Source organism: Rhizorhabdus wittichii (genome assembly GCF_017607425.1).
Lineage (GTDB): Bacteria > Pseudomonadota > Alphaproteobacteria > Sphingomonadales > Sphingomonadaceae > Rhizorhabdus > Rhizorhabdus wittichii.
Genome location: NZ_CP059319.1, coordinates 4,679,573 through 4,793,352, shown reverse-complemented (window position 1 = coordinate 4,793,352; position 113,780 = coordinate 4,679,573). Strand labels below are relative to the sequence as shown.

Sequence of the window (113,780 nt, the reverse complement as noted above, 5' to 3'; positions counted from 1 at the left end):
GCGCGATCCGGGCGCGCTGAAGCGGGCGAGCGCGATGATCTCATTGTCCCCCACCAGCCCGCGCGCGACCGCGCCGGCGAGCTGGCCGGTCGCCCCGGTCACGAGAATGGTCTTGCCGGCGATCGCCATCGGGTCGTCTCCTGTCGGTTTGTGGGTTCAGCGGTTCCAGTGGAGCGGAAGCGTATCGAGACCGAGCACGCCACCGCCATGGGCGGTGATCGCCGCCCCCGACGCGACCGCCAGGGTGGGCGCGCGCCGCAGCCATTCCTCCTGCGCGATCACCAGCTCGCGCCGGGCGAGATGCGATCCGATGCAGCGATGCGCGCCGAAGGAGAAGGCATTATGCCGGTTGGGGCTGCGGGTCAGGTCGACCCGGCCCGGATCGGAAAATTCGCGCGGATCGCGGCTGGCGAGGACGGTCGAGGTCGTCACCAGTTCGCCCGCGCGGATAGTGACGCCGCCGATCTCGACGTCCTGCCGCGCGAAGCGGCTGGTGGTCACCACCGCGAAGGCGCGGAGCAGCTCCTCGACCGCATCGGGAATTCGCGCGGGATCGGCGCGCAGCCGCGCCTGCTCCTCCGGATGTTCGGCGAGATAGCGGAAATGGAAGCCCAGCGAACTGGCGACGGTGTCGAGGCCGCCGATGAACAGCAGGAAGACGATCCCCATCACCTCGCCGTCGGACAGGCGGCGCCCGTCCATTTCGGCCGTGACCGCGAAACTCATCAGATCGTCGATCGGATTGGCGCGGCGCTCGGCGGCCAGTTCTTCCAGATAGGCGATCACCTCGTCGGTGGCGCGCAGCTTGGCGGCATAATCGCCGCCCAGCATCTGGCCTTCCCATGCCATGAACTGCGGCGTGCGGTCGCTGGGCAACCCCATCAGGTCGACGAAGATCGCAGCCGGAAAACGCTGCGCGAAATCGGTGACGAAGTCGCATTGGCCCTGCGGCAGCAATTCCTCGATCATCGCGACGGCGCGGGCGCGCACCTGTTTCTCCAGCGCCGCCATGCGCGCGGGGGAGAAGAGCGGGTTCATCAGCGCGCGATATTTGGCGTGATCGGGCGGATCGACCTCAAGCGGGATCAATCCCCAGCCGCGCCCCCTGGTGCGCGCGGTCTTGTCCTTGCTTGAGAACAGCATGTCGTCCTGCAACACCCGCCGGATGTCGGCGGCGTGGGTCAGCACCCAGGTTCCAGCGCCATGCTCGGCATGGTGATGGACCGGCGAATAGAAGATGCGCGGCCCGTCGTGCAGCCGGCCGATCGCCTCCTGCGGCCGGTCGCCCAGCCCGGTGCGGAAATCGAACGGCCGGACCAGGTCGCGCGGGACATGGGGCGGCACGGCCAGCGCGGCCTCTTCAGCGAACATCCGTCCCTCCTCGCATCCCGCGCGCCTGGCCGGCCGCGGTGATGATTTTCGACGATGGGCGATGGTAGGAAAGCCGCCCGGCGACGACAATCCAACTATTTATATGATTTAACCTTCTACGCGGAGATATTCGCCGCAATCCCCCGTGCCGCGCGCGACGCCCGCCAGAAATGGAAGGCGGCCCAGAGGTGGAACAGCAATGTCGCCGCCAGCGCCCAGCGGATCGAGTCCGGCGTGCCGATCATGTCGCTGAGCTTGCCCGTCATGAAGGAGAGCACGCCGTTGCCGATCAGGATCGAGAAGAGCTTGGCGATCGACAACACCGAACCGCGCATATGCGGCTCGGTGAAGCTGACCAGCGTGGCATAGCCGGGGCCGACCACCCCGCCGACCAGCACCGCGAACACCGCCATGGCGACGAGCGCCGCGGCGAGGCTGGGGGCGAGGCACATGGCGACGCCGGTCAGCGCGGCGAGCACCGTGAAGGTCGCCGGCACCAGCGCGAGCCGGGCGGATTCGCCGCGCGAGAAGCGGTCGGTGACGGGGCCCGCGAGCAACGACCCCAGGGTCTGCATCAGGCCGATGCCGAGCCCAACCCAGATTGCCGCCTTCTCCGGGGTCAGGCCATGGACCCGGACCAGAAAGGAGACCGTCCACACCATCACCGAGAATTGCACGCCGGTCGACAGCATGTTGCCCCAGATGCTGTGGAGCAGCGGCCGCGACCGCAGGATCCAGCGCGCCGCCGCGACATAGGAGACCGCCTGGCGCGGCCCGTCGGCGGACGGCGGATCGAAGCGGCCGCGCTCGGGCTCCTTGCAGGTGAAGACCAGCAGCGCGGCGAGGACGAGGCCCGGCACGCCGGCGATCAGGAACAGCGAGCGCCAGCCGAAATGCATCAGCAGCCAGCCGCCGACCATGAAGGTGATGAACTGCCCGACCGCCGTCCCGGCATAATAGAGGCTGACCGCCGTGCCGCGCCGTTCGCGCGGGAAGAGGTCGCTGATCAGCGACAGGCTGCCCGGCGAGGCGGGCGCCTCCGACGCGCCGACGCCCATCCGCGCGAGCAGCAGGGCGGCATAGTTCTGCACGGCCGCACCCGCCATGGTCAGCACGCTCCACACCACGGTGGTGAGGGCGAGGAAACGCCGACGGTCGAGACGGTCGAGCAGCCAGCCGCCGGGCAGTGCCGCCAGCGCGTAGGGGATCGAATAGGCGAAGCCGGTGAGCACCCCGATCTGGGCGTCGCTCAGGTCGAATTCGCGCTTGAGCGGCTCGACGACGACGGAGGGCACCGCACGGTCGACGGAGCCCATGATGTAGACGAGCACCAATATGCCCAGCATGTACCAGCTACGCCGGTCGACGCGCGGCTCGGCGGTGGAAGAATCACGCATAACCGACGCCTCTCCAGTTTTTTTCTTCGCGTGGTGTAGGAGGGGCCCTTATGGGTGACAAGACCGCCATGCTTGACAAGCGCCGGTTCGACGCCTCCTTCTAAAGACGAACGACAGCGATTTCAGGAACTCCATGGTGCCGCCTTCGGCCAGCAAGCTACGATCCGTGAAACTGGGCGAGAAGGCCGCCAACTATCTTCGCAAGGAGATCGTCGAAGGGCGCTTCAAGGCGGGCCAGAGCCTGCCCAGCGAAACCGAGATGATGGCGATGTTCGGCATCTCCCGCCCGACCTTGCGCGAGGCGATCCGCATCCTCGAGGCGATGGGCCTGGTGGTGATCCAGCGCGGCAAGAACGGCGGCGCCGCCGTGCGCCATCCGGCCGTGACGATCACCGCCGCCAACGCCGCCATCTATCTGCAAACCAAGCAGGCGACCCTGCTGGAACTCCAGCGCGCCCGGTCGATGATCGAGCCCGAGCTGGTGCGCGGGCTGGAGGGCCGGATCACGGCGGAACAGTTCGCGGAGCTGCGCGGCATCCTGGCGCGGGCGCGCGAGGCGATGAACGATGTCGGCGCCTATGTCGGCTGCACCACCGCCTTCCACATGGCGCTGGTCAACCTGATGGAAAACCGCGTGCTCGACCTGATCGTCAGCATGATCCACACCATCTACGAGCCGATGGTGGCGGCGGCCACGGCGACCAACATGGCGGTCGGCAAGACCGCCTTCCAGCTCGACGTCACCAGCCAGGAGCATCTGCTCGACCTGATGGAGGCGGGCGACTTCGCGGCGGCCAGCGACTTCTGCCGCTCCAACCTCGCGCGCATCGCCCGTTTCATGGAGGAGAGCGGCGTCGGAAGGGCGATCATCGGCGCACCCGAAACCGACGCCTGATCCGTTTTTGGATCGCCGGGCGGACGACATGACTGGGCGCAAACTCGTATGAGCCATCGCCGCGCCGCCCGCTTAGTCGCAGGATCATCACTCAAGGAGGGGTGCCATGCGCTTTGCATTCGGCCACGGATTCTATCCGAAGAAGCTCGACGACTTTAAACGGCTCAGCCGCACGGCGGACGAAGCCGGCTTCGCGATGGTGATGACCGGCGACACGCCGGCGCTGGTCGGCGACCATTATGTCGGCCTGACGATGATCGCGCTGGAGACCAGCCGGTGCCGGCTCGGCTCCTACATCAGCAATCCCGTCACCCGTCACCCGGCGGTGGCGGCAGCGGGGATTGCGGCGGTCAACGAGATCGCCGGCGGCCGCGCCTATCTGGGCCTCTCGACCGGCGACAGCGGCGTCTACAATCTCGGCGAGAAGCCAGCCAAGCAGGCCGACTTGGAGGAGTATATCCTCACCGTGCGCGCACTGCTCGAAAAGGGCGAGGCGACCTACCGGGGCAACACGGTCCGGTTCGGCTGGTATCATGGCCATATCCCGATCTACATGGCGCCCGGCGGTCCCAAGGGCCTGCGTCTTGCCGGCCGCATCGCCGACGGCGTCTTCCTGGAAACCGGCTTTCTGCCCGAGGTGATCGAGGACACGCTGCACCAGATCGACGAGGCCGCGCGCGAGGCTGGCCGCTCTATCGACGATATCGACATATGGTGGCATGCCCGCGCCTGCATGGGCAGCTCGCGCGACGCCGCGATCGACACCATCCCATCGGGCCTGCTGGGGATCGGCAACCGCCTCGCCCGCTTCCAGCAGCAGGGCAAGTTCATCCCCGACGCCATCTGGCCGAAACTACAGGAACTGAAGCGCCGCTACGACTTCATGGGCCATCACGAAACGGCCGGCGGCGCGACGCCGCAGCGCAACGCCGCGATGCTCGACGAGCTGGGCCTGCGCGACTATCTGGCCGACCGCTTCGGCATCCTCGGCACGCCCGACGATTTCGTCGAGCGGATCCGTTCGCTCGAGAAAATGGGCGTCCGCAACATCGCGTTCACCGCGCTGATGCCTGACAAGCTCGATTTCCTGCATGCCATGCGCGACGCGGTCATTCCGCGCTTCACGATGGATTGAAACAGAAAGGGCCGCCCCTCGTCGGGGACGGCCCTTTTCTCCTGTCCGCCGCCGACGCGATCAGGCGCTCGCCGCCCCGTGCCGTTCCTCGACGATCTGCGCGAACTTGGCAAAGAACTCGTCGGCCAGCTTCTTGGCGACGCCGTTGACCAGCCGCCCGCCGAGCTGCGCCAGCCGCCCGCCGATCACCGCGTCGACATCGTAGCGCAGCAGGGTGCCGCCGTCCTGCTCGGTCAGGCCCACCGTGGCGCCGCCCCGCGCGAAGCCGGCCGCGCCACCTTCCCCCTGGCCGACGATGCGATAGCCGCTGGGCGGATCGAGGTCGGTCAGGTCGACCGATCCCTTGAAGGTCGCGGAGACCGGGCCGATCTTGACCTTCACCACCGCCGAGAAGCCGCCATTCTCCTTCTGCTCCAGCTCCTGGCAGCCGGGAATGCAGGCCTTGAGTGTCTCCGGATCGTTGAGATTGGCCCAGACCGCCTCGCGGCCGGCCGGCAGCACGCTCTCGCCATCCATCTTGAACGCCATAAGAAATCCACTCCATCGGCTCGGGGCGGCTCATCGCCCCGTCTCCTGCGCTGGCTATCGCGCGCACCCGCCCGCCACAAGCGATCCGGCCATACCGAATTCGCCGCCTTTGCCCCGGAAAGGCCCGAATTCGGGGAAATCGAAACCCACTCGGGCGACAGTTTCCTAAAGACCGGCGAATCCATCCGGTCGCACCGCGACAAAGTTGGGCAGACGGGGATCGCGCCCGTATAGTCATCAGCCCGGCATCGACGGCCGGGGCAGCGCCCCGGACAGGGAAGAGGAACCATGCGCGAGTTCGGAATAGGTCAGTCGCTGCCGAGGACCGAGGATTTGCGCCTAGTGCGCGGCACGGGTCGCTACACCGACGACATCGCCCCGGCCGGATCGGCGCGGATGTACGTCCTGCGCTCGCAGCACGCCTTCGCGCGGATCGGCGGCATCGCGGTCGACGCCGCGCTGGCGGTTCCCGGCGTGCTGGCGATCCTGACCGGCGCCGACGCGACCGCCGACGGCCTGGGCGGCTTCACCTCCATGGTCCGCCGCACCGGCCCGGACGGCCAGCCCAATTTCGAACCGCCCTTCGCGGTGATCGCGCGCGACGTCGCCCGCTATGCCGGCGAACCCGTCGCCGTCGTCGTCGCCGAGACGCTCAATGCCGCGAAGGACGCCGCCGAACTGATCGAGGTCGACTATGACGCGCAGCCCTGCGTCGCCGACCTCGCGCTTGCCGACGCCCCCGACGCGCCGCTGGTTTGGGAAGAATGTCCCGGCAATCTTTGCGTCCTGACCGAGGTCGGCGACAAGGCCGCCACCGAGGAGGCCTTCGCCGGGGCCGCGCATGTGTCCCAGGTCGATTTCCGCATCAGCCGGGTCGCCGTGTCGACGATGGAGCCACGCACCGCCGTCGCCGAATGGAGCGAGGCGGACCAGCGCTTCACGCTCCACGCCAGCATCCAGAACCCGCATATGAGCCGCGAGCAGCTCGCGGGTGTGTTCGGCCTGCCGTCGAACCAGATCCGCGCCGTGGCGCTCGACGTCGGCGGCGGCTTCGGCCTCAAGGGCGTCCCGCATCCCGAGCTGGCGCTGGTCATGTGGGCGGCCCGCCGGGTCGGCCGTCCGGTGCGCTGGACCTCCGAACGGTCCGAGGCTTTCCTGTCCGACTGCCATGCCCGCGACCAGATCGTCCATGCCGAGCTGGCGCTCGACCGGGAAGCCCGCTTCCTGGGCCTGCGCGTCCGGGTGAAGGCCAATTTCGGCGCCTATCTGAGCCTGGCCGGCGTGCATTGCGCGCTGGGCAATATCGGCGGCCTCAGCGGCGTCTATGTCCTGCCCGCCATCCATGGCGAGATACGCGGCCTTTTCACCCATACCGTGCCGATCGGGCCCTATCGCGGCGCCGGCCGGCCCGAGGCGTCGATGATGATCGAGCGGGTGATCGACGTCGCGGCGCGCGACCTGGCCATGGACCCGGCCGAGCTGCGCCGCCGCAACCTCATCCCCGCCGACCGGATGCCCTATGACACGGGCTTCGTCTTCACCTATGACAGCGGTGATTTCCCGGCGAGCCAGGCCAAGGTCCAGGCGATATCGGACTGGAGCGGCTTCGAGCGGCGCCGCGCGGAGGCGCGGGCGCGCGGCAAGCTGCGCGGCATCGGCATGGCGCATGTGATCGAGATCGCCGCCGGCCAGCTCGACGAGATGGGCGGGATCGAGGTCGACACCAGCGGCGCGATCGCCGTCACCACCGGCATGCAGAACCACGGCCAGGGCCATGAGACCATGTACCGCCAACTCATCGCCGAGTTCATGCACGTGCCCCCCGACAAGGTCAGCGTTCGCGACTGCGACACCGACCAGATTCCCTATGGCTTCGGCACCGGCGGGTCGCGATCGGCGGTGGTCGCGGGCTTCCTGCTCGAAACGCTGGCGAGCAAGGTGATCGCCAAGGGCAAGCAGGTCGCGGCGATCATGCTGGAGACCGAACCCGACCGGATCGACTATCGCGAGGGCGCCGTCTTCGCTGCGCGCGACAGCAACCGCAGCGCGACGCTGGCCGAGGTCGCCCGCTTCGCGCATCAGCCGATGCGCCTGCCCCCCGGCTTCGAGGGCGGGCTGTCGCACCGCCAGATGACCCGGCTGGCAGGCCCCACCTTCCCCAATGGCTGCCATGTCTGCGAGGTCGAGATCGACCCCGACACCGGCCATCTCGAATTCGTCGGCTATTGGGTGTCGGAGGACGTCGGCAAGGCGATCAACCCGATGATCGTCAAGGGACAGGTCCATGGCGGCGTCGTCCAGGGCCTGGGTCAAGCGCTCGGCGAATATATCCATTATGACGAGGAAGGGCAGCTCGCGACGGGCAGCTTCATGGATTACCAGATGCCCCGCGCGCTCGACATGCCCGCGATCGGGATCGTCGGCAGCGACACGCCGTCGCGCAACAATCCGCTGGGCATCAAGGGCTGCGGCGAGGGCGGCACGGTCGGCGCCCTGCCCGCCGCGATGAACGCGATCACCGATGCGCTCGGCCCGCTCGGCATCGCCAATTTCGACATGCCCGCGACGCCGCAGCGCCTGTGGCGCGCGATCCGCGACGCCGGCGGGATGCCCCACGCGATGGCCGCCGAATGACGGCCGCCATCACCAACAGGACGGAAGACCGACGATGCCGCTGGTGACCATGACCGTGAACGACCGCCCCGTCGCGCGGGAGATCGAGGCCAACACGCTGCTCGTGCTGTTCCTGCGCGAGACGCTGCGCCTGACCGGCACGCATGTCGGCTGCGACACCACCCAGTGCGGCGCCTGCGTCGTCCATGTGAACGGCCGCGCGGTGAAGAGTTGCACCACCCTCGCCCTGTCCTGTGAGGATGCCGATGTCGTGACGATCGAGGGCCTGTCGACTGGCGAGGCATTGCACCCGATGCAGGCAGCCTTCCGCCAGCATCACGGCCTGCAATGCGGCTATTGCACGCCGGGGATGATCATGAGCGCCGTCGGCATGGTGCGGCGGCTGGGCACCGATCTCGATCGCGACACGATCCGCGACGAGCTGGAGGGCAATATCTGCCGCTGCACCGGCTACCAGAATATCGTCGAAGCGATCCGCGCGGGCGCGCAGGCGATGGCCGACCGGCCGGACGCCTGACCGGCGCGGCCTTCCCGGAGACTATCGATGTACCCGTTCGACTATCATCGCTGCGCCAGCGCCGAGGAGGCCAGGGCGCTTCTCGCCGAACTGGGCGACGGCCGTTTCCTTGCCGGCGGCCAGTCGCTGCTGCCGATGATGAAGCTGCGCTTCGTCATGACCGGCAACATCATCGACCTGCGCGACTGCGAGGAACTGCGCGGGATCGATATCGGCTCGGGCACCGTGACGATAGGGGCGATGACCCGGCATGTCGACGTCGCCTCGTCGAAGGACCTCGCAGCCGCGTTGCCCGTCCTTGCCGAACTGGCCGGCGGGATCGGCGATCCGCTGGTCCGCGCGCAGGGCACGATGGGCGGATCGATCGCCAACAACGATCCGGCGGCCGACTATCCTGCCGCCTGCCTGGGGCTGGGAGCGACGATCCTGACGACCGCCGGGGAGATCGCCGCCGACGACTTCTTCCTGGGCGTGTTCGAAACGGCACTGGAGGAGGGCGAACTGGTGACGGGGGTCCGCTATCCGGTCCCCGCCGCCGCTGCCTATATGAAGTTCCGCCATCCCGCCTCGCGCTTCGCGCTGGCCGGCGTCTTCGTCGCGAGGACCACGGACGGGCTCCGGGTCGCGGTGACCGGCGCCGGATCGCAGGGCGTGTTCCGCTGGCGCGAGGCGGAAGAGGCGCTGGCCGCCGATTTCGCGCCCGAAGCGCTCGACGGCGCCGAACTCGACACCAGCGACCTCAACAGCGACATCCATGCCGACGCCGACTATCGCGGCCATCTGGTCCGCGTGATGGCGGTCCGCGCCGTCGGGAAGATACTAGCGGCAAACAGCTAGGCGAGGCTCCACCGCCGCAGCGTCAGCAGCAGCATGAGCGCCGCGATCGGCAACAGGGTCAGCCCCAGCGCCTTCATCGGCTCGGCGCCGAGATGTCCGCCCAGCAGATAGGCGGTGAACGGCGCGCTCAGGATCGCGCCGCAATATTGCGCAGTGCGGAGCAGACCCGCCGCCGTGCCGCCGCGGTCCGGCGGAGCGTGGTCGAGCATGCGTTGCTGGTTGACCATGTTGAGCGCGCCGTTGCCGATCCCGAACAGGAAGGTCAGCAGCATCAGCCCGGCGAGCGTGGTCGCGCCGCCGAGCAGGAACAGCCCGCCGCTCGTGGCGATCAGCGAGAGCAGTCCGGCCATCTCCATCGCGCGTCCCCGCACGCCTCGGGTGGGGGCGAGCGAGGCGAGGCTGGACGAGACGGCGACGGGCAACAGCACCAGCCCCGACTGTTCGATCGGCAGGTGCAGCCAGGCCTGCGCCCATTGCGGGATCGCATAGAAAAGGCAGTAGAGCAGGAAATTGAGCAGCACATGATGCGCGTAAGTGCCCGCCAGCGCCCGGTTGGCGATGATCAGCCGGACGTCGATGAAGGGCTCGCGCACCCGCCGTTCGACCACCACCAGCGCCGTCGTCAGCAACAGGGCGGCGGCCAGCCCGCCAAGATGGATGCCGCCGGCCAGGTTCATCAGGACCAGCATCAGCGCGGTCATCGCCAGGGTGAAGAGCGTGATGCCAGGAAGATCGAACCGGGCCCGCCGATCCCGCCGCGCGCGATCGTCGGCCGGCGACAGCCAGATCGCCAGCGCCGCCGTGACGATCGCCAGCGGCAGGTTGATCAGGAAGACCCAGCGCCAGCCCAGGAAGCCGGTGAGCACGCCGCCGAGCGGCGGCCCCACCGCCATCGACGCCGAACTCGCCATCGACAACAGGCCGAGCAGCCGGGCGGGCGGCTCGACACCGAGCGTCTCGGAGCGCTGGCGGATCATCACCACGGCGCAGGGAAAGCCGACCGCCGTGCCGAAGCCGATCAGCGCGCGCGCCGCGATCAGCGACCAGGGTTCGAAGGCGATCGCGCCGAGCATGGCGCCGGTCGCGAGGAACCCCATGCCGCCGAGCAAGGTGCGGCGCGCGCCGAGCTTGTCCGCGACGCCGCCGAGAACGGGCTGGGCCACCGCGGCGGTCAGGTAGAGCGTGGCGATCAGCCAGGCGGCGATCGCATCCTGTCGGGGAAAGGCCCGGCCGATCGGCACCAGCGCGGTCGCCAGCATCGCCGAGTTCATCGGGTTCAGCGTCGCCGCCACGAGCAGCGGTAGCAAGAAGCGCCGGTCGAACCGGACGGGCGCGGGAGGAGCGGTCCTGTCGGTCATAACCGTGGTTCCGCCCCGGCCCCGCTGGGCCCCGCGCGGCCCGTGGTCGCGCGGGGCCGGACGATCAGAAGGTCTTGCGCAACTGCACGCCGAAGGTGCGCGGATCACCCGGGAAGCCGACATTCCAGCCGAGCGATTCCAGGTTGGTCGCCGCGTTGAGATAGCGCTCCTTGGTCAGGTTCTTGCCGAACACCGCGATGTTCACGCCGATGCTGTCGATATTGTAGGCGATACGGGCATCGAGCAGCGTGTAGCCCGGCTGCGAGACGCTGGCGTCGTTCTGGCCGACCTGCGGCCGGAAATTGACCAGGCTGCGATAGGAGAGGTTGGCGTTGAACTCGATCGAGCCGTTGGCCACCGGCAGCGTGTAGGAGGTTCCCGCGTTCCAGGTCCATTTCGGCGCCGGGAAGGACAGGTTGCTCAGGTCCTGAAGGTTGCCGGTCGCATCGAGGGCGAAATATTTGTCATACTTCGCCCGCAGATAAGCGGCGCTGCCGTTGATCTGCCACTCTGGCGTGATTTGCGCCGTCACCTCGATCTCGCCGCCATAGGGCTTCGCCTTGGCGGCGTTGCGGATCAGCGTGACGACCTGTCCGTTGACCGCATCGCGGATCTGCGCCTGGATGTTGGTATAATTCTGCCGGAAGACGGCGCCGTTGATGCGCAGGCGACGATCGAGCAGGTCCGATTTGAAGCCGAGTTCGAAATTGTCGACCACCTCGGGAAGGAACGGCGTGAAGTTGGCGGCCAGCGTCGCCGCCGTCGCCGGGACGGAACTCGCGGCCTGGATGCTGAAACCGCCGGCGCGATAGCCCCGGCTGTAGGAACCGTAGACCATGAGCTGCGGGAGCGGCCGCCAGTCGGCGCTGGCGAGCCAGGTCATCTTCTTCGAAGAGGTCGACGCCGAATAGGTGCAGACCGCCGGATCGATCGACCCGCCGCCGACCGTGACGAAGCAGGCGTTGCGCGAGGCGGGCGGCACCGGATCGTTCGCATAGGAGACGTCGCGGCGGTTGTGCGACGTCACCGCGCGATCGTCCTTGGTGTAGCGAAGCCCGCCGGTGACGCGGAAGCCGCCGCCGAAATTGTACACGGCCTGCGCATAGGCCGCCTTCGACTTGTTGGTCAGATCGGCGTCGACCACCGACGCCCGGCCGGTATTGACGTAGCTCAGCGCGTTGCTGAACGACCCCTCGTTGCCGGTTTCCTTGTTGTAGAACAGGCCGAGCTGCCAATCGAGGCCGGTGCCGTCGATCGCCGATGCCTGGAATTCCTGGCTGAAATTCTTTTGCCGGGTGGTGACGAGCGAATGCTGGAGCGAGAAGGGCGTGGAATCGAGATCCTGCCCGTTCGCCACCCGCAAGCGGCGAAGCGCCGAGATCGACTTGAGGGTGACGTCGCCCAGTTCATATTCGAGCGTCGCCGAGAAGCCGTAATGCTTGACGTCGTCGACGATCGGCCCGGTGCCGGCATTGCCGTAGAAATCGCCGCTGTCGGTATACTGGTTCCCGGACCGGGAGAAGTAGGTCAGCCACTGGTTATAGGCGGTCATGCGATCGGCCGCCGAAGTGGGATCGAGGCCAAGCTGGGCGGCGATCGCGCCCAGCGATCCGGTCGCCGAATTGCCGCGCGCCAGCATCCCGTTATAGGTCAGCAGGACGTTGGTGCTGGTGTTGTTCTGCTTGTAGTAATCAGCCGACAACAGGATGTGCAGATCGTCGGTGGGATCGGCCCGCACCAAGGCGCGGCCGAACCAGGCCCGGTCGACGCCGACGTCGACGCCGACGCCGTTCTCGCCATAGCCGTCGCGATGGATGCGCTGTCCGACGACGCGGACGGCCAGCTTGTCGTCCACGATCGGCAGGTTCAGCGCCGCGACGATCTGCTTGTTGTCATAGGAGCCGTAGAGCAGGTCGACATAGCCGCCGAGTTGATAGGTCGGATGCTGGGTCGTGATATTGAGAGCGCCGCCGGTCGTGTTCTTGCCGAACAGCGTGCCCTGCGGCCCCTTCAGCACCTCGATCTGGGCGAGGTCGATCATGTTGGAGCGGAGGCCGTAGCTGCGGGTGAGCGGAACGCCGTCGATATAGACGCCCACCGAACCGTCGGTGCTGAGCCGGCTGTCGGCCTCGGTCTGTCCACGGATGGTCAGCTTGGCGCGGCCGCCGGTGTTCTGCGACGATATGAACAGGCCGGGCGTGACCTTCTGGATGTCGACGACGTCGCGAACGCTGAGCCGCTGGAGATTCTCGGCCGTCACCGTCGTGATGGCGATCGGCACGTTCTGCGCGCTTTCCGACGAGCGCCGCGCGGTGACGACGATATCCTGGAGACCCGAGGTGGGCCCGGCGGCATCCTCGGCAGGCACAGCCTGCGCGAACCCGGCGCCGGGAACCAGGACAAGGCCGATCGCGGTGGCGAGGTGGAGGGCCGATCGCGACGAAAGACGATTGGATTTCAGCATCTTATCTCCTCCCAAAGAAGCGTGCCATTTCAGCAATGGGCTTTCGGGGTTTTTTCTTTTTGTGCAGGCTGGCGAACCCGGATGGCCGCCAGTCCAGCAGTCCGAGCCATAGCGCCCGGCCTCGGTCCGCATCCAAGACGCGTCTATTGGTATTTAGGCGGACCTGCGGGCCCGGCGGCGCAGGGAAGAGCGGCGATCGGCGATCCGCCAAGCGCCATCCTCGAAGATGATCTCGTCGCGGAACTCGCCGAAACCGATCAGCCGAGGCATCGGGCCGCGCCGCGCCGCGAAGATCGCCGTGTGGGTGGCCAGCAACCGATCGTCACCGAACGCGACGACGAAGGGATTCTCGCCGACATGCGTCTCGCGCTCGTCGCCGGCCCCATGCGCGCCGTTCGCCCAGTTGCGCCGGTAGAAGACCATGATCGCATCGCGCCCCTCGATCACCGGCGCGGACGTGCCGTTGGAGGTGATCGCCAGCCGCGCGTCGCGCGCCCAGACTTCGGCGAAAGCGGCCTCGTCCTCGGCATCCTTCAGATGCTTGGCCTTGGCGATCAGGTGACGGGCGGCCTCGCGCTGTTCGGGGGTCGCCTCGCGGGTGCCGGCGAAACGATCCGTCATGCGCCCTTCCCTCCGGCGGCGGCGCCATAAGCCTGGGTCAGCATCCCGTCGACCGCATGCAGCAACCGCCCGCCGTCGACAGGGATCACCGCTCCGGTCGTGAAGGAACTCGCGTCGCTCGCGAGGAAGGCCGCCACCGAGGCGATCTCGTCGACCCGGCCGCCTCGCCGCATCGGCAACCCCGCGATCCGCCGGGCGCCGGCCGGGCTGTCGAACAGCGCCTGGCTGCCGCTCGAGGCGACCATGCCCGGCGCGATCGTGTTGGCGCGGACGTTGCTGCGGCCGAACTCCGCCGCATAATTCTTCATCATCTGCCATTCGGCCGCGCGGGCGATGGTGGCGCAGGACCGTTCGGTGGTGGATTCGAACACCGAGCCCGAGCCGATATAGATCAGCGACCCGCCGCCAGCCGCGACCATGTGCGGGATCACCATGTTGGACAGCCAGAAGCGGCTCCGGAAGATATAGGTGAGCTGTTCCTCCAGCACCGCGTCGGGCGTGTCGATCGAGGGACCGATCCAGGGACGGATGGTGGGCGCGCAGAGCAGGGTCGTGACCGCGCCGAACCGCTCCAGCGCCAGATCGACCAGCGCGCGCAGATGGGCCTTGTCGCCGATGTCGCCGGCCAGCGCCGCCGCGATCGTCCCGCCCCCGGCGAAGCGCGCATTGAGATCGGCCGCCACGGCATCGAGCGCGGACGCAGTCCGGCTGGTCAGGATCAGCCGCGCGCCGCTGGCGGCGAAGCATTCGGCACAGGCGGCGCCCATGCCCTGGGTTGCGCCGGTGACGATGGCGACGCGGCCCGACAGATCGAAACGGTCCTGACTCAAGGCATTCCCCTCCACCCCGCGTCGCGGGCTGATCGTCTATTCGTGCAGATAGGACAGGACTCCGCCGTCCACCTGGATGGTCTGTCCGGTGATATAGCGCGCCGCGTCGCTGACCAGATAGGCGACGATGTTGGAAATATCGGCCGGCTCGCCCAGATAGGGCGTCAGCACGTTGCCGCGCGATTGCGCCAGCCGCTCGGGGCTCAGCGTCGTCAACATGCGCTCGCTCTGGATCGTCCCCGGCGCCACCGCATTGCTGCGGATGCCCTTCTTGCCATAGGCGACAGCGATGTGGCGGCTGAGCATGATCAGCCCGGCTTTCGACGTGCCATAGGCAACGCGACGCCCCGACTGGGGCGGCGCGATCCCCTGGCGCGAGACGATGGTGACGACCGATCCGCCGCCGCCGTCGATCATCGCCGGGATCAGCGCGCGCGAGACGAGCAGGCTGCCGCGCAGGTTGACCGCCATCGTCCGGTCCCAGATCGCGAGGTCGGTCGACAGCAGGTCGAGATCCCCCGCCACATCGGTGTGCGCGGCATTGTTGACCAGCGCGTCGACCCGGCCGAACCGGTCGATCACCGCCCGCGCCATCGCCGCAACCGACGACTCGTCCGCTATGTCGCAGGCGAAGCCCTGCGCGCCGCCACCGATCGCGTCCGCCCGCGCGGCCGCCGCCGCCCCGTCGATGTCGACGATGGCGATGCGCGCGCCGAGGCGGGCGCACAGCGCCGCCATGTCGGCGCCCAGACCGCCGCCGCCGCCCGTGATCAGGACGACCTTGTCCTTCAGGTCCAGCATTAGGTTCCTCGTTCCGATCAACGCCCCGGGCGCTGCCCTTCCATCTGGGTCCAGACGCCCGTCGTCGCGCGTACCCAGCCCGAGGCGGCGAAGGTACCGCCGTCGACCGGGATGACGTCGCCGGTCACATAGGAAGCCATCTTCGAGCTGAGATAGACGACGAGGTCGGCGCATTCGACATCGTCGCTCTCGCGCAGCAGCGGGATGACGCGGCGCATCTTGTCGTCTTCGTCGGGGGTCGGCACCCGCCATGTCGCCGGATCGACCGGCCCCGATCGGTTGCCACGCCCTCCGGGGGTGATCGTATGGTCGGGCGCGATACAGTTGACCCGGATCGCATGCCCCGACAGCTCCAGCGCCATCGATTTGGTGAAGCTCACCATCGCCGCCTTGCACGCCGCATAGACCGCGACATTGGGGCCGGCCCGCAACGCCTCGATCGACGCCACGTTGACGATCGATCCGCCCCGGCCGCCCCGGATCATGATCGGCGCGGCTTCCTGCGTGGCGCACAACATGCTGACGAAGTTGATGTCGATGTGCCGCCGCCAGCTCCGTTCGCTCTGTTCCAGGAAGGGCTTATGGACCACCCCACCGACATTGTTGACGAGGATGTCGACCCGCCCGAATTCCGCATCCGCGGCGGCGATCAGCGCACGAATCTGGCCGGTCTCCATCACGTCGGCGGGGAACGCCAGCGCCCGCCGGCCGCGTTCGCGCACCCTCTCGGCCGTCTCCTCGCACCGCTCGGGAACGATGTCGGCGATCACCACGTCGGCGCCGAACTCGGCGAAGCGCAACGCGCAGGCCCGACCGATGCCGCCGCCGCCGCCCGTCACGATGGCGACCTGATCGGTCAGCAGAATATCCTCGGGTCCCGCCAACACACCTCTCCTTGCCCTGTGCACCGGTTCGATTGACGCGGCGTCGGTTTATCCTAATGCTGAGGAAGCATCGTTCAGGATATCGCGAGCACTATGGCACGGCCGAAACAGAATCTTTATGGGCAAGAAATGGGCAGTAAGGGGATTTTGACCCGAGCCCGGATCGTCGCCGCCACCGCCAACCTGATGCAGCGCCGTCCGCTTCGCGAATTGCGAGTCGCGGAGATTGGACAGATGGCGGCCGTATCTTCGTCTACCTTCTACCTCTATTTCGAGAGCGTCGCCGAAGCCGGCCTCGCCGTCGTCGAGGAGGTGCAGCAGGCGACCCCGGAACTGATGGCGCTGCTCGCCAGCACATGGACCGCCGACAATGTCATGGCCAAGGCGAAAGCGTTCGTGCAGGCCTATATGGCGGTATGGGACACGCATCACGCACTGCTGCGCATCCGCAACTTCGTCGCCGACGAGGGCGACAAGCGCTTCCACGACGTGCGCCGCCGCGCGGTGGAGCCGATCCACCTCGCGCTTCAGGAAAAGATCGAGACGCTCCAGGCCGATCTCCCGCCCGACCAGCGCCTCGATCCGCCGTCGACCGCGTCGGTCGTGCTCGCCATGCTCGAGCGCACGGCCGCCCTCATCCGCCTGCCGTCGGCGCACAAGGCGACGCGCCCCCGCCAGATCGAGACGACAGCCTTCCTCCTCGCCAGCGCGCTGATGGGTGGCATGCCGCGCGATGTGAGGAACACGCGCAAGACCCCGGAGAAGCCGGCGGACCAGTCCCGCCCGGCCCGCCGGCGCGCACGACAGGCCGAGGACGGCGCGCCCAGCGCCTGAGAGGCTGCTTGGGAATGCGCCTGACGGCGCACGGCGACGCCGGCCCGGGACCCGTCAGGCCATGGCTGCGCGCAGCGACCGCCATTGCTCCGCGAGCATATCCCGCATCGCCGGATCGGCGATCGCGATCAGCGCCTCGGCCCGCCCGTCGAGCGAGGCGTGGCGCAGGTCGGCGACGCCATGTTCGGTGACCACCATGTCCGCGAGGTTGCGGGGTAGCGAGACCGAGGGGGCCGACAAGCGCGCGACGATACGGCTGATCGCGCCGCCCTTCGCCGTGGCGGGCAGCATCGTGATCGACCGCCCCCCCGGCGAGGCGATCCCCGCCGCCGCGAAATCAGGCGCGCCGCCGACGCCGCTGACCGGACGCCCGCCCTGCCATTCCAGGTTGACCTGCCCGAACAGGTCGACCTCCAGCGCCGAGTTGGCCGCGAAGAAGCGCTCCTCCCGCCCGATCCGGCCGGCGTCGTGCGTCTCCCGCGCATCGGCGAAGCGGATCAGGTCGCGATCGGCAAGCGCCCGGTAGAAACCCTCGCTTCCCGCCGCGATGCCGCTGACATGTCCGTCCGGCGCCAGCGCGCCGCGATCGGCGAGGGTCAGCAATTCCTCGCTCGCCAGGCCGGAGCGGAGCCGCAGGCCGCGATGGTCGCCCAGCGCCGCCCAGAGCGCGGCGGGCGCGCCGCCGATGCCGACCTGCACCGCCGCGCCGTCGGGGATCAGCGCCGCTACATGGCCGGCGATCACCCGCGCCGTCGCGTCCGGCCGCGCGGGCGCGACCTCGATCAGCGGACCGTCGAGTTCGACCACCAGATCGGCCTCGGCCAACGCGATTGCGGGGCCGCGCCGCATCGACGGCATATGCGGATTGACGATCGCGATCCGCTGGCGCGCGGTGCTCCAGGCGATCGGCGAGAAATCGGCGGCGATGCCGAACGATGCCCGACCGTCGGCAGCGGGCGGCGCGACATGCGCGACCGCGATGTCGAATGAAGCGGCGGCGATGTGGCGGGCGATCGCCGAATAGGCGAGCGGCAGCAGCCGCACCCGCCCCTGCGCGAAGGCTTCGCGCGTGGCGGCGGGGAGCATGAAGATCGTCAGCCGGGCATCGGGCGCGAGCCCCGCATAATCGACGCCGTTCATGCCCGGCAGAAGGCAGCTCGTCACATCGACGCCGCGCAGCCGTCCGGGGTCGGCCGTCAGCGCATCCGCCAGCGCGAGGCTCTCCCCCGTGGCGCCGGGCAGATAGACGGACGCGCCAGGCCGGAAACGGTCGAGCAGATCGGCAATCGGCATGTGGGCGACACCCCTATTTCCCAAGGATCGGGAACCGTCTTCCTATGGCCGTCATGCGGATAGCCCAAGGAGGAGGGTTTCATGGTTGAGGGAGCTTAGCCGATAATGGGGATTTCCTGATGGCTGCGCGCCACGCCGGACCCGGATAGCATCGTCGCCCGACACTCCCGAGGACAGGACCTGATGCACGGTTTGGACGGAAAAGACGGCAGCAGTGCCGTCCAGGGCGCGGCCAACCGCTGGTGGGCGCTCGCCCTGCTGACCGGCATCTATTGCTGCCACACCATCGACAGGCAGGTGATCGCGGTGGTGATGGAAGCGGTGAAGCATGACCTGAAGCTCAGCGATTCCTATGTCGGCTTCCTCGGCGGCATGGCGCATGCGCTGGGCTTCATGATCACCGTCATCCCGCTCGGCCTGCTCGCCGACCGCACCAATCGGGTACGGCTGCTGTCGGGACTGGTGATGCTGTGGAGCTTGTTGACGGCGCTCGGGTCACTCGCCTCCAACGCGGTCACCCTCGCCCTGTTGCGGCTCGGCGTCGGCGCGGCGGAGGGGGGCGGCGCGTCCACCGCCACCGCACTGATCGCCGATCATTTCGCCCCGCGCCAACGCGGCCTCGCCTTCGGCATCTTCTATGCCAGCACCGCGCTGGGAATCGCACTGATCTTCCTGTTCGGCGGGATGGTGGCGCATGCCTATGGCTGGCGGGCGGCCTTCCTGCTCGCCGGCATGCCGGGCATCGTCATGGGCCTGCTGACCCTGCTGACCCTGCGCGAGCCGCTGCGCGGCCAGCTCGACAGCGCGGGTCCGGCCCCGAAGCGCACATCGTTCCGGGCCGCCTTCCAGGCGATGCGCGCCGAGCCCGCCCTTCCCTGGTCGATCGCCGGCGTCACGCTGGGGTCGTTCGTCGTCGCCGCCGTCTTCGCCTGGTCGGTTTCCTTCTTCGGCCGGGCGCACGGCACCGATGTCCGCGACGCCGGGCTGATCCTCGCCCTGTCGATCGGCGTGATCCAGGGGCTGTGCCTGCCGATCTTCGGCCGCATCAACGACCGGCTGTCGCGCGGCCGGCGCGATCGCATCCACCTCGTCACCACTGTCGGCCTGCTCGCGAACGTACCGGTCGAGCTGGCGCTGTTCCTGTCGCCCAGCCTGCCGATGGCGATCGCCGCCATGCTGCTGCTCGGCGTCACCACCGCCGCCTGGCTCGGCCAGTGCTTCGGATCGGTGGTCTCGCTGTCGCCGCCCGAGCTGCGCGGCACCATCTCGGGCATGAGCCAGCTCTGCACCAACCTGCTCGGCACCGGCGCCGGTCCGCTGGTCGCGGGCCTGCTCAGCGATGCGCTGGGCGGTGGCGAAGCGGGATTGCGGACCGCGCTGATCATCATGGCGCTGGGCAATATCCCGGCGGCGCTGACCCTGGTCGCGGCGACCCGCTGTCTGCGCCGGCCCGAGGCAGGCGGCGGGCCGGTCCCGGCGATCGCCTGACGATCAGAAGATCGAATAGCCCCCGTCGATCACGAAGTCGTCGCCGGTGTGGAACCGCGATGCGTCGGACGCGAGATAGACGGCGATGCCGCCGAAGTCGGCCGGCTCGCCCCAGCGGCGCGCCGGGGTGCGCTTCACCACCGCCTCGGACGCCGCGCCCTCCTCCCGCGCCCAGGCGGTGCGGTCGGTGGCGATCCAGCCGGGGGTGATGGTGTTGGCACGGATGCCGTGGCGGCCATATTCGACGGCGATCGAGCGGATCAGCGGCACCATCGCGCCCTTGGTGGCGGCATAGGCCTGGTTGCGCGACACGCCCTGGAAGGTGGCGATCGTCGATATGCCGACGATCGATCCGCCGGGATCGCCCGCCTGCGCCCGCTCGGCCATCGCCGCCGCGGCCGCCCGCAGGCACCAGATCGTGCCTTCCAGGTTGATCGCCACGACGTCGCGCAGCATGGCGGCGTCGATTTCGTGGAAGGGCGTGCCGCGCTTGCCGACCGCGGCGTTGGCGATGAAGCAATCGACCCGCCCCATCTCCCCGACCGAGCGGGCCATGGCGGCATCCACCGCCTCGCGGTCGGCAATGTCGAGGGCGATGTCCAGCACCCTGGCCCCCATCGCGCGCAGCGCCCCGACGGCGGCGGCGTTCTTGTCGGCCTTGCGCCCCCATATGACGATGTCGGACCCGGCCTGCGCCAGCGCCGCCGCCATGCCGAAACCGATGCCGCCATTGCCGCCCGTCACCAGGCTGACCTTGCCGGTCAGGTCGAAGGGACGAAACGCCATGGCAGCTCCTCCCGCCAATCCGTCAGGGACGCATCATCTGGCCGCCGTCAACCGACCAGATCTGGCCGGTGACCCAGGAGGCCTCGTCGGACAGCAGGAACAACACCGTGTTGACGATGTCCTGCGTCTGCCCGACCCGCTTGAGCGGCAGCGTGTCGAGCAGCCCCTGCAACCGTTCGGGCGCCACCGAGGTGCGGGTCGCCATCGTGTCGGTCGGCCCGGGCGCGACAGCGTTGACGCGGATGTTCTGCGGCCCCAGTTCCTTGGCGAGCGCGATGGTGAGGCCGTTCACACCGAGCTTCGACAGGCCGTAATAATTGCCCGCATACCAGGCCGCGCTCGACGACTGGTTGAGCACCACCCCGCCGCCGCGCGCGACCAGCGCGGGATGCGCGGCGCGCGTCATCAGCAGCACGCTTTCGAAATTGACCGCCATGAAGCGGCGATAATAAGCGAGGTCGATCTGCATCCACGGCTCGCGCCGCATCCCCGCGAAGATCGCCGCGTTGTTGACGAGATAATCGAGCCCACCGAACGCCTCGACCGTCGCGTCGACGCAGGCCTGGCATGAATCCTCCGACGACACGTCGGTGGCGAGGTGGATCGCCTTGCCGCCCGCCGCGACGATCTCCTCCGCCACGCGCCGGGCATTGTCGGCGTTGATCTCGGCGACCACGACCGCCGCGCCCTCGGCGGCGATTGCCTTGGCATAATGCTCGCCGATGCCCTGGCCCGCGCCCGTGACGATCGCCACCTTGTCCTTGAACCGCATGATCCGATTTTCTCCAGAAGATGATATGGGTTGGCTCAACCGATCGCCGCGAGCAACGAGCCGATCGTCGGCAGCGTGTCGACATCGGCGACCATCGCCGCCACGCGCCGCGCCTGCTCGCCGCCCATCAGCCCATCGACGACATCAAGGAATTTCGTCTCGATATCCGCCGCGGTCGCCGGGTTGGTGGGGTAGCCGCGCGGCGCGGGCTGGAAGGCGGTCTCGACCGTGCCGTCCTTGAAATGGACGGTGACGCCGCCGCACAGCTCGACGGCGTCGGCGGGGACGACGATCGCGACCGGCTCGATCCGGCTGGCGAACGCCTTCAACTCCTCGTCGGCCCAGCAGGCCGGATCGGCGAGGTCCCGGATCAGCACCCGCCCCTTCACCACGCGCAGCGCGCAGGCGAAGGCGAGGCTGAACTGCGCGCTCAGCATGTCCTGCGGATGGACGATCGCCGCGCCATGCGGAATCGCCCAGTCGACGATGCCGCATTCGATCCGCTCGATCTCCTCGGCGCGGGCGGGGCGGCGGTCGAGCACCATGGCGAGCGCATCGAGCACGCCATGGGTGGTGCCGACCATCGGATGGAGCTTCACCATCGTGCGCAGGATGTGGAAGCTGCCGTCCCAATAGCTCTCGGCATCCTTCGGCTGGCGCTCCGTGAACAGGTTGTGGATGCCGCGCGGCCCTTCGAAGATCGTCACCGGGCCGGTCAGCCCGGCCTGCGCCAGCAGCGCCGCCTGGACGCCGGCGCGCGACGCCATGCCGGCGTGGAAGCGCTTCACCTCCCCGCCCGACTGATCATATTCCATCGTCCCCGACGCGTCGCTGCCGGCGATCGCCAGCGCGTTGGCGGTCTGCTCCGCGGTCAGGCCGAGCAGCTTGGCGGTGGCCGCCGCGGCACCGAACACGCCGCCGATCTTCATCCCGTGCCAGCCGATATCGAGGGTGCGACGGTTCACCGGCCCCTGCGACCAGACCATCGCCTGATAGCCCGCGACGATCGCGACGAGCAGGTCCTTGCCGCTGGCGTCCGTGCGTTCGGCGAGCGCCAGCGCGGCCGGGATCACGCAGACGCCGGGATGGCCGCAGTCGAAATGGGCGTCGTCATATTCGCAGCTATGGCCGAAGGTGCCGTTGGCATAGGCCGCATAGGCCGCGGTCGCCCGGCCGCCGCCGCCGATCACGCTCGCCTCGGGCAGGGTCGCCATGATCTCCAGCAGCGCGCGCGCCGGCGCCACCTGCGGCAGGGTCGAGCCGAGCCGCGCGACGCCGAGGAAGTCGAGCAGAAGCAGGCGGGCGCGGGCGCGCACCTCCTCGGGGATATCCTCGTAGCTTAGCGCCTCGATCCAGGCGGCCTGGCGCTCGGCCAGCGTCGGACGCGCGATCGGTCGATGCACTGTCATGATTCCCTCTCCCCGGCCTGTCCTATCATGTCCTGTCGAGCCTCGATCTATATCGAACGCCCGTCCCTACGGCGTGATGGGTTCGACGGGTTTAAGTCGTCTCCACCCTTAATGCCCGTTTTCCGGGCATTTCTGCGGCGCGAGCGGGCCTTCCGCAACGCGCGCGGCCCTTGACGCTCCAGCGGCGGCTTCCGATGAAGCTGATCCATGAACCATATCGCCAACGCCATGGCCCGCTGAGATGGGCGACGCTTACCCCCGCATCGGCGGCCGGCTGCGCCGGCTGATCGACCTGCGCCGGGAACCCGATGGCGCGGTGGTCGGCTGGCTGGAAGATGATTTCCACCATTTCGGCGTGACGATCGAGCATCGCGACGGGGTGATGACCGACGTGCGCGCCGTGGCGGTGCGGGCGCCCTTCACCACCTGCCCGGCGGCGACACTCGGCCTCAAGGGCATGATCGGCCACGCGCTCGCCGCCCGCTCGACGGAGATCGGACGGATGGTGTCGATGCGCCGGCAATGCACCCATATGTTCGATCTCGCCGGGCTGGCGATGGCGCATGCGGCGGCGGGCCGGGCGCATCGCCGCTACGAGGCGCTGGTCGAGGATCGCGAGATCGCCGCCTGGGAACAGGGCCATCGGCGCCTGCTGGGCGCCGGCGCCGCGACGCTGCTGCGCGACGGCGCGCCGGTGCTGACCTGGGCAATCGACCGGCGCGCGATCACCGGACCGGCGGACTGGGCGGGCCAGCCGCTGGTCGAAGGGTTCCGCGAACGCACCGAAGCGATGGATATCGAAGCGGCCGAGGATGCGACCGTGCTGCGCCGCGCGGTGATGGTCGCCGCCGGCCGCACGCTCGATCCCGACCTCTACCCCACCGCGCGCGACCGGGGACAGAGCGGCGTCTGCTACACCTTCCTCGAGGAGAATCGCGACCGGGGGCTGCGCAACTTCGGCAGCACGCTCAACTATGAGGCTTCGTCCGAGGGGATGCTCTCGCATCTGGCGGAGCGGCCCTGAGGGTCCGCTACCGCCCCACCTCGTCCCGCGCCTTCACGGCCTCGCGCAACGCCCCGCGCGCGAAGAACAGCAGCAGGATGGTCGCAAGCAGCGACACGCCCACCACCACCGCGATCGACAGGCCGATCGCCTGCCGGTCGCGGAAAACATATTGCGCCAGGCTGGGCACCAGCGTCGGCGCCAGCGCGAGCCCGAAGATGCCCGAGGACAGTGTCTGGATGCCCATCACCCGCGCGCGCAGGCCCGGCGGCGTCGAGAGCTGGAGCGCGGCGGTCATCCCGCCCGATCCGAGCAGCAGCACCGACACCATCATGTAGAGCGGCAAGAACGTCCCCGGCCCCACCCACAGGAAAGTGAGCGCGGTCACCGGGATGCACAGCATGTAGAGGCCGGGGTAGAGGCGATAATGGACGTCGCGCCGTCCGCCGCGCAACAGCCGGTCGCTCGTCATCCCCCAGCCGATATTGGCGGCGGCACCACAGGCCGATCCGATCGCGAGCACCATGCCGACCCGATCCGCTCCCCAACCGAAGCCGCGTTCGAGGTAGGCCGGCGCCCAGAGCAGCACTGCATAGCAGGCCGACGACATCAGGCCATAAGCGAGGTTGTGGCAGATGATCAGCCGGGTGTGTGCGCGCAGGAAACGGAGATAGCCGTCATTCTCACCCCCGGCGACCGCGACCGTCTTGGGCACCGGTTGCGAAGCCCCGCGATGGATCGCGAAGGCGAGCAGCGCGAGCGGTATGCCCGGCAGCGCCGACAGCACGAACGCAGCCCGCCACGCGTCGAGATGGCCAAGCAACGGCAGCACCGCCCCGCCCCGCGCGTCGAGCCAGGCGATCGCCTTGCCGCCGACCAGCAGCGCGAGCACCGATCCGATGTTGGAGCCAGCGAAGAAGATGCTCGTCGCCATGGTGATCCGGCCGCGCGGGAAGACGGCGGCGATCAGCGCGAGCGAGGCGGGAGGCAGGAAACCCTCGCCGATGCCGACCAGCGCCCGCGCGAGGAACAATTGTTCGAACGACCAGGCGAGCCCGGTCGCCGCCGCCGCGAGCGACCAGCCGAGCACCGCCACGAACAGGATCGTCCGCTTCGAATAGCGATCGAGCAGCCAGCCCGCGCCGAACACGCTGATCGTGTAGAAGATGCCGAACGCCGCGCCGACGAGCAGGCCGAGCTGGCTGTCCTGGAGATCGAGCCCCTTGCCCATCGGATTGACCAGCAGCGCGATCATCTGCTTGTCCACGAAGGACATCAGGTAGAAGAGCAGCAGGACCGTAAGGGTGATCCAGGCCGATGCCCGGATCGGATCGTCGGCGCCCGCCGGCGGGGCGGACGGGATCGCGGCCGCGTCGCTCACAGCATCAGCATCCCGCCGTCGACCATGATCGACTGGCCGGTGACGAAGCTTGCCTCGGGCTCCGCCAGGAAGGTGACGGCGCGCGCGATGTCGTGGCCGGTGCCGATACGCGGCACCGCCGACGTGATGAACTCGAACGCCACCCCGGCCTCGGCCTTGCGCTTCTCGCGCGAGGCCGCGCGCGCGGTGGCGATCGCACCGGGGCAAACCGCGTTGACGGTGATGTCCATCGCGCCCAGTTCCTGCGCCAGCGTCTGGGTCAGGCCGACGACGGCGAATTTGGAGGCGCAATAGGCGGCGCGTTCGGGCACGCCGCGCTTCCCGGCGCCCGACGCGATGTTGACGATCCGGCCCGCGATCGCCTCGCCATCCGCCCGGCGCGCGAGCAGATGACGGATCACCGCCCGGCTCATCAGGAAGGTGCCGCGCGTGTTGATCCGCATCACCATATCGAAGGCGTCGACCGGAATCTCCCAGCTCGTCCCACGGTCGGGGCCGTGCGGCGCGCCGGCATTGTTGACGAGGATATCGACCCGGCCCAGCGCGGCGATCGCTTCGCCGACCATGCGCCCGGCGTCGGCCTCCTCGCCAATGTCCCCGGTCAGCGCGACGGCGCGACGGCCCATCGTCCGCACCTCCTCGACCAGGCTGGTCAAGCCGCGCCAGCCGACGGCCGTCTCGGCCTCGCTCGCATCGGCGATGTTGCGCACGCCGTCGACACGCAGATCGGTGACGGCGACGTCGGCCCCGGCGGCGGCGAGATCGAGCGCGACCGCACGCCCGATGCCCTGGAGGCGGCCGCAGCCCGTCACCAGCGCGACCCGGCCCGCCAGCCTGCCGGCCCCTGCGCTTTGCTCGCCTTCAGCCATCGCCATCTCCCGACTTTCCACCTGCCTATGGAGCATGGAAGGGGCGCACAATGGATGGCCGGCGGCCCACCATGGGGAAAACATCCCGAGACCCGGCAGGCTCCCGGCGCTCAAAGTTGACAATATATCAGTTCTTCCTAGACGGGACGGCGGGCATCGGGGCCCGGTCTCGGCGGGAAGAGCGCGTGGCGGGAAGCAAGGACGCGGACAGGCAGGCATCCGCCATGGGTGCGCCGTTGCGCCAACGCGCCTTCCGGCGCATCTGGACGGCCAGCCTTTTCTCCAATCTCGGCCAGCAGGTCCAGGCCGTGGCGGCGGCCTGGACGATGCTGCAAATCACCCATGCGCCGCACCTGGTCGCGATGGTGCAGACCGCGTCGATGCTGCCGATCATGCTGCTGGCCATCGCGGCGGGCGCGATCGCCGACATGTACGACCGGCGCAAGGTGGCGATCGCCGCGCTCTGCCTGTCCTTTTCGGGCGCGCTACTGCTGGCGGCGGTCGCCGCGCTCGGGCTGATCTCGCCAGTCCTTATCCTGCTGTGCTGCTTCATCGTGGGCACCGGCCTCGCCCTCTATTCGCCCGCCTGGCAATCCTCCGCGTCGGAGGTGGTCGGGCCCGAGGCGATGCCGGCGGCGGTCGCGCTTTATTCGCTGTCCAACAACGCCGCGCGCAGCGTCGGTCCCGCGATCGGCGGCATCATCGTCGCCTCGGCGGGAATGGTCGTCGCCTTCTCGCTCAACGCCGTGCTCTACCTGCCGATCCTGATCGCGCTCTACCTGTGGAAGCGGCAGGCCGAGCCGCCGCGCCTGCCGCCGGAGCGGCTCGACCGGGCGATGCTGGCGGGCCTGCGCTATGTCCGCCACGCGCCGCCTATCCGCCGCGCGATCGGCCGCACCGTCGCCATGGCGATGGGCACGTCGGCGATCTATTCGATGACTCCGTTCGTGGCGCGGCAGATATTGGGCGGCGGCCCGGGAACCTACGGCCTGCTGCTCGGCGCCTTCGGGATCGGAGCGGTCGGCTTCGGCCTGGCGACCGCGCGGCTGCGCGCCCGTTTCCCGATCGAATGGACGGTGCGCGGCTGTAGCCTGATGCTCGGCCTGGCGCTGCTGCTGATCTCGCTCAGCCGCCATACCCCGCTGACCGCCCTCGCCATGCTCTGCGCGGGCGGGGCGTGGATGGTGAGCATATCGCTGCTCAACGTTTCGGTGCAGCTCTCCTCCCCCCGCTGGGTCAGCGGCCGGGCGCTGGCCGCCTTCCAGGCCGTGATCGCCGGCGGCCTCGCGGGCGGGGCCTGGCTATGGGGTCAGATCGGACAGCAGATCGACGTCGCGACCGCGATCCAGATCGCGGGCATGGTGATGCTCGGCAGCATCTTCCTCGGCTATCTGCTGCCGCTGCCGGCCAGCGCCGCGATCGAAGCGGGGCCACCACCGGGCAGCGATCCCGTGGTCAAGCTCGACATCACCGGGCGCAGCGGCCCGGTCGTGATCGAGATCGAATATGCGGTGGCGCCCGAGGATGCCCGGCGCTTCTACGACGTGATGCGGCAGGTGAAGCGCAGCCGCGAGCGCAATGGCGCGTTCGACGTCTCGCTCGCCCGCGACATGGCCGATCCCAGCGTCTGGGTCGAACGCTTCCACTATCCCACGTGGAACGACTATCTGCGCGCCCGCGATCGACCGACCGCCGAGGATCTCGCCGTTCGCGACCGGGCGACCGAGTTCCAGATCGAGAAGCACGAACCGCGCGTCCGGCGGATGCTGGAGCGACCGTTCGGGTCGGTGCGCTGGCGCGACGAGGCCCCCGACCATGGCCCCCGCATGTCCGACTTCGCGCCGGTCCCGCCGCCGGGCAACAGCTGACCGGGCAGCCCGCTTCCGGGAAAGGCGTACCTCAACCCGGCGCTATTCGAATGACGGGCCACCCGGGCCGGCCTGTAGGATGCCGTCGTGCGGGGTTCCGGTGCCATCGGCAACGGAGCGTCGCGGCAAGGCAACAAGGAGAGACTTCATGGAACTGGCCGGAAAGAGCGCGGTCGTCACCGGCGCCGGCAGCGGGATAGGACGCGGCATCGCTCTGGCGTTCGCCGACGCCGGGACGAATGTGGTGGTGGTCGACATCGAAGGCGCCAAGGCGGAGGCCGTGGCCGCCGAGGCGGCGGCGCGCGGGGTGCGATCCTCGTCCTTCGCCGCCGACGTGCGCGATCCGGCCGCGGTCGCGGCGATGGCGGACCATGCCTGGTCGGCGCTGGGCCGCATCGACATTCTCTGCAACAATGCCGGGGTGTGTCTGACCGGGCCGGGCTTCGACATCTCCGACACCGATTTCCGCTGGCAGCTCGACGTCAACGTCGTCGGCGTGTTCAACGGCATGCGCGAGTTCGGCCGCCGCTTCCGCGAACAGGGGGGACCGGCCTGGATCGTCAGCACCGGATCGCATCATTCGATCGGCGCGCCGACCAGGGGCATCGCCGCCTATGTCGCCTCCAAGCACGCGGTGCTGGGGTTGAGCGAGGCGTTCCGCACCGAATATGGCCCCGCGATCGGCGTGGGCGTGCTCTGCCCCGGCATCGTCAACACCTCGATCTGGGACGCCGGGCGCAACCGGCCGGCCGAATATGGAGGCAAGGTCTCGGGCGACCCGCGCAACCAGCAGGCGATGCTCGACCTCGGCATGAACCCCGAGCGGGTCGGCCAGCTCGTCGCGGCGGGGATCGAGAATGAGGACTTCTACATCTGGACCCACCCGCAGGACCTCGACCTGATCGAGAAGCGCTATGCGGAAGGGCGCGACACGATCACCCGGCAATGGCCCGACGGACCGACCGCCGAGCACAAGATGACCCCGCACGAGGTCTGAGCGACAAGAAAAGGCCCGGCCGGCGAATGCCGGACCGGGCCACGTCCCTTCCCGTCACCGCGGCTTCCGCCGGGATGACGCCTTTGTCGCCGCTTCAGCTGTAATGATAAGGCGCCGGCTTCCATTCCGCCCAGCGCGCCGGATCATGCGAGTAGAACAGCTCGGCGTCATGTTCCTCGGCGAGCTGGCGCAGCCGTTCGAGCGAGGCGAAGGACTGCTTCACGTCGCTGTGCGAATTGGCGATGATATTCTCCTCCAGGCTGCGCTGCGTGTAGCAGGCGTCCCCGGTGAACAGCATCGGCCGGCGATCGGCCAGTTCGACCATCAGGCTGTAATGGCCGGGCGTGTGTCCGGGCGTTTCGAACAGGGTCACGCCCTTCGCGATCCGGGCATCCCCGGAAATCAGTTCGAACCGCGGCGTGTAGATGTCGTCCGCGCGATCGGAGACATCGTTCGCAGCGCTCGTGCCGGATACGCTGCGGTCCGAATAGCCCATGGCTTCCCAGGGCTCGGGCTCGTCATAGGCCTCCAGCTCGCACTTGTGGCAGATGGTGGTCGCGTGGGTGCAGTGGTGGTTCCCGCCAACATGGTCGACATGGTAGTGCGAGTTCAGGACATGGGTGATGTCCTTCGGCCGGAGCCCGATCAGGTCGAGCTGGCCCGGAACCGTCTGCCGCGCGCTCTGATCGACGTTCACGAACGGAAGATTCCTGGCGAAGAAGCCGCCGTCATATCCCGTGTCGAACAGGAAGCGCCCCTCGGCATGATCGATCAGCACGCCATAGGTGGGGAAGCGGAAGGGGCCGCCAGGGCCCCTTCCCCAGAACATCATGTAGCCATCCATCACGAGCGAACCGAAATCGAGAAGATAGACTTTGGTCTTGGTCATCGCCGCCTTTTCCTATCCGGTGTCGCTCGTGATCGATCGTCAGAAGTTGTAGGTCAGCTTCATGCCGCCGTAGCGCTTATAGTCGCGGAAGACGTAGCCCGAGACGCGCGAGATCGTGTTGTCGACGTTGACCCGGCCGCCATAATAGAATTTGTTGGTCAGGTTCTTGCCGTAGATCTGGAGCGACCAGCGCTGGTTGTCGTCGGCGATGGTGAGCGACGCATCGAGCAGGCCGCGTGACGGCTCGACCAGCAGCGGATCGGTGTCGACGCGCTGGGGCGAGTCGTCGAACCACTGCCAGCCGACGTTGATCGTCACGCCGACCGGCAAGCTTGGCAGGTCGTTCGTATAGGTCGCGCCGAGATTGTAGCGCCACTTGTACGAGTTGACGGTCTGCTTGCCGTTCATCGCCTGGCGGTTGTTGACGCAGCCCTGCGCCGCCGTCTGCCCGGGATAGCAGGCCACGAACAGGCCGCCCGAATAGCGCGGATCGGTATAGGCGAAACCGCCGTCGAGGGTCAGGCCGTTGGCGACGCGGGCGCGGGCCTCGAACTCGACGCCGTCGCTCTTGACCGCGCCGGCGTTGATGAGCTGCGTGACCGTCGCGTTGGCGCCGGTGAGCTGCACCACCGCCTGCTGGAGGTTGCGCACCTTCTGCTTGAAGAAGTTCAGGCTGTACTGGACGTTGCCGTCGAACAGCCGGCCCTTCGAGCCCAGTTCGAAGCTGGTCGCGATCTCGGGCGCGAGCAGCGGCGAGTAGGTCGCGGTCGGGGTGCCCGAGCCGCGCGACACGTCGGCGGCCGGTCCCTTGTAGCCGCGATTGTAGGAGAAGTAGAAGTTGTAGTCGGTGGTCGGCTGCCACTGGATGCCGGCCCGGCCCGAGACATTGTTGGTCACGCGGCCGATCTGATAGTTGATCGCGCCGGTCGGCGTGAGGTTCGGTCGGCCGGTGGCGACGTCGATCGCCGGCTGGCCGTTCGGCCCCGGCAGGATCACCGCGCCATAATTGGCGGCGACCGCGCCGAAATAGCTCACATTGTTATATTTGAGCTGGATCGACTCATGCGTGTAGCGCGCTCCGGCGAACAGCGAGAACGTATCGCTGAGCTTGAACGTCACGTCGCCGAACGCCGCCCATGTGTCGTCGTTGATGCGATAGTCGAGATAGGTCGAATTGTAGAAATAGGTGCCCGCCAGCGCGGGATTGCGCAGCACGAAGGCACCGTCGAAGATGAACGGGGTCACGCCTTCGCCGCGATCCTTCAGCGTCTGGTAGAAGAAGCCGCCGACGACATCGAGCCGCTCGTCCGAATAGTTGGCGCGCAGTTCCTCGGAGAAATAGGAGACACGCTGCGGCTGGCGCGGCGTACCGGTGCTGACGTACATCACCGGATAGCGGGTCGGGTTGGGCGAGAAGCCCTTGCCGATCAGGAAGCCCGCCGGGGTGTTGTCGACGTCGCTGAGATTGTCGTCGCGGAAGTCGCGATAGCCGGTGATCGACGTCACCTTGACCCGGTCGCTCGCCTCCCAGCCCAGTTCGCCGGTGAAGGAATAGCCGCGGCTCTTGTCGAAGCTGATGCCGTCGGTTGCCATCTTCACCAAGCCGGGCGTCGGCGTATAGCCGAGCGCGGCGATCTGCTGCGCGCCGATGCCGGTGCTCGGCACGATGTTCAGCGCCTGGCCGAAAGTGCTGTAGCCATGGCGATAGTCGGCACTGAGCTTCGCCGTCACCGTGTCGGACAGGTCGAGATCGAGCTTGGCGGCGAAGCCGTAGTTCTCGAACCCATATTGGTCCGGACCGGTGCTGAGGTTCTTCACCAGGGGATCCAGATGGCGATAATAGCCGTTCAGCCGCAGGCGGGCGCCCTGACCGAGCGGCACATTGATCATGCCACGGACCAGATACTCCTCGTCGGTGGTGGCGCCGCCTTCGATATAGCCGCGGAAATCGTCGGTCGGGCGCTGCGTGACGATGCTGACCACGCCCGCCGTCGCATTCTTGCCGAACAGCGTGCCTTGCGGGCCACGCAGGATCTCGACCCGCTCGATATCGCCCAGGTCGCCGAGAAATTCGCCCGGACGCGCCAGCGGCACGCCGTCGATGACCATCGCGGTGCTCTGCTGGACGCCGCCCTCGGACGAGGCGGAGGAGATGCCGCGGATCAGGAAGCCGCTCGAATTGGCCGAGAAGCCACCGGTGAAGGCGACCGACGGAGAGGTCTTCACCAGCGACGGCGTATCCTCGATCACCTGGGTCTTGAGGGTGGCGGCGCCGACCGCCTGCACCGAGACCGGGACGCGGGAGAGCGACTGCTCACGGCGCTGCGCGGTCACGACGATGTCGGCGAGGCCGTTGTCATTGGTCGCCCCGGTCGCGGCGTCGGCCGCCGCCGGAGCCTGCGCGTGCGCCGGCATTGCAACGATCGCCAGCGCGAGCGCGGAGAGCGATGCGGAAAGACCCCATCCATGCGGGTGCATTTTTGTCATGTTGAATATTCCCCTACCCAAAGGCTGCGGCCCGCAAGGATCACTCGGCGACTTTTCTAGTCTTTTGGCCGCTCCGGTTTTTTACAGAGGCCCTTCATGGTTCGTCGAGTTCGGCCCCGCGGCCATTAGGGTACAAATCACCGCAGTCCGTCGAACCATGGAAAACGGACGTCCCGCCTGCCCCCGTTATTGTTCGCCATGCGCCTCGGCGGTCCGCATCACATAGGGATCGCTGACCTGGCGGAGCGTGCTCATCACTACCGTCTTGACCTGCAGATAGTCCTTGATCGCGTCGATCCCGCCCTCGCGGCCGAGGCCGCTGCGCTTGTAGCCGCCGAACGGCAGGGCATGGCCGCCCATGCGATAGGTGTTGATCCAGACGGTGCCCGCCTCGACCTGTTCCGCAAGGCGTAGCGCCCGGCCTGCGTCCTGCGTCCACAGGCCGGCGGCAAGGCCATAAGGGCTGTCATTGGCGATCGCGAGCGCCTCCTCCTCGCTGTCGAACGGGATGATCGAGAGAACCGGCCCGAACACCTCCTCGCGCGCGATGCGCATCCCGTTGTGCACGCCGGTCAGCACGGTCGGCCCGACGAAGCGCCCCGTGAGTTCCGCCAGGCCGGGCGCCTTGCGCCCGTCGAGCGCGAACGACGCCCCCTCGCCCTCGGCGATCTCCAGATAGGAGAGGATCTTGTCGAGTTGCGGCCGGGTGGCGATCGGCCCGATATTGGTGTCGGGCGACAGCGGGTCGCCGAGCCGGGCGCGTTTCGCGACCTCGACCAGCTCAGCGACGAAGCGGTCGTGGATCGACCGTTGGAGCAGAAGGCGCGATCCCGCGATGCAGCTCTGCCCCGCCGCCGAGAAGATGCCGGTGACCGCTCCCATCACCGCCGCCTCCAGATCGGCGTCGGCGAAGACGATGTTCGGGGACTTGCCGCCGAGTTCGAGCGTGGCCGGCTTGAGCGCGCTCGCCGCGCTCTCGTAGATGCGCTGTCCGCCGGTCTCCGATCCGGTGAAGGCGAGCTTGGCGACGCCGGGATGCGCGACAAGCGCCGCGCCAGCCTCCGCACCGAAGCCCGGCACGACGTTGACCGCGCCCGCCGGCAGGCCCGCCTTATCGCACAGCCTGGCGAATTCGATCGTCGCGGCGGAGGTGAATTCGGACGGCTTGACGACGACGGTGTTGCCGGCCGCCAGCGCCGGCGCCAGCTTGTTGGCGAGCAGCAGCAGCGGCGAGTTCCATGGCGTGATCAGCCCGACCACGCCGAGCGGCTCCAGCCGGGTGAAACTCAGCATACCCGGCCTGTCGAGCGGGATCTGCGTCCCTTCCACCTTGTCGGCCAGCCCTGCGAAATAGCGATACCAGCCGGCGACGGCGTGCATCTGGGCGCGCATCTCGGCCAACAGCTTACCGTTGTCGCGCACCTCGATCGCCGCCAGCCTCTCTCGCGTCGCGCTCGATCAGCGCGGCGAGGTCGGAGCAGGCGGCGGCCGCCCCGCCCCGCCCAGTTCGCGCCAGGGGCGGCGCGCGGCCTGCGCGGCGGCGACCGCTGCATCGATGTCGCGCGCGTCGCAGCGCGCGACCGTGCACCAGTCGGTTTCGTCGAAGGGATTGTCCGAAGCGAAGGTGGCGCCGCTCGCCGCGGGCGCCGGGCGCCCACCGATCCAGGCATCGAAATGGGGCAACATGCTCATGAGGCTCGACCTTTCGGGATGACGATCCGATCCACAGCCGCGGTGCGGCGACCGATTCCGGGCGTGGTATAAAATGCCGCCGCGGGCCGCACCGGATCGATTCTGCTCCACTCGGGAGAAATCACCAAGACTGCCGCCAAACCGGTTTCTTGGCGCGGATGTCCCGGACTGGCATCGATCTGCCCGGTTGATGATCGCAGGCCGCGCGAGCGGCGCGAGGAATGGGAAAAGGAAGCAGCGATGCGCGCGCAGGTCGACTTCGACTATTATGCGGTAAAGCCCGTGGGCGGTGACATCCAGCTCGGCTGGAAGACCCTGCACGAGGGCCCCGATATGTTCTGGACCCCGCGTAACGGCGGCCATTGGGTCGTCACCCGCGCCGAGGACATCTACGACATCTATCGCGACGACGAACGCTTCTGCACCCGGTTCGTCGCGATCCCGAAGGAAGAGGAACGCGAACGGAAATTCGCGCCCGCCGAGCGCGATGGCGCCGAGCATCTCGATTTCCGCAAGGCGATCATGCCGCTCTTTTCCCCCAAGGCGATCGCCCTGCTGGAGGAGAAGGCCCGGACGCTGTCAGTCCGGCTGATCGAGGAGATGAAGCCGCGCGGCCATTGCGACTATGTCGCCGATTTCGCCGCCAAGCTGCCGATCGCCATCTTCCTGTCGATGATGGACCTGCCGCTCGAGGACCATAAGCTGCTCGCCCCGCATGTCGACGCGATCGCGCGCAGCCCCGACCATGCCGCCATCTCGCGCGCGTTCAACACGATGATCGACTATCTCGACGGCAAGATCGCCGAGCGCGCCGCGCGTCCTGGCGACGATGCACTGAGCCATCTGATGCGCAGCCAGATCAACGGCGAACCGATCAGCCGCGACGATCTGCTCAGCCTCAGCGCCAACGTCATGTTCGCGGGGCTCGACACGGTGGTGGCGGGGTTGAGCTTCACCACCCGCTTCCTGGCCATGCACCCCGACCATCGCCGCGCGCTGGCCCAGGACCCCGAGAAGATTCCCGATGCGATCGAGGAGATATTGCGCCGCCACGGCATCGCCAACCTCGCCCGAACCGTTCGCCACCGCACCGAATATAAGGGTGTCGTCCTCGAACCCGGCGAGATGATCCTGCTGCCGACCAGCCTCTATGGGCTCGACGAACGCCGCTTCGACGATCCGCTGTCGGTCGACTTCGATCGTTCGGACAAGCGCCATGTCGCCTTCGCCGTCGGCAGCCATCGCTGCGTCGGCTCGCACCTCGCCCGGATGGAGCTGCGCGTGGCGACCACCGAGTGGCTGAAACGGATTCCCGACTTCGAGGTCGCCGATCCGGACGGCGTCGTCGCCCGGTCGGGCAGGCTCAACACGCTGTCGGCGCTACCGCTGCGCTGGCCGGCCGCGAACTGACGCCGCTTCGACGGCGTATCAGATTCGCGTCAGCGCACCGCCCGAGACGAGGATCGTCTCGGCGGTGACGAAGGAGGCGTCGTCCGAAAGCAGGAAGCGCACCGCCCTGGCGATGTCGTCGACCTGGCCAAGGCGGCGGACGAGTTGTACCTCGTTGACATAGCGCTCGCGGCGATCCTCGGGGAACAGCCGCATCGCCGCCTCCGACGCGACGAAGCCCGGCGCGACGCCGCACACGCGGATACCGTCCGCCGCGAAGTCGCGCGCGAGCGCCACCGTCAGGCCGCGCACCGCCAGCTTGGAGATGCCATAAGCGTTCTCGCCCTTGTACGCCGCCATCGACGCGATGTTGACGATCGCGCCGCCGCCCCGCTCGCGCATCGTCTCCCGGCAGGCCTTGGCGCAATGGACGACACCCAGCACGTTGACGTCGAGCAGCCGGCGCCAGTCCTCGACGGGAAGCTCGCTGACCGGGCGGACATAGCCGGTGAGATGCAGCCCGGCATTGTTGACGAGAAAGTCGATGCCGCCCAACGCCGCCCGAACCTCCGCGACCGCGGCCTCGACCGTGGCCGGATCGGCGACATCGCAGGCGACGCCGACAGTCTTCCCGGTTCCGCCGATCGCCGCCGCCGCCGACCGCGCCGCCGTCACGTCGATATCGGCGATGGCGACCGCCGCTCCCGCCGACGCCAGCGACCGCGCGATCGCCTCGCCGATGCCGGTGGCGGCGCCCGTGACCATCGCGACCTTGCCCGTGAAATAGACCATGCGATGCTCCTCATTCGCTCTCCACCCCGACCGGAATGGATAGGGCGACGGCCATCGGCCAAGTCGGCGCGTCCCCCTTTCAGGGCATTCTCCCCATAGACGCGCCTCCGTGCGGCTTGCGGAGGATGCGACCTCTACCGTATAAACTGACGAACAATCAGTTTGGAGGGGCGGTAGTGACTTACCCTGTTTGGTCGGCGGATGTTCGGGAGACGGTGACGGAGGTTCTGCGGCGCAGCGCCGAGCGCTATGCCGACAACATCCTGCTCGACTTCACCGGCGACACCTACACCTATAAGGAGATGGACCGCCGTTCGACCCGGCTGGCCCACGGCCTGGCCGCGCGCGGGGTGAAGCGTGGCGATCGGGTGTGCAGCCTGCTCGATTCGAACGTCGACGCGATCACATTGTGGCTGGCGGTCAACAAGCTGGGCGCGATCAACGTGCCGGTGAACACCGCCTATAAGGGCGAGTTCCTGCGCCACCAGTTCGACGATGCCGGCGCCGAGCTGCTGATCGCCGAGGCCGATTATGCCCGGCGTGTGGTCGAGATCGAGAAGGAGCTGCCCTGCGCGCAGCGCCTGCTGGTGCGCGGCGACGGCGAGCCGCTACCCGCCTCCAACCGGCTCGCGGTCGAATATCTTTCGGCCGCCTATGCCGAGGACGAGACGCCGATCCCCGACGACAACAAGCCCGGCGACCTGTGCATGCTGATCTTCACCGGCGGCACGACGGGTCCGTCCAAGGGCTGCATGATCTCGCACAACTATGCCTGCAACCTCGCCCGCCAGGTGCTCAAGCGCGAGGATCGGAACGAACGGACCGTCAACTGGACGCCGCTGCCCTTCTTCCACATGAACGCGGTGGCGGGATCGATCCTGTCGTGCATGATGGTGGGTGGCCGGGTCGCCGTCTTCCCGCGTTTCTCGGTCTCCAAATTCTGGGACGATATCGAACGGTCGGGCGCCACCATCGTCAACCTGCTCGGCTCGATGCTGACCTTCATCGCCAACGCCCCCGACACCGAGGCGTCGAAGCGCTGCTTCGGCCAGGTGATCGCGGTGCGTGGTTCGCCCTTCCCGCCCGACATCCAGCAGAAGTGGCGCGACCGGTTCGGCGTCACCTATACCGGTTCGAACACCTACGGCCTCACCGAAGCGGCCCGCGTCACCAGCCTGCCCGATGGTGAGCCGGCACCGCCGGGAAGCTCGGGCAAGCCCAATGACGATTTCGACGTCCGCATCGTCGACGAGGACGATAGGGAGTTGCCCCCCGGCGAGGCCGGCGAGATCGTCATCCGTCCACGCCATCCCGACATCATGTTCAGCGGCTATTGGAACCGGCCGGAAGAGACGCTGAAGATCATGAAGAACATGTGGCTGCACAGCGGCGACATCGGCAAGCTCGACGAGGAGGGTTTCTTCTACTTCGTCGACCGGAAGAAGGACTATCTCCGCCGCCGTGGCGAAAATATCTCCAGCTTCGAGCTGGAGAACACCTTCAAGAAGCATCCGCACGTCAAGGACGTCGCCGTCCACGCCGTCTTCGCCGAAACCGAGGACGAGGTGAAGGCGACGATCGTCCTGAAGGACGGTGCCGCGATGACGCCCGAGGAGATGTGCAGCTGGTGCGTCGACAGGGTGCCTTATTTCGCGGTGCCGCGCTTCTTCGAGTTCCGCGCCGACCTGCCGCGCAGCCCGGTGGGCCGCATCCTCAAATACCAGCTGCGCGACGAGGGCCGCACCGCCGGCACCTGGGACCGCGAGGAAGCCGGGTTCGAGCTCAGCAAGCGCTGAGCCCGACCGGCGACTTGCCATGAAGCGTCCCGACATGTCAGCCCGCATGTCGCGAAGGAGATTGCGATGATCGGCGCCCAGGACCAGAGCTATCCCGAAATCCGAGAGGCCGTCCGCCGGCTCTGCGCGGACTTTCCCGGCGATTATTGGCAGCGGCTCGACCGCGACCGCGCCTATCCCACCGATTTCGTCCGCGCGCTGACCGATGCGGGCTTCCTGTCGGTGCTCATTCCAGAAGCATTCGGCGGGTCGGGACTAGGCCTGAGCGCCGCGACGGCGGTGCTGGAGGAAATCCATCGCTCGGGCTGCAACGGCGGCGCCTGCCACGCCCAGATGTACACGATGGGGACCGTGCTGAAGCACGGATCGGCTGAGCAGAAGCGGAAATATCTGCCCAAGGTCGCATCGGGCGAGATCCGCCTCCAGGCATTCGGCGTGACCGAGCCGACGGCGGGCACCGACACCACCCGCATCCGCACCTTCGCGAAGCGCGTCGGCGACAAATATGTCGTCAACGGTCAGAAGATCTGGATCAGCCGCGCCGAGCATTCGGACCTGATGGTGCTGCTGTGCCGTACCACCCCGCGCGAGGAGTGCGCCAAGCCGTCCGACGGGATGAGCGTGCTGCTCGTCGACATGCGCGAGGCGGTCGGCAAGGGCCTGACGATCCGCCCGATCCGCACCATGCTCAACCATGCGACGACCGAGCTGTTCTTCGACGATCTCGAAGTGCCCGCCGAGAATCTCGTCGGCGAGGAGGGCAAGGGCTTCCGCTACATCCTGTCGGGGATGAACGCCGAGCGCGTGCTGATCGCGTCCGAGTGCATCGGCGACGGCCGCTTCTTCATCGATCGCGCCACCGCCTATGCGAAGGACCGTTCGGTGTTCGGTCGGCCGATCGCCGAGAACCAGGGCGTCCAGTTCCCGATCGCCCGCGCCCATGTCCAGCTTTCCGCCGCGGCAGAGATGGTGGACAAGGCGGCCCGCATGTTCGACGAAGGGCTGTCCTGCGGCACGGAGGCGAACATGGCGAAGATGCTGGCGTCCGAAGCGAGCTGGTATGCCGCCGACATGTGCATCCAGACCCATGGTGGTTTCGGCTTTGCCGAGGAATATGACATCGAGCGCAAGTTCCGCGAGACCCGGCTCTACCAGGTCGCGCCGATCAGCACGAACCTGATCCTCAGCCATGTCGCGACCCATGTGCTGGGCCTGCCCAAGAGCTTCTGATGGACCCGCAGAGCTTCGTCGGACGGCGGGAGGTCCTGCACGATCTGGTCGATCCGGCACGCATCGCGCGGCTCGCCGCGACGCTCGATCATGCCTCGCCCCCCTGGACGCCGGGCATCGCCCCGCCGCTGGCGCACTGGCTGTGCTTCCTGCCCGATGCGCCGCAGGGCGCGATCGGCCCGGACGGCCATCCGCGCCGCACCGACACCGGGCTGCTGCCCAACGTCGACTTTCCCCGCCGGATGTGGGCGGGCAGCCGGATCGAATTCCGTTCGGACGTCCCGATCGGCGCGAGCATCACCCGCACCTCCACCCTTGTCGCAGCGACACCCAAGACAGGACAGTCGGGAGCGATGCTGTTCGTGACGGTCAGGCACGAGATCGCCGTCGACGGCGCCAGCGCGCCCGCGATCGTCGAGGATCAGGACATCGTCTATCGCGAGGCGCCGCCACCGGGCCTGTCGCAGGCGCGGCGCGCGGCCGATCCGGGCGAGACCGATCCGGTGATGCGGACGCTGGTGCCCGACGCGGTGCTTCTGTTCCGCTATTCGGCACTGACCTTCAACGGCCACCGCATCCACTATGACCGCGACTATGCCCGCAACGAAGAGGGCTATCCCGGCCTGGTCGTGCAGGGGCCGTTGCTGGCCACGCTGCTGATCGACCATCTGCTGCGACAAGAACCTGCCAGCCGGATCGTGCGCTACGGCTTCCGCGCGCAATCGCCGCTGTTCGACGGCGAGCCCCTGACCTTGGGCTTGAAGCGGAATGGCAACCATGTTGCGCTGCGCGCGATCGGGCCGGCCGGGATCGCCATGACCGCCGAGGCGGAGATCGCCGGCTGAGCCGAGGAATCCCGCCGCGATCAGGGAGGCCCGCCCACCTTTCCGGAAGAACCCATTTTCCGGGCAGAGAGCAATCCCTTCCATCGCCACGCCCTTTGGATATGGTCGACCGGATCGACGGCGAACTGGGCCGCAGTGTCTGGCACGCGGACGGGCTCGCCGACTATCGACCGATCTTCCGGGGCACCGGTCATCGCTTCATCGATTGTGCCGAGGGCAGCCACCGCGCCAAACTGGCCATTCGCAGCAGATCACCAACATCCTGATCCGGATCGACGGCGATCACGCGGCGAGCGAAGCTTATGTCACCGCGACGCTGCGCTTTGAGCAGGACGGCGTTCGGAGGCAGGCAACCGTCCTTGGCCGCCATCTCGACCGCTGGTCGTGCCGCGCTGGCCGATGGGCGGTCGATCACCGCCACTTCGTCTGCGATCTCGACGAGGTGCATGACCTGGCGGAGGAACGCTTGCGGAGCTGGGGCCACCGCGACCGCGACGATCCCTCCTACGCGCTCTTCGCCTTCGATCGATAAAAGGGGCGGAAACGTTGGAATCGTTTCGGGTGGAACGATCGGTTATCGTTCGCTCTCAAACTATTTTACGCTCCAAAGGTCGTGATCGGATGAGGTCGATCAGCACCCGGAGCCGCGATGGAATATGCCGCCTGCTGGCGAAGTAGAGGCATGGCCCCTGGTAGGGCGGCGTCCAATCCTCCAGCACGGCCCTCAGTCTGCCGTTGGCGATATGCTCTTCGACTGCCAATTCGGCGATGTAGGCGAGGCCGGCTCCGGACAGCGCCGCATCCATCATCAGGCCGCTTTCGTCGAGCGTCAGCATGCCGGGCACATCGATCAGGACAGCCTCGCCCCGGCGCTCGAATTCCCAGCGGTAGAGCTTGCCGCTCGCCATGCGCGCGCGGATGCAGCGGTGGCGATGGAGGTCAGTCGGCACGGCCGGCACGCCCCAGGCCTCGAAATAGGCGGGCGCGCCGACCACCAGAGAACGAATTTGGCGCAAGATCGGCACTGCGATCATGTCCGGGGGGACCGCTTCGGCAAGCCGTATGCCGGCATCGAACCCTTGGCCCGTCACATCGATCAGCGCGCCTTCGGTGACAATCTCCAGTTCCACGCGCGGATACAGACGGGCATATTCGAGAAACAACGAGGTCAGGAACATTCGCGCGGCGCCGAGTGAGGTGTTGATGCGCAGCGTGCCCGAAGGCTCCGCACTATGCTCGCCGGCATTTTCGATCGCACCGTCGATTGCCACCAATGCTGGCCCAATTTCGGCGACGAACCGCTCGCCCTCGGGCGAAAGCGACACGCTGCGCGTCGTCCGGTTGAACAGGCGTACGCCAAGCCTTTCCTCCAGCGCCGCGATGGCGTGGCTGACTGCGGAAGATGACTGGCCAAGCTCACGCGCCGCCGCGCGGAACCCGCCCACGCGCGCGACGGCTGCGACCGCTTCCAATTCGATCAGGCTGGCTCTAGCCATTGCGCGATATTCCTCATCAGACTGTACAGATTTGGCCTTATTATCAGATCAATAGTCGTGCGTCATATGGGAGTCCGCCCACCATGAAGCGGAGTCAGTCCCATGCTTACTATCGACACGATCTATATCGACGGCGCCTTCGTCACCCCGCACGGCGAGGAACATGCGCCTTTGTTCAACCCCGCCACGGAAGAGCGGATCGGCACCGTCCGCCTCGGCGACGCCCACGACGTGAATGCCGCCGTCGCCGCCGCGAAGCGTGCTTTTCCGGCAATGTCGCGCACATCCGAGGCCGAGCGTATCGCGATGTTGAAGCGGCTTTCCGAGGCCGTCACCCCGCGCGCCGATGATCTCGTCGCGACGATGATCGAGGAATATGGCGCGCCCGCCGCGTTCATCGGCTTCTCGGTGCCGCATGCAGCTTCGGTGTTCCTGGAGATGGCTGAGGTGCTGGAGAGCTACCCGTTCCGCCGCACAATAGGCCGCGCCGAAGTGGAGATGCGCACCTCCGGCGTCGCCGCTGCGATCACGCCCTGGAACAGCAATTACGGCTTCATCTGCTCCAAGCTCGCCACCGCAATCGCCGCCGGCACCACGATCGTCATCAAGCCGTCGGAGATGAGCGCGCTCCAGACGCAATTGCTCACCGAATGCCTCCATGAAGCTGGGCTGCCGCGCGGTGTGTTGAATATCGTCAACGGCACCGGCACGGTGGCGGGCGCGGCGCTCAGCGCGCATCCGGACATCGCCAAGATCAGCTTCACCGGTTCCACCGCCATCGGCCGTGCGATCATGGCCGCGGGTGCGCAGGGCATCAAGCGCGTGACTTTGGAGTTGGGCGGCAAGAGCCCGACGATCATCCTCGATGACGCCGACCTCGATGCCGCGATCCCGCAGGCGCTGATGAATGGTCTCGCTAACAGCGGACAGGCGTGCATCGACGGCACCCGTATCCTCGCGCCGGAGAGCCGGCTCGATGAAATCCTTGCGCGACTGAAGGCGGCGGTGGAGGCGCTCAAGGTCGGCCCCGCCACCAATCCAGCGAGCGACATCGGCCCCATGGTCAGCGAGAGGCAATGGGACCGCGTCCAATCCTATATCCGGCTGGGGCGGGAGGAAGGCGCGACCTTACTCACCGGTGGAGAAGGGCGACCCGATCATCTCGATCGCGGCTGGTTCGTCCGACCGACGGTGTTCGCGGGCGTCACCAATCGGATGCGGATCGCGCGTGAGGAGATCTTCGGCCCCGTCCTCTGCGTGATCCCCTATCGCGACGAGGCCGAAGCAATCGCGATCGCCAACGACACCGATTATGGGCTGGCGGCCTATGTCCTGTCGTCTGACCTGGAGCGGGCGAAGCGCGTCGCCAGGCAGATCGATGCCGGCCGCGTCGCGATCAACGCCGCGCCGCATGAGCCGCTCGCGCCGTTCGGCGGGTTCAAGCAGTCGGGGATCGGACGAGAGTTCGGCGCATTCGGGCTCGAAGCGTTCCTTGAGCCCCGTGCGATCATACTCTGACCACGCATCCGGCGAGCGGGTATCAATGAAGCTCGCTCGCCTGCGATGCCAGCCTGGGCGGGAGGTAGAGTGAAGCGGAGCCGAGCCGCCAGGCCGGCATCGTGATTGTTTCCGGCACCGGCGGGCGATGGCCCAGGCTGCTGTGCGGACGCGCTCGGTTATAATGCTCATGCCACCAGCCCGTGACGATCCGTACCTCCTCGAGGCTAACCTCGACAAACAGTCCGGGCGTCAACGGATCGACGCGCTTGCTCGATTGAAGCGCATCGATGCTAGAGCGATTTCTAGGCAGATGGAAACATCTGCCGGCTTGGAAATCACGGTAAAACAATAACCTAGAGCGGCCGATCCGATGCTATCGGATCGTGAACCGCTCTAGAGGGGGCGAAGGATTGAACGGTTGCCACGGGGAACCTCGACACTGCGAGGCGACAAAGCCACGGTACAGAATCCGGCACAATGGGCGTCGAATCATGGCCAAAAATGACCATCTTTGTCGAACTGAATTGCCCAATCGGCACGCCATTCCGACGACCACTTCATCGCAAAAAGCCGCAGAAAAGCAGCAAAATTGCGTGATTTAACAGGATTTCGGCCCTGGTAGCGGAGGAGGGACTTGAACCCCCGACACGCGGATTATGATTCCGCTGCTCTAACCAGCTGAGCTACTCCGCCCCAAGGCGTCCGCCGATGCGGTGGAGCGGGCCTATAAGCGGGGTGTCGAGCGCGGTCAACTGGACATTGGCGGATCGCACGATAGTAGAGCGCCAGAGCATAGAGAAAGCCGGGAGATTCGGAATTGGCCCAGTATGACGTTCTGATCGTGGGTGCCGGCCATGGCGGCGCACAGGCGGCGGTGGCGCTTCGGCAGAACAAGTTCGAAGGCACGATCGCCATCGTCGGCGACGAACCCGAGCTGCCCTATGAACGCCCGCCGCTCTCCAAGGAATATTTCTCGGGCGAGAAGAGCTTCGACCGCATCCTCATCCGCCCCGCCAGCTTCTGGGCGGAGCGCAACGTCGACATGCTGCTCGGCAAGCGCGTGGCCTCGGTCGATCCGGCCGGCCACAGCGTCACCCTGACCGACGGGTCGACCATCGGCTATGGCAAGCTGGTCTGGGCGACCGGCGGCGCGCCGCGCAAGCTGGCCTGCTCGGGCCATCACCTGTCCGGCGTCCACGGCGTCCGCACCCGCGAGGATGCCGACCGCATGCTGGGCGAGATGGAGCGCACCACCAGCGTCGTCGTGATCGGCGGCGGCTATATCGGCCTCGAAGCCGCCGCCGTCCTCTCCAAGGCCGGCAAGAAGGTGACCGTGCTCGAGGCGCTCGACCGCGTCCTCGCCCGCGTCGCCGGCGAGGCGCTGTCGCGCTTCTACGAGGCCGAGCACCGCGCCCATGGCGTCGACGTGCAGCTCGGCGCCAAGGTCGACTGCATCGTCGGCGACGACCAGGACCGCGTCACCGGCGTCCAGATGCACGACGGCAGCGTCATCCCCGCCGACATGGTGATCGTCGGCATCGGCATCATTCCGGCGGTCGAGCCGCTGATCGCGGCCGGCGCGGCCGGCGGCAACGGCGTCGACGTCGACGAATATTGCCGCACCAGCCTGCCCGACATCTATGCGATCGGCGATTGCGCGATGCACGCCAATGCGTTCGCCGAGGGCGCGCGCATCCGCCTCGAATCGGTGCAGAACGCCAACGACCAGGCGACCACCGCCGCCAAGCACATCCTGGGCGGCACCGACGCCTATCATGCGGTGCCCTGGTTCTGGTCGAACCAGTATGACCTGCGGCTCCAGACGATGGGCCTGTCGATCGGCTATGACGAGACGATCGTGCGCGGCGATCCCGCGAATCGCAGCTTCTCGGTCGTCTATCTGAAGAACGGCCGGGTGCTGGCGCTCGACTGCGTCAACGCGGTGAAGGACTATGTGCAGGGCAAGGCGCTGGTCACGGGCGGGGTCTCCCCCGACAAGGCCAGCCTCGCCAACCCCGAGATTCCATTGAAGACCCTGCTCCCTGCCTGAAAGCCGGCCGGGGAGCGGGAACCGTAGCATCGCGTCCACGTTGGAAAAACCTGCCATGCCGGCTGGCGACGAGGATGGGACGATGGAACTGACGGTTTCGCTCGACACGGTATGTCGACTGATCGTGCGGGCGCGCGAACTGGAGGCGCAGGTCCCCGCGATCGAGAATGACGACGAGGAGGACCCGACCGACAGCGACGACCCGATGGCGGTGCTGGAGGACGAGGCCAACGAGGCGATCGAGGACGAGGTCCGCACCCTGCTGGAGGACCTCGCCGACGACGAGGTCGCCGACGTGCTGGCGCTCGCGCTGGTCGGGCGCGGCACCTATGACGCCAGCGAATGGGACGAGGCGCTCGAGGCGGCCAATGAGGACGATGCGGAGACGATGGTCGAGCAGTTGCTCGATATGCCGATGCTCGCCGCCTATCTGGAGGCAGGGCTGACCGCCTTCGATCTCAGCTGCGACGGGATCGGGCAGATCGACTGAGGCCGATGGCGGGTCGCGGCTATCGGCCCGCCCCCGCCTTCTCCCCTGCGGGCACCCGCGCGACATAGCCGGCGTCGCGGCCGTTCCACAGCGCCGGCAACAGCTCGACCACCGCGTCGGGCATCGCCCTGAGCAGTTCGAGCCGGGCCTCCTCGCGTCACATGTTGCGGCCATAGCCGGGGAAATCGCACAGCTTGTCCCAGGCCTGGCCATTCTCCGCCGCCAGCCGGACGGCGAGTTCGTCGAGGTCGATCAGCTTCTCGGTCAAATCCCATTCCCCATGATGGTTGATGGGATCGACCTAGGGGCGCCGCCGTCCCATGGCGCGCGGCTTTCGACCGATCGGCGACGCGCGGCCACCAACCGCCCGCCGGCCGACGAACCGACGCGCGGGGTCGACCGGCGGCATGGCGCCCGCCGTCGTCAGTGGGTGCGGCGCAGCGACGCCACCGGCGTGGCCAGCGCCATCCGCACCAGGTCGGCCTGACGGCGCACGTCGGTCTTGGCCATGAGCTGCTTGAGCTGAGTGCGCGCGGTGTGGATCGACACCCTGCGCCGGGCGGCGAAGGCGGCGATGTCGCTGCCCGCGCAGAGCGCCGCGAGCAGCTCCGCCTCCGACCGGGTGATGTCGAAGCAGGTCCGCAGGCGATCGGGACAGATGTCGACCGCCTTCCCATGGTCGTTGAAGGCCAGCATCATCAGCCTGTCCCCGCCGTCCCCGCCGCCGTCCGCCTCCCCGGCTCCCTCCAGCCAGGCCCGCTGGACGAACAGCGTGCGCCCGCCCGCGGTGAAGCGGCATCCGTGCGGCGCCGCCTTCGGATCGAGCAGATGGCCGACCAGCGCCGCGATCTTCCGCTCGCCCTCGGCGGCGGCCGGCCCCCGCGCGGACAGCAGCCCCGCCTCGGCCAGCAATCGCCGCGCCGCCTCATTGGCATAGACGATCTCGCCGTCGGTCCGCACCACGGCGACCGGCTGTTCGAGCAGCGCGAGGGTGTTCGCCATCACCCGCGCGCCCGACTCCTTCTCCTCGGCCTGCTCGATCAGCCGCAGCGCCTCGCGCACATGGGGCATCAGCCCGGCGAGCAGGTCGCGGGCGTCGGACGGCAGGTCGGGCCCGCCATGCCGGGCATGGAGCGCGAGGCCGACTTCGCGATCGGGACGGAGGTTGACCCGCGCGCCCAGGAAGCGGCCGATCCCGAAGGGAATGAAGCGCGCCTGCCAGCGTCGCAGGTCGGGCTGCAGGAAATCGGGGCAGGCCGAATCCTCGAAGAAGCTGATCCCGTCGCTCGGCGGATTGACCAGCGCGAGCATGCGGGGGTTCTGGAAATCGGCCCAGCCGCCCTTGGACGATATGAACGGCACCGACAGGCAGGTCTCGAACCCGGTCGTCCGCAGCCGCTCGTCGGTGCGCCGGAACCATTGCAGGGTCACGGTCCGCGCGCCGGTGACGTCCCGGATCGCGCCCAGTGCCGCCGTCAGCCGGCGGCGATCCTGGCTCGCGCCGTACAGGTTCGCCAAAATGCCGTGATCGTCCATCGCAGCGCCCCCCTGATGTGATGTGCCGTCCGCGCCCTCGCCCTGCTCGTCGCAGGGAAAATAAGTGAAAATTCAATTTTTTTGCAACGGGGCATTTTCATACCGCGTTTGGGCGATGCCGCGTTTCCGGCAGCGGCGTATCACCATCGGCGGAAGACCAAGGAAAAGGCGACGATCGCTGGTTCGGCGCGGCTCGACGGAGCGCGGCGCGCAGGCGGCGCGCCGGCCACTCGAACCGAAAGAGGCGCCCGACCGATGCACAAGACGACGCGGACCATGACGATGCTGGCCCTGCTGGCCGGAACCTTCCTCCTCTCGCCCGCACGGGCCCAGCTCGAAGGCGCCGCCGCCGAGCCCGCGCCGGTCGCGGCCGACACGATGTACGTCAACGCCAGGGTCCGCACGCCCGACGGCTGGAAGACCGGCCTCGCCGTCGCGGGGGAGACGATCGTCGCGGTCGGCTCCGAGCAGGAGCTTGCCGCCTATCGGACGCCGAAGACCCATGTCGTCGACCTCGGCGGCGCCACCGTGCTGCCCGGCCTGGTCGACATGCACGTCCACGCGGTGAGCGCCGGCCTCGATGCCGCCAATTGCCGCTTCAAGCAGGGCTCCAGGCCCGCCGAGATCATCGAGACCGTGAAGGCCTGCGTCGCCCGCGCCAAGCCCGGAAGCTGGATCGTCGGCGGGCAATGGGACGGGGCCTCGTTCGGCACGTCCGCTCCCCATCGCGCGCTGCTCGACCGGATAGCGCCGAACAATCCGGTGCTGCTCCGCGACGTCAGCCTGCACAGCGCCTGGGTCAACAGCGCCGCGCTCGCGGCCGGCGGGATCACCCGCGACACGCCCAATCCGGACGGCGGCATCATCGAGAAGGACAAGGCCGGCAACCCGACCGGCATCCTGCGCGAGCATGCCGCAATGAAGCTGCTCGAAAAGGTGCCGCAGCCCGATACGCCGGCGATGGTCGACGCGCTCCGCTCGGCGACCCGGACGATGCTGTCGCTGGGCATCACCAGCTATGAGGACGCGCTGCTCACCACGCCCTCGGCCAGGGCCTATGCCGCGCTCGCCGACGCGGGGGAGCTCTACCAGCATGTCCGCACCTGCATGTGGGAGCCCGACCAGGCGCTGATCGCGTCGCGCAACCTCTATGCGCGGCCGGGGCTGGAGATGGCCTGCGTCAAGATGATGCTCGACGGCGTGCCCACCGATGCGCACACGGCGGCGATGCACGACGATTATGCCGACACCGCCGGCGTGACCGATCCCGCGCGGCGCAAGGGCCTGCTGCTCGTCGCGCCCGACCAGATCTCCGCCAAGATCACCCGCTATGACGCCGCCGGGCTGACCGTGAAGCTCCACGCGACCGGCGACGCCGCCGTCCATGCCGCGCTCGACGGGATCGAGGCGGCGCGCAAGGCCAACGGCATCGCCGGCATGCGGCACGAGATCGCGCATGCGAACTTCGTCCTGCCGGCGGATTTCGCCCGGGCCGGGGCGATCGGCGCGACCTTCGAATTCTCGCCCTATGTCTGGTTCCCCAATTCGGTGATCAAGGACGTCATCAAGGCGGTCGGCCCCACGCGGATGGAGCATTTCAGCCCGGTGAAGAGCGCGCTCGACGCCGCCGTGCCGGTGACGGTCGGCTCCGACTGGCCGGTCGTGCCGGCAGCCGATCCGTGGCTCGCCATGGAGACGCTGGTGACCCGCCAGGCGCCGGGCGGCGTCGGCGATCCGATCTCGCCGCAGGAGCGGATCAGCGTGGCGCAGGCGGTCGACCTGTTCACCCGCGCCGCCGCCCGCCAGCTCGGCATCGAGGACCAGGCGGGCAGCATCGAGCGCGGCAAGCGCGCCGACCTCATCGTCATCGATCGCGACATCTTCGCGATACCGGCGACCGACATCCACAACACCAGGGTGCTGCGCACCATCATCTCGGGGAAAGAGCGCTACACGCGCCAATAAGCCCGACATCGTCCCGGCCGGCCGCGATCGGCCGGGGCGACCATCCACAGGGAAAAAAGGGGAATTCCAATGAAGAGACATGCCTTGCGCCGCCGGGCGCGATCGTCGGTCGCCGTCGCGGCGCTGATGCTGCCGGCTGCCGCCTTCGCCCAGTCGGACCAGCCGGCCGGGGAAGGCCAATATGGCGGCGACATCGTCGTCACCGCGACCCGCCAGTCCGAATCGCTGAGCAAGGTGCCGCTGAGCGTCAGCGCCTTCTCGCAGGAGAAGCTCGACAATCGCGGCGTCCGCAGCTTCGCCGACGTCATCCGCCAGACGCCGGGCGTCGTGTTCGAAGCGACCAGCATCACCACCAACATCTCGATCCGCGGCATCAAGTCGACCGCCGGCGCCGCCACCACCGGCGTCTATATCGACGACACGCCGATCCAGTTCCGGTCACTGGGGTTCAGCGGCGGCAACACCTATCCGGTGATCTTCGACCTGGAGCGCGTCGAGGTTCTGCGCGGTCCGCAGGGCACGCTGTTCGGCGCGGGATCGGAGGGCGGCACGATCCGCTTCATCTCGCCCCAGCCGAGCACGACCAGGTCGTCGGGCTATGCGCGCACCGAGTTCGCGATGACCGAGGATGGCGGCCCGAGCTACGAGGCCGGTCTCGCCCTCGGCGTGCCGCTGATCCAGGACAAGCTGGGCGTTCGCGTCAGCGGCTATTACCGCCGCGACGGCGGCTGGATCGACCGCGTCCGCTTCGAGAACAAGGGCGTCGTCGCCGACGACAGCAATTATCAGGACAGCTATGTCGGCAAGATCGCCTTCGCCTGGGAACCGGTTCCCGAGCTGAGGATCACCCCGTCCTTCACCTATCAGAAGGTCTATACCAACGACAGTCCGGCGACCTGGGACAATGTCCGCGCCGACTTCACCGTGCCGGACGCGCCCTTCTCCGATTATGACGATGGCCGCTTCCTCAACGGCAACCGCGTCCAGGAATGGACCCGCGACCGCTTCTACCTGCCGACGCTCAACGTCCAATACGGGCTGGGGCCGGTCGACCTGACCGCGATCGCCTCCTATTTCGATCGCAGGCAGACGCTCGCCTCCGACTATACGATCTTCGCCCAGAGCATCTTCACCGGCATCTCGCTGCCGCTGTTCCCCGACCAGCGCGCCGTCACCGCGCTGAAGAACACGCAGAAGATCACCACCGGCGAGCTGCGCCTCGCCTCGTCGGACCGCGACGCGATGCTCACCTGGCAGGTCGGCGGCTTCTACCAGAAGGCCAAGCAGACTTCGTTCCAGCAGGTCGACGATCCCTCCTTCTTCAAATATGCGCCGTTCCTGGCCCCGGTCCTGCCGCCGCTGATCGACGGGCGTCTCGTCTACGACCAGTTCGCCAAGTCGAAGGACGAGCAGATCGCGGCCTTCGGCCAGGTCAACTTCAAGCCGGTCGACCGGCTGACGCTGACGGTGGGCCTGCGCTACGGCCAGACCAGGTTCACCATCAACTCCTTCGCGCAGGGCCCCGTGGTCGGTCCCTCGGTGACCGACCTCGGCCGCCAGAAGGAGAAGCCCTTCACGCCCAAGTTCGGCGCCGAGTTCCAGGTGACGCCGGGCACGCTGGTCTACGCCTCGGCCTCGAAGGGCTTCCGTCCGGGCGGCTACAACCCGCAGGTCGGCGTCCCCTGCCAGGCCAGCGACCTCGATCCGCTCGGCTATCCGAACGGGCGGCCGCAGACCTATGACTCGGATTCGGTGTGGAGCTACGAGCTCGGCCTCAAGACCCGCACCGGCCGCTTCAGCGCGCAGGGCAGCGTCTACCAGATCGACTGGAAGAACATCCAGCAGGTCGTCAGCCTCGGCGGCTGCGGCTTCCAGTTCACCGGAAACCTCGGCACCGCCCGGAGCCGCGGCTTCGATTTCCAGCTCGATTACCGCCTGACCGACGATTTCACCTTTCAGGCCGAGATCGGCTACACCAACGCCAAATTCCTCAAGACCTTCTTCGGGGGTCCGCTGGCGGCCCGGCCGCTGGTGACCAAGGGCGACCATGTCGTCGCGCCGCCGTGGACGGTGTCGGTCCACGGCCAGTACGAACTGTCGCTGCGGGAGCACCACGACTCCTATGTCCGCGCCGACTTCGACTATCGCTCGCACCAGTCGGACCCGACGCCGGGGATCGATCCGCGCAACGGCGGCTCGGACCCGACCCTCGACAACGCGCCGGCGCTCAAGGCGCTGTCGATGCGGATCGGCCACCGGATCGACGGCATCGACATGTCGCTGTTCGTCAACAACCTGCTCGATCAGGCCGTCTGGCAGGGCCGTCGCGCCCGCGACAACAACAATGCGACGATCTACAAGTCGCACATCGTCCGCCCGCGCACCTTCGGCGCGACGATCGGCTATCGCTTCTGATCGATCGACGAAAGGAGGCCGCGGCGGGAACCGTCCCGCCGCGGCCTTTCTTTATATCTCGACCTGGCTGCCGAGCTCGACGACGCGGTTGGTCGGCAGCTTGAAGAATTCCATCGCGCTCTCGGCGTTGCGCAGCATCCAGGCGAACAGCTTCTCGCGCCAGATCGCCATCGCCGGCCGCTCGGAGGGCAGCAGCGTCTGCCGGGCGAGGAAGAAGCTGGTGTCCATCATCTTGAACTCGGGCCCGCAGGTCCGCGTCCGCGACAGCACCGCCGGCACGTCGGGGTCCTCCATGAAGCCGTAGTTGATGACGATGCGGTAGAAGCCCTGGCCGAGATCGGCGAAGTCGACCCGGTGGCTTTCGGGCACATAGGGCGCGTCGGCGATCTTCACCGTCAGCAGGATAACCCGCTCGTGCAGCACCTTGTTGTGCTTGAGGTTGTGGAGCAGCGCGTGGGGCACGCCCTGCGCCTGCGAGGTCATGAACACCGCCGTGCCGGGCACCCGCACCGCCGAGTTGACCGCCGACTGGACGAACACCTTGACCGGCATCGCTGCCTCGCGCAGCCGGTTGATCATCAGCATCCGGCCGCGCCCCCAGGTGGTGAGCAGGGTGAAGGCGATGAAGCCGATCAGCAGCGGGAACCAGCCGCCGTCGGGCACCTTGGTCAGGTTGGCGCCGAAATAGGCGATGTCGACCGCCGCGAACACCGCGATCAGCGGCGCGGCGAGCGCCTTGTTCCAGCCCCACAGGTGGATCAGCACCACCGCGATCAGGCAGGTGTCGATCGCCATCGCCCCGGTCACCGCGATGCCATAGGCGGCGGCGAGGTTGGACGAGGTGCGGAACGACATGACCAGCAGGATCACCATCACCATCAGGCCCCAGTTGATCGCCGGGATGTAGATCTGGCCGATCGATCCGGCGCTGGTGTGGGTGATGCGCAGGCGCGGGATGAAGCCGAGCTGGATCGCCTGCTGGGTGACGGAGAAGGCGCCGGTGATCACCGCCTGGCTGGCGATCACCGTCGCCATCGTCGCGAGGATGACGAGCGGCAGGCGCAGCATCTCAGGCGCCAGCAGGAAGAAGGGGTTGTGGATCGTCCTGAGCGCGGTCGCCATGTCCTGCGACAGGATCATCGCCCCCTGCCCGAGATAGTTGAGCATCAGCGCCGGCAGCACGAAGACCAGCCAGCTCAGGCCGATCGGGCGGCGGCCGAAATGCCCCATGTCGGCATAGAGCGCCTCGGCCCCCGTCACCGCGAGCACGACCGATCCCATGGCGAGGAAGGCGAGCGTGCCCTCCTCCATGAAGAAGCGGACCGCATACCAGGGGTTGAGCGCGATCAGGACGTGCGGGTTGCCGATGATGTGCCAGGTGCCGAGCACGCCGAGCGTCGTGAAGTAGATCATCATGATCGGGCCGAACAGCATGCCGACCTTGGCGGTGCCGCGCGACTGGATCATGAACAGCGCGATCAGGATGCCGACCGCGATCGGCAGCACCATCGGCGCGAAGCCTGCCTCCACCGTGGTCAGGCCCTCGACCGCCGACAGCACCGAGATCGCCGGGGTGATCATGCTGTCGCCGTAGAACAGCGCGGTGGCGAAGACGCCGAGCAGGATGATGCCCTTGCCCCAGCGCTTGCCCTCCGACTTGCGGTTGATCAGCGCGAGCAGCGCCAGGCTGCCGCCCTCGCCCTTGTTGTCGGCGCGCATGATGATCGCGACATATTTGAACGTCACGACCAGCATCATCGACCAGAAGATCAGGCTGAGGACGCCGAGGATGTGGAGCTCGTCGGGCGGCAGCGGATGATGGCCGGCGAAGGTCTCGCGGAAGGCGTAGAGCGGGCTGGTGCCGATGTCGCCGAAGACGACCCCGACCGCGCCCACCACCATTGCGCCCAGGCTGCCATGGGCATGGCCGCCATGCCCCGGAGACGATCCGTCCCGGTCGGCGACCGCTGCGGCGTCGCTGCTCATGCGAGACTGGACTTCATGCCTGGAACACGCCCATTTCCCGCGCCCTCCTTCCCCCGTCAGGCGCTTAGCGGCGGGCACCTAGCATTTGTTCCATGCCCCCGCAACATCGTCCGGGGACGGGCCGTGCCCGGTTCCCGGCCGGGCCATCGCGCGGGCCCCTATTCCTTGGCGATGACGGTGCGCAGCGTCACCTGCGTCACCAGCCGCTGCACCCCGGGCAGCGCCGACAATATGTCGCGATGAACCCGTTCGTAGCTGTCGTCGTCGGGAATCTCGACCTTGATCAGATAGTCCGATTCGCCGCTGAGCAGATAGGCTTCGCTGACCTGCGGGGTGCGTTCGAGCGCCTGTTCGAACGCCATCATCGTCGCCTGCCGCTGGTCGGCCAGCGTCACCTGCACATAGATGGTCGACGGATTTCCACGCGCCTGGCGCGACAGCCGGGCGCCATAGCCGAGGATCATGCCGACCTGCTCCAGCGCCCTGACCCGCCGGTGCGCCGCCGACGGCGACAGCCCGACGCGGGTGCCGAGTTGCTCGCTGGTGAGGCTCGCGTCGCGGGCGAGCTCGACGAGGATTTTGCTGTCGATGCGGTCCATGCGGGAGATTCTCGCACGAGTGGCGGCTCGCGCGCAATTCACTCTTCCGATTTGCGTCGCCGCGCCGTCAATTCGCAACCTTTTCCCATCGCCGGAGCGTTATGATCGCGACGCAGCGACGGAGGGGAATGGATCATGCGGATCGGCGTTCCAAGGGAAATCAAGAATCACGAATATCGCGTCGGGCTCACCCCGGCCTCGGTGGCCGATCTCGTCGCCGCCGGCCATGCCGTGATCGTCGAGACGGGCGCGGGCCTGGGCATCGATTTCGAGGACCGGGACTATCGCGACGCCGGTGCCGCTATCGTCGCCGACGCGGCCGCCGTGTTCGCTGGCGCCGACCTGATCGTCAAGGTCAAGGAGCCGCAGCCGTCGGAGATCGCGCTGCTCGAACCGCGCCACACCCTGTTCACCTATCTCCACCTCGCCGCCGACAAGCCGCAGGCCGAGGGGCTGATGGCGTCGGGCGCGACCTGCATCGCCTATGAGACGGTCACCTCGCGCTCGGGCGCGCTGCCGCTGCTCAAGCCGATGTCGGAGGTCGCCGGGCGCATGTCGATCCAGGTCGGCGCCCATTATCTGGAGAAGGAACAGGGCGGGCGCGGCGTGCTGCTGGGCGGCGTGCCCGGCGTCGCGCCGGCGCGGGTCGCGATCCTCGGCGGCGGCGTGGCCGGGATCAACGCCGCGCAGATGGCGGTCGGCCAGCGCGCCGACGTCACCATCTACGACATCAACAATGATCGCCTCGCCGAGCTCGACATGCATTTCGGCAGCCAGATCAAGACCGCCTACGCCTCCAAGGCGGCGATCGCCGCCGCGGTCGCCAGGGCGCATCTGGTGATCGGCGCGGTGCTGGTGCCGGGCGCCGCCGCGCCCAAGCTGGTCACCCGCGACATGCTCAGGACGATGAAGCGCGGATCGGTGCTCGTCGACATCGCGATCGACCAGGGCGGCTGCTTCGAGACGAGCCACCCGACCACCCATGACGACCCCGTGTTCGAGGTCGACGGCGTGATCCATTATTGCGTCGCGAACATGCCCGGCGCGGTCGCCCGCACCTCCGCCTTCGCGCTCAACAACGCGACGCTGCCCTTCGTCCAGAAGCTGGCGAGCCTCGGCGCGGAGGCGGCGATGGCGGCCGACCCGCACCTCGCCGCCGGGCTCAACGTGTCGGGCGGGCAAATTCGCCACAAGGCGGTCGCCGAAGCGCTCGATCTGCCCTTCCAGGGCTAACAGCTTTCCTCCCCCCTCCCCTGGAGGGGAGGAAAAGGGAGAGGGGGAGGGCCTTCCCCCAAACTCCGGGCCGACATGCGGTCCCCCACCGCATGCTCCCCTCTCCCGCCCCCTTGCCGAGAGCCGTGCGCTTTCGTCAGCCGCGCATCTCCGCCGCCTTCACCGTGTTGGCGAGCAGGCAGGCGATCGTCATCGGGCCGACGCCGCCGGGCACCGGCGTCACCGCGCGGGCATGCTGGACCTCGTCATAGGCGACGTCGCCGACCAGCCGGGTCTTGCCGCCCTCGCCGGGCAGCCGGGTGATGCCGACGTCGATGATCACCGCGCCCTCCTTCACCCAATAGCCCTTGACCAGCCGGGGGGCGCCCGCCGCCGCGACGATGATGTCGGCCTTGCGGACGATGTCGGGCAGGCCGCGCGTCTCGATATGGGTGACGGTGACGGTCGCCTCGCGCTCGAGCAGCAGCATCGCGATCGGCTTGCCGACGATGTTCGACTTGCCGATCACCACCGCGTCCATGCCCTTCATGTCGTCGATCACGCTGTCGAGCAGCATCATCACGCCGAGCGGGGTGCAGGGCACCAGCCCGCCGGTGCCGGTCGACAGCCGGCCGACATTGACCGGGTGGAAGCCGTCGACGTCCTTGGCCGGGTCGATCGCGCTCAGCACCATGCCGTCGTCGATGTGCGACGGCAGCGGCACCTGCACCAGGATGCCGTGGATCGTCGGGTCGGCGTTGAGCCGGGCGATCAGCGTCAGCAGCGCGTCCTGCGTCGTCTGCGCGGGCAGGCGATGCTCGAACGACAGGATGCCGACCCGGCGGCATGCCTCGATCTTGCGGCCGACATAGACCTCGCTCGCCGGATCGTTGCCGACCAGCACCACCGCCAGCCCCGGCGGCGCCCCGTCGCGCGCGACGATGGCGCGCACGGCGGCGGCGGTCCGTTCGTCGAGCGAGCGGGCGATCGCCCGCCCGTCGATGCGATGCGCTGTGGCCGCGCTGTCGTGCGCGGCGTGGCTCGGGGCCATGGTCTTCTCCGGAACGTTGGCGTCCGGGTCAGGCAAGCTCCCCGAGCGATACGCTGACGACCTGTCCCTGCGTATATTCCTCGAAGCCCGCCTCACCCATTTCGGTGCCGATACCCGACTGCTTGGCGCCGCGGAAGGGGACTCGCGGATCAACGCCCTGCGGGCGGTTCACCCACACCGTGCCGGTGCGGACGCGCAGCGCGAGTTCGCTCGCGCGATCGACGTCGCTCGCCCAGATCGTGCCGCCCAGGCCATATTCGGTGTCGTTGACCCGTTCGAGCAGCTCGTCGATGTCGCTGTACTTGAGCACCGGCAGCACCGGGCCGAACTGCTCCTCGCGGACCAGCGGCGTATCCTCGGCAATGTCGCGGACGATGGTCGGGCGGATGAAATAGCCGGGGCCGTCCATCGGCTCGCCGCCGGCGACGATCGTCCCGCTCTGCGCGGCGTCGGCGATCAGCGCGGTCAGCTTCTCATATTGCTGGCGGTTCTGGACCGGGCCGATCTGGGCGCCCTGGCGGGTGCCGTCGTCGACCACCGTCTCGCGCGCCAGCCGGCCGAGCTCGTCGCAGAAATCGTCGTAGATCGCCTCGGGCACATAGGCGCGCTTGGTGGCGATGCAGACCTGCCCGGCGTTGCGCATCGCGCCGTCGAACACCTTGCGGGCGACCGTCTTCGTGTCGACGTCGTCGAGCACGATCGCCGCGTCGTTGCCGCCCAGCTCCAGCGTCACGCGCTTCAGCGTCTCGGCGGTCGAGGCGAGCACCTTCTTGCCGGTCGCGGTCGATCCGGTGAACGAGACCTTGGCGATGTCGGGATGGCTGGACAGCGACCCGCCCAGGTCGTTCTCGTCGCAGATGATGTTGAGCACGCCGGCCGGCAGCACGTCGCGGCACAGCTCGCCGAACATCAGGGTGGTCAGCGGCGTGGTCGGCGCGGGCTTGGCGACCATCGTGTTGCCGGTCATCAGCGCCGGGCCGAGCTTGTTGATCAGCAGCACCAGCGGGAAGTTCCACGGCATGATCCCCGCGACCACGCCCAGCGGCACGCGATGCTCGACGATCCGCTGGCGCGCGTCGTCGCGCAGCACCTTCGGTTCCAGCCGCATGCCGGCGAAGGTGCGCAGCACGTTGACCGCGCCCTTGACCTCGCCCGCTGCCTGGTCGAGCGGCTTGCCCTGCTCGGCGGTCAGCACCGCCGCGAATTCGTCGACCTTTTCGGCGAGCGCGTCGGCGATGCCGGTCAACAGCCGGGCGCGTTCGTCGACCGGGGTCGCCGCCCAGCCCGGAAAGGCCCGCTTCGCCGCGGCCACCGCCTGGTCGAGGATCGCGCGATCGGCCTTGGGGCAGCGCGCGAAGGGCTTGCCCAGCGCCGGATTGACGACGTCGAAGGTCGTGGCCCCGGGATGGGCCTGTCCATCGACCAGCATGAAATATTGGCGTTCCATCTTGGCTCCTCGCGCGATCGGGCGGTGTGTGCCGCATATCGTCATCCGCGCCGCCAAGATCAATGTACATCCTACCCCGATCGCGGCAGGCCGAGCGCCTGTTCGGCGATGATGGTGCGGTGGATCTCGCTGGTGCCGCCATAGATGGTCTGGCCGATCGCCTGGCGGTGCTTCTCCTCGATCTCGACCAGCGCCGGGGTGGCGGGGTCGAGCGAGGCGGGGGCGGCCAGCGCCATCAGGTCGGCGGTGTCGGCCATGTAGCTCTCGGTCGCGAACAGCTTCGCCATCGGCCCCGTCGCGCGGCTCGCCTGTCCGGTCGCCGTCGCCCAGGTGGCGCGGCGGCAGAGCAGGTCGGCCAGCTCGACATGCGCCGCGACGCGCGCGATCCGGGCGCGGACGGCGCGGTCGTCGATCGGCGCCGCCCCGCCCTCGCCCGGCGTCCGTGCCCAGCGCAACGCGGCGTCGAGCAGGCTGTGCTGGAGGACATGATAGCCCTCCCCGCCATGCTCGATCGCCATCGCCGCCGCCATCACCGTCATGCCGCCGTCGACCGGCCCCAGCCGGTAGCGGTCGGGCAGGCGGACCTGGTCGTAGAAGCTGATGTTGGTGCGCTCGTCCTGGAGCGTGTGGACCGGCCGGATCGACACGCCGGGCAGCGCCAGCGGCACGAAGAAGATCGTCAGCCCGCGATGCTTGGGCTGCGACGGATCGGTGCGCGCGAGCAGCAGCACATAGTCGGCGATGTGCGCGCCGGTGGTGAACATCTTCTGCCCGTCGATGATCCAGTCATCCCCGTCGCGCACCGCGCGGGTGCGCGCCGCATAAATGTCCGATCCCGAATCGGGCTCGCTGAAGCCGAGGCAGGACAGCGCCGCCCCCTCGGCGAGGCCCGGCAGCACCTCCTTCTGCAATGCGGACGAGCCGAACTGCATCACCATCCGCGCGCCCATGTTGGTGATGCCGATCGGCACCCGGGTCCAGCGATATTCCTCGAACACGCGGGCTAGCGCCGAAACCTCATAGGGGCTGCGCTCGGCCCCGCCCCAACGGCGCGGCCAGTCGGGATAGGCGAGCCCCGCCGCCGCTAGCTTGCGGTGAAAGGCGGGATCGTGGCCGTCGGTCGAATGATGCGCCGTCGCGCGCAGTTCGTCGGTCAGCTCGGCGTCGAAGAAACGCCGCGCCTCGCTGGCGAAGCGCTCGGCCGCCGCGCCGAAACCGAAGTCGATCCCCGGATCGCGCGCCTCGGGGAGCACGGTCGCCGCCCCCGCCCACAGGCGGTCGCCGACCGTGGCGAGCGCCGCGTCGGGATCGCCGTCGATCAGCGCCGCGCGGTTGATCGCGGTGAAATAAAGCTGGATGTCGGATTCGAGCGACAGGCCATAGCCGCCGAAGCTGCGCAGCGCCGTCCGCGCCGCGCGCCGCGCCGCCGTCGCCGCCCACCAGCGCGCCATCGCGATCGACGCGCCGGCATCGCCGCGCCGGGCGGCGGTCGCCCAGATCGCGCGCCACACCAGCAGCCGCCCCGCGTCGAGATCGGTCGCGGCGTTGGCGAGCGGATGCGCGACTGCCTGGAACGCGCCGATCGGCTTGCCGAACTGCCGGCGCTGCGCGGCATAGGCTGCTGCCATCGCCACCGCCTCCTGCGCCGCGCCGACCAGCCAGGCCGCCGACAGCAGGTCGCGCTCGGCCAGCGCCGCCGCATGACGGTCGAGCGCCGCCGGGCCCGACGCCAGCGGTTCGCCCGACGCCAGCGGTTCGAACGTGCTATCGGGCCCGACGATCGCCAGCCCGCCGACCGCCGCGACGATCCGCCGCCCCGCGCCCGCGCCGAGCAGCAGCGGTTCCTTGTTCAGCGACGCGAGGTCCCCGCCGACCTCCCCAAGCAGCCGCGCGGCTGCCACGCCGTCAGCGAGCGGGATCGGCGCCAGCCGGCGTCCCGCCTGCTCGCAGAGCAGCGCTGCCTCCAGCAGGTCGGCATCGGCCCCGCCCGCCGCCTCGGGCGCGCGCATCGCGACGAAGCCGGCCGCGACCGCCTTGGTCCAGAGGTCGGCCGAGAAGCCATCGCGGCCGGCCGCGCGCACCACATCGGCGGGGCATTCGGCCGCGAAGAAGCGTTCGGCGGCGTCGCGCACCAGCCGCTGCTGGTCGGTGAGGTCGAGGTTCATGCGCCGGGCTTCGCGGCGGCGGCGGCGGGCTGTCAAACCGCGCCGCGCCGCTTCCGGCCCGTCGGAAGCCGCCGCTTCTCCCATGCGGCCCCGCTCCGGGCGGCGCATCGATGCCGGCCGGAGGACATATAGTGGCAAATTTCATCGGCTATGCGGCCGCCGACCGGATCGCGACGATCACGCTCGACCGGCCCGACCGGCGCAACGCGCAGAACCAGCAATTGCTGGAGGAGCTCAACGACGCCTGGGAGCGGGCGGCGGCGGACGACGCGGTGCGCGTGATCCTGCTGCGCGCCGAGGGGCCGCATTTCTCGGCCGGGCACGACATCAGCCCGGAAGAGGTCGCCAAGGGCCCCTTCCAGCAGATCGCCGCCTCGATCCCGACGCGCGGCCTGCTCGGCATCCATCAATGGGAGGCGCGCCACTATCTCGGCTTCTCACGGCGCTGGCGCGACATCCCCAAGCCGTCGATCGCGGCGGTCCAGGGCGCCTGCATCGCCGGCGGGCTGCTGCTCGCCTGGCCGTGCGATCTGATCGTCGCCGCCGACGACGCCCGCTTCTCCGATCCGGTGGTGCTGATGGGGATCGGCGGGGTCGAATATCATGGCCACACCTGGGAACTGGGCGCGCGCAAGGCGAAGGAGATGCTGTTCACCGCCCGGCCGATCGACGCGCAGGAGGCCGAACGGCGCGGCATGGTCAACCGGGTGGTGCCGCGCGCCGAGCTCGACACCGCCGCCCGCGCGCTCGCCGCCGAGATCGCCCAGATGCACCCCCACGCGCTCGCCATGGCCAAGCGCGCCGTCAACCAGACGCTCGACATCCAGGGCCAGACCGCCGCGCTGCAGAGCTGCTTCGACATCCACCAGCTCGGCCATGCCTCGGCCTATGCGCAGGGCGGCCAGTTCGTCCTGACCGACCTGCCCGGCATGAAGGGCAAGGACTGATGCTGCGCATCGCCGACGCGGACGGCGTGCGGACGCTGACGCTCGACCGGCCCGAGCGGCTCAACGCGCTGACCCCGGCGCTGCTCGCCGACCTGATCGCCGCGCTCGACGATGCCGCGATCGATCCCGCCGTCCGCTGCCTGCTGCTCACCGGCGCGGGGCGCGGTTTCTGCGCGGGCCATGACCTGGGCAGCGACGGCAAGCCCGGCGACGACCTCCGTCCCGACACCGTCGCGGCGATCATGCTGCGCGATTCGCGCGCGCTCACCCTGCTCCGCCACATGGGCAAGCCGACCATCGCGGCGGTGCGCGGGCCGGCGGCGGGCAGCGGGCTGCTGCTCGCCGCCGCCTGCGACCTGCGCGTCGCCGCCGACGGCGCCGTCTTCAAGCTCGCCTTCGCCAGCGCCGGACGCTGCGGCGATCCGGGCGGCGCCTATCTGCTCACCCGGCTGCTCGGCGCGGCGCGGGCGCGCGAGCTGTTCCTGCTCGACGAGAAGATCGACGCAGCGCGGGCGCTGGCGATCGGCCTCGTCACCCGGGTCGTCGCGGACGAAGCGCTCGACGCCGAGGCGGCGGCGCTCGCCCGGCGGCTGGCACAGGGGCCGACCGGCGCCTATGCAGCGATCAAGCGCAATCTCGCCGCCGCCGAGACGCTGGCCTTCGAGGAGAGCATCGCCGCCGAGGCGCCCGGCAACGCCCGCGCCAGCCTGTCGCACGACGGCCGCGAGGCCGGGCTCGCCTTCGCCGAGCGGCGCCCGCCGGTCTTCCGGGGCTGGTGATCGGCGCCTTTCCGCGCCTTCGGAAAAGCCGCCGCACGGCTTGCCGCAAGCACCCGCCGGCCGCCAGCATGGCCGCGATTTCCCCAGACGAGCGTGGACGATGACCGAGACCCTGCCCTTCCCCGTCTATGACGCGGACAATCATTTCTACGAGCCCGAGGACGCGATCCTGCGCCACCTGCCGGCCAGATGGCGCGACCAGATCCAGTTCGTCACCGTCGACGGCCGCAAGAAGCTCGCGATCGGCGGCAGGATATCCCAATATATCCCCAACCCGACCTTCGAGCGGGTGGCGGCGCCGGGCGCGCATCTCGACTTCTACCGCGCGCGCAACCCCGAGGGCCGCTCGCTGCGCGAGATCCAGGGCAAGGCGATCACCCCGCCCGACGAGTTCCGCCGCGGCGAGAAAAGGCTGGCGGTGATGGACCGCCACGGCGTCCATGCCGCGCTGTTCTTCCCGACGCTGTTCTCGGCGATCGAGAACCGCATGTCCTACGACCATGGCCTGCTCCACGACGCGCTCCACGCGCTCAACCTGTGGACCAGCGAGGAATGGGGCTTCGCGCGGCACGGCCGCATGTTCGGCGTGCCGATCATCTCGCTCGCCGACATGGACCGGGCGCTGGCCGAACTCGACTGGCTGCTGGCGCAGGGCGCGCGCTGCGTCTGCATCCGCCCGGCGCCGGTGCCCGGCTATCGCGGGTCGCGGTCGATGGGCCTGCCCGAGTTCGATCCCTTCTGGGCGCGGATCGCGGAGGCGCGGATCTTCGTCGCGATCCACGCCGCCGACACCAATTACGACACGCTGATCACGATGTGGACCGGCGGCACCGAATGGCTGCCGTTCGAGCCCAATCCGCTGGTCAACTGCCTGCGCATCATCGACCGGGCGATCGCCGACACGGTCGCGGCGCTGATCTGCGGCGGCGTGTTCGACCGGCATCCCGACGTGCGGATCGCCTGCATCGAGAACGGCGCCGCCTGGGTCCGTCCGCTGATCGAAACGCTGCGCTACGTCCATGGCCAGATGCCGCAGACCTTCGGCCGCGATCCAGTCGAGGCGTTCCACCGCCATGTCTTCGTCGCCCCCTTCGTCGAGGACGACATCGGCGAGCTGGCGCGGCACATGGAGACGTCGCGCATCCTGTTCGGCAGCGACTGGCCGCACCCCGAGGGCACCGCCGAGCCGCTCGACTATGTCGAGGAACTGGCCGGCTTCGACATGGCGCAGAAGCGGCAGATCATGAGCAGCAACCTGCAAGGCCTGCTCGAAGGGCGGCGGGACTGAGGCGATGGACGTCGCCGACCGCATCCGGCGCTCCTTCCGCGCGCTTGGCGATCGCCCGGCGATCGAGTTTCGCGGGCGCTGGGTGAGCTGGCAGGAGGTCGGCCGCTTCGCCGACCGACTCGACGCGCTGCTGGCGGAGGCCGGCGTCGCGCCCGATGCGCGGATCGGGCTGGTCGCGCGCAACCGCGCCTCGCACGCGGCGGCGATGCTGGCACTGCTGGCGGCGCGGCGCTCGATCAGCCTGGTCCATCCTTTCCTGCCCGCCGCCGCGCTGGCGACCGAGGTCGAGCGGCTCGGCGCCGCCGCGCTGATCGCCGATGCCGAGGACTGGCCGCCGATCGCGGAGAGCTGCGCCCGCATCGGCTGCGCGGGTATCGCGCTTGGCGAGGAGCCGTTCCTGCCGAGGCCGGTCGACGGGCTGGAGCGCGCGACGATCGTCCAGGCCGCCCATGACGGCGTGATCGAGATATTGTCGAGCGGCACCACCGGCCCGCCCAAGCGGCTGCCGCTGCCGCTCCACGTCCTCCAGCGCGCGGTCGACAGCGCGCCCGAGGGCGAGGGCGCCGATGGTCCGCCGCCCCAGATCAACGTCTGGCCGTTGAGCGGGGTCGGCGGGCTCAGCCTGCTCGCGGCGAGCGGCGCGCAGGGCGCCCCGCTCGTCCTGATCGAGAAATTCACCGCCGAGGCGCTGGCCGACGCGGTGCGCCGCCACCGGCCGCCGATGCTGGGACTGCCCCCGGCGGCGATCCGCATGATGCTCGACGCCGACATCCCGCGCGCGCATCTGGCGAGCGTCACCGCGATCTACGGCGGATCGGCGCCGCTCGATCCCGACATCCAGGAGCGGTTCGAGCGCCATTACGGCATCCCGATCCACTGGGGGCTGGGCGCGACCGAATTCTGCGGCACGATCGTCCGCTGGACCCCGGCCATGCGCCGCGCGGTCGGCGATGCGAAGCGCGGCAGCGTCGGCCTGCCGATGCCCGGCGTGGAGCTGCGCGTGATCGATCCCGACGACGGATCGTCGATCGAGGACGGGCGCGAGGGGCTGATGCAGGTCCGCTGCCCGGCGATCCGTCCCGACTGGGTGGCGACCACCGACCTGATCCGCATCGACGCCGACGGCTATGTCTATCATCTCGGCCGGCACGACGGCGCGATCATGCGCGGCGGCTTCAAGATCATGCCCGAGCGCGTCGCCGACGCGCTGCGCGAGCATCGCGCGGTCCGGGACGCGGCAGTGGTCGGCCTGCCCGACGCGCGGCTGGGGGCGATCCCCGCGGCGATGGTCGAACTGCACGACGGCGCCGAGGCCGACGAGACCGCGCTGCTCGCGCATCTGCGCGAACGGCTGCCCTCGACCCATATCCCGGTGCGGATCGCCGTCGCCGACGAGCTGCCGCGCACCCCCTCGCTGAAGGTCAGCCTCGCCGCCGTCCGCGCGGCGATGGAAGGAAGCCCGACATCATAGACCGTCATGCTGAACTCGTTTCAGCATCCACCGGGAAGCAGGCTCCGAACCGGCGGGCTCCTGCGACGACCATGCGTACCGCCGCCTGCTCCGCTCGACCGACCTGGTGGATGCTGAAACAAGTTCAGCATGACGGTTACCGACTAGGACCTCACCCCCATTCGGGCCGGCCCGGCGGGTTCCCCTTGATGATCGTCGCGCGAACATCGTGCGGATCGAGCCGGGCGATCACCGCCAGCTCCTCGTCGGTCGGGGCCGGCGTCTCGGGCGTCTCGCCGCCGTCGCGGTGGATCGGGAAGCCCGTATTGTCCTGCACCTCCTCGAAGCTCACGCCGGGGTGGAGCGAGACCAGCCGGATCGCATGATCGGGCCCGCCGAAATCCATCACGCACAAATTGGTGAGGATCAGCCGCAGCTCGAGCCTGAACGGCTTGCGCCCGCCGGGCCAGCGCGCCGGGTTGTAGCCCGCCATGCAGACATAATCGACCTCCCCCTCGACGAAGGCGCGCTTGTTGTGCGCGGGGAAGAAGAAGCTGTTCGGATGGTGGATCGAATTGCCGGGAAAGCCGCGCGCGCCGAGCAGCGCCGCCTTCGGCTGGGCATGGTCGCCGATCACGCTGATGTTGGTCTGGCCGTAGCGGTCGATCTGCACCGGGGCGACCATCGCGTGGCGGCGGCCGTTCCACAGATTGTCGAAGGTGCGCAGATAGGGCGCCCAGCCTTCGATCACCGGCTCGAAGCCGCCGCGCGGGCCGAGCGGCACCGGATCGCGCGCGAACCAGTTCTCGCCGTCGGTGATCATCAGGCGCGGGTTGTAGAGCGTCTTGGCGAGACCGGCCGCGAGGCGCGACACCGGGGTGATGCCGGTGGCCAGCCATTCGGGATCGTCGGCCCAGGCCTTGGCGGCGCGGGCGATGATCAGCTCGGTGAGCGTATGCCGCGCCATGGTCAGTACACCGGCCGGGGCGCGGCGAGGATCGCGTCGGCGCCGCCGACCGATGCGACATAGGCCGCCTGGTCGACGTCGACATGGGCGGCGCGATAGGCGTTCCACGCGTCGTCGCTCTCGGCCGACGCGACATAATGGCGAAGATGCTTCATATCGATCTCGTAATCGGGGGCCGCGCTGGTCGGGTGCGCGCCGAACGGCGCCTCCGCGACGCCGGTGACGACCGCGCGCTCGAAGGGGTGGAAACGGGCGTTGCCGGGCAGGCCCAGCTCCTCGGTCGGGACGATGCGCTCGGCGCTCAGGAACACCCGATCGGCGGCGCGCGCCATCAGCTCATCGAAGAAGGGGTCGGGCGACAGGATCAGCGCATTGCCGCGCTCGTCCGACCGGTGGACGTGGAGCAGCGCGGCGTCGAGCCGGAGCGCCGGCATCGCGATAAGCTCCTCCCCGTCCTCAAAGGGGCTGCGGATCGTGCGGAGGTCCGGATGCTCGGCGACCGAGGTCCCCATGCCGCAGCGGGTCGGCAGGAAGGGAAGGTGCATCGCGGCGGCGCGCAGGCCCCAGTGGAGCATGCCCTCGTCCATCTCCCACACCTTCAGGCCCGCCTGGCGCGCCTTCTTGAAATGCGGCTCGATCGGGATGTGGTCGAGCGAGACGAAGGCGAAGGCCAGCTTCGCGATCTTGCCGGCGGCGGCGAGCACCCCGACGTCGGGCCCGCCATAGGACACCACGGTCAGGTCCTTCAGCTTCGACCGGGCCAGCGCCCGGACCAGCGCCATCGGCTTGCGCCGGGTCGCCCAGCCGCCGATGCCGATGGTCATCCCGTCGGACAGGCTGGCGATGATGTCATCGATCGACATTCGCTTGTCGAACGTAGTCGTCATGTCTCTCTCCTCTGCCCGACGCTTTGCTAAGCGATCGCTTGGTTGTCAACATCGCCAGCCGACATTCGGGATAATATCCCAAGTATCGCCGCCATGGACCGCGATCGGTTGCCACCCGGACATTCGCTTGATAGCCTGATCGAATCAGCCGAGCCGCCGGGAGGGGAGAGCCATGGCCGCACGCGACGAGACGCCGCCCGCGAGGCTGCTCGAGGCGCTGTATGCCGGCGTCGCCGACGTCGCCGCGTGGAACCGCTTCCTGCTCGCCTTCGCCGACCATATGGGGGCGAGCCGCGCGGTGCTGCTGCTGACCCGCGCGGGCGAGGACCGGCCGCGCGAGATATTGTCGCCGGGCAGCGACCGGCGCCGCGCCGCGCTCTATGTCGACCGCTATTTCGCGACCGACCCCTTCGTCGGCCTGCCGCAGACGCGGGTGGTGTCGTTCGGCGAATTCCTGAGCCGGCGCGCTGCGGGCGAGATCCGCGCCATCCGCGCCTATCTGTCGGAGACGGTCGGCAGCCAGATATTGGGCGTCGACATCGCCCCCGCGCCCAGCCTGGTCGCGCGGGTCAGGGTCGCGCGGCTGCTCGGCCTGCCCGACTTCGGCGGGCGCGAGCGGGCGCGGATGGAGGCGATGGTGCCGCACCTGGCGATCGCGCTCAGGGGCCTGGCGCTGACGATGCGCCGGGACGCCGAATGCGCGATCCTGCGCGACGCGCTGGCGGCCAGCGGACAGGGCACGCTGGTGATCGACCGCGACCGCCGGATCATGGTCAGCGACGGCATCGCCGACGCGCTGATCGCGCGCCGCGCCGGCCTCAGCGCGTCCAACACCCGGCTGCGGCTGGCGACCGCCGCCGCCGACCGGCAGCTCGGCGCCTATCTCGACGCGGCGCCCGGCGACTGCGACGAAGCCGGCTGCACCCTGCTGGTCGACCCGGCCGGCGACGACGCGCCGATCGCCGTCGCGGTGCGCCCGATCCGGCCGGCGATGCCGGTCTGGACGTCGGACCGCGACCTGCTGCTGCTGCGGGTGCGTGATCCGTCGCGCCGGTCGCGCTTCGACGCGGCGGCGCTGCGCGGGCCCCTGCCGCTCACGTCGGCCGAGGCGGCGGTCACCGCCGCGATGGCCAATGGCGAGACGCTGCGCGAGGCCGCGTCGCGGCTCGGCATCACCTACAATACGGCGCGCGCGCATCTCCGCGCGATCTTCGCCAAGACCGGCACGACCCGGCAGGCCGAGTTGCTCGCCCTCGTCCAGACGCTGGTCCCCGCCCGGCAGCCGGCCGCCGCCGATCGCAAAGCCAGAGCATCCTGAGGAGGGACTGGGCCTTGGCGAAGGCCCGTCTCGAAAGTGATCAGGGCGACCTCGTCCAACTGGACGAGGCGCGGCGGCGGCGACGCACCGACAAGAGCTGCCGAACGCAGCACAGGCAGGACGAGGCCCATGAAATTCTCGATCATCTACGAAGCCCAGATGGTGGACACCTCGCGCGAGAACGAGGCGCGCGTCTTCCACGAGATCGTCGAGCAGGCGCTGCTCGCCGAGCAGTTCGGCTTCGACACGGTGTGGGCGGTCGAGCACACCGCGCTCACCCAATATGCGCATATGTCCGCGCCCGAGACCTTCCTCGCCTATCTGGCCGGACGGACGACGCGGCTCGGCATCGGCCATGGTGTCGTCTGCCTGCCGCCGGCGATGAACCACCCCGTCAAGGTGGCGGAGCGGATCGCGACGCTCGACATATTGTCGCGCGGGAGGGTCCATTTCGGCATGGGCAAGGGCGGCACCCAGCAGGAGGCGGGGACCTTCGGCTATGAGCTGGCCGACCTGCCACCGATGATCACCGAGTCGATGTACCTGATCCCCCGGATCATGACCGAGGACGTCGTCTCGCACGACGGCACCTATGTGAAGATCCCCCCGCGCGAGATCCATCCCAAGCCGTGGCAGACGCCGCACCCGCCGATCTACATGGCCTGCACCAAGGACGACGCGCTGCAGACCGCCGGCGAGCGCGGCATCGGCGCGCTGGTACTCGCCTTCAGCGGCCCGGCCGAGGTCGCGCGCAAGAGCGCCGTCTATCGCGAGGCCCATGCCCGGCGCGACCCGGCCAGGCAGGTCGGCTTCCGCCCGATCGAGCATCTCGCCGCGCTCTGCCCGACGATCGTGCTGGAGGATCGCGAGCGGGCCCGCCGGGTGGGGCTGCGCGGGCAGCGCTTCTTCGTCGAATCGCTCGCCCACTGGTACCAGGGCGGCCCGCGCCCGAACGCCGAGGACCTGTCGGCCGACGAGAACGCCGCCGCGCTGGCCGAGCGCAAGGCCAATGTCGTCGCCTATATCTCCGAGGAGCGGATCGAGTCGTCCCCGCGCGAGACGATCCACGACGTCGCCGACGACGCCTATGGCGATCCCGAGGATTGCCTGCGCCATGTCCGCCGCCTCGCCGAAGCCGGCGCCGACGAAATATTGTTCCTTTTCCAGATGGGCGGAATTGCCCACGCCGACATCATGGAAACGATCCGGCTGATCGGCGAGCATGTCATACCGGCCTATCGCGCCGGCCAGGGCCCGGCCTGAGGCGGGAATCCCGCGCGATCGCATCACTACAACCAAGCGATCGCTCTATGTGCATGATATTCCGAAACGATAAGCCTTTTTTATGTCTGTATCAGCGAGTGTCTTGACTCGTTTTGAATAACAAGCAATCACTTGGTGAACAAAATAGAGTGATGTTTGGGAGAGGGGTAGAGGAATGACACGCAAAACGGTGTTGAGCATCCTGGCCGGTGTTTCGCTGGCCGCCTTGGCAAACGGCGCCTCGGCGCAGACCGTCCCCGATCAGGCGGACGATCAGCGCCAGGGCCTCGAGGAAATCGTCGTGACCGCCCGCCGTCAGGCGGAAAATCTGCAGACCACGCCGGTGTCGGTGTCGGCGGTGTCCGAAAAGATGCTCGCGCGCGCCAACGTCACCCAGATCGACCGGATCACGACGATGGTCCCGAACGTCTCGATCCAGCAGCAGTCGGGCTTCCTGGGCGGCAACACCGCCTTCATCCGCGGCATCGGCACGCAGGAGCCGCTGCTGACGGTCGACTCGCCGGTCGGCATCTACATCGACGGCATCTATGTCGGCCGCAGCAACGCCGCGAACTTCGCGCTGGTCGACCTGCAGCGGGTCGAGGTGCTGCGCGGCCCGCAGGGCACGCTGTTCGGACGCAACACCACCGGCGGCGCGATCAGCATGACCACCAAGGACCCGTCGGAGGAGATGGGCGGCGCGATCAAGCTGGGCCTCGCCAATTATCGCGAACGGCAGGCGGCGGCCCGCTTCGACACCGGCAAGCTGGGCAATAGCGGGATCGCGGCGACGCTGTCCTACCAGCATATGCAGCATGCCGGCTTCACCAAGAACCCCTTCTCGTCGAGCCGGGCGACGACGCCGGGCAGCCTCAACAGCGACGCCGTCTGGGCGAAGGTGAAGGGCGAATGGGGCGATTTCAGCGCCACCTACATCTTCGACTGGAACGACCTGAGGGGCCTGCCGCTGGCGCAGCAGCCGCGCTTCATCTCGAACAACGTCCGCGGCTATTACACCAATGCCACCAATGGCGGCCTGTTCCTGAGCAACGTCAGCGAGTCCTACAAGAAGTCGCTCAACCTCGCCATCGCGGGGCAGCAGAAGGTCAAGATCTGGGGCCATGGCCTGACCCTCGAATATCATGTGTCGGACGCGTTGAACTTCAAGTCGATCACCGGCTTCCGCTCCTATCGCGCCAATCCGCTGGGCACCTATTACGGCCCGCCCGGCGTGTTCGGCCCGACCACGACCGGCATCCAGGAGGTCTATCCGTTCCTGAGCCTCAAGAAGGTCGAGGAGACCGACCAGGTCTCGCAGGAATTCCAGGTGCTCGGCGACACCGGCCAGTTCAAATATGTCGCGGGCCTCTATTACTTCAAGGAGGACGGCTCGACGACCAACCCGTCCAACTCGACCTTCGTCATCTCGCCGACCCTGGCGTCGAACACCGCATCGGTGCTGCAGTTCGGCTTCAAGGCGAAGTCCTATGCGGCCTTCGGCCAGGCGAGCTATCGCCCGGCCGCGTTCGACGACAAGCTCGAGCTGACCGCCGGCGTCCGCTACACCAAGGACAAGAAGGAGGTGAGCCAGACGCTGCCGAGCATCCGCAACGGCAAGAACACCTTCAACAACACCTCGTTCAACGCGATCGTCTCCTACCAGTTCACCGATCGCGTGATGACCTATGCCCGCTACGGCACCGGCTATCGCTCGGGCGGGTTCAACACCCGCGCCTCGGCGACGCAGAACTTCGTCTTCCTGCCCGAGAAGGCGAAGACGGTCGAAGCCGGCATCAAGACCGAGTTCTTCGACCGGCGGCTGCGCTGGAACGCCGCGGTGTTCAACACCGACTACAGCAACCTGCAGGTGACCCAGTTCGTCACCACTTCGGTCGGCAACAGCGGCGGCTTCACCTCCAACGCCAAGGCGACCTTCAAGGGCTTCGAGGGCGAGTTGCAGGCGGTGCCGGTGAAGGGCCTGACCCTGTCGAGCAGCCTCGGCTATGTCGATCCGAAGTACAAGGTGTTCATCGCCCCCAATCCGGCGGTGCCCGGCACCTTCTTCAACGCCGCCGACCAGAGCGAATTCCCCTATGTGCCGAAGTGGACCGCCAATGCGAGCATCCAGTATGAAGGCGACGACGTCGGCTTCGGCCGGCCGCTGGCCCGGCTCGCCTATTCCTACATGAGCAACCGCTTCTTCCACGCGAACCAGTTCTCGGGGAACGTCTTCTACCGGAACATCCGGTCGGGGGCGAACAAGCGGCTCGACGGGCGGATCGGCCTGACCGACATCGCGCTCGGCGCGACCACGGTCGACCTGTCCTTCTATGTCGACAACATCACCAACCGCCACAACATCATCTCGGGCATCGACTTCGGTGCGCTGGGCTTCGCGATCAACAGCTATGCGGCGCCGCGGCGCTTCGGCCTCGATCTCAAGGTCAGCTTCTGAGCATCGCGCGGAAAGGCGGGTACCGGTTTTCCGCAAGAAGCGATGCGACGACAAAGCTGAGAACGGGGGACGGGAACCGGCCGGGCCAACAGCCGGCCGGTTCCCGGAACCGATGGGAAGGGCGCCCTTATCCGGCGCCCTTTTTGTGAATAAGGAGAGGATAGTCATGGCGATCCGCGTCGGCCAATGGGCCACGGGCAATGTCGGCAAGAACGCGCTGCGCTCGATCATCAGCCATCCGGGGCTGGAACTGGTCGGGCTGGTGGTCAGCGATCCGGCCAAGGTCGGCAAGGACGCCGCCGAGATCTGCGGCCTCGACACGCCGACCGGCATCCTCGCCACCGACGACGGCGACGCGCTGATCGCGCTGAAGCCCGACTGCGTCTCCTTCTGCTCGGCCGGCACGTCGGGCCGCGAGGGGGTGACGACCGGCAACCGCCAGTCGAGCGCCGCCGACCATATGTGCGACCTGCTGCGCGCCGGCATCAACGTCGTGTCGACCGCGATCATCCCGCTGGTCCATCCGGGCAGCGCCGACCAGGAGATCGTGCGCCGACTGGAAGCCGCGTGCCGCGAGGGCGGCGCCACCTGCTTCACCTCGGGCCTCGATCCGGGTTTCATGCACGACATATTGCCGCTCGCCCTGTCGGGCGTGACGCGGCGGATCGACACGATCCGGGTCAGCGAGGTGATGAGCTACGGCGTCTGGGACAAGCCCGACGCGATCACCGGCAAATTCGGCTTCGGCAAGCCGATCGACGAGGTCCCGCCGATCGCCCGGCCCGGCGTGCTCGACATGATGTGGGGATCGGTGGTGCGGCTGATCGCCGAGCAGCTCGGCCTCGCGCTCGACCGTACCGAGGAATATTACGAGCTCTATCCCGCGCCCGAGACCTTCACCATCCCGGCGGGCACGATCGCCAAGGGCAGCTCCGCCGGCATCCGCTTCGAGGTGCGCGGCATCGTCGCCGGCAAGGCGGTCGTCGTCGTCGAGCACGTCACCCGGCTGCGCGTCGAGGACGCCCCGCACTGGCCGAAGGGGCCGATCGGCATCGGCGGCGGCTATCGCGTCCAGATCAGCGGCGATCCCGACTGGGTGCTGGAGGTCGGCAATCCCGGCTATGCGGACCCGACCGTGCCCGGCACGCTCGCGACCGCGCTGCGCATCGTCAATGCCATCCCCGTCGTCTGCGCGGCGCCGCCCGGCGTGGTGACGCCGTTCGACCTGCCGATGATCACCGGCAAGGGGCTGGTCGCGGCATGACGGAAGGTCCGGCCGGTGACGACGTCGCGATCGAGCCGGACCTGCCGATCGTCGATCCGCACCATCATCTGTGGGACGGCATCCCCGCGCTGGGGGCCCGCGGCGGCCGTCGCTATCACACGCCCGAGCTTCTGGCCGACCTGGGCTCGGGCCATCGGATCGTCCAGACCGTCGCGATCGAATGCGGCGCGCATTATTTCGACGACGGTCCCGAAAGCCTGCGCCCGGTCGGCGAGACCTTGTTCTTCCTCGGCTCGGCCAAGGGCGCGGCGGGCCTGTGCGCGGGCATCGTCGGCCATGCCGACCTGCAACCGGGCGATGCGGTGGCGCCGGTGCTGGAGGCGCATGTCGATGCCGGCAAGGGCCGTTTCCGCGGCATCCGCCAGTCGGCCAATTGGGACGGCGATCCGCTGTTCGACAATTGGCCGCGCCGGCCGCCGCCGGGGCTGCTCGCCGACCCCGGCTTCCGCGCCGGCTTCGCCCGGCTCGCGCCGCTCGGCCTGTCGTTCGACGCCTGGATCTTCCATCCGCAGATCGGCGAGCTCGCCGACCTCGCCGCCGCCTTCCCCGACACGGCGATCATCCTCGACCATGTCGGCGGGCTGCTCGGCATCGGCAACCACGGCGCCCGCCCGGCCGAGACCTTCGCGCTGTGGCGCGACGGCCTGGCGCGGCTGGCGGAGCGGCCCAACGCGCTGGTCAAGATCGGCGGACTCGGCATGCCGTTCGCCGGATCGCCGCTCCACATGCGCGAGCCGCCGGCGACGGTGGACGAGCTGGCCGCCGCCTGGCGCCCGGTGGTCGAGACCTGCGTCGAGCTGTTCGGCGCGGACCGCTGCATGTTCGAGAGCAATTTCCCGGTCGATTCGGCGACCTGCGGCTATGTCCGCCTGTGGAACGCCTTCAAGCGGATCAGCGCCGGCTGGTCGGCCGACGAGCGCGCCGCCCTGTTCGCGGGAACCGCGCGCCGGGCCTATCGGCTGCCGGACACCGACGAGGCGATCGTTCGACGCTGACCCCTTACGCCCCCAGCAACCGCTCGCGCAGCGCCGGATCGGTCATGAACACCGGCAGCCCGTCCGCGTCGTTATAGGGCGGCCGGGCGAGCATGCCGCCGTCGACCGCGATCACCTGTCCCGACACATAGGCGGCGAGGTCCGACAGCAGGAACAGCGCCACCCCGGCGATGTCCTCGGGCAGGCCGCGGCGGCCGAGCGGCACCACCGCTTTCGCGGCGCGATCCTTCTCGTCGGCGCCGCCGTCGAAGCGCTGCCGGCCGAGCTTGGCGGTAGCGATGCTGCCCGGCGCGATCGCGTTGACCCGGACGCCCGCCCCGCCCCATTCGGCCGCCATCGTCCGGGTGAGGTTGATCAGCGCGGCCTTGGCGGCGGCATAGCCCGCGCCGAAGGGCATGCCGGCGATGCCGGCGGCCGAGGCGATGTTGACGATGCTGCCGCCCTGCCCATGCCCGACCATCGCCCGCGCGACCGTCCGCGACGCGGCGAGCGTCGGCACCGTGTTGAACCGCATCAGCCGGTCGAAGATGTCCATCGCGTCGGCGGTCAGCAGCGGCGCGATCAGATCCTGGCTGGTGATGCCGCCGACGACGTTGACCAGTCCGCGCACCGGACCCGCCTTGGCCAGGGCGTCGGCGAGCGCCGTCTCGTCGGCGAGGTCGGCCTGGACGACGCAATGCCGCGGCCCATGCGGTTCGAGCGCCTCGGCGGCGCTGGCGCAGCCGAGGTCGGTCTTGTCGACCGCGAGCACCGTCGCCCCCGCCTTGGCCAGCAGCACGCAGGCCGAGGTGCCGATCCCGCCGCCGCCCGCGCCGGCGACGACATGGAGCTGTCCGCCCAGGTCGATCATGCCGCCGCCACCGGTTCGGGCGCCGGTTCGGGATTGGCGCCGACGGGCTTGCGGTTCGCGCGCAAGGCGAACAGCGCGCCGAGCATGATGAACGCCCCGAACAGGATGAAGGCGGCGTGGATGCCGATCGCCATCCGCAGCGGATGCATGATGAACGGGTTGGCGAACTCGCCCAGATAATGCGCCGGGGCGATGAAGCCGACCGCGCGGCCGCGCTGCTCGGCGGTCACCCGTTCGAGGATCTGCTGCGACAGATAGGGCGTGGCGATGCCCGCCCCCGCGCCCATCATCGCGCAGGACAGGCCCATCGCCCAGACCGGGTGGAGGCTGCCCATCAGGACGATGCCGCCGCCGAGCAGCAGCAGCGCGATCACGAAGGTCGCCGGCCCCGACAGCCGGCTGCGCAGCCGGCCATAGTTCCACGAGCTGATCGTGAACATGATCGTCGCCATCGCGATCAGGCTCGACTGGAGCGTCGGCTTGGTGATGCCGTTGGCGGTCATCATGAAAGACCCCTGCACCACCGACATGAAGGCGGCGGCGTAGATCGGGATCATGATCAGCAGGATCGGCCAGATGCGGCCGAACGCCCCGGCCCCCGCCGCGCGCGCCTGGACCGATACCGGCTGGGCGGGCCAGCGGCCGAGCAGCGCCAGCGGCACGAACAGCAGCACCAGCGCATAGAGGCCGTAGGACACCCGCCATTCGACATGCTCGGCGATATAGCCCGAGATCATGATCGACCCCATCGACACGACCGCCGCGACCGACGCCTGATAGCCGAGCACGCGGGCGAGCGTCCGCCCCTGGAACAGCAGCCCCGCCAGGGTGAGCAGCGCGGTATAGCCGCCCGCCGCGCCGAAGCCGACGAGCAGCCGGCTGAACAGGAACGGCACGATGTCGTGGGTGAAGGCGCCAGCCATGCCCGCGAGCCCCATCAGCACCGCGCTGCCGATGATCACCGCGCGGATGCCGATCCGCTCGATCAGCCAGCCGGCGATCGGGCCGCCGATGATCACGCCGATGCACGGCACCGTCACCATCATCTGCGCCGCGAAGGCACCCGCGTCGCCGCCGCCGAAATGCTTCGCCACCGCCGGGATGATCGGCACGACCGGCGTCCCCATCATCGCGGTGAAGACCGGCGGCACCAGCACCAGGAGCAGCGCTAGGAACGCCCGCGCCCGCCCCGTCGGGGTCGGCGCCTCGGCGATGAAGCCGCGCAGCCGCCGACCCTCCGGCTGGTTTGCGTCCACTGCGATCGCCATTCGTCCTCTCCTCGATGCGCGATCTAGACGCGCAGGTGCCGTTGCAGGAATTGCTCGGTGCGCCGCTGCGCCGTGGCGCTGGCGTCGGCATGGAAATGCACGCCTTCCGATCGCGCGAAGGCGTGGTGCGCGCCGGGATAGATGTGGGTGGTCAGAGCCGGCGTCCGGCGCGCCTGTTCGGCCAGCGCCGCCTGCGCCTCGGCCGGCACGAAGCGGTCGAGCGCGGCGACGTGCAGCAGGGTCGGCGCGAACCCGTCGTCGATCGCGTCGAGCACATGCTCGATGCCGATCCCGTAATAGGCGACCGCCGCGTCGGCCCCGGCCCGCGCGGCGGACAGGAAGGCGAGCTTGCCGCCCAGGCAATAGCCGATCACCCCGACCTTGCCCGAGCAGCCGGGCTGCGCGCGCAGCCAGTCGACCGCCGAGGCGATGTCGCGCACCGCCTTGTCCTCGTCGAAGCCCTCGTGCAGCGCCATCGCCTTGTCCCAGCCGGCGGGCGTGTCGGGGTCGAACACCGCGTTGCGCTCCTGCCGCCACAGCATGTCGGGCGCGATCGCCAGATGGCCCTGCCGCGCCAGCCGGTCGCAGATGCCCCGGATATCCTCGTTGACGCCCCGTATCTCCTGGATGACGACGATTCCGGGCGCGGCCCCGCCATCGGCCGGAGCGGCGACATAGGCGTCGAACCGGTCTCCGTCGAAGCTGTCTATCCGTGCCACGCGCCCCTCCCCGTTCAGACCGACGTCTGTTCGCCGTCGATCAGGATGCTGTTGCCGGTCGCGGCGAAATCCGCGCCGGCGCTCGCGATCGCGATGCCGACGATCTCGCGCGCGACCTCGTCGTCCGCCGTGGCGAGCTGGGCCGCCGAGAGCATCGCGCAATTGACCCGGAGGCCCCGCGCGCGCCAGGCCTTGGCGACCGCCTTGGCCAGCGTCCTGATCCCCTCGGCCGCCATCGCCTGCGCGGCGGTCCCCGCCACGCCGATCATGCCGATATTGGGCAGCGCGATCAGCAGCGCGCCGCCCGGCTCGCGCATCCGCGCCGACACCGTCGCCAGCAGGTGCCGGACATCGTCCATCGGCCGCTCGGCGAGATCGATCCAGGCGTCCTCCGCCAGCGTGGCGAGATCGTCGGTGCGAATGTCCGCGATCGGCAGGGCGACGACCAGGTCGACCGCCTCCGTGCCCGAAAGGTCCCGGCCGGCCCGCTCCACCGCGAATCCTGCCTTCGCGATCGCGGCGGCGACCGCACCGGCCAGCGGTCCCTCGCCCGCCACGATCGCCCGTCGTTCGTCCCCGCTCATAGCATATAGGCTCCGCCCGTGAGGATCAGCGTCTGGCCGCTGACGAACCGGCTCTGCGGCCCGAGCAGGAAGGCGACGCCCGATCCGATGTCGCTTTCGCAATCGCCGATCCGGCCGAGCGCGGCGCGGTTCGAGATGACCGGCACCATGTGCGGGTGCAACTCGAAGAATTTGTCCATCGCCGGGGTCAGCGCGACCGGGGCGATGCCGTTGACGCGGATGCCGAGCGGCCCCCATTCGCGCGCCAGGCTCTTGATGAAGCCGCGCTGCGCGCCCTTCATCGCCGAATAGGGAGCCAGCGAGGGATTGCCCTCGATCCCGGCATTGGAGGTCAGCACCACCAGCGTGCCCCGGCTGTCGCGCAGCGCCGGGAAAGCCGCCTGCGCGCAATATAGCGTGCCGCGGAAACTGACCCGCAGCTGGTCGTCCCAATTGTCCTGGGGCACATCCTCGATCGAGACCGGCTCGCTGGAGAAGCCGCTGACCGCGTTGTGGACCAGCCCGTCGAGCTTGCCGAACGCCGCGACCGTGCCGGCGATCGCCGCCGCGACGCTGGCGCGGTCGCCGACGTCGCAGGTCAGCGCCGCCGCCCGGCCGCCGCGCGCGATGATCTCGTCGGCGACGGCCTGCGCCGTCTCGATCCGCCGCGCGGTGACGGCGACGGCCGCGCCCTCGGCGGCGGCAGCGAGGGCGATCCCCCGGCCGACGCCCTGCGCCGCGCCGGTGACGAGCACCGAAAATCCGTTCAGAGACATGTGACCAGATTTTCCCCGATCGAAGCCCGTTCTTCGAGGCCGTTGCGCTCGATGACGAGGTTCAGGTGGCGGTCGACCTCGACGACATAGCCGGGTGGGCAGATCGTCGTGGATTCGGGCTCCTCGACGATCGCGGGACCGGCGAAGGCGTCGCCGGGCGCGAGCCGGGCGCGATCATAGACGGGCGTGTCGACGAAGGCGCCGGCCGCCGCGAAATAGGCCGGCCGCGACCGCTTCACCGCCTGCGCGGCGTCGCCCGGGCGCGGCGCGTGGACCGCCTGCTCGGGCTTGCGGACATGGGCGACGACCCGGACCTTGCAATGGACCAGCGTGCAGCGGTCGGTCGGCCGCAGCCCGGCGGTCGCGGCATAGAGCTCGCGGAAGCTCGCCTCGGCGGCGGCGATGACGGCGGCGTCGACCGGGCCGTCGGGGATCGGGATGGTCAGGTCGAGCACCTGGCTTTCGAAGCGGATCGACACCGCGCGCTCGACGACGATCCCCTCCTCGAACCCGTCGCGGCGGAGCTGCGCGCGTCCCTCCGCTTCGAGCTGGGCGAACTGCGCGTCGAGCGCGGCGAAATCACCGGCCGAGACGTCCGCCGCCATCGCGATCTGGTCATAGGCCATGTCGGCGACGAGCAGCCCGAAGGCGGAGCGGACCCCCGGCGACGGCGGGATGATCACGGTCGGGATGCCGAAATGCTCGGCGACGCCGACGACGTGGAGCGGCCCCGCCCCGCCCGAGGCGGTCAGCACATATTCGCGCGGGTCGATGCCGCGCTGGAGCGTGACGATGCGGATCGCCGAGGCCATGTTGGTGTTGGCCAGCATGTGGATGCCGCGCGCCACCCCGGTCGCGTCGATGCCGAGCTTCGCCGCCAGCCGGTCGGCCGCCGCGCGGCTGCGGTCGGGATGGATCCTCATCGTCCCGCCGAGGAAATAATCGGGGTCGAGATAGCCGAGCAGCAGGTTGGCGTCGGTCACCGTCATCTCGGTCCCGCCAAAGCCGTAGCAGGCCGGCCCCGGTTCCGAGCTGGCGCTCTCCGGGCCGAGCTGGAGGAAGCCGCCGCGGTCGACCCAGGCGATCGATCCGCCGCCCGCGCCGACCTCGGCCAGGTCGATCACCGGCACCTTGATCGGCTCGCCCGCGTCGCGCCCGCCCGCGCTCGCCTTGCCGCCGACGCGGAAGTCGTTGGTGATGCGCGGCTGGCCGTTCTGGACGACGCCGGCCTTGGCGGTGGTGCCGCCCATGTCGAACGAGATCAGGTTGTCGAAGCCGCAGGCGCGGCCAAGCTCGGCGCTCGCCATGATGCCGGCGGCGGGGCCGCTCTCGATCATGTAGGCGGCCTTGCGCGCGGCCGCGGCGGCGGTCATCACCCCGCCGCTCGACTGCATGATCTGCAACGGCCGGGCATAGCCCAGGTCGCGCAGCGCCCGTTCCAGCTCGTTGACATAGCCGGAGAAGGTCGGGCCGATATAGGCCGACAGCACCGCCGTCGAGGCGCGCTCATATTCCTGATATTCGGGCCAGATGTCGGACGAGATGCAGACATAGGCATCGGGCATGTGGCGGCGGGCGATCTCGGCCACGCGCTGCTCATGGTCGGGATTGGCATAGCCGTGCATCAGGCAGATCGCGACCGCCTCGGGCCCCTTGGCGGCGAGCGCCGCGATCCGCGCCTCGGCGTCGGCGACGTCGAGGGGGGTGATCACATGGCCGAGATGGTCCATCCGCTCGCATATCTCGGCGACCATGCCGCGCGCGACCAGCGGTTCGGGCCGGCGATAGCTCAGGTCGTAGCGGTTCGATCCGATCGGCTTCTGCTTGCTGATCCGGAACATGTCGCCGAAGCCCAGCGTGGTGACGAAGCCGACCTTCGCCCCCTTGCGTTCCAGCACCAGGTTGGTCGGCAGGGTCGTCGCATGGACGACGCGGTCGAGCTGCGCCCCCGTCGCCCCGACCAGCGCCAGCGCCTCGCGCACCGCGTTCATCACGCCCCGAACCGGCTCGGTCGGGGTGGTCAGCGTCTTGACGTTGCGGACCTCGCCGGTCTGGCTGCAGACGATGACGAGATCGGTGAAGGTGCCGCCGACGTCGACGCCGACGAAATAGGTGGAACGATCAGCCACGGCGCAGCCCCTCGGTCGCCGCTCTGTCGATGCCGGTGCGATCCGCGTTGAGCACGACCCCGTAAACCTCCCTTGCCGCCTCGATCGAGACGATCCCCTCCTCGACGTCGGCGAGCACCAGCGCCGGATCGCGCTCCAGCGGATCGCCCAGCCCGCCGCCGCCGGGGCACATGACGGTCAGCACGTCGCCCGCCTTCAGCCGGTGGTTGGTGATCTTGCCGGGCAGCGCATATTCGCCGGCCTCGCCGCGGTTGACGATCCAGGCCGCGCCGCTGCCGGCCAGCCCGCCCTCGATGCCGGGCGGGGGGCGATCGAAGCGGTCGGTGGCCCGCGCGGTGATCACCACGTCGGTCTGGAACTCGATCTCCTTGACCAGCCCCGCGCCGCCGCGCCAGCGGCCGGGACCGCCGGTGTCGGGCGCCAGCCGGTAGCAGCGGTAACGGACCGGATGGCCCCACTCATAGCCTTCGAGGTTGCGCTCATAGCCGGCCTGGCCGTGGAACAGCAGCGGCAGGCCGTCGCCGCCATCCTCGCCGTGCCGCGCCCCGCACGATCCGAAGCAGACGTCGAGCATGCTCCACAGCCCGCCGCCGTCCGGGGTCGCGCCCTGGATGTTGAGGGTATGGACGGTGGCGCCGGGCGCCATCGAGCGGGTCTCGTCGATCACCGACAGCGCCTGCAGCACCGCGTCGATCACCGCCTGCCCCGTCGCCAGCCGGATGTTGCACGCCGAGGGATAGGAGCAGTTCACCACCGTGCCCGGCGGCAGCAGCACCTCGATCGGGCGATAGAAGCCCTCGTTCATCGGAATGGTCGGGTCGAGATGGCAGCGCAGCGCATAGTTGATGCACGACAGGGTCTGCGACGCGGTCGAGTTGATCGCGCCGGTCGCCTGTTTCGCGCTGCCGCTGAAGTCGAGCCGGCATTCCGATCCGTCGATCTCGATCCGGACATGGACCGGATAGTCGCGGTCGGGGATGATGCCGTCATTCTCGACCGTGAAGCTGCCGGTATAGACGCCGTCGGGCATCTCGGCGAAGCCCTGGCGGACGAGCCGCTCCGAATAGTCGAGCAGCTCGTCGATCATTGCGCCGAGCGGTTCGTAGCCGAACTTCACGACCATCTCCGCCAGCCGCAGCGCCGCGACGTTGCCGCCCGCCGCCAGCGCGTTGATGTCGCTCATCAGCTTGGCGGGGGTGCGGCTGTTCGAGCAGATCAGCCGCGTCACCGCCTCATCGAGCTTGCCCGCGCGGTAGAGCTTGGTCGGCGGGATGGTCAGCCCTTCGTGAAAGCATTCGCTGGCATTGGCCGGCAGTCCGCCCGACGACAGGCCGCCCAGGTCCGACACGATCATCATCAGCCCGCAGTAGAAGGCGGGCCTGCCCTCGTGGAACACCGGGCGGAAGGCGCCGACGTCGGTCGGGTGGACGCCGCCGGCGAAGGGATCGTTGACGATCAGCACGTCCCCCTCGACCAGCGTCTCGGGCGGATGATCGCGCAGCACGGCCCGCAGCATCGCGCGCAGCGCGGCCGAGTGCATGATCCCGACCTCGGTCTGCGCGATCAGCCGGGCGTCGGCGTCGTAGAGGGTGCAGGCGATCTCGGCCGAGGCCGCGACGAAGGTCGATCCCGCGCTGCGCGCGGCGCGGATGCCCGCCTCCTGCGCGACCAGCATCAGGCTGTTCTTGACGACCTCGCACAGGATCGGGTCGAGCCCCCGGCTCGGTTCGACGGCACCGCCGGTCGGCTGGCTCACCTCAGTTGTTCCTCGTGTCCTTCAGCCAGGTCGGCATGTCGATCGGCGGATTGGGAAGCGGGACGATGCCCTTGTCGGCGAGCAGCTTCTCATAATCCTCGCGGTTGGCGGGAAAGGAGCGCGGGTCGCCCATCATCACCTCGAACAGCTTGACCCCGTCGGGCCCCGCGATGAACGGGCCGAAGGTGTCGCCCTTGTCGAGCGCGATATGGGTGCCGGCCGGGCAATGGATGTCGCCGCACATCATGTCGCCGTCGAGGACGAAGACGACGTGGTTGCTGTTGTGGCCGTGCGGGCGGACCACCATGCCCGCATCCCATTCGGCGTAGAGCGACAGATATTTGTCGGAGAACTCCATCCACTTCTCGCGGACCGAGGCGGTGCGGTCGCCATGCTGCTGGCGGCGGACCTCCTGCCACTTGAAGTCGTCGAGATGGGTGAAGCGGGCCTTCTTGTTGAGATTGGGGTCGACGGTCTCGTCCATGCATCCTCTCCGATGATCTTCTCTCAGCGGGCGTGCGCTTTTTCGCGATCCGCCCCTTGTTTCGTGTTGGCGCGCTCCGCGTCAGGGATGCCCTGGATGCGGGTGCCGGCGATCGTCACCCGCTGCATCATCCGTCGCTCGCGATAGTCGGCGACGGCGTAATGCTGCACCGACCGGTTGTCCCAGAAGGCGACGTCGCCGGTGTTCCAGCGCAGCCGCACCTGGAATTCGGGGCTGCGGACATGGTCGTAGAGCAGGCGCAGCAGCGCGTCGCTCTCGGCCCGGCTCATCCCGTCGATCGCCACCGTCCAGTTGGCGTTGACGTTGAGCAGGCGGCGGCCGGTCTCGGGATGGACCGCGACGACCGGGTGGAGCACCGGCGGCCACTGGTCGACCTTGTCGCGCAGCGACGCGCCCATGACATGCTTGGTCCGCTCGGCCATCTGCTCGAGCGAGTGGATCGCGTCGAGCCCGTCGAGCATCGCCCGCAGGTTGGGCGACAGCGCCTCGTAGGCGACGTACATATTGGCGAAGCAGGTATCGCCGCCGATCGACGGCAATATCTGCGCCTGGAGGATCGATCCCATCGGCGGCGCCGGCATATAGGTGTTGTCGGCGTGCCAGCTGTCGGCGCCCTCGCCCTTCGGGTTCTTCTGGTCGAGGACGATCACCTCTGGCGCGGGCGACGACGCCGTGCGGAACAGCGGCGGATCGATATCGCCGAAATAGCGCCCGAAGCGGACATGCTCCTCGACCGACAGCTTGCGCTGCCCGCGGAAGAACAGGACCAGATGCTCGAGCAGCGCGGCGCGAAGCTCCGTCACCACGCCCTTGTCGAGCGGCTGGGACAGATCGACGCCGTGCACGTCCGCCCCGATATTCGCCGTCACCTTGCGGATGTCCATCCGTACAACCCTCTCCTGTTTGTCCTGCGATCCGGCCCGCCGGTCAGGCCGGCGAGACCACCTCGCCCGGCAGGTTGGTGGTCAGCGCGCCGTCGAGGACGATCGGCCGGCCGTTGACGATCGTCGCCTTGACGCCCTTGCCCCATGCCTTGAACCGCCCGACGCCGCCCGGCAGGTCGCGCGCGAATTCCTTGCGCCACGGGCCGATCGTCTCGGGATCGAAGATCATGATGTCCGCCGGGCCAGTCACCTTCAGCGTGCCGCGATCGACCAGGCCGAGCAGCGAGGCCGGGATCTGGGTGATCTGGCGGATGCCCTCCTCCAGCGTCCAGGCGCCGCGATCGAGCACCCAGGAGCGCAGGAAGTAGGAGCTCCAGTCGGCCGCGTCGTCCTTGGCGAGATGGGCGCCGCCGTCGGACACGCCGACGATCATGCGCGGGTCCTGCTGCGCCACGCGCACCGCCTCGGCCCATTCGGGCGTCTCGGTGCGCCAGCGGAACTCGGTCGCCATGTCCTCGTCGAGCAGCAGGTCGAGCACCACGTCGCCGGGCGCCTTGCCCGTCTCCTCGGCGATCTCGGCGACACTCTTGCCCTGCAACCCGGCGTTGCGATCGTTCGCGACATGGTCGACGAACAAAGCGGTCCACAGCGGCGGCGGCAGGATCGTGCCCTTCTTGGGGTCGCGGTTGTAGTTCTCGACCGCCTGGCGCATCTCGTCGCGCGCGGCGGGATCGCGCAGCATGGCGTCGCGCTCCGCCTTCGGCAGGCGCATCATCGCATGCCACGACGCGACCGCCGCATAATGGGGACATTCGGGGCTGAACACGACCGGCCGATCGAACGGGCGGGAGATCAGCAGCGAATAGACCGGCGCGCCCGCCGCCGTCGCCCGGTCGAGGAACTCGACCGACGCCTCCCAGGTCGCGGTCGGCGCATCGACCTTGTTGCGTCCGCCCAGCCCCTGGATGATCACCGGCACGCCCGATCGCTTGCCGAGCTCGATCAGATAGTCCTTGTCCTCCTCGTTGAGGCCGCCGATCGAGCTGGCCGGCAGGAAGGTGATCGATCCCTTGCCGAAACGGCCCAGCTCCTCGGCCAGCGCGAGGAACTCGCTGCGCTCGGCGAGGCGCGACGGCACCGGATCGCCGTTGATGTCCATATGCACCGCCGCCGCCGAGGAGGAGAGGCCGGCGGCCCCGGCCTCGAGCGCCTCGGCGAGCATCGCCCGCATTTGCCGGACCTCGTCCTCGGTCGCGGCGCGACGGTGCGAATCGTCGCCCATCACCCAGCGGCGCAGGTTCGAATGGCCGACATAGCAGGCGAAGTTGATGCCGAGCCTGCCCTTGCGGGTCTGGAGGAACTCGTCGAACGTCTCGAACTCGTCCCAGCGGACGGCGCCGAGCGCGATCGGATTCATCTCCTCCACCCGGGCGAAGATGCCCTTCAGATATTCACGGTCCTCCGCCTTGCACGGCGCGACCGAGAAGCCGCAATTGCCCGCCAGCACCGTCGTCACGCCATGGAAGCAGGACACGGTGGCATAGGGATCGAAGGTGATCTGCGGATCATAATGGGTATGCGGATCGACAATGCCGGGCGCGACGATGCAGCCCTTGGCGTCGATCTCCTCGTCGGCGGTCGCCTCCGCGAGATGCGCGAACTTGGCGACCTTGCCGTCGCGGATGCCGACGTCGAGCCGGCGGCGCGGCAGGCCGGTGCCGTCGACGACGATGCCGTTGCGAATCAGCAGATCGAAATGTTCGGCAACGCCCGTCATCCACTTCTCCTATCGATGGGGCGCGCCTTGCCGTCGCAGCGGCCGGCTGAATCGCCCGATGACTCGCAATCTATCTACCAACCGATCGCTTGTCTATATCGACGAGAAGAATGATGGCGTGCCGTCCCGCATGACGACGCGCCGTCATTTAACATATAAAAATCAATATTTTATCTCCTACATCCTCGCCCTACCTCAGCCCAGTCGATGAAATTGAGAATCTCGAATTGCCGGAAAATAATACTAAGCACTCGATAGGTTTATGACTGATCGTCGATCCGCTTCCCTCGCCGTCATTCCCGCGAAAGCGGGAATCCATGGACGGCGGCACCCAGCAGCAACGGACGTCCCGTAACCGTGGATTCCCGCTTTCGCGGGAATGACGGCCCGGCGTTGATGCCCTGCATGTTTATGCCAGGTCGACCCAGACCGACTTGGTCTGCTGATAGCCGCGCAGGCTCTCCATCCCGCTGTCGCGGCCATAGCCGCTGTCCTTGTAGCCGCCGAACGGCACCGCCCAGTGCAGGCGGCGATAGGTGTTGACCCACACCGCCCCCGCCTCGATCGCCGCCGCCATGCGGTGGGCGCGCTTGAGGTCGTTGGTCCACAGCCCGCAGGCGAGGCCGTAGTTCGAATCATTGGCGATCGCGACCGCCTCCTCGGCATCGTCGAACGGCAGCACGCAGGCGACCGGGCCGAAGATCTCCTCGCGCACCGTGCGCGCCTGGTTGTCGAGCCCGGCGAACAAGGTCGGCTGGACGAAATAGCCGCCGGCATGGGGCGATCCGGCGCCGAACACCGCCTCCCCCGCCTGGCCGCCGCACAGCGCCTCGCCGCCCTCCTGCCGGCCGAGGTCGAGATAGGACTTCACCTTCTCGAACTGGCGGTCGAGCGCGATCGGACCCATCTGGCTGGCCGCGTCCATCGGGTCGCCGAGCCGGATGCCGGTGATGATCTTCACCATCCGCGCGATCATCTCGTCATAGATCGGCCGCTGCACCAGGATGCGCGACCCGGCGATGCACGACTGGCCGGCGGCGCCGTTGAAGATGCCCATCGTCGTCACGCCGATCGCGGCGGCGTCGAGGTCGGCGTCGGCGAAGACGATGTTGGCGGACTTGCCGCCCAGCTCGAAGCTCAGCGGCTTGATCGCCTCGGCCGATCGGCGGGTGATCGCCCGCGCGGTCAGGGTCGATCCGGTGAAGCTGATCTTGCCGACGTCGGGATGGCCGGCGATCGCGTCGCCCGCCTCCGCCCCGAGGCCGGCGACGACGTTGACCACGCCGGGCGGGAAACCCGCCTGCTCGAACAGCTCGGCAAAGACGAGGATCGAGCAGGAGGCGGTCTCGGCCGGCTTGACGACGACGGTGTTCCCCGCCGCCAGCGCCGCGCCAACCTTCGCCGCGAACACCGATCCCGGCGAGTTCCACGGCACGATGATGCCGACCACGCCGATCGGCTCGCGCTGGACATAGTTCACGCTCGCCGGGCTGACCTGGATCGTCTCGCCATGGATCTTGTCGGCGGCGCCCGCCCAGTAATGGAACATCTGCGCGATCGCGGGGATGTCGCCGGCGCGGGTGTCGGTGATGATCTTGCCGTTGTCGCGGGTCTCGATGACCGCCAGTTCCTCCAGCCGGGGCCCGACCAGCTCGGCCACCTTGCGCAGCAGCGCCGCGCGCTGCGCCGCCGCCATCTGCCGCCACGGCCCCCGGAAGGCGCGCTTCGCGGCGGCGACCGCCGCGTCGATGTCGTCGGCGCGGCCGTCGGGGATCTGCGCCCAGACCTGCCCGGTCGCCGGATCGATGCTGTCGATCCAGCCGCCGTTCGCGGCCGGCCGCGACTGGCCGTCGATCAGATTCTGGAAGCGCCGCACGCGTGTGTCGGCGCGGTCATAGTCCGCCATGTCGTCTCCCCATTCCCGTCAGAGCAAGGCGCGGTCGATCGCGACCACGGTCTTCGCGGTCTGCGCCCGGTCGGCCTCGGCGATCGCTTCGCCGATGTCGTCGAAATCGAAGGTCTTCCCCACCAGCTCGTCGAGCTTGAGCATGCCGCGCTCGTAGAGGCCGACGATGCGCGGAATCTCCCGCCCCGGGATATTGCCGCCGCCGAGGCAGCCCATCAGCTTGCGCTCGCCGAACAGCAGCCCGGCATTGACCGAGACGTCCGACGCCCAGGGCACGCCGCCGATCATCACCGTCGTCCCGCCGCGCCCGGTGAAGCCGACCGCCTGGCGGATCAGCGCATGGTTGCCGACCACCTCGAAGGCGAAGTCGACGCCGCGCGGCTGGAGCGCCTTGACCGCGGCGTCGACCTCGGCCGGATCGCCGCCGCTCTGGATCAGGTCGGTCGCGCCCATGTTCGATGCGATGTCGAGCTTCGCCCGGTTGGTGTCGATCGCGATGATCCGCGAGGCACCGGCGATCCGCGCGCCCTGGATCACGTTGAGGCCGACGCCGCCGCAGCCGATCACCGCGACGCTGGTCCCCGGCGTCACCTTGGCGACGTTGAACACCGCGCCGAGCCCGGTCGTCACCGAACAGGCGCAGAAGCAGAGCCGGTCGAGCGGCAGGTGCGGCGCGACCTTGACCAGCATCGCCTCCCGCATCACCGCATATTCGGCGAGCGAGCCGACCCCGACCATCGGGAAGACCATGCGGCCGTCCTGCGAGAAACGGGTCGAATCGTCGGCCATGCGCCCGACCGCGCTCTTGAACTCGGGGCCGTCGCAGAACTGGAGCTTGCCGCTGCTGCACGGGTCGCAATGGCCGCAGGGCCCGAACATCGCCATCACGACATGGTCGCCGCGCTTGAGGTCGCGGACGCCGGGCCCGACCGCCTCGACCACGCCCGCGCCCTCATGGCCCAGGATGACGGGCCGGTCCTTGCCGACATTGCTGCGGTTGTGGACGACATGGAGGTCCGACCCGCAGATGCCCGAGGCGGCGATCCGGACCAGCACCTCGCCGAAGCGAGGCTCCTCGACCGCGACCTCTTCCAGTCGGGGGGTATTACTGTCTTGGTGCAACAGGGCTGCGCGCATCCGGCTCTCCTTCCTCGCCTCTCCGGGCAAGCGGCGCGAACCTAACACCACCCCTCTAACCGGACAATCGCTTGTTTCCTAAATATCATAATGAGCGCGCTTCAACAGCCGAAGGAATCCCGATAATATCGGATATTATCCGCCGGTTTTTTCTAGCGACACATCGCCCCGCCCGCTCGCAACGAAAGAACCAACCGATCGGTTGACAGACAGGACGGCCCTTTCTAGCCTTCCCGTCCGACGAGAAGCGCGGAGCACCGATCGGGAGAGGCGGGCATGGCGAGCCAGAGTGCCGGCTTGGGCGAATATGTCGCGCAGGGGACCACCCCCGTCGCGCGGGCGCGGCGGATGCTGGCGATCTTCGTCATGACGGCGGGCGGCTGCTTCACCGGGCTGATGACCACCGCCCTGTCGCCCAGCATGGTCGCGATCAAGGCGCATTTCGGGCATGACGCCTCCGCCGCGCTCGTCGCGCAGCTCGTCGTCACCACCGCCAGCCTCGGCGTCGTGATCGGCGGGCCGGTCGCGGGCTGGCTGATCCAGCGCTTCGGCATCCGCGCCGTGCTGCTGGGCGCGCTGCCCTGCTACGGGCTGTGCGGTTCAGCCGGCCTGCTGCTCGAAAGCGCGACCGCGCTGTTCGCGTCGCGCTTCGGCCTGGGCTTCTGCGCCGCGACGATCTTCACCGCATCGGTGACCCTGCTCGGCGACAGCTTCGTCGGCGGCGGGCGATCGCGCGTGCTCGGCTTCAAGACGACGGTGGCGGCGGGCTTCGCGGTGCTGTCGGTGATGCTGTCGGCGCGGATCGCCGAGGCCGCCGGCTGGCGCGCGCCCTTCGCCCTCTACGGCGCGACCGCGCTGGCGATGATGCTGATCGTCCTGTTCGCGGTCGAGGCCCGCCCGCGCGAGCAGGCGCGGACCGTGGCGGCGCCGGCCATGCGCGGGCTGCTGATCCTCTGGCCGGTCTATGCCATCCTGATCGCGATATCGGCGATCACCATCCTGCAACAGACGCAGGTGCCGCTGCTGCTCGCATCGGATCATGACGCGCCGCCGACGACGATCGGCTGGGTGATCGCCGGCGGCACCGTCGCCTATACGATCGCGTCGATCTTCTACGGCAGCCTCCACGTCCGGCTGGGCCCGCGCCGGATGTTCGCGCTGAACCTGGCGCTGATCGGATCGGGCGTGTCGGTGCTCGGCCTGTCGCATGACCTGCTGCTGTCGGCGGCGGGATGCCTGCTGCTGGGATCGGGCGGCGGGCTGATGCAGCCCTATCTGCTCAACGTCGTGCTCGACCGCACCGCCGCCGAGACGCGCGGCCGGGCGATCGGGCTGGTCTCGCCGGCGATCAACAGCGGCCAGTTCCTCAGTCCGCTGCTGTTCTTCCTGCTGTTCGCCGGGCTGGGCGGGCACGGCGCCTTCCTGACGATCGGCATCATCCTGTTCCTGTCGGCGCTGGCCGGGCTGCGCAGCGGCGTGCCGGCCGTCCGCGCCGCGCCGGCCACCTGACTGGAGGTTCCCATGTCCTTCGACCTTCTGATCCGCAACGGCACCGTCGTCGACGGCACCGGCGCGCCGCGCTTCGACGCCGACGTCGCGGTGAAGGACGGCCGCATCGCCGCGATCGGCGCGGTCGCGGGCGACGCCGCCCGCACCATCGACGCGAAGGGCATGATCGTCGCCCCCGGCTTCGTCGATCCGCACACCCATTATGACGCCCAGATGTGCTGGGACCTGCTGCTGACCCCGTCGAGCTGGCACGGCGTCACCACGGTGGTGCTCGGCAATTGCGGGGTCGGCGTCGCGCCCTGCCGGCCCGGGGACCGCGACAAGGCGACCTGGGACCTCGTGAACCTCGAGGCGATCCCCTATGAGACCCTCGCGCAGGGGCTGAGCTGGGACTGGGAAAGCTTCCCCGACTATATGGACGCCGCCGAGCGGCGCGGCTGCGGGCTCAACCTCGCCTTCCTCGCCCCGCTCGCGCCGTTCCGCCGCTATGTGCTGGGCGACGAAGCGATGGAGCGCCCGGCGACGGCGGAGGAGACGACGCGCATCCGCGCGCTGCTGCGCGAGGCGATGGCGGCCGGCGCGGTCGGCTTCTCCTCGACCCAGGCCCCGTCGCACATCGGCTATCAGGGCAAGCCGCTCGCCAGCGTGCCGGCCAGCGCCGACGAGCTGGTCGCCTATGCCGCCGAACTGGGCGCGATCGGGCACGGCGCGATCGAGATGGCGATCGGATCGGTGGCGCCGTGGATGAAGCCCGCCGACTATGAGCTGCTCGACCGCATGCTGGAGGCCAGCCGCGCGCCGCTGACCTTCCTCGCGCTGATGAAGTTCCTCGACAAGCCCGAGGCGCATCTCCGCGCGATGGAGCAGGTCGCGCCGCTGGTCGCGCGCGGCGCGCGGCCGCAGATGCATTCGACCAACCTGGTCAGCGACCTCAACCTGCGCGATCCGTTCATGCTGTCGTCCTTCGCGTCGCTGCGCGGCGTGTTCAACCAGCCGCGCGAGGTGCAGGCGGCGATCTACCGCGATCCCGCCTTCCGCCGGGCGTTCCGCGACGAGATCGCCGAACAGGCCGCCGCCTTCCACGGCGACTGGTCGATGGTCTGGGTGATCGCGACCGGCCGGGCCGATCTCGAACGGCTGATCGGCCGCACCCTGGTCGAGATCGGCGCGGAGCGCGGGCAGGACCCGCTCGACGCCTTCTTCGACCTCGCCCTGGAAGACGATCTCGCGACCGCGTTCACCGCCGTCCGCTTCGGCGTGCCGGAGGAATTCCTCGGCGATCCCCGCACCCTGATCGGCCTGTCCGACGGCGGCGCGCATGTCGGCATATTGTGCAACGCCGGCTACACGACCGAGATGCTCGGCGACCTCGTCCGCCGGCGCGGCCTGCTCGACCTGGAGACGGCGGTGATGCGGCTGACCTCGGACCCGGCCGACGTCTTCGGCCTGTCCGACCGCGGCCGGCTGAAGCCCGGCCTCGCGGCCGACATCGTCATCTTCGACCCCGCGACGGTGGGATCGGACAGCGCCCGGCCGGTGCCGCGCGATGACCTGCCCGGCGGCGCCCGCCGCCTCGTCGTCGAGGCCGAGGGCATCCGCCACGTCATCGTCAACGGCGCGATCCTGTTCGAGGAGGGCCGCCACAGCGGCGCCTATCCCGGCCGGGTGCTGCGCCCCGGCCGCGCCAGCGCGTGAAGGAGGCCGCCATGCCGATCGCCATCGAGCGGCTCTCCCCCCATGTCGGCGCGCGAATCACCCTCGATCCCGCCCGGATCGGCGATCCCGCGCTGACCGATGCGTTGCGCCGGGCCTTCGCCGACCATGGCGTGCTGCTGTTCCCGCGCATCGGCACCTCGCCCGACATCCATGTCGCGCTCAGCCGCTGCTTCGGCACGCTCCAGGTCCACCCGGTCAACAAGAACCAGGTCGAGGGTTTTCCCGAGGTGGTCGACATGTCCTACACCCCGCCCAGCCGGCCGGGCGACCTGTCCTACCACGCCGTCTACCGGATCGAGGGGCGCGCGCTGGCCGGCTGGCTGCCCTGGCATTTCGACCTGTCCTACATGGCCGAGATCAACCATGGCAGCATGCTGCGCGCGCTGGAGGTGCCGCCCGAGGGCGGCCGCACCGGCTTCATGGACCGCATCCGCCTGTACGAGCTGCTGCCCGACGATCTCAAGCGGCGGATCGAGGGGCTCGGCGTGGTCTATCGCTTCCAGCCCGACATGATGAAGCGCCGCTATTGCCGCCCCGCCGACATGGCGCTGGTGGCGCCGTCGATGAAGGCCGGGATGTTCGACGGCGACGTGCTCGACCGCGACTTCCCGCCGGTCGTCCATCCGATGGTCTATACCGAGCGCGACACCGGCCGGAAGGTGCTCAACGTCGCGCCGCTGTTCGCGGTCGGCATCGCCGGCAGGGACGATCCCGAGGGCGACGCGCTGCTCGGCGCGGTGATCGACCATTGCTGCACCGCCGACTTCGCCTATTTCCACCAATGGGCGGTGGGCGACATGATCATCTGGGACAATTGGCGCGCCATGCATTCGGCCGAGGGCGTCCCCCCGCACTATCCGCGCCGCATGCAGCGGACCAGCCTGGCCGGCGATTACGGGCTCGGCCGGGTGCTTGGGAGAGGCGAAGGCTGAACCCACAACAGGTCATCCCAGCGGAAGCTGGGATTTCCCTTCTTCATCGCCGCGTTGGTCACAGGAAGGCAGAGAGATTCCAGCTTCCGCTGGAATGACGCGGATCGGGCGGTTTGGCTTGAACCAACCAGTCGCTTGCTATAATTCTAGACGCGATAAGCGATGGAGGGACAGGATGATCAGTGCGACTCTCGAGCAGGCGATGGCGGCGAACCGCGTTCAGAGCGACGGCGTGGCGAGCGCGACCGACTTCATCGGCGAGCGGCAGATCGACAGCGACACGCCGCAGGCTTTCCTCGTCCGCGCGGGCGCCGGCCATGTCATCCCCGGCCATTTCCACGCGGTCGACCAGTTCCAGATCTTCGTCGAGGGCAATGCCAAGCTCGGCCGCTTCGAGCTGCATCCCGGATCGATCCACTATACCGACGCCTATACGACCTACGGCCCGATCATCGCGACCGAAGAGGGCTATGCCTATTTCACGCTGCGGCCGCTATCGACCACCAGCTATCACCAGATGCCGGCCGAGGCGAAGCTGCTGCGCGAGGTGCGCCACACAAGCGGGTCGAAGCGGCGGATGCTGATGGGCGAGGTCGACGAGGCGGCCGAGGCGGCGGCGGGCGTCGCGCCGATCTTCACCCAGCCCGACGGGGTCGGCGCCTATCGGCTCAGCGCCGCGCCGGGCGAGGCGCTCGCCTTCCCCGCCGAGGCGAGCCATGGCCGCTTCCTGCTGGTCATCTCCGGCAGCGCCGAGGTCGACGGCCGGGCCTACGGCCCCAAATCCTGCCTGTGGGCCGACGAGGGCGAGGCGTTCGCCCCGGTGGTCGCGGGTGGCGAGGGCGTGGTCGCGGTGCTCGCGGCGTTCGGCAAGCAGGCCGCCTGATCCGGCCATCCAGCGCATGACATCGACAGCAGCGGGCGGGCCGGCCTGGTTCCGCGACGCGCTCGCCTGCACGCCCGAACGCGGGACGGTGCAGGCCGAAGGCGCGACCATCGAGACATTGGCCTGGGGCGATCCGGCGAAGCCCGGCCTGTTCCTGCTCCACGGCGGCGCGGCCCATGCCGACTGGTGGAGCTTCATCGCGCCGATGTTCGCCGACCGCTACCGCGTCGTCGCCTTCTCCTGGTCGGGGATGGGCAGGTCCGACTGGCGCGAGCTTTATTCGATCCACGGCTTCGCGCGCGAGGCTGTCGCGGTCGCGCGGGCGACGGGGCTGCTCGACGGGCCGGTTCCGCCGATCTGGATGGCGCACAGCTTCGGCGGCCATCCCTCGCTGGTCGCCGCCGTCGAGATGCCCGAGGCGCTGTCGGCGCTGATCCTGATCGACACGGGCGGCTTTCCCGCGCCGGGCGTGGTCGAGAATTTCGTCTATTCGACCCGCGCCTCGCCGGTGTTCGCGACACGCGAGGAGGCGCTCGCCCGTTTCCGCTTCGTGCCGCCCGACCGCGACGCGCCCGCCTTCGTCCGCGACTATGTGGCGGAGCGGTCGATCGCCGAGCAGGGCGGCGACCGGCCCGGCTGGCGCTGGCGCTTCGACTTCTCGATGTGGAGCCGGCTCGACCGCGAGCCGGACATGCTGGAGCTGCTGGCGACGGCCGACGTGCCGATCGCCTTCATCCTGGGCGGCGAGACCCAGATCATGGCCGACGACGCCGCCGACCGCATCCGCGAGCTCCGCCCCCGCTTCACCCCGATCGCGACGGTGCCCGACGCGGGCCACCATGTCATGATCGACCATCCGCTGGCCTTCGTCGCGGCGGTCAACGGGCTGCTGTCGGCCTGGCCGGAGAAGATGACGGTCGGACCCGGGGCAAGCCCGCTCTCAGTCGCCGCGAGCGGGAAATATCCTGATCCGATCGCCGCGAAATGAACTGAGCCACAACGCATCGCCCACGCGAAGAGCCGTGGTCGCGATTCCGAAGTCGCCGTTCCCGTCCGCCTCGACCACCATCTCCGATGTCAGGGTCGACGGGTCTATCCGAAGAACGGCATAAGCCTGCCGGCACACCCTTGCGGTGCTGAATGCGCAGAGAACCGCGTCCCGCAGGGGTCCCTTGGCACCGGCCGCATAGAACATCCCATCGTCGCCGAGACGGATATTGTCCGGGAAAAATCCCAGTTCCGAAGCGATGCGAACCGGCGTCGCCGACCCCGGCGACACCATGTAGATGGCTCTTTCCGTCTGAGCGCTCACCAGGAGCCGCCGGCCGTCCGGCATCAGCGACAGGCCGTTGATCCCTCGGAACCGGCTCCCGGCCAGGGTCCGCCAGCCGGTGGAACCATGCCACAGCATGACATCTCCGGCTCCGCTCCCTTGCGCCAGCCGGTCGACCGATCGCGCATCGCCATGGTCCATTTTCGGACTGACGGTAATGGCGATTCCCCCGTCGGGGAGAGCCGCGACGGCGTTGGCATTCCCGGTGGCGGGAGTCTTGCCATCGGGTCCGGCGACGGACGGGACGGGGACGCATCCGGCCCACCGCGCGCGCAACCTCCCCCTTGCGGTCTCTATCCCGAACAGCTCTACCGCTTCCCGGCCGCCATGGCCGATCACGAAGAGCGTGTATCGATCGACCGCATCGCGCCTGACGCTCAGGCCATGCGCTGAAAATCGCGCAAGATCGAGGGGTGCGGGGCAGCTCGCGAAATCCCGATCGGGCGGGGCGCTTTCGATGGCCAGCGGCGCCGCCGTCCGTGACCCGACGGATATGGCGAACAGGCCGCCCCGACCGACGCCCGGCCCCGCCATACCGCTGGTAATGACCCAGTCGGTGCCGTCCAGGCGCACCATGTCCTCGGCATTCACCGTCCCGCAGATCTGGTCTTCGCCGCAATGCCCGGGTTCGGCCGCCGCCGGGGCTTCGGCCCGCATGGCCGTCATGCCCAGGAGACACCAGCCCAATCGGGCCAATCCCCGGCGGCGGAAAGGTCGAACCGCCGATAGCGCGCCCGGAAACCCCCACGCGCCCATCCGATCAGACCCCGAAGCCGCCCGACACCGAAATCTGCTCGCCGGTGATATAGGCGGCCTTCTCCGACGCGAGGAACACCGCGGCATGGCCGATCTCGGCGGGCTTGCCGTAACGCTTGATCGAGAGCGACTTCCGGGTCGCGTCCTTCCACGCCTCGTCGAAATGGCCGATCGCGTCGAGCTTGTCGAACATGCCGCCGGCGATCACCCCGACCAGCACCGAATTGGCGCGAATGCCGAAGCGGCCCTCCTCGCGCGCGATGCCGCGTATCAGCGCCTCGTTGGCGGCCTTGGGCACGACCGACAGGCCGTCCTTGCCGGGCCACAGCCGATCGCCGGCCGATCCGAGATGGACGAAGGAGCCACCGCCCGCCGCGCGAAAATGGGGCAGCGCCGCCTGCACGACGTTGAAGAAGCCGTCGGCCTCGATCGCGAAGGCGGCCTTCCACTGCTCGGGCGTCACCTGCGACATGTAGACCTGCGGCACCAGCGGGCCGGCGGCGAAGACGATGCTGTGGACCCGGCTGTGCCGCTCGATCGTCGCGGCGATCGCGGCCTCGACGCTGGCGCGGTCGGTGAGGTCGGCCTGGACGGTGCTGGCTTCGACACCCACGGCCGCGATCTCGGCCGCCATCGCCTCGGCCTTCTCGCGGTTGCCGCGATAGCCGAGCGCCACCGCGCTGCCGGCGCGGGCGAATTCGAGGGCGATCGCGCCGCCGAGCCCGCCGCTGCCGCCGAACAGCAGCACGGCGCCATCAGGGAAAAGACGATCGGTCATAGCTGGTCCACATGCATGTCGGTGCCGGGCACCGTGGGGATGAACGGCCCGGCGAAGACGAGCGCGCCGCGCCCCGACGCCTGGAGCGCGGCGTCGACGGCGCGCGGCACCGCGTCCCAGTCGGCCGGCGGCGCCGTGTCGAAGAAGGCGAGCACCATCACCCGCTGCCGGAAATAGGCGGGGTCGGGCCGCGCGACATTGCCCGGCGCATTGTCGGGCAGCGGCACCGGCCGGAAGCACAGCGCCATCGGCACCGCCGTTCCCGCGATCAGGCCCGGCAGCACGTCGTCGCGCAGCCAGTCGGCGACCGCGTCGCCCTCTTCGGCCGCGTCGACCATGATCGCCATCGCCCCCGGATAGCCATGGTCGAGCGCCAGCTCGGCCGGCACCCCGTCCGCGTCGCGGAAGGCGCCGCCGGCATAGCGGTAATAGCCGGTCGAGATGTTGCGGCGAGGCGCCTCCATCCGGCCCTGCCGGTGGAGGCGCAGCACCTGCTCGACCGACCAGGTGATCGTCTCGTCGAGCCGCTCGCCCAGCACCCAATAGGTGACGAGGAAGCTGCCGTCGCGGATGTCGTCGGCGACCGGCGTCGTCGCGGGAAAGCGCTCGGCCCGCATCGCGCGGGTGGCGAGCCAGCGGCGGCCGGCGAAGAAGCCCGCCCCCGCCATGCAGCCCGCATAGAAATGGTCGCGCTCGTACCAGCGGTGGAAATGGCGCTCCCAGCCGGGATCGGGCTGGGCGAGCGAGAAGAGCATGCCGCCCAGCCTGATCTCCGGCACCGGCCGGTCGTCGACGGGCGCGGTCATGCCCGGCCGCCGATCCGGGACAGCACCTCCTCGCCGAACCACAAGACGTTCTCGACATATTGGCCGCGGTCGTTCTGCGGCAGCGCGACCGCGCTCCACGTCACCCCGGCCGCCGCCAGTTCCTCGAGCTGGTCGATGATCGCCTGCGCGTTGAGGCGGGTGCCGTTGTAGAGGGTCATGTCGAACGGGACCATGCAGACGTCGAACGGCCGGGTCCGCCCCTGCTCGGCGCACAAGTCCCTGGCGAAGGCGATCTTGTCGGCGAGCTCCGCGACCGAGGTGAGCTGGTCGGTGCCGGTGATCGCGCTGAGCTTGCCGCGCGCCGGGAAGGGCGCCCAGCCGTCGCACCAGGCGACGGCGCGGCGGATCGCCTTCTCGCTGTTGCCGCCGCACCAGATCGGCGGGTGGGGCCGCTGGACCGGCAGCGGCAGCAGCTGCACCTCCTGCGCGTCGAAGAACTGGCCGGTGAAGCTGACCGGCTCGCCGGTCCAGGCGAGCTTCATCGCCTGCAGCGCCTCGTCGACCAGCGCGCCGCGCTTCTCGAACGGCACGCCGAGCGCCGCGAACTCGGCCTTCATATAGCCGACGCCGACCCCCATGATCATCCGCCCGCCGGAGATCACGTCGAGGCTGGCCGCCGCCTTGGCGGTGAGGAAGGGGTTGCGATAGGGCAGCACGACGATCTGGCTGTGGAGCTTCAGCTTCGTGCTGACCGCCGCCACGGCGGTGAGCTGGACGAAGGGATCGAGCGCCGAATGGCCGCCCGCCGCCAGCCAGGCGTGGGCAGGCGCGGGGTGATCGGTGACGTAGCAGGCGTCGATCCCGGCCGTCTCCAGCGCGCGCGCCATCTCGGCGATCGCCGCGACCGACATGAACTCGGCCGGATTGTCGAACTGGTTCAGGCCCAGCGCCATCGAGATGCGCATCGTCCCCTCCTCTATTCCGTCAGAAGCAGGCCAGCGCCGCGTCGAGCAGCGCGCCGTTGCGGCTGCGATCGCCCATCTCGCCGCACAAATTGGTGACGTAGCCGAGCGCGAAGCCGCGATCGGGATCGGCGACGCCGATCGATCCATAGGCGCCCTTATGACCGAACAGCGCCGTGCCCGGCCCATCGACATGGCCGAGCGAGACGCCGCCGGCCGGAAGCTGGTAGCCCAGCCCATAGGCGACGTCGTTGCCGAGCAGCGCGTCCTCGCCCCGATATTGCTCGGTGGTGGCGAGCGCGAGCCGTTCGCGCGGCAGGATCGGCGCGCGGCGGTCGATCAGCGCGGCGTAGATGGTGGCGAGGCTGAACGCGTCCGAATGGCCGCCCGCGCCGAGCCCGTTGGCCGCGCGCCAGCCGGCCGAGGCGGCGACGGCGGGCGTCAGCAGGGTCCAGTCGTCGAGCGAGGTGATGCCGGCGAAGCGCGCGTCGCCGTCGGTCGCCCAGACCGGTTCGCCCGGATTGGCCGAGGCGAGCATCGCGACGCCGCCCGCCGGAACCGCCGCGCCGCGCCAGGCGAAGCGGGTGCCGAGCGGCCCGTTGAGATGGCCGTCGAGCAGCGTGTCGAGGTCGTCGCCGGCGATCCGCATCATCAGCTCGCCGATCAGCCAGCCGAAGGTCAGCGCATGATAGCCCGACCGGCGCGGCCGCGTTCCGAAGGCCGGCGCGGCGGCGAGCGCGGCGGTGACGCGGTCCCAGTCGAGGACATGGCCCGGCGCCGCTGGATCGGGCAGCCGGCCGAGCCCGGCCTGGTGGGCGAGCAGCTCGCGGACGGTGATGTCGGCCTTGCCGGCGGCGGCGAATTCGGGCCACCAGCGCGCGACCGGCGCGTCATAGTCGACGCCGTGCTTCTCCGCGACGATGTGGAACAGGCTCGCCGCGACGCCCTTGGTGCAGGAGAAGACGCAGGGCGCGGTCTCGGCCCGCCACGGCGTGCCTGCGCTGTCGACGACCCCGCCCCAGATATGGGCGACGACCCGCCCCTCGACGATCAGGCACATCGCCGCGCCGACCTCGGTCGCGCCGTCACGGGCGGGATCGAACAGCCCGAGAAAGGCGTCGGCGACCCGGCGGAAGGCCGGGTCCCAGCGGCCCTCGATGCGCTCGCGCACCGTCATCCGCCCAGCCGGCCTTCGTAGAGCGCGCGGATCTCGCGCCGCAGCAGCTTGCCGCGCCCGCCGGAGGCGTCGTTGCCGTGCGGCAGGCTGTCGGCGACGACGATCAGGTCGGGCATCGCCTCGGCCGGCAGCAGCGCCTGGAGCCGCGCGCGCAGCCCGGCCTCGTCGAGCGTCGCGCCCGGCTGGGGCGAGACGGCGAGGATGATCTTCTGCTCGGGCGCGCCCGCCGGGCTGCCCGCGACGCCGGCCTCGGCCACGCCCTCGATCGTGCCGGCGACGTCCTCGATCTGGATCGGCCGCAGATAATGGCCGCCCCGGCTGATCGCGTCCTCCTTGCGGCCGAGCACGGTCAGCCGCCCGCTCTCGTCCATCAGGCCGAGGTCGCCGGTGTGGAACCAGCCGCCCTTGAGCACCTCGGCGGTCTTGTCGGGCTGGCCGTCATAGCCCTGGAACAGGTGCGGGCCGGTCATGACGATCTCGCCCGGCACGCCGACGACGCGTTCGCCGTTGGCGCCGATGGTCCGCACCGCCTGCCCCACCCGCGCCCGGCCCGAGGTCGCCGCCAGATGCGCCTCGGTGATCGTGTTGACGCAGTTATAGGGGCCCTCGGACTGGCCGTAGAAGCTGTAGAGCGACAGGCCGGGCAGCCGCTCCATCAGCCGCGAGAAGATGTTGGGCGAGATCGGCTCGCCGCCGAGCAGGATCACCTTGAGCGACGACAGGTCGAAATCCTGGTGCGGGTGATTCGACAATATGTCGGCCCATTGGCTGGGGATCATCGTGATGTGCGAGATGCGCTCGCGCTGGACCGCGTCGAGCAGCCGCGCCGGGCCGAGATCGTCCTCGAGTGCGACCTTCATCCCCGCATAGAGCGCCGCGCCGATCGTGCAGGGGAAGCCGATCCCCCAGATGATCGGCCCCGATCCCCAGACCGAGTCCGTCGACCGCTCGACCTCGTACAGCACCGTGCTCATCTGGATGCAGGACGAATGGCTGTGGACCACCGCCTTGGAGGTGCCGGTGGTGCCCGAGGTGTAGAAGAAGCCCATCGGGTCGTCGAAGAAGGCGCCGAGCGGCGGCTCCTCGTCCGAGGCCTGGGCGAGCGCGTCGTCGAGCGACACCGCGCCGTCGATGCGGGTGCCGACCGCGATCAGTTTCACCTCGGGCAGTTCGGCGCGGACGGTCTCGGCGAACTTCGCGTTGGGCGCGTCGATGGTCAGCCAGTCGATCTTCGACCGGCGCGCCATCTCGACCACCATGTCGGGCGCCCAATAGGGATTGAAGGCGGCGATCACCGCGCCGATCTTCGCTTCCGCGAAATAGGTCTCGGCGACGTGCAGGGCCTCGCCGAGCAGCGAGGCGACCTTCTGCCCCGGCGCCACGCCCAGCGCGCGCAGCGCGTTGGCGGTGCGGTTCACCCGGCGGTTGAGCGCGTCGAAGCTGTAGCTCTCGCCGCGATAGACCAGCGCGACCTCGTCGGGCGTGCGGACCGCGTTGTTGGTCAGTACCGCATGCGCGTAATTGCCATAGGGCGCCTTGCCGCTCATTCCTGCTCCCCTCGTTCGATAATCCTGAAATTGGGCATCGCCATCTCGCCGCGCCGCTCGAACCACAGCTCCACCGGCATGCCGATCCGCACCGCCTCGGGCGCGCAGCCGGTGACGTTGCCGAACACGCGCAGGCCCGGCTGTTCGGGCAGGTCGATCCAGGCGATGACATAGGGCTCGCCGTCGAAGCCCGCGACGAAGCTGCGGTGGACGATGCTGAAGGTCGCGACGGTGCCGCGCCCCGAGACCTCGTCCCAATCGAATTCGTCCGATCCGCATGCCGCGCAGCGCGGCTCGGGGAAATGGATCCAGCGGCCGCAGCCCCGGCAATGCTGCAACGCCAGCCGCCCCTCCGCCGCCGCGCGCCAATAGGGCGCGGTCAGCTCGGTCGGCTGGGGAAGCGGCTTGCTCGCCATGTCAGAGAATCGCCAGCGGGTTGATCGGGCTGCCGGTGCCGCCGACGATCTTGAGCGGGGCAACGACGAACTGGAAGGTCGCGGGCGCGGCCTCGGCCAGCTCCTCCAGCCACAACATCTCCATCAGGTAGATGCCGTGCCGCCACAGGAAGATCATGTGGATGTCGCCGTCGAGGTCCTCGTCGGCGCCGCCATCGGCGTTGAGGCCGCAGATCGCGCTGTTGTCGGCGGCGACGGCGACGACGTCGCGCGCCGCCAGCCACAGCGCGCCGTCGGTGGCGAGGCCCGGCTCGCCGCCCCAATAGGTGTCGCTGCTCCGGTAGAATTGCTTGGTCCAGCCGGTGCGCAGCACCACCGCGTCGCCCGCGCCGATGGTGACGCCGGCGGCGGCGCACATCGCCTCCAGGTCGGCGGCGGTGATGCGGTCGGCGGGGTCGAGGATGTCGCGGCCGCGATGGCGGGCGACGTCGAGGAAGACGCCGCGCGTCGCGATCCCCGGCAGTTGCTCGATGCCGCAGCGGAGCGCGCCGTAGCTGCGGATGCGCGCGCTGTCATGGCCGTTGTAGAGCCGGTCGCCGTTCCACATATGGCACAGCGCGTCCATGTGCGTGGTCGTGCCGTGCGGCGAGACGATCAGCGCGTCGTCGGCGATCGACAGGCCGGCGGGCGGCTTCGCCCCGGCCAGATAGTCGCCGCCGTCGATCGACATGAAATGCTGCGGCAGCGGCCGGCCGCGCAGGTGCGGCACGGTGCAGGGCGCGTTGCTCGACGTCGATCCCTTGATCGGCAGGCTGAGGCTCACCACCCGGCCGCGCGCGACCGTGCCGGCGCCGCCCTTCACCACATCGGGCGTCAGCAGGTTGGCCGCGCCGATCTGGTCGTCGGCGCCCCAGCGGCCCCAATTGTGCGGTTCGGGAGGTGTATCGCTCATCGCCTGTCCTTCACGCCTCCAGCCCGAGCAGCAGCGCCGAGCCGAAATTGCCGCCGAAGCCGGTGCACAGCGCGGTCGCGGCCTCGACCTGCCGGTCGCCCGCCTTGCCCTGGAGCTGCTCCACCGCCTCGACGACGTTGTTGAGGCCGTGAACATAGCCTTCGGAGAGCAGCCCGCCATTGGTGTTGAGCGCGAAGCCGCGCCCCGCCTCGCCCTTGGCCGCGAAGTCCGCGATCTCGCCGGTGGCGAGGAAGCCGAAATCCTCGAGCTGCTGGAGGATCAGGTAGGAATAGGCGTCGTAGCATTGCACCAGGTCGATATCGGCCGGCGCGACGCCCGTCGCGGCATAGAAGCGCGGCGCCACATGGGCGGAAAAGATGCGGGCGGGATCGTCGCCCGCCTTGTCCATCGCCCCGGCCCCGCGCCCGCCCGCGCGGATCGCGCCGAGGATATGGACCGGCCGGTTGCGCAGGGCGCGCGCGCGATCGGGCGTCGTCACCACGATCGCGCAGGCGGCGTCGGTCTCCAGGCAGCAGTCGAGCCGGCGCAGCGGCGAGGCGATCATCGGCGCGGCGCGATAGTCGTCGATGGTCAGCGGATCGCGCAGCAGCGCCTTGGGGTTGGCGACCGCCTTGGCGCGCTGCCGCACCACCAGCGGGCCGAGTTCGTCGGGCGCCAGGCCGCTATCGTGGAGATAGCGCTGCGCCGCCAGCGCGAACAGGTTGACCGGCCCGCGAAAGCCGTAGGGGGTGAGGAACTGCTCCTCCATCCCATCGCTCGACCCGAGCGAAATCTGCCCCATGCGCTTGCCGCTGCGGCCGTTGAGCGAGCGATAGACCACCACCGTCTCGGCGAGCCCCGCCGCGATGACCATCGCCGCGTCGCCGAGGATCGCCGCCGCCTGGCTGCCGCCGCCATGATAGTCGTTGGTCCAGCCATGGCCGGCGAGGCCGAGCATCCGCGCGACCATGTGGGTCGGCACCGAATCGGACAAGGCGTAGGACAGCAGCCCATCGACGTCGCGGCCTTCGAGACCGGCGTCGGCGACCGCCGCATGGACGGCCTCCATCGTCAGGTCGAGCACGGTCCGGCCGGATTCGCGGCTGAAGCGCGTATAGCCGACCCCGGCGATCGCCGCCTTGCCCGAAAACGCCTGCCTCTCCACGCCCGACTCCGTCCTCCTCTACCCAGTTCGTCATGCCGGCGGAGGCCGGCATCTCAGGCGTCTCCCCCAATCGTCATTCCCGCGAAAGCGGGAATCCATGGACGGCGGTACCTCCCGTCAAACAGCGTCCCGTTTCCGTGGCTTCCCGCTTTCGCGGGAATGACGAAGGCGAGGACGGCTCGATCCCGCCCTGCCCCCTACCGGAACGCCGGCATCACCTCCCTGGCGAAGAAGGACACCAGGCGCTTCATCTCGGCCATCGGCAGCGGCCGGGTGCTGCCGAAGTCGCACATCAGGTTCGAATAGCCGAAATCCTGCAGCATCCTCACCTGGCCGATCACCCGCTCGGGATCGCCGATCACCTCCATCTTGTCCCAGCGGAAATCGTCGCTGACCTCGCCGCCCTTCATATATTTGGCTTCCCAGGACTCGTAGCCCTTGGCGATCTTGCCCGTCTTGGGGTCGATCGGCGCGCTTTCCTTGTTGATGATCTTGCCGCGGTCGAAGCCGGCCTCGAAGGCGCGGAAGTCCTCGCGCGCCTTCTCGTTGGTGTCGGCGACGTAGACGCTGCGCATCGCGCACAGCGAGTGGCCGTCGACGGCGTGGCCCGCCGCCGTCATCGCCTCCTGCCAGGCCTCCGCCGCGCGCTTGAGCGAGCCGAAGGTCGCCAGCGCGTCGGCCATGATCGGCAGGCCGCGCGCCGCATAGCGCTGCACCGTGTCGGGGCTGACCGACGCCACCCAGGTCGGGATCCGCTTCTGCAACGGCCGGGGCTTCAGGTTGACGCTCTCGCAGCTGTAGAATTTGCCCGTATGGCTGACGTCGTCCTCGCGCCACAGCCGGTTGATCAGGTCGAGCGCCTCGTCGAACCGCTCGCGCGCCTCGGACAGGTCGACGCCGAGCCGGCTGAACTCGAGCGACTGGTAGCCGCGGCCGATGCCGAAGTCGAAGCGGCCGTTCGACAGCAGGTCGAGCTGGGCGATCTCCTCGGCGATCAGGATCGGGTTGTGCAGCGGCAGGATCAGCACGCCGCTGCCGAGCCGGATCTTCGAGGTGCGCGCGGCGAGGTAGGACAGCATCGCCGGGATGTTGGTGCACAGGCCATAGTCGCGGAAATGATGCTCGGCGACCCAGACGCCGTCGAAGCCGCATTCCTCGAGATGCTCGACCAGCTCGGTGTTGTAGTCGTAGACCTGTTTCTCGCTCCAGCCGGCATGCTGGTGGTAGAGCAGGAAGGCGGAGAATTTCATGCGCGCCATCTCAGGCTTGTCCAGCGTCTGAATATTGGCGGGCGCTCGTTCGCAGTACATCTTTCGCCACCTTGCCATTTGCGTTGAGCGGAAGCTCCGTGCCGAGCACGAAGGTCCGGGGAACCTTGTAGTTGGCCATGTTCTCGCGGGCCCAGGCGGTCAGCGCCTCGGCGGTGACGGCGCTGCCCGGATGCGGGATGACGAAGGCGACGCCGACCTCGCCCAGCCGCCGGTCGGCGACGCCCACCACCGACACCGCCGACATCAGCCCCGACGACAGCAGCAGGTTCTCGACCTCGGCCGGGTAGACGTTGAAGCCGCCGCAGGTGAACATGTCCTTCTTGCGGTCGACGATGCGGATGCAGCCATGGCTTTCGAGCAGGCCGATGTCGCCGCTGTGCAGCCAGCCGTCGGCGTCGATCGCGGCGGCGGTCAGCTCGGGCTCGCGCCAATAGCCCTGCATGACGTTGTAGCCGCGCATCACGATCTCGCCGGTCTGGCCCTGCGGCACCGGCCGGTTCCCGTCGTCGACGATGCGGACCTCGACCCCGTCCATCGGCCGCCCCGTGGTCGTCGAGACGACATCCTCGGGATCGTCGGCGCGGGTCATCGAGACGACGCAGCCCTCGATCAGCCCATAGGCGTTGATCGCGCGCCGTACGCCCAGTTCGGCGCGGACCCGGCGCAGCAGCTCCATCGGCACGCTCGCCGCGCCGATGAAGCAGACGCGCATCGTCGTCACCTCGGCGCCGGTGCGGGCGCGCTGGTCGAGCAGGGCGAGGTAGAGGTTGGGCGGTCCCGAGGCGACGGTGATGCCGTGGCGCAGGATCAGGTCCAGCGCGCGCGCCGGATCGAAGATGTCCATCAGCACCATCGTCATGCCGCGCTCGGCGCTGGCGAGGATGCCGGCGTTGAGGCCGAAGCCGTGCGAGAAGGGCGGGATCACCAGATAGACGTCGCCCGCGCGCAGCGCCGCGACGTCGGCCCAGTCGCGATAGGCGCGCATCAGCTGGCCATGGCTGAGCTGCACCCCCTTGGGCGCGCCGGTCGATCCCGAGGTGAACATCACCTCGGCCAGCATCTCCTCGTCGATCCCGGCGATCACCGCGTCGAGATCGGCGTCGGACACGCCCTCGCCGCTCGCCAGGAAATCGGCGAAGCCGACCTCGCCCGGCGCGGAAGCGGAGTCCTCGTCGAGGCGGACGATGCGGCGCACCGCCGGCAGCCGGTCGAACGGCCGGTCGGTTCCCGCGCCGTAAGCCGCCTTGACGATGTCGATCAGCCGGGTGCCCGCGCATTCGCCGACGGTGACGAGCAGCTTGGCGCCGGTCGCCTCCAGCAGCGGGCCGACCTCGCGCGCCTTGAGCCGGGTCGACAGCGGCATCAGCACCGCGCCCGCCATCCAGGCGGCGTGCGCCGCGATCACCCAGCGGGTGACGTTGGGCGCCCAGCAGACGACGAAGTCACCGGGCGCGATCCCCGCCGCGATCAGCGCGCGGGCCATGCGGCGCGCCGCATCGTGCAGGTCGCGGACGCTGGTCTCGCGGTCGCCCTCGCGCACCGCGATCCGGTCGGCATGGTCGATGGCGCGGTCGCGCAGCAGGTGCGCGATGCTGCGATGGGCGGTCAGGGTGTCGGTCGATGCCATGGTCAGCCCACCATCGTCAGACCGCCGCTGACGCTCAAGGTCTGGCCGGTGACGAACGCCGAATCGTCGCCCAGGAAGAAGGCGACCGCGCCGGCGATGTCCGACGCCTCGGCCACGCGCTTCATCGGCGTCTTGGCGGCGAGCTTGTCCATCACGTCGCCATGCGCCGCCGACATCGGCGTGCGGACCGGGCCTGGGGAGACATTGTTGACGCGGACGCCGAAGCGGCCGACCTCCTGCGCCAGGCTGCGGGTGAAGGCGGCGAGGCCGCCCTTGGCCGCCGAGTAGACGGCTTCCCCCGCCGCCCCGGCCCGCGCCGAATCGGAGATGATGTTGACCACCGATCCGCCGCCGGCCTCGATCATCGACGGCACGACGACGTGGCAGGCCTGGATCGCCGCGGTCAGGTTGACCGCGACCAGCAGGTCCCAGCGCGGTTCGAGCTGGAGGAAGCGGCCGACCTGCGCGACGCCCGCGCAGTTGACCAGGCCGTGGACCGGGCCGCCCGCCACGATGCGGTCGAGCGCGGCCTGGTACCCCCCCGCGTCGGTGATGTCCTGCGCGACCCGCTCGGCCAGCGCGGGCGAGGCGCCCGGAAAGGCGAGGTCGACGCCGATCACCTGCCAGCCGCGCGCGGCGAGCAGCTCGGCGATCGCGGCGCCGATCGCGCCGGCCGCCCCGGTCAGGATGACCCGGCGGCTCATGCCGCGATCCCCGGCGCGTCGCCATGCTGGCCGCGCAGGTCGTGGACGACGCCGCGCGGCTTGCCCTCGATCTCCCCGGCGAACGAGGTCTCGACCGCGATCGACACCGGGCAGGCCGCGGCGATCGCCTGGTCGACCCGGCTCAGCCACATCGGATTCTTGACCAGCGTCTCGCGGTTGAAGCCGACCTTGAGCGTCGCCGCGTCGAGCGTGCGGTCGCCGCGATCGATCTCCAGCGTCCAGGCCGACACGCCGTCGATCAGCGCGAGCTGCCGGCGCAGCGCGTCGAGCGACACCCAGCGGCCGCGCAGCAGTACATGGTCGCCAAGGGTGCGGTCGAACAGGCCGGCGTCGCTCTTCGGCGCGGCGCGCAGCGTGCCGGTGCGCAGCACATCGTCCTTCAACGCCGCGCAGAAGGTCGGCCGCACGACGATCTCGGCGTCGCCGACGTCGTCGCCCAGGTCCTCGGCGACGATCCTGTCGCTGTCGGTCGCCGCGAGCGCGACGGTGCCGCCCACCGCTTCCCACGGGCCGCCGCAGCGCCAGGCGAGCGGCAGGCCGAAGAAGGGATCGAAATAGAGCTCGGCGACCTCGGCCTCGAACTCGCGGGCGAGGCGCTTGCGCAGGCCGGCGGTCGCGACCTCGCCGCCGATGACGATCCGTTCGAGGCCCAGCTCGACCGGGTCGACGTTGAACTCCATGTAGAGCCGCGCGAGGAAATCGGCGGCGCCGCACGGCGTGGTGATCAGCACCGTCGGCTTGAGCGAGCGGATCGCCGCCAGCAGCCGCATCCGGCCGCGCGCGCCGGTGACCGCCACCGACTGGACGAGCGGCGCGGCGGCGCGGGCGAGCAGCGCGACCGACAGCGATGCCGGCTGTTCCAGCGCGATCAGCACCCGGTCACGGGCGCCCAGCTCGCATCCCTTCAGCGCTTCGCGCGCGATCGCCTCGGCGGCGTCCCAGTCCTGCGGACCGAGGCCGATCACCGCCTCGGTCGGCTCGCCGGCGAACAGGATGGAGCCCGCGGGCGCGGACGGACGGGCCGCCAGGAGGTCCCGGCGCGTATGCCACTGCATGTCAGCCTCCGACGGCGGCGCTGAGCTTGCGCGCGGGGATGTCGGTATCGGCGAAGCCGGCGACCTCCTTCGCGAACAGGTTCATCGAGCTCACGATCTCGCTATGGGCGATGCCGCCCACCTCGAACTGGAGGATCAGGTCGGTCGCGCCGGCGGCGAAGAACTCGTCCATCGCCTTGCGCGACTCCTCGGGATTGGCGATCACCACCATGCGGTTGTCGGTCAGTTCCTGGAGCGCCTTCTCCTCGGTCATGCCGACCGCGGTCTGGCCGAACAGGCGATGGGTGGCGTGGCGCGCGTCGGTATAGTCGGGCGGCGCGACCAGGCTGATCTGCCGGCGCAGGTACCAGATATAGGCGCTGACGATCGCCTCGATGTCCGAATCGGCGTGGGTGACGTGCCACGGCACCATGATCGCGATCCGCGCCTTGGCCGGATCGAAGCCGTTGCGGGCCAGCTCCGCCTTATATTCGGCGATGTCGGCGGCGAGGCCGGAGAGGCCCTTGAGGATCGGCATGCACAGCAGGTGATAGCCATGCTTGGCGGCGGCGAGGAAACCGTCGAGACTGGTCGAGGCGACCCAGACCTCCGGGTGCGGCTTCTGGACGACGCGGGGCAGGACCGACACGCCCGGAATCTCGTAATATTTGCCGCTGCGGGTCACTTCGGCGCCGTCGGCCTTGAAGATCTCCAGCACCGCGTCGAGATGATCCTCCCAGATCTGGCGGCTCTGCTCGAACGGGCGCTGGAACGCCTGATATTCGAGCGGCGACGCGCCGCGCCCGGTGCCGAACAGGACACGGCCGTTGCTGATCACGTCGAGCGTGCCGACCCGCTCCGCCACCCGGATCGGGCTGAGGAAGGGCAGCAGCATCACGCCGAGGCCGAGCTTGATGTTCTTGGTCGTCCGCGCCGCGGCGGCGAGCATCAGGTCGGGCGCCGAGGAGTGCGAGAAGCCGCGGGTGAAATGATGCTCCACGAACCAGGCCGCGTCATAGCCGAGCTGGTCGGCGATATCGATCTGCTCCAGCACGTTGTGGAAGGTCTTCTGCTCGACCTCGGCGGAGCGCCCGCGCACCGACATCTCGAAGAATATGCCAAAATTTCGCTTCGACACCTGCTCTGCCTCTCCCTTTGGAAGCATCGGCGGTCCCTGACCGCGCGCCCCAACCGTAATCAAACAACAAACCTAGCGATCGCTTGGTTATGATTTCCGACTCCCTCCCCGTCAACCCATTTTCGAGTTTGGGTCCTGCAAATAATGCGATTGCGTGAGACTATATGGGATATTGAACATGTCTCACGACGCATAAAAAGCGCTTGCTTGGCCGAGCAGGCCGTGCCTAGGCTGACAAAGGTTTCGCTGCGATCGCCCGGTTTCCCGGCTTCAGCCAAGCGGTTCACCGGGCGGCCGGCGCGATCTCGGCCCGGGCGCCGGTGGCACCGGCCGACGACGAGGTCGAGCATCCGGTTGCTCGACTGCGGCGCTGTTGCTAGATGACCGGCCAGAGGCCGTTACACAGGAGAAAAGGCTTGCCCAAGGAGGTTGCGACAGCGGAACGCTCGTCGACGCGGCGCAAGAGCGGCCGGCGCGAGGAGATATTGCAGATCGCGCGGACCCTGTTCGCCGAGAAGGGCTTCGAGTCCGCCAGCATCCGCGAGATCGGCGACGCCGCCGGCATCCTGTCGGGAAGCCTCTATTATCATTTCGCGACCAAGGACGACATGCTCGACGAGCTGGTCCGTCCGTTCGTGCTGCCGCTGCTCAAGCAATATGAGGTGATCGCGCATAGCGACGCCGACGCGCCCGACCGGCTGCGGCAGATGATCCAGTTCGGCCTGCAGAACCTGGTGCAGGAGCCCGACCTCCTCAAGATCGTCGCCAACGACCGCAAGTTCTTCGCCAAGTCCGAGCGGTTCAGCTATGTCGAGGAAGCTTGGCAGGACATCTTCCAGATCTGGTACGGCGTGCTGCAGGACGGCGTCCGCCAGGGCCAGTTCCGCAGCGACCTCAACCTCCACATCACGCTGCGCATGATCATCGAGCTGCTCAACGGCACGGTCGACTGGTTCCGGCCCGATGGCCGCTTCACGATCGAGCAGGTGATCGACACCCAGGTCGAGCTGCTGTTCGGGGGCCTCACCCCGCGCTGACGCCCTCGTCGGTATAGGGGAAGAGCCGCGCCTCGATCTCGGCGATCGCGCGGCGGAGCGGCGGCAGCAGGTCGGCGGGCGCGCAGGGCGGCCCGTCGTGCGAGACGACCATCGACACCGCCGCGACCACGTCGCCCGCGCGCGCGACCGGCGCGGCGATGCAGATCAGGCCGGGCACCATCTCCTCATTGTCGATCGCATAGCCCTGGCCGCGCACCGCATCGAGCTCGGTCCGCAGCGCCGCGGCCGAGGTGATCGTGGTCGGGGTCAGCCCGACGAACGGCCCGGTGGCGAGATAGGCGTCGCGCTCGCCGGCGGGCAGGTGCGAGAGCAGCACCTTGCCGATTCCCGAGCAATAGGCTTCGAGCTGCATCCCCTGGCGCGAGATCGTCTCGCCCTTGCGGTCGCCGATCTTGAGCAGATAGGTGACCATATTCTCCTCGAACACGCCGAGGTGGACGGTCTTGCCGGTCTGCCGCGACAGCCGGCCCAGGATCGGCCGGCTGACCCGCGCGGCGAAGCTGCCCCAGTCGCGCCCCGCGCCCGCCAGCCGCAGCAGCACCGGCCCCGCGACATAATGGCCGCGCCCGACGCGCAGCAGGAAGCCGCTCTTCTCGAAGCCGACCGCGAGCCGGTGCGCGCTCGACGAGGAAATGCCGAGTTCCCCGGCGAGCACCGACAGCGACAGGCCGCGATCGTCGTCGATGATGCGCTCGAGCAGCAGCAGCGATCTGGTCAGCGTCTGCGGGGCCGAGGTTCCGATCCGGGTCATCCGCCCATTTCCCACATGGCGGGAATTGAGTGCAAGCCGGATTTGACCCCGCGCCGCGCCCGGACGTACCCCGGAGTCATGGAGAAGGATCTCGAACCCACCGCCCGCCGCCTGCGCGAGGCCTATGCCGCCGGCCCGATCGCGCCGCTGCGCGACGTGCTCGACCCCACCGACATCGACGGCGCCTATGCGGTGCAGGCGATCAACACCGCGCACTGGATCGGCGAAGGCCGTCGCCTCGCCGGCCGCAAGATCGGGCTGACCGCCAAGGCGGTCCAGGCGCAGCTCGGCGTCGACCGTCCCGACTTCGGCGCGCTGTTCGAGGACATGCGGGTCGCCGACGGCGGCCGGCTCGATCCCGCCCGCGCGATCCAGCCCAAGGCGGAGGCGGAGATCGCCTTCGTCCTCGGCCGCGACATCACCGATGCCGACGCCTCGCCCGAGGCGATCGCGGGGGCGATCGACCATGCGGTCGCGGCGATCGAGATCGTCGACAGCCGCATCGCCGACTGGAAGATCAGCTTCGCCGACACCGTCGCCGACAACGGCTCCTCCGCCTTTTTCGTGCTGGGCGACGATCCGAAGCCGCTCGCCGGGCTCGATCTCTACAGCTGCGGCATGGTCATGGAGTTCAACGGCGCGGTCGTCTCGCTCGGCGCGGGCGCGGCCTGCCTCGGCCATCCGCTCAACGCGGTCCAGTGGCTGGCCCACACCCTCGCCGCGCGCGGCCAGCCGCTGCGCGCTGGCGACATCCTGCTGTCCGGCGCGCTCGGCCCGATGGTCGCGCTGACGCCGGGCGACGAGGTCCGCACGCGGATCGGCGGCCTCGGCACCTGCACATTCACTTACGGAGCGTGACGATGAGCCAGAAGGTCAAGGCGGCGATCATCGGATCGGGCAATATCGGCACCGACCTGATGATCAAGATGATCAAATATCCCCAGAACATGGAGCTGGCGGCGGTCGTCGGCATCGATCCGGCGTCCGAGGGCCTCGCCATGGCGCGCGAGCGCGGCATCGCGACCACGCATGAGGGGATCGAGGGGCTGAAGAAGCTGCCCGACTATGCCGAGATCGGCGTCGTCTTCGACGCGACCTCCGCCTATGCCCACAAGGTCCATGACGAGGCACTGCGCGCCGACGGCAAGCTGGTGGTCGACCTGACCCCGGCGGCGATCGGCCCCTTCACCATCCCGCCCGTCAACATGGACGAGCATCTCGACGCGACCAACGTCAACATGGTCACCTGCGGCGGCCAGGCGACGATCCCGATCGTCGCCGCCGTCAGCCAGGTCGCCACGGTCCATTATGCCGAGATCGTCGCGTCGGTCTCGTCGCGCTCGGCCGGTCCCGGCACCCGCGCCAACATCGACGAGTTCACCCGCACCACGGCGAGCGCGATCGAGAAGGTCGGCGGCGCCGCGCAGGGCAAGGCGATCATCATCCTCAACCCGGCCGAGCCGCCGATGATCATGCGCGACACCGTCTTCACCCTGTCCGAGGGCGCCGACGAGGAGGCGATCCGCGCCTCGGTCGCGGCGATGGTCGCGAAGGTGCAGGCCTATGTGCCCGGCTACCGCCTCAAGCAGGAGGTCCAGTTCGAGCGCTTCGGCGACAACAACAAGCTGAAGATCCCCGGCCGCGGCGAGTTCACCGGCATCAAGACCTCGGTGTTCCTCGAGGTCGAGGGCGCCGGCGACTATCTGCCCAGCTATTCGGGCAATCTCGACATCATGACCGCCGCCGCCAAGGCGACCGGCGAGCTGCTCGCGCAGCGCATCATCGAACGGAGGGCCGCGGCATGAGCTTCGACGTCGGCAAGGACAAGCTCTACATCCAGGACGTGACGCTGCGCGACGGCATGCACGCGATCCGCCACATGTACGGGATCGACCATGTCCGCGCGATCGCCAGGGCGCTCGACGAGGCCGGGGTCGACGCGATCGAGGTCGCGCATGGCGACGGCCTCAACGGCGCCAGCTTCAACTACGGCTTCGGCGCGCATACCGACTGGGAGTGGCTGGAGGCCGTCGCCGACGTGCTGACCCGATCGGTGCTGACGACGCTGATCCTGCCCGGCGTCGGCACCGTCGACGAGCTGCGCCGCGCCTATGACATCGGCGTCCGCTCGGTCCGCGTGGCGACCCATTGCACCGAGGCGGACGTCTCGAAGCAGCATATCGGCATCGCCCGCGACCTCGGCATGGACGTGTCGGGCTTCCTGATGATGAGCCACATGATCGAGCCCGAGGCGCTCGCCCAGCAGGCGCTGCTGATGGAGAGCTACGGCGCGCAGTGCGTCTATGTCACCGACAGCGGCGGCGCGCTCGACATGGACGGGGTGCGCGCCCGCTTCCAGGCCTATGACCGGGTGCTCAGGCCCGAGACGCAGCGCGGCATGCACGCCCACCACAACCTCTCGCTCGGCGTCGCCAACTCGATCGTCGCGGCGCAGCAGGGCGCGGTCCGCATCGACGCCAGCCTCGCCGGCATGGGCGCGGGCGCGGGCAACGCCCCGCTCGAGGTGTTCGTCGCCGCGGTCGACCGCAAGGGCTGGAACCATGGCTGCGACGTCAACGCGCTGATGGACGCCGCCGAGGATCTCGTCCGCCCGCTCCAGGACCGTCCGGTCCGCGTCGACCGCGAGACGCTCGCGCTCGGCTATGCCGGCGTCTATTCGAGCTTCCTGCGCCACGCCGAGAAGGCGGCGGCGGACTATGGCCTCGACACCCGCACCATCCTGGTCGAGCTCGGCCGCCGCAAGATGGTCGGCGGACAGGAGGACATGATCGTCGACGTCGCCCTCGACCTCGTCCGCGAGCGCGGCGCCGCGGCCTGACCGTCGCTCAGGCGAACAGGTCGAGCCGGCTGCCGGTCCCCCGGTCGGTGCGCTCCAACGCCGCATCGGCGGTGTAGAGGTTCGGCGCGGGCGTCGGCTCGGCCGGCGCCTCGCCCTCATCGTCGTCCCGTAGCCGCTTCGCCGCCGCGCGGGCCGGCCGGCGGGGATGCTCGCCCACCGGCGCGACCCTGTCCGGCCTGGTCACGGCGGGGATGGCGGCGACGCCCTGGCGACCGGCGATGGTCGCCGCCGCCGCGGCAGCCATCGCCTCGCCGACGCGCAGGTCGCTTCGGGTGACGTTGAGCAGGTCCATGAATACCCAATTCCGCTCATCCTGAGGAGCCTCGAAGGTCCTTCGAGACGGGCCTTCACCTTCGTTCAGTCCCTCCTCAGGAGGAGCGGTCAGATAAAGAGCGCGATGCCCTAAGGAAGGCTTGCCCGGGCTGGTTAAGCGCAGGGCAACCGCGTTATCGGACCAGCACCCCGCCCTTCATGACGTGATCGATGCTTTCGAGCGCGGCGATGTCGGCGATCGGATCGGCCTTCACCGCGACCAT

At 68.9% G+C, this 113,780-nt stretch carries 97 protein-coding genes, 1 tRNA gene and 1 pseudogene (2 of these 99 running past the window's edge); 39 read left to right on the top strand and 60 right to left on the bottom strand.

Translation table 11 applies throughout. The features are described 5' to 3' along the window. From HRJ34_RS23030 to HRJ34_RS23020, 3 genes are all read right to left on the bottom strand, one after another. Positions 1 to 129, bottom strand: the 5' end (the start) of a protein-coding gene (locus HRJ34_RS23030) for an NAD-dependent epimerase/dehydratase family protein (protein ID WP_208632520.1). 807 nt of this gene lie to the left of the window's left edge; only the first 129 of its 936 coding nucleotides appear in the window; the start codon lies at positions 127 to 129; its stop codon lies off the left edge, out of view. A 27-nt stretch (positions 130 to 156) separates the two neighbouring features. Next, a complete protein-coding gene (locus HRJ34_RS23025) occupies positions 157 to 1,371 on the bottom strand; it encodes a cytochrome P450 (RefSeq protein WP_208632519.1) in 1,215 nt (404 codons plus the stop codon). A 116-nt stretch (positions 1,372 to 1,487) separates the two neighbouring features. Then, on the bottom strand, positions 1,488 to 2,768 hold the full coding sequence (locus HRJ34_RS23020) for an MFS transporter (protein ID WP_208632518.1): 1,281 nt from the start codon (positions 2,766 to 2,768) through the stop codon (positions 1,488 to 1,490). Between the two features lie 133 nt (positions 2,769 to 2,901). Between HRJ34_RS23020 and HRJ34_RS23015 the strand changes: the two genes are divergently transcribed. Both HRJ34_RS23015 and HRJ34_RS23010 read left to right on the top strand, forming a co-directional pair. Further along, a complete protein-coding gene (locus HRJ34_RS23015) occupies positions 2,902 to 3,663 on the top strand; it encodes a FadR/GntR family transcriptional regulator (RefSeq protein ID WP_208632517.1) in 762 nt (253 codons plus the stop codon). A gap of 106 nt (positions 3,664 to 3,769) precedes the next feature. Continuing rightward, entirely contained in the window at positions 3,770 to 4,798 is a 1,029-nt protein-coding gene (locus HRJ34_RS23010; protein ID WP_208632516.1) for an LLM class flavin-dependent oxidoreductase, read from the top strand. 60 nt (positions 4,799 to 4,858) lie between these two features. Here HRJ34_RS23010 and HRJ34_RS23005 read toward each other — a convergent pair whose 3' ends face one another. Beyond that, positions 4,859 to 5,326 carry a CoxG family protein gene (locus tag HRJ34_RS23005; protein ID WP_208632515.1) on the bottom strand — a complete coding sequence of 156 codons (468 nt, stop codon included), beginning with the start codon at positions 5,324 to 5,326 and terminating at the stop codon, positions 4,859 to 4,861. A gap of 288 nt (positions 5,327 to 5,614) precedes the next feature. On the opposite strand from HRJ34_RS23005, the gene HRJ34_RS23000 reads away from it, so the two are divergent. Genes HRJ34_RS23000 through HRJ34_RS22990 form a run of 3 tightly spaced genes read left to right on the top strand, consistent with a single transcriptional unit; the run spans position 5,615 to position 9,314 of the window. Then, a complete protein-coding gene (locus tag HRJ34_RS23000) occupies positions 5,615 to 7,960 on the top strand; it encodes a xanthine dehydrogenase family protein molybdopterin-binding subunit (RefSeq protein WP_208632514.1) in 2,346 nt (781 codons plus the stop codon). Positions 7,961 to 7,994: 34 nt separating this feature from the next. After that, positions 7,995 to 8,477 (top strand): (2Fe-2S)-binding protein, encoded by a 483-nt coding sequence (locus tag HRJ34_RS22995; protein ID WP_208632513.1) that lies wholly within the window; start codon positions 7,995 to 7,997, stop codon positions 8,475 to 8,477. Between the two features lie 27 nt (positions 8,478 to 8,504). Beyond that, positions 8,505 to 9,314 (top strand): FAD binding domain-containing protein, encoded by an 810-nt coding sequence (locus HRJ34_RS22990; protein WP_208632512.1) that lies wholly within the window; start codon positions 8,505 to 8,507, stop codon positions 9,312 to 9,314. Here the strand turns inward: HRJ34_RS22990 and HRJ34_RS22985 are convergent. The 6 genes from HRJ34_RS22985 to HRJ34_RS22960 form a co-directional block, all read right to left on the bottom strand. Beyond that, a complete protein-coding gene (locus HRJ34_RS22985) occupies positions 9,311 to 10,672 on the bottom strand; it encodes an MFS transporter (protein WP_208632511.1) in 1,362 nt (453 codons plus the stop codon). The genes HRJ34_RS22990 and HRJ34_RS22985 overlap by 4 nt on opposite strands. Positions 10,673 to 10,736: 64 nt before the next feature. Then, complete coding sequence (locus HRJ34_RS22980; RefSeq protein WP_208632510.1) at positions 10,737 to 13,136, bottom strand: TonB-dependent receptor; 2,400 nt, start codon at positions 13,134 to 13,136, stop codon at positions 10,737 to 10,739. A gap of 153 nt (positions 13,137 to 13,289) precedes the next feature. Continuing rightward, positions 13,290 to 13,757, bottom strand: coding sequence for a nuclear transport factor 2 family protein (locus HRJ34_RS22975; protein ID WP_208632509.1), 468 nt, complete (start codon positions 13,755 to 13,757; stop codon positions 13,290 to 13,292). Continuing rightward, positions 13,754 to 14,587 (bottom strand): SDR family NAD(P)-dependent oxidoreductase, encoded by an 834-nt coding sequence (locus HRJ34_RS22970; protein ID WP_208632508.1) that lies wholly within the window; start codon positions 14,585 to 14,587, stop codon positions 13,754 to 13,756. The genes HRJ34_RS22975 and HRJ34_RS22970 overlap by 4 nt, the downstream gene beginning before the upstream one ends. Positions 14,588 to 14,623: 36 nt before the next feature. Beyond that, the gene (locus tag HRJ34_RS22965) at positions 14,624 to 15,388 is read right to left on the bottom strand and encodes an SDR family NAD(P)-dependent oxidoreductase (protein WP_208632507.1); all 765 of its coding nucleotides are present in this window, start codon (positions 15,386 to 15,388) and stop codon (positions 14,624 to 14,626) included. A gap of 17 nt (positions 15,389 to 15,405) precedes the next feature. Next, the gene (locus tag HRJ34_RS22960) at positions 15,406 to 16,272 is read right to left on the bottom strand and encodes an SDR family NAD(P)-dependent oxidoreductase (protein ID WP_208632506.1); all 867 of its coding nucleotides are present in this window, start codon (positions 16,270 to 16,272) and stop codon (positions 15,406 to 15,408) included. A 93-nt stretch (positions 16,273 to 16,365) separates the two neighbouring features. Between HRJ34_RS22960 and HRJ34_RS22955 the strand changes: the two genes are divergently transcribed. Further along, entirely contained in the window at positions 16,366 to 17,106 is a 741-nt protein-coding gene (locus HRJ34_RS22955) for a TetR family transcriptional regulator (RefSeq protein WP_319025631.1), read from the top strand. A gap of 54 nt (positions 17,107 to 17,160) precedes the next feature. Here HRJ34_RS22955 and HRJ34_RS22950 read toward each other — a convergent pair whose 3' ends face one another. Next, complete coding sequence (locus HRJ34_RS22950; RefSeq protein WP_208632504.1) at positions 17,161 to 18,399, bottom strand: acetyl-CoA hydrolase/transferase family protein; 1,239 nt, start codon at positions 18,397 to 18,399, stop codon at positions 17,161 to 17,163. Between the two features lie 183 nt (positions 18,400 to 18,582). On the opposite strand from HRJ34_RS22950, the gene HRJ34_RS22945 reads away from it, so the two are divergent. Beyond that, positions 18,583 to 19,887, top strand: coding sequence for a spinster family MFS transporter (locus HRJ34_RS22945; RefSeq protein WP_208632503.1), 1,305 nt, complete (start codon positions 18,583 to 18,585; stop codon positions 19,885 to 19,887). A 3-nt stretch (positions 19,888 to 19,890) separates the two neighbouring features. Here HRJ34_RS22945 and HRJ34_RS22940 read toward each other — a convergent pair whose 3' ends face one another. Genes HRJ34_RS22940 through HRJ34_RS22930 form a run of 3 tightly spaced genes read right to left on the bottom strand, consistent with a single transcriptional unit; the run spans position 19,891 to position 22,854 of the window. Beyond that, positions 19,891 to 20,673: an SDR family NAD(P)-dependent oxidoreductase gene (locus HRJ34_RS22940; RefSeq protein WP_208632502.1), complete on the bottom strand. Its 783-nt coding sequence runs from the start codon at positions 20,671 to 20,673 to the stop codon at positions 19,891 to 19,893. 22 nt (positions 20,674 to 20,695) lie between these two features. Beyond that, on the bottom strand, positions 20,696 to 21,445 hold the full coding sequence (locus HRJ34_RS22935; protein ID WP_208632501.1) for an SDR family oxidoreductase: 750 nt from the start codon (positions 21,443 to 21,445) through the stop codon (positions 20,696 to 20,698). A 35-nt stretch (positions 21,446 to 21,480) separates the two neighbouring features. After that, positions 21,481 to 22,854 carry an MmgE/PrpD family protein gene (locus HRJ34_RS22930; protein WP_208632500.1) on the bottom strand — a complete coding sequence of 458 codons (1,374 nt, stop codon included), beginning with the start codon at positions 22,852 to 22,854 and terminating at the stop codon, positions 21,481 to 21,483. Between the two features lie 241 nt (positions 22,855 to 23,095). Between HRJ34_RS22930 and HRJ34_RS22925 the strand changes: the two genes are divergently transcribed. Continuing rightward, positions 23,096 to 23,878, top strand: a complete 783-nt coding sequence (locus HRJ34_RS22925; RefSeq protein WP_208632499.1) for a DUF2889 domain-containing protein — start codon at positions 23,096 to 23,098, stop codon at positions 23,876 to 23,878. A gap of 7 nt (positions 23,879 to 23,885) precedes the next feature. Here HRJ34_RS22925 and HRJ34_RS22920 read toward each other — a convergent pair whose 3' ends face one another. Together HRJ34_RS22920 and HRJ34_RS22915 are read right to left on the bottom strand one after the other, a co-directional pair. Next, complete coding sequence (locus tag HRJ34_RS22920) at positions 23,886 to 25,238, bottom strand: MFS transporter (protein ID WP_208632498.1); 1,353 nt, start codon at positions 25,236 to 25,238, stop codon at positions 23,886 to 23,888. Next, positions 25,235 to 26,107: an SDR family NAD(P)-dependent oxidoreductase gene (locus HRJ34_RS22915; protein ID WP_208632497.1), complete on the bottom strand. Its 873-nt coding sequence runs from the start codon at positions 26,105 to 26,107 to the stop codon at positions 25,235 to 25,237. The genes HRJ34_RS22920 and HRJ34_RS22915 overlap by 4 nt, the downstream gene beginning before the upstream one ends. Before the next feature lie 224 nt (positions 26,108 to 26,331). Here HRJ34_RS22915 and HRJ34_RS22910 point away from each other — a divergent pair, with 224 nt between their 5' ends. Together HRJ34_RS22910 and HRJ34_RS22905 are read left to right on the top strand one after the other, a co-directional pair. Next, positions 26,332 to 27,975, top strand: coding sequence for an MFS transporter (locus HRJ34_RS22910; RefSeq protein ID WP_208632496.1), 1,644 nt, complete (start codon positions 26,332 to 26,334; stop codon positions 27,973 to 27,975). Between the two features lie 148 nt (positions 27,976 to 28,123). Further along, the gene (locus HRJ34_RS22905) at positions 28,124 to 28,972 is read left to right on the top strand and encodes an SDR family NAD(P)-dependent oxidoreductase (protein ID WP_208632495.1); all 849 of its coding nucleotides are present in this window, start codon (positions 28,124 to 28,126) and stop codon (positions 28,970 to 28,972) included. A gap of 94 nt (positions 28,973 to 29,066) precedes the next feature. Here HRJ34_RS22905 and pldA read toward each other — a convergent pair whose 3' ends face one another. The 3 genes and pseudogenes from pldA to HRJ34_RS22890 all read right to left on the bottom strand — a co-directional run bounded on the left by pldA (position 29,067) and on the right by HRJ34_RS22890 (position 34,034). Then, positions 29,067 to 29,861, bottom strand: coding sequence for a 4-pyridoxolactonase (gene pldA, locus HRJ34_RS22900; RefSeq protein ID WP_208632494.1), 795 nt, complete (start codon positions 29,859 to 29,861; stop codon positions 29,067 to 29,069). A gap of 39 nt (positions 29,862 to 29,900) precedes the next feature. Continuing rightward, positions 29,901 to 32,348 (bottom strand): TonB-dependent receptor, encoded by a 2,448-nt coding sequence (locus HRJ34_RS22895; protein WP_208632493.1) that lies wholly within the window; start codon positions 32,346 to 32,348, stop codon positions 29,901 to 29,903. Positions 32,349 to 32,534: 186 nt separating this feature from the next. Beyond that, positions 32,535 to 34,034: pseudogene (locus tag HRJ34_RS22890) on the bottom strand (aldehyde dehydrogenase). Positions 34,035 to 34,280: 246 nt separating this feature from the next. On the opposite strand from HRJ34_RS22890, the gene HRJ34_RS22880 reads away from it, so the two are divergent. Continuing rightward, positions 34,281 to 35,450, top strand: a complete 1,170-nt coding sequence (locus tag HRJ34_RS22880; RefSeq protein ID WP_208632490.1) for a cytochrome P450 — start codon at positions 34,281 to 34,283, stop codon at positions 35,448 to 35,450. A gap of 18 nt (positions 35,451 to 35,468) precedes the next feature. Here the strand turns inward: HRJ34_RS22880 and HRJ34_RS22875 are convergent, their stop codons facing one another. Beyond that, entirely contained in the window at positions 35,469 to 36,221 is a 753-nt protein-coding gene (locus HRJ34_RS22875) for an SDR family NAD(P)-dependent oxidoreductase (protein ID WP_208632489.1), read from the bottom strand. A 215-nt stretch (positions 36,222 to 36,436) separates the two neighbouring features. On the opposite strand from HRJ34_RS22875, the gene HRJ34_RS22870 reads away from it, so the two are divergent. The 4 genes from HRJ34_RS22870 (at position 36,437) to HRJ34_RS29665 (ending at position 40,624) form a co-directional block, all read left to right on the top strand. After that, the gene (locus tag HRJ34_RS22870; RefSeq protein WP_208632488.1) at positions 36,437 to 38,017 is read left to right on the top strand and encodes an AMP-binding protein; all 1,581 of its coding nucleotides are present in this window, start codon (positions 36,437 to 36,439) and stop codon (positions 38,015 to 38,017) included. Between the two features lie 66 nt (positions 38,018 to 38,083). Then, positions 38,084 to 39,247: an acyl-CoA dehydrogenase family protein gene (locus tag HRJ34_RS22865; protein ID WP_208632487.1), complete on the top strand. Its 1,164-nt coding sequence runs from the start codon at positions 38,084 to 38,086 to the stop codon at positions 39,245 to 39,247. Further along, positions 39,247 to 40,092: an FAS1-like dehydratase domain-containing protein gene (locus HRJ34_RS22860; RefSeq protein ID WP_208632486.1), complete on the top strand. Its 846-nt coding sequence runs from the start codon at positions 39,247 to 39,249 to the stop codon at positions 40,090 to 40,092. The genes HRJ34_RS22865 and HRJ34_RS22860 overlap by 1 nt, the downstream gene beginning before the upstream one ends. 205 nt (positions 40,093 to 40,297) lie before the next feature. Then, positions 40,298 to 40,624 carry a nuclear transport factor 2 family protein gene (locus tag HRJ34_RS29665; protein ID WP_208632485.1) on the top strand — a complete coding sequence of 109 codons (327 nt, stop codon included), beginning with the start codon at positions 40,298 to 40,300 and terminating at the stop codon, positions 40,622 to 40,624. A gap of 55 nt (positions 40,625 to 40,679) precedes the next feature. Here HRJ34_RS29665 and HRJ34_RS22850 read toward each other — a convergent pair whose 3' ends face one another. Then, a complete protein-coding gene (locus tag HRJ34_RS22850; protein WP_208632484.1) occupies positions 40,680 to 41,588 on the bottom strand; it encodes a LysR family transcriptional regulator in 909 nt (302 codons plus the stop codon). A 102-nt stretch (positions 41,589 to 41,690) separates the two neighbouring features. On the opposite strand from HRJ34_RS22850, the gene HRJ34_RS22845 reads away from it, so the two are divergent. Continuing rightward, positions 41,691 to 43,106: an aldehyde dehydrogenase family protein gene (locus tag HRJ34_RS22845; protein ID WP_208632483.1), complete on the top strand. Its 1,416-nt coding sequence runs from the start codon at positions 41,691 to 41,693 to the stop codon at positions 43,104 to 43,106. 22 nt (positions 43,107 to 43,128) lie between these two features. On the opposite strand, the gene HRJ34_RS22840 is transcribed toward HRJ34_RS22845, so the two are convergent. Beyond that, complete coding sequence (locus HRJ34_RS22840) at positions 43,129 to 43,341, bottom strand: transposase (RefSeq protein ID WP_226948905.1); 213 nt, start codon at positions 43,339 to 43,341, stop codon at positions 43,129 to 43,131. Between the two features lie 363 nt (positions 43,342 to 43,704). After that, positions 43,705 to 43,781: transfer RNA gene (locus HRJ34_RS22835), tRNA-Met, on the bottom strand. 124 nt (positions 43,782 to 43,905) lie between these two features. On the opposite strand from HRJ34_RS22835, the gene HRJ34_RS22830 reads away from it, so the two are divergent. Further along, positions 43,906 to 45,138: an NAD(P)/FAD-dependent oxidoreductase gene (locus HRJ34_RS22830; RefSeq protein WP_208632482.1), complete on the top strand. Its 1,233-nt coding sequence runs from the start codon at positions 43,906 to 43,908 to the stop codon at positions 45,136 to 45,138. 82 nt (positions 45,139 to 45,220) lie between these two features. Continuing rightward, the gene (locus HRJ34_RS22825) at positions 45,221 to 45,628 is read left to right on the top strand and encodes a DUF3775 domain-containing protein (protein WP_011952893.1); all 408 of its coding nucleotides are present in this window, start codon (positions 45,221 to 45,223) and stop codon (positions 45,626 to 45,628) included. A gap of 423 nt (positions 45,629 to 46,051) precedes the next feature. On the opposite strand, the gene HRJ34_RS22815 is transcribed toward HRJ34_RS22825, so the two are convergent. Beyond that, entirely contained in the window at positions 46,052 to 47,164 is a 1,113-nt protein-coding gene (locus tag HRJ34_RS22815) for a helix-turn-helix transcriptional regulator (RefSeq protein WP_208632481.1), read from the bottom strand. Between the two features lie 255 nt (positions 47,165 to 47,419). Between HRJ34_RS22815 and HRJ34_RS22810 the strand changes: the two genes are divergently transcribed. Together HRJ34_RS22810 and HRJ34_RS22805 are read left to right on the top strand one after the other, a co-directional pair. Further along, positions 47,420 to 49,129 (top strand): amidohydrolase, encoded by a 1,710-nt coding sequence (locus HRJ34_RS22810; RefSeq protein WP_208632480.1) that lies wholly within the window; start codon positions 47,420 to 47,422, stop codon positions 49,127 to 49,129. Between the two features lie 69 nt (positions 49,130 to 49,198). Next, positions 49,199 to 51,544, top strand: a complete 2,346-nt coding sequence (locus HRJ34_RS22805; protein WP_208632479.1) for a TonB-dependent receptor — start codon at positions 49,199 to 49,201, stop codon at positions 51,542 to 51,544. A 51-nt stretch (positions 51,545 to 51,595) separates the two neighbouring features. Here HRJ34_RS22805 and HRJ34_RS22800 read toward each other — a convergent pair whose 3' ends face one another. Both HRJ34_RS22800 and HRJ34_RS22795 read right to left on the bottom strand, forming a co-directional pair. Beyond that, on the bottom strand, positions 51,596 to 53,530 hold the full coding sequence (locus tag HRJ34_RS22800) for a potassium transporter Kup (RefSeq protein ID WP_011952898.1): 1,935 nt from the start codon (positions 53,528 to 53,530) through the stop codon (positions 51,596 to 51,598). A 158-nt stretch (positions 53,531 to 53,688) separates the two neighbouring features. Beyond that, entirely contained in the window at positions 53,689 to 54,129 is a 441-nt protein-coding gene (locus tag HRJ34_RS22795; protein WP_029548708.1) for an Lrp/AsnC family transcriptional regulator, read from the bottom strand. A 135-nt stretch (positions 54,130 to 54,264) separates the two neighbouring features. Between HRJ34_RS22795 and ald the strand changes: the two genes are divergently transcribed. Beyond that, positions 54,265 to 55,362, top strand: a complete 1,098-nt coding sequence (gene ald, locus HRJ34_RS22790; protein ID WP_208632478.1) for an alanine dehydrogenase — start codon at positions 54,265 to 54,267, stop codon at positions 55,360 to 55,362. Positions 55,363 to 55,498: 136 nt separating this feature from the next. On the opposite strand, the gene folD is transcribed toward ald, so the two are convergent. The 3 genes from folD to HRJ34_RS22775 form a co-directional block, all read right to left on the bottom strand. Continuing rightward, positions 55,499 to 56,392 carry a bifunctional methylenetetrahydrofolate dehydrogenase/methenyltetrahydrofolate cyclohydrolase FolD gene (gene folD, locus HRJ34_RS22785; RefSeq protein WP_016745422.1) on the bottom strand — a complete coding sequence of 298 codons (894 nt, stop codon included), beginning with the start codon at positions 56,390 to 56,392 and terminating at the stop codon, positions 55,499 to 55,501. Positions 56,393 to 56,420: 28 nt separating this feature from the next. Beyond that, a complete protein-coding gene (locus HRJ34_RS22780) occupies positions 56,421 to 57,839 on the bottom strand; it encodes an aldehyde dehydrogenase family protein (protein ID WP_208632477.1) in 1,419 nt (472 codons plus the stop codon). 71 nt (positions 57,840 to 57,910) lie between these two features. After that, a complete protein-coding gene (locus HRJ34_RS22775; protein WP_208632476.1) occupies positions 57,911 to 60,004 on the bottom strand; it encodes an acyl-CoA dehydrogenase in 2,094 nt (697 codons plus the stop codon). A 131-nt stretch (positions 60,005 to 60,135) separates the two neighbouring features. On the opposite strand from HRJ34_RS22775, the gene HRJ34_RS22770 reads away from it, so the two are divergent. From HRJ34_RS22770 to HRJ34_RS22755, 4 genes are all read left to right on the top strand, one after another. Continuing rightward, on the top strand, positions 60,136 to 60,951 hold the full coding sequence (locus HRJ34_RS22770; protein ID WP_226948904.1) for an enoyl-CoA hydratase: 816 nt from the start codon (positions 60,136 to 60,138) through the stop codon (positions 60,949 to 60,951). Next, positions 60,951 to 61,730, top strand: a complete 780-nt coding sequence (locus HRJ34_RS22765; RefSeq protein ID WP_208632474.1) for an enoyl-CoA hydratase-related protein — start codon at positions 60,951 to 60,953, stop codon at positions 61,728 to 61,730. Before HRJ34_RS22770 ends, HRJ34_RS22765 begins: the two co-directional genes overlap by 1 nt. A gap of 100 nt (positions 61,731 to 61,830) precedes the next feature. Beyond that, entirely contained in the window at positions 61,831 to 63,018 is a 1,188-nt protein-coding gene (locus HRJ34_RS22760; protein WP_208632473.1) for an amidohydrolase family protein, read from the top strand. A 4-nt stretch (positions 63,019 to 63,022) separates the two neighbouring features. Then, complete coding sequence (locus HRJ34_RS22755; RefSeq protein ID WP_208632472.1) at positions 63,023 to 64,489, top strand: class I adenylate-forming enzyme family protein; 1,467 nt, start codon at positions 63,023 to 63,025, stop codon at positions 64,487 to 64,489. A gap of 151 nt (positions 64,490 to 64,640) precedes the next feature. Here the strand turns inward: HRJ34_RS22755 and HRJ34_RS22750 are convergent, their stop codons facing one another. Together HRJ34_RS22750 and HRJ34_RS22745 are read right to left on the bottom strand one after the other, a co-directional pair. Further along, positions 64,641 to 65,435 carry a CoA-transferase subunit beta gene (locus HRJ34_RS22750; RefSeq protein ID WP_208632471.1) on the bottom strand — a complete coding sequence of 265 codons (795 nt, stop codon included), beginning with the start codon at positions 65,433 to 65,435 and terminating at the stop codon, positions 64,641 to 64,643. A gap of 2 nt (positions 65,436 to 65,437) precedes the next feature. Next, a complete protein-coding gene (locus tag HRJ34_RS22745) occupies positions 65,438 to 66,322 on the bottom strand; it encodes a CoA transferase subunit A (protein WP_029993864.1) in 885 nt (294 codons plus the stop codon). A 172-nt stretch (positions 66,323 to 66,494) separates the two neighbouring features. On the opposite strand from HRJ34_RS22745, the gene HRJ34_RS22740 reads away from it, so the two are divergent. The 5 genes from HRJ34_RS22740 to HRJ34_RS22720 all read left to right on the top strand — a co-directional run bounded on the left by HRJ34_RS22740 (position 66,495) and on the right by HRJ34_RS22720 (position 73,638). Continuing rightward, on the top strand, positions 66,495 to 67,640 hold the full coding sequence (locus HRJ34_RS22740) for a helix-turn-helix transcriptional regulator (protein WP_208632470.1): 1,146 nt from the start codon (positions 66,495 to 66,497) through the stop codon (positions 67,638 to 67,640). A 129-nt stretch (positions 67,641 to 67,769) separates the two neighbouring features. Further along, positions 67,770 to 68,903, top strand: a complete 1,134-nt coding sequence (locus HRJ34_RS22735) for an LLM class flavin-dependent oxidoreductase (protein ID WP_208632469.1) — start codon at positions 67,770 to 67,772, stop codon at positions 68,901 to 68,903. Positions 68,904 to 69,078: 175 nt separating this feature from the next. Further along, positions 69,079 to 71,358 carry a TonB-dependent receptor gene (locus tag HRJ34_RS22730; RefSeq protein ID WP_011952912.1) on the top strand — a complete coding sequence of 760 codons (2,280 nt, stop codon included), beginning with the start codon at positions 69,079 to 69,081 and terminating at the stop codon, positions 71,356 to 71,358. A 166-nt stretch (positions 71,359 to 71,524) separates the two neighbouring features. Then, entirely contained in the window at positions 71,525 to 72,622 is a 1,098-nt protein-coding gene (locus HRJ34_RS22725; protein WP_016747644.1) for an NAD(P)H-dependent amine dehydrogenase family protein, read from the top strand. Beyond that, entirely contained in the window at positions 72,619 to 73,638 is a 1,020-nt protein-coding gene (locus HRJ34_RS22720) for an amidohydrolase family protein (RefSeq protein ID WP_208632468.1), read from the top strand. Before HRJ34_RS22725 ends, HRJ34_RS22720 begins: the two co-directional genes overlap by 4 nt. A gap of 4 nt (positions 73,639 to 73,642) precedes the next feature. Here the strand turns inward: HRJ34_RS22720 and HRJ34_RS22715 are convergent, their stop codons facing one another. The 12 genes from HRJ34_RS22715 to HRJ34_RS22660 form a co-directional block, all read right to left on the bottom strand. Beyond that, on the bottom strand, positions 73,643 to 74,488 hold the full coding sequence (locus tag HRJ34_RS22715; RefSeq protein WP_208632467.1) for an SDR family NAD(P)-dependent oxidoreductase: 846 nt from the start codon (positions 74,486 to 74,488) through the stop codon (positions 73,643 to 73,645). Then, complete coding sequence (locus HRJ34_RS22710; protein ID WP_208632466.1) at positions 74,485 to 75,756, bottom strand: MFS transporter; 1,272 nt, start codon at positions 75,754 to 75,756, stop codon at positions 74,485 to 74,487. The genes HRJ34_RS22715 and HRJ34_RS22710 overlap by 4 nt, the downstream gene beginning before the upstream one ends. A 23-nt stretch (positions 75,757 to 75,779) precedes the next feature. After that, on the bottom strand, positions 75,780 to 76,475 hold the full coding sequence (locus tag HRJ34_RS22705; protein ID WP_208632465.1) for a dienelactone hydrolase family protein: 696 nt from the start codon (positions 76,473 to 76,475) through the stop codon (positions 75,780 to 75,782). Between the two features lie 14 nt (positions 76,476 to 76,489). After that, positions 76,490 to 77,059: a hypothetical protein gene (locus HRJ34_RS22700; protein ID WP_029993873.1), complete on the bottom strand. Its 570-nt coding sequence runs from the start codon at positions 77,057 to 77,059 to the stop codon at positions 76,490 to 76,492. Beyond that, positions 77,056 to 77,814 (bottom strand): SDR family NAD(P)-dependent oxidoreductase, encoded by a 759-nt coding sequence (locus tag HRJ34_RS22695; protein WP_208632464.1) that lies wholly within the window; start codon positions 77,812 to 77,814, stop codon positions 77,056 to 77,058. The genes HRJ34_RS22700 and HRJ34_RS22695 overlap by 4 nt, the downstream gene beginning before the upstream one ends. Continuing rightward, a complete protein-coding gene (locus HRJ34_RS22690; RefSeq protein WP_208632463.1) occupies positions 77,805 to 79,943 on the bottom strand; it encodes a hydantoinase/oxoprolinase family protein in 2,139 nt (712 codons plus the stop codon). Before HRJ34_RS22690 ends, HRJ34_RS22695 begins: the two co-directional genes overlap by 10 nt. Beyond that, positions 79,936 to 81,699 carry a hydantoinase B/oxoprolinase family protein gene (locus HRJ34_RS22685; RefSeq protein WP_208632462.1) on the bottom strand — a complete coding sequence of 588 codons (1,764 nt, stop codon included), beginning with the start codon at positions 81,697 to 81,699 and terminating at the stop codon, positions 79,936 to 79,938. Before HRJ34_RS22685 ends, HRJ34_RS22690 begins: the two co-directional genes overlap by 8 nt. Position 81,700: 1 nt before the next feature. Next, positions 81,701 to 82,183 (bottom strand): hypothetical protein, encoded by a 483-nt coding sequence (locus tag HRJ34_RS22680; RefSeq protein WP_029993878.1) that lies wholly within the window; start codon positions 82,181 to 82,183, stop codon positions 81,701 to 81,703. A 23-nt stretch (positions 82,184 to 82,206) separates the two neighbouring features. Next, entirely contained in the window at positions 82,207 to 83,088 is an 882-nt protein-coding gene (locus HRJ34_RS22675) for a TauD/TfdA dioxygenase family protein (RefSeq protein WP_208632461.1), read from the bottom strand. A gap of 43 nt (positions 83,089 to 83,131) precedes the next feature. Beyond that, a complete protein-coding gene (locus tag HRJ34_RS22670; RefSeq protein WP_011952924.1) occupies positions 83,132 to 84,865 on the bottom strand; it encodes an N-acyl-D-amino-acid deacylase family protein in 1,734 nt (577 codons plus the stop codon). Positions 84,866 to 85,274: 409 nt separating this feature from the next. Then, on the bottom strand, positions 85,275 to 86,771 hold the full coding sequence (locus HRJ34_RS22665; protein WP_208632460.1) for an aldehyde dehydrogenase family protein: 1,497 nt from the start codon (positions 86,769 to 86,771) through the stop codon (positions 85,275 to 85,277). Positions 86,772 to 86,789: 18 nt separating this feature from the next. Further along, positions 86,790 to 87,908 (bottom strand): Zn-dependent alcohol dehydrogenase, encoded by a 1,119-nt coding sequence (locus HRJ34_RS22660; protein ID WP_208632459.1) that lies wholly within the window; start codon positions 87,906 to 87,908, stop codon positions 86,790 to 86,792. A 276-nt stretch (positions 87,909 to 88,184) separates the two neighbouring features. Between HRJ34_RS22660 and HRJ34_RS22655 the strand changes: the two genes are divergently transcribed. The 5 genes from HRJ34_RS22655 (at position 88,185) to HRJ34_RS22635 (ending at position 93,936) form a co-directional block, all read left to right on the top strand. Next, complete coding sequence (locus HRJ34_RS22655) at positions 88,185 to 89,417, top strand: MFS transporter (RefSeq protein WP_208632458.1); 1,233 nt, start codon at positions 88,185 to 88,187, stop codon at positions 89,415 to 89,417. 12 nt (positions 89,418 to 89,429) lie between these two features. Beyond that, positions 89,430 to 91,112 (top strand): N-acyl-D-amino-acid deacylase family protein, encoded by a 1,683-nt coding sequence (locus HRJ34_RS22650; protein ID WP_208632457.1) that lies wholly within the window; start codon positions 89,430 to 89,432, stop codon positions 91,110 to 91,112. 11 nt (positions 91,113 to 91,123) lie between these two features. Further along, positions 91,124 to 92,065, top strand: coding sequence for a TauD/TfdA dioxygenase family protein (locus HRJ34_RS22645; RefSeq protein WP_208632456.1), 942 nt, complete (start codon positions 91,124 to 91,126; stop codon positions 92,063 to 92,065). Positions 92,066 to 92,240: 175 nt separating this feature from the next. Next, positions 92,241 to 92,948 (top strand): cupin domain-containing protein, encoded by a 708-nt coding sequence (locus tag HRJ34_RS22640; protein ID WP_011952930.1) that lies wholly within the window; start codon positions 92,241 to 92,243, stop codon positions 92,946 to 92,948. Between the two features lie 16 nt (positions 92,949 to 92,964). After that, positions 92,965 to 93,936: an alpha/beta fold hydrolase gene (locus tag HRJ34_RS22635; RefSeq protein WP_208632455.1), complete on the top strand. Its 972-nt coding sequence runs from the start codon at positions 92,965 to 92,967 to the stop codon at positions 93,934 to 93,936. Here HRJ34_RS22635 and HRJ34_RS22630 read toward each other — a convergent pair. The 14 genes from HRJ34_RS22630 to HRJ34_RS22565 form a co-directional block, all read right to left on the bottom strand. Next, the gene (locus HRJ34_RS22630; protein ID WP_208632454.1) at positions 93,889 to 94,947 is read right to left on the bottom strand and encodes a hypothetical protein; all 1,059 of its coding nucleotides are present in this window, start codon (positions 94,945 to 94,947) and stop codon (positions 93,889 to 93,891) included. The genes HRJ34_RS22635 and HRJ34_RS22630 overlap by 48 nt on opposite strands. Before the next feature lie 94 nt (positions 94,948 to 95,041). Then, positions 95,042 to 95,815 (bottom strand): SDR family NAD(P)-dependent oxidoreductase, encoded by a 774-nt coding sequence (locus HRJ34_RS22625; RefSeq protein WP_208632453.1) that lies wholly within the window; start codon positions 95,813 to 95,815, stop codon positions 95,042 to 95,044. Next, positions 95,812 to 96,621: a hypothetical protein gene (locus HRJ34_RS22620; protein ID WP_208632452.1), complete on the bottom strand. Its 810-nt coding sequence runs from the start codon at positions 96,619 to 96,621 to the stop codon at positions 95,812 to 95,814. The genes HRJ34_RS22625 and HRJ34_RS22620 overlap by 4 nt, the downstream gene beginning before the upstream one ends. After that, the gene (locus HRJ34_RS22615) at positions 96,618 to 97,547 is read right to left on the bottom strand and encodes an LLM class F420-dependent oxidoreductase (RefSeq protein ID WP_011952935.1); all 930 of its coding nucleotides are present in this window, start codon (positions 97,545 to 97,547) and stop codon (positions 96,618 to 96,620) included. The genes HRJ34_RS22620 and HRJ34_RS22615 overlap by 4 nt, the downstream gene beginning before the upstream one ends. Before the next feature lie 19 nt (positions 97,548 to 97,566). Beyond that, a complete protein-coding gene (locus HRJ34_RS22610; RefSeq protein WP_208632451.1) occupies positions 97,567 to 98,721 on the bottom strand; it encodes a serine hydrolase domain-containing protein in 1,155 nt (384 codons plus the stop codon). Then, complete coding sequence (locus tag HRJ34_RS22605) at positions 98,718 to 100,268, bottom strand: class I adenylate-forming enzyme family protein (protein ID WP_208632450.1); 1,551 nt, start codon at positions 100,266 to 100,268, stop codon at positions 98,718 to 98,720. The genes HRJ34_RS22610 and HRJ34_RS22605 overlap by 4 nt, the downstream gene beginning before the upstream one ends. After that, a complete protein-coding gene (locus tag HRJ34_RS22600; RefSeq protein ID WP_208632449.1) occupies positions 100,265 to 100,684 on the bottom strand; it encodes a Zn-ribbon domain-containing OB-fold protein in 420 nt (139 codons plus the stop codon). The genes HRJ34_RS22605 and HRJ34_RS22600 overlap by 4 nt, the downstream gene beginning before the upstream one ends. Position 100,685: 1 nt before the next feature. Beyond that, entirely contained in the window at positions 100,686 to 101,615 is a 930-nt protein-coding gene (locus HRJ34_RS22595) for a cyclase family protein (RefSeq protein ID WP_208632448.1), read from the bottom strand. Positions 101,616 to 101,625: 10 nt separating this feature from the next. Further along, positions 101,626 to 102,780, bottom strand: a complete 1,155-nt coding sequence (locus tag HRJ34_RS22590) for a thiolase C-terminal domain-containing protein (protein ID WP_208632447.1) — start codon at positions 102,778 to 102,780, stop codon at positions 101,626 to 101,628. Between the two features lie 197 nt (positions 102,781 to 102,977). Further along, positions 102,978 to 104,039: an LLM class flavin-dependent oxidoreductase gene (locus HRJ34_RS22585; protein WP_081663709.1), complete on the bottom strand. Its 1,062-nt coding sequence runs from the start codon at positions 104,037 to 104,039 to the stop codon at positions 102,978 to 102,980. Between the two features lies 1 nt (position 104,040). After that, the gene (locus tag HRJ34_RS22580) at positions 104,041 to 105,678 is read right to left on the bottom strand and encodes an AMP-binding protein (protein ID WP_208632446.1); all 1,638 of its coding nucleotides are present in this window, start codon (positions 105,676 to 105,678) and stop codon (positions 104,041 to 104,043) included. A gap of 2 nt (positions 105,679 to 105,680) precedes the next feature. Beyond that, positions 105,681 to 106,382, bottom strand: coding sequence for an SDR family NAD(P)-dependent oxidoreductase (locus HRJ34_RS22575; protein ID WP_011952943.1), 702 nt, complete (start codon positions 106,380 to 106,382; stop codon positions 105,681 to 105,683). Then, positions 106,379 to 107,458, bottom strand: a complete 1,080-nt coding sequence (locus HRJ34_RS22570; protein WP_208632445.1) for a phenylacetate--CoA ligase family protein — start codon at positions 107,456 to 107,458, stop codon at positions 106,379 to 106,381. The genes HRJ34_RS22575 and HRJ34_RS22570 overlap by 4 nt, the downstream gene beginning before the upstream one ends. Before the next feature lies 1 nt (position 107,459). After that, positions 107,460 to 108,602: an LLM class flavin-dependent oxidoreductase gene (locus HRJ34_RS22565; RefSeq protein WP_029549108.1), complete on the bottom strand. Its 1,143-nt coding sequence runs from the start codon at positions 108,600 to 108,602 to the stop codon at positions 107,460 to 107,462. A gap of 389 nt (positions 108,603 to 108,991) precedes the next feature. Between HRJ34_RS22565 and HRJ34_RS22560 the strand changes: the two genes are divergently transcribed. Further along, complete coding sequence (locus HRJ34_RS22560) at positions 108,992 to 109,612, top strand: TetR/AcrR family transcriptional regulator (RefSeq protein ID WP_011952946.1); 621 nt, start codon at positions 108,992 to 108,994, stop codon at positions 109,610 to 109,612. Here HRJ34_RS22560 and HRJ34_RS22555 read toward each other — a convergent pair. Beyond that, positions 109,599 to 110,384, bottom strand: coding sequence for an IclR family transcriptional regulator (locus HRJ34_RS22555; protein WP_208632444.1), 786 nt, complete (start codon positions 110,382 to 110,384; stop codon positions 109,599 to 109,601). The genes HRJ34_RS22560 and HRJ34_RS22555 overlap by 14 nt on opposite strands. Before the next feature lie 78 nt (positions 110,385 to 110,462). Between HRJ34_RS22555 and HRJ34_RS22550 the strand changes: the two genes are divergently transcribed. Genes HRJ34_RS22550 through dmpG form a run of 3 tightly spaced genes read left to right on the top strand, consistent with a single transcriptional unit; the run spans position 110,463 to position 113,223 of the window. After that, positions 110,463 to 111,242, top strand: a complete 780-nt coding sequence (locus HRJ34_RS22550; RefSeq protein ID WP_029993895.1) for a 2-keto-4-pentenoate hydratase — start codon at positions 110,463 to 110,465, stop codon at positions 111,240 to 111,242. Positions 111,243 to 111,244: 2 nt separating this feature from the next. After that, complete coding sequence (locus tag HRJ34_RS22545; RefSeq protein ID WP_011952481.1) at positions 111,245 to 112,189, top strand: acetaldehyde dehydrogenase (acetylating); 945 nt, start codon at positions 111,245 to 111,247, stop codon at positions 112,187 to 112,189. Beyond that, on the top strand, positions 112,186 to 113,223 hold the full coding sequence (gene dmpG, locus HRJ34_RS22540) for a 4-hydroxy-2-oxovalerate aldolase (protein ID WP_029993896.1): 1,038 nt from the start codon (positions 112,186 to 112,188) through the stop codon (positions 113,221 to 113,223). The genes HRJ34_RS22545 and dmpG overlap by 4 nt, the downstream gene beginning before the upstream one ends. Before the next feature lie 7 nt (positions 113,224 to 113,230). On the opposite strand, the gene HRJ34_RS22535 is transcribed toward dmpG, so the two are convergent. Together HRJ34_RS22535 and HRJ34_RS22530 are read right to left on the bottom strand one after the other, a co-directional pair. Next, positions 113,231 to 113,536, bottom strand: coding sequence for a hypothetical protein (locus HRJ34_RS22535; RefSeq protein ID WP_041379230.1), 306 nt, complete (start codon positions 113,534 to 113,536; stop codon positions 113,231 to 113,233). A 154-nt stretch (positions 113,537 to 113,690) separates the two neighbouring features. Beyond that, on the bottom strand, positions 113,691 to 113,780 hold the end of the coding sequence (locus tag HRJ34_RS22530; protein ID WP_208632443.1) for a Xaa-Pro dipeptidase. The gene runs 1,191 nt beyond the window's last position; 90 of the gene's 1,281 nt are visible here — the last part of the coding sequence; the start codon falls outside the window, past its right edge — the gene reads right to left on this strand; it ends in the stop codon at positions 113,691 to 113,693.

Excerpts from the sequence above, each read along its gene's own strand:
- HRJ34_RS23025 (WP_208632519.1), bottom strand. The coding sequence starts at position 1,371 with ATGTTCGCTGAAGAGGCCGCGCTGGCCGTGCCGCCCCATGTCCCGCGC.
- HRJ34_RS23020 (WP_208632518.1), bottom strand. The coding sequence starts at position 2,768 with ATGCGTGATTCTTCCACCGCCGAGCCGCGCGTCGACCGGCGTAGCTGG.
- HRJ34_RS23015 (WP_208632517.1), top strand. The coding sequence starts at position 2,902 with ATGGTGCCGCCTTCGGCCAGCAAGCTACGATCCGTGAAACTGGGCGAG.
- HRJ34_RS23010 (WP_208632516.1), top strand. The coding sequence starts at position 3,770 with ATGCGCTTTGCATTCGGCCACGGATTCTATCCGAAGAAGCTCGACGAC.
- HRJ34_RS23005 (WP_208632515.1), bottom strand. The coding sequence starts at position 5,326 with ATGGCGTTCAAGATGGATGGCGAGAGCGTGCTGCCGGCCGGCCGCGAG.
- HRJ34_RS23000 (WP_208632514.1), top strand. The coding sequence starts at position 5,615 with ATGCGCGAGTTCGGAATAGGTCAGTCGCTGCCGAGGACCGAGGATTTG.
- HRJ34_RS22995 (WP_208632513.1), top strand. The coding sequence starts at position 7,995 with ATGCCGCTGGTGACCATGACCGTGAACGACCGCCCCGTCGCGCGGGAG.
- HRJ34_RS22990 (WP_208632512.1), top strand. The coding sequence starts at position 8,505 with ATGTACCCGTTCGACTATCATCGCTGCGCCAGCGCCGAGGAGGCCAGG.
- HRJ34_RS22985 (WP_208632511.1), bottom strand. The coding sequence starts at position 10,672 with ATGACCGACAGGACCGCTCCTCCCGCGCCCGTCCGGTTCGACCGGCGC.
- HRJ34_RS22980 (WP_208632510.1), bottom strand. The coding sequence starts at position 13,136 with ATGCTGAAATCCAATCGTCTTTCGTCGCGATCGGCCCTCCACCTCGCC.
- HRJ34_RS22975 (WP_208632509.1), bottom strand. The coding sequence starts at position 13,757 with ATGACGGATCGTTTCGCCGGCACCCGCGAGGCGACCCCCGAACAGCGC.
- HRJ34_RS22965 (WP_208632507.1), bottom strand. The coding sequence starts at position 15,388 with ATGCTGGACCTGAAGGACAAGGTCGTCCTGATCACGGGCGGCGGCGGC.
- HRJ34_RS22955 (WP_319025631.1), top strand. The coding sequence starts at position 16,366 with ATGGCACGGCCGAAACAGAATCTTTATGGGCAAGAAATGGGCAGTAAG.
- HRJ34_RS22950 (WP_208632504.1), bottom strand. The coding sequence starts at position 18,399 with ATGCCGATTGCCGATCTGCTCGACCGTTTCCGGCCTGGCGCGTCCGTC.
- HRJ34_RS22945 (WP_208632503.1), top strand. The coding sequence starts at position 18,583 with ATGCACGGTTTGGACGGAAAAGACGGCAGCAGTGCCGTCCAGGGCGCG.
- HRJ34_RS22940 (WP_208632502.1), bottom strand. The coding sequence starts at position 20,673 with ATGGCGTTTCGTCCCTTCGACCTGACCGGCAAGGTCAGCCTGGTGACG.
- HRJ34_RS22935 (WP_208632501.1), bottom strand. The coding sequence starts at position 21,445 with ATGCGGTTCAAGGACAAGGTGGCGATCGTCACGGGCGCGGGCCAGGGC.
- HRJ34_RS22930 (WP_208632500.1), bottom strand. The coding sequence starts at position 22,854 with ATGACAGTGCATCGACCGATCGCGCGTCCGACGCTGGCCGAGCGCCAG.
- HRJ34_RS22925 (WP_208632499.1), top strand. The coding sequence starts at position 23,096 with ATGGGCGACGCTTACCCCCGCATCGGCGGCCGGCTGCGCCGGCTGATC.
- HRJ34_RS22915 (WP_208632497.1), bottom strand. The coding sequence starts at position 26,107 with ATGGCTGAAGGCGAGCAAAGCGCAGGGGCCGGCAGGCTGGCGGGCCGG.
- HRJ34_RS22910 (WP_208632496.1), top strand. The coding sequence starts at position 26,332 with ATGGGTGCGCCGTTGCGCCAACGCGCCTTCCGGCGCATCTGGACGGCC.
- HRJ34_RS22905 (WP_208632495.1), top strand. The coding sequence starts at position 28,124 with ATGGAACTGGCCGGAAAGAGCGCGGTCGTCACCGGCGCCGGCAGCGGG.
- pldA (WP_208632494.1), bottom strand. The coding sequence starts at position 29,861 with ATGACCAAGACCAAAGTCTATCTTCTCGATTTCGGTTCGCTCGTGATG.
- HRJ34_RS22895 (WP_208632493.1), bottom strand. The coding sequence starts at position 32,348 with ATGACAAAAATGCACCCGCATGGATGGGGTCTTTCCGCATCGCTCTCC.
- HRJ34_RS22880 (WP_208632490.1), top strand. The coding sequence starts at position 34,281 with ATGCGCGCGCAGGTCGACTTCGACTATTATGCGGTAAAGCCCGTGGGC.
- HRJ34_RS22875 (WP_208632489.1), bottom strand. The coding sequence starts at position 36,221 with ATGGTCTATTTCACGGGCAAGGTCGCGATGGTCACGGGCGCCGCCACC.
- HRJ34_RS22865 (WP_208632487.1), top strand. The coding sequence starts at position 38,084 with ATGATCGGCGCCCAGGACCAGAGCTATCCCGAAATCCGAGAGGCCGTC.
- HRJ34_RS22860 (WP_208632486.1), top strand. The coding sequence starts at position 39,247 with ATGGACCCGCAGAGCTTCGTCGGACGGCGGGAGGTCCTGCACGATCTG.
- HRJ34_RS22850 (WP_208632484.1), bottom strand. The coding sequence starts at position 41,588 with ATGGCTAGAGCCAGCCTGATCGAATTGGAAGCGGTCGCAGCCGTCGCG.
- HRJ34_RS22845 (WP_208632483.1), top strand. The coding sequence starts at position 41,691 with ATGCTTACTATCGACACGATCTATATCGACGGCGCCTTCGTCACCCCG.
- HRJ34_RS22825 (WP_011952893.1), top strand. The coding sequence starts at position 45,221 with ATGGAACTGACGGTTTCGCTCGACACGGTATGTCGACTGATCGTGCGG.
- HRJ34_RS22815 (WP_208632481.1), bottom strand. The coding sequence starts at position 47,164 with ATGGACGATCACGGCATTTTGGCGAACCTGTACGGCGCGAGCCAGGAT.
- HRJ34_RS22810 (WP_208632480.1), top strand. The coding sequence starts at position 47,420 with ATGCACAAGACGACGCGGACCATGACGATGCTGGCCCTGCTGGCCGGA.
- HRJ34_RS22805 (WP_208632479.1), top strand. The coding sequence starts at position 49,199 with ATGAAGAGACATGCCTTGCGCCGCCGGGCGCGATCGTCGGTCGCCGTC.
- HRJ34_RS22800 (WP_011952898.1), bottom strand. The coding sequence starts at position 53,530 with ATGAGCAGCGACGCCGCAGCGGTCGCCGACCGGGACGGATCGTCTCCG.
- HRJ34_RS22795 (WP_029548708.1), bottom strand. The coding sequence starts at position 54,129 with ATGGACCGCATCGACAGCAAAATCCTCGTCGAGCTCGCCCGCGACGCG.
- ald (WP_208632478.1), top strand. The coding sequence starts at position 54,265 with ATGCGGATCGGCGTTCCAAGGGAAATCAAGAATCACGAATATCGCGTC.
- folD (WP_016745422.1), bottom strand. The coding sequence starts at position 56,392 with ATGGCCCCGAGCCACGCCGCGCACGACAGCGCGGCCACAGCGCATCGC.
- HRJ34_RS22780 (WP_208632477.1), bottom strand. The coding sequence starts at position 57,839 with ATGGAACGCCAATATTTCATGCTGGTCGATGGACAGGCCCATCCCGGG.
- HRJ34_RS22775 (WP_208632476.1), bottom strand. The coding sequence starts at position 60,004 with ATGAACCTCGACCTCACCGACCAGCAGCGGCTGGTGCGCGACGCCGCC.
- HRJ34_RS22765 (WP_208632474.1), top strand. The coding sequence starts at position 60,951 with ATGCTGCGCATCGCCGACGCGGACGGCGTGCGGACGCTGACGCTCGAC.
- HRJ34_RS22760 (WP_208632473.1), top strand. The coding sequence starts at position 61,831 with ATGACCGAGACCCTGCCCTTCCCCGTCTATGACGCGGACAATCATTTC.
- HRJ34_RS22755 (WP_208632472.1), top strand. The coding sequence starts at position 63,023 with ATGGACGTCGCCGACCGCATCCGGCGCTCCTTCCGCGCGCTTGGCGAT.
- HRJ34_RS22750 (WP_208632471.1), bottom strand. The coding sequence starts at position 65,435 with ATGGCGCGGCATACGCTCACCGAGCTGATCATCGCCCGCGCCGCCAAG.
- HRJ34_RS22745 (WP_029993864.1), bottom strand. The coding sequence starts at position 66,322 with ATGACGACTACGTTCGACAAGCGAATGTCGATCGATGACATCATCGCC.
- HRJ34_RS22740 (WP_208632470.1), top strand. The coding sequence starts at position 66,495 with ATGGCCGCACGCGACGAGACGCCGCCCGCGAGGCTGCTCGAGGCGCTG.
- HRJ34_RS22735 (WP_208632469.1), top strand. The coding sequence starts at position 67,770 with ATGAAATTCTCGATCATCTACGAAGCCCAGATGGTGGACACCTCGCGC.
- HRJ34_RS22730 (WP_011952912.1), top strand. The coding sequence starts at position 69,079 with ATGACACGCAAAACGGTGTTGAGCATCCTGGCCGGTGTTTCGCTGGCC.
- HRJ34_RS22725 (WP_016747644.1), top strand. The coding sequence starts at position 71,525 with ATGGCGATCCGCGTCGGCCAATGGGCCACGGGCAATGTCGGCAAGAAC.
- HRJ34_RS22720 (WP_208632468.1), top strand. The coding sequence starts at position 72,619 with ATGACGGAAGGTCCGGCCGGTGACGACGTCGCGATCGAGCCGGACCTG.
- HRJ34_RS22715 (WP_208632467.1), bottom strand. The coding sequence starts at position 74,488 with ATGATCGACCTGGGCGGACAGCTCCATGTCGTCGCCGGCGCGGGCGGC.
- HRJ34_RS22710 (WP_208632466.1), bottom strand. The coding sequence starts at position 75,756 with ATGGCGATCGCAGTGGACGCAAACCAGCCGGAGGGTCGGCGGCTGCGC.
- HRJ34_RS22700 (WP_029993873.1), bottom strand. The coding sequence starts at position 77,059 with ATGAGCGGGGACGAACGACGGGCGATCGTGGCGGGCGAGGGACCGCTG.
- HRJ34_RS22695 (WP_208632464.1), bottom strand. The coding sequence starts at position 77,814 with ATGTCTCTGAACGGATTTTCGGTGCTCGTCACCGGCGCGGCGCAGGGC.
- HRJ34_RS22680 (WP_029993878.1), bottom strand. The coding sequence starts at position 82,183 with ATGGACGAGACCGTCGACCCCAATCTCAACAAGAAGGCCCGCTTCACC.
- HRJ34_RS22675 (WP_208632461.1), bottom strand. The coding sequence starts at position 83,088 with ATGGACATCCGCAAGGTGACGGCGAATATCGGGGCGGACGTGCACGGC.
- HRJ34_RS22670 (WP_011952924.1), bottom strand. The coding sequence starts at position 84,865 with ATGACGGGCGTTGCCGAACATTTCGATCTGCTGATTCGCAACGGCATC.
- HRJ34_RS22665 (WP_208632460.1), bottom strand. The coding sequence starts at position 86,771 with ATGGCGGACTATGACCGCGCCGACACACGCGTGCGGCGCTTCCAGAAT.
- HRJ34_RS22660 (WP_208632459.1), bottom strand. The coding sequence starts at position 87,908 with ATGCGCGCAGCCCTGTTGCACCAAGACAGTAATACCCCCCGACTGGAA.
- HRJ34_RS22655 (WP_208632458.1), top strand. The coding sequence starts at position 88,185 with ATGGCGAGCCAGAGTGCCGGCTTGGGCGAATATGTCGCGCAGGGGACC.
- HRJ34_RS22650 (WP_208632457.1), top strand. The coding sequence starts at position 89,430 with ATGTCCTTCGACCTTCTGATCCGCAACGGCACCGTCGTCGACGGCACC.
- HRJ34_RS22645 (WP_208632456.1), top strand. The coding sequence starts at position 91,124 with ATGCCGATCGCCATCGAGCGGCTCTCCCCCCATGTCGGCGCGCGAATC.
- HRJ34_RS22640 (WP_011952930.1), top strand. The coding sequence starts at position 92,241 with ATGATCAGTGCGACTCTCGAGCAGGCGATGGCGGCGAACCGCGTTCAG.
- HRJ34_RS22635 (WP_208632455.1), top strand. The coding sequence starts at position 92,965 with ATGACATCGACAGCAGCGGGCGGGCCGGCCTGGTTCCGCGACGCGCTC.
- HRJ34_RS22630 (WP_208632454.1), bottom strand. The coding sequence starts at position 94,947 with ATGACGGCCATGCGGGCCGAAGCCCCGGCGGCGGCCGAACCCGGGCAT.
- HRJ34_RS22625 (WP_208632453.1), bottom strand. The coding sequence starts at position 95,815 with ATGACCGATCGTCTTTTCCCTGATGGCGCCGTGCTGCTGTTCGGCGGC.
- HRJ34_RS22620 (WP_208632452.1), bottom strand. The coding sequence starts at position 96,621 with ATGACCGCGCCCGTCGACGACCGGCCGGTGCCGGAGATCAGGCTGGGC.
- HRJ34_RS22615 (WP_011952935.1), bottom strand. The coding sequence starts at position 97,547 with ATGCGCATCTCGATGGCGCTGGGCCTGAACCAGTTCGACAATCCGGCC.
- HRJ34_RS22610 (WP_208632451.1), bottom strand. The coding sequence starts at position 98,721 with ATGACGGTGCGCGAGCGCATCGAGGGCCGCTGGGACCCGGCCTTCCGC.
- HRJ34_RS22605 (WP_208632450.1), bottom strand. The coding sequence starts at position 100,268 with ATGAGCGGCAAGGCGCCCTATGGCAATTACGCGCATGCGGTACTGACC.
- HRJ34_RS22600 (WP_208632449.1), bottom strand. The coding sequence starts at position 100,684 with ATGGCGAGCAAGCCGCTTCCCCAGCCGACCGAGCTGACCGCGCCCTAT.
- HRJ34_RS22595 (WP_208632448.1), bottom strand. The coding sequence starts at position 101,615 with ATGAGCGATACACCTCCCGAACCGCACAATTGGGGCCGCTGGGGCGCC.
- HRJ34_RS22585 (WP_081663709.1), bottom strand. The coding sequence starts at position 104,039 with ATGGCGCGCATGAAATTCTCCGCCTTCCTGCTCTACCACCAGCATGCC.
- HRJ34_RS22580 (WP_208632446.1), bottom strand. The coding sequence starts at position 105,678 with ATGGCATCGACCGACACCCTGACCGCCCATCGCAGCATCGCGCACCTG.
- HRJ34_RS22575 (WP_011952943.1), bottom strand. The coding sequence starts at position 106,382 with ATGAGCCGCCGGGTCATCCTGACCGGGGCGGCCGGCGCGATCGGCGCC.
- HRJ34_RS22570 (WP_208632445.1), bottom strand. The coding sequence starts at position 107,458 with ATGCAGTGGCATACGCGCCGGGACCTCCTGGCGGCCCGTCCGTCCGCG.
- HRJ34_RS22565 (WP_029549108.1), bottom strand. The coding sequence starts at position 108,602 with ATGCTTCCAAAGGGAGAGGCAGAGCAGGTGTCGAAGCGAAATTTTGGC.
- HRJ34_RS22555 (WP_208632444.1), bottom strand. The coding sequence starts at position 110,384 with ATGACCCGGATCGGAACCTCGGCCCCGCAGACGCTGACCAGATCGCTG.
- HRJ34_RS22550 (WP_029993895.1), top strand. The coding sequence starts at position 110,463 with ATGGAGAAGGATCTCGAACCCACCGCCCGCCGCCTGCGCGAGGCCTAT.
- HRJ34_RS22545 (WP_011952481.1), top strand. The coding sequence starts at position 111,245 with ATGAGCCAGAAGGTCAAGGCGGCGATCATCGGATCGGGCAATATCGGC.
- dmpG (WP_029993896.1), top strand. The coding sequence starts at position 112,186 with ATGAGCTTCGACGTCGGCAAGGACAAGCTCTACATCCAGGACGTGACG.
- HRJ34_RS22535 (WP_041379230.1), bottom strand. The coding sequence starts at position 113,536 with ATGGACCTGCTCAACGTCACCCGAAGCGACCTGCGCGTCGGCGAGGCG.